This is a genomic window from Streptomyces sp. NPDC006335 (genome assembly GCF_040612795.1).
Lineage (GTDB): Bacteria > Actinomycetota > Actinomycetes > Streptomycetales > Streptomycetaceae > Streptomyces.
The window spans coordinates 277342-392684 of the sequence record NZ_JBEXQX010000002.1; the positions used below are offsets into that span (position 1 = coordinate 277342).

The 115343-nt window shown below is 72.3% G+C and carries 91 protein-coding genes and 1 riboswitch (2 of these 92 only partly in view); of the genes, 61 read left to right on the plus strand and 30 right to left on the minus strand.

Annotated features, from left to right (window positions below):
- Together tsaD and ABZ098_RS07275 are read left to right on the plus strand one after the other, a co-directional pair.
- Positions 1-749: the 3' portion of a tRNA (adenosine(37)-N6)-threonylcarbamoyltransferase complex transferase subunit TsaD gene (tsaD, locus tag ABZ098_RS07270; protein ID WP_356588117.1), read on the plus strand. Its footprint begins 337 nt before the window's first position; the window shows 749 of its 1086 coding nt (coding positions 338-1086); the start codon falls outside the window, past its left edge; the stop codon is at positions 747-749.
- Positions 746-997, plus strand: coding sequence for a hypothetical protein (locus ABZ098_RS07275; RefSeq protein ID WP_356588119.1), 252 nt, complete (start codon positions 746-748; stop codon positions 995-997). The genes tsaD and ABZ098_RS07275 overlap by 4 nt, the downstream gene beginning before the upstream one ends.
- A gap of 9 nt (positions 998-1006) precedes the next feature.
- Here the strand turns inward: ABZ098_RS07275 and ABZ098_RS07280 are convergent, their stop codons facing one another.
- Positions 1007-3307 carry a glycoside hydrolase family 3 N-terminal domain-containing protein gene (locus tag ABZ098_RS07280; protein WP_356588121.1) on the minus strand — a complete coding sequence of 767 codons (2301 nt, stop codon included), beginning with the start codon at positions 3305-3307 and terminating at the stop codon, positions 1007-1009.
- A 132-nt stretch (positions 3308-3439) separates the two neighbouring features.
- On the opposite strand from ABZ098_RS07280, the gene ABZ098_RS07285 reads away from it, so the two are divergent.
- From ABZ098_RS07285 to ABZ098_RS07315, 7 genes are all read left to right on the plus strand, one after another.
- Positions 3440-4525: a LacI family DNA-binding transcriptional regulator gene (locus tag ABZ098_RS07285; RefSeq protein ID WP_356588123.1), complete on the plus strand. Its 1086-nt coding sequence runs from the start codon at positions 3440-3442 to the stop codon at positions 4523-4525.
- 268 nt (positions 4526-4793) lie between these two features.
- Positions 4794-6128, plus strand: coding sequence for an endo-1,4-beta-xylanase (locus ABZ098_RS07290; protein ID WP_356588125.1), 1335 nt, complete (start codon positions 4794-4796; stop codon positions 6126-6128).
- Between the two features lie 61 nt (positions 6129-6189).
- The gene (locus tag ABZ098_RS07295) at positions 6190-7236 is read left to right on the plus strand and encodes an LCP family protein (protein ID WP_356588127.1); all 1047 of its coding nucleotides are present in this window, start codon (positions 6190-6192) and stop codon (positions 7234-7236) included.
- A 106-nt stretch (positions 7237-7342) separates the two neighbouring features.
- Positions 7343-8755, plus strand: coding sequence for an FG-GAP-like repeat-containing protein (locus ABZ098_RS07300; RefSeq protein WP_356588129.1), 1413 nt, complete (start codon positions 7343-7345; stop codon positions 8753-8755).
- A 137-nt stretch (positions 8756-8892) separates the two neighbouring features.
- A complete protein-coding gene (locus ABZ098_RS07305; protein WP_356588131.1) occupies positions 8893-9249 on the plus strand; it encodes a YciI family protein in 357 nt (118 codons plus the stop codon).
- Positions 9250-9309: 60 nt separating this feature from the next.
- Entirely contained in the window at positions 9310-10578 is a 1269-nt protein-coding gene (locus tag ABZ098_RS07310) for a sigma-70 family RNA polymerase sigma factor (protein ID WP_356588133.1), read from the plus strand.
- A 63-nt stretch (positions 10579-10641) separates the two neighbouring features.
- The gene (locus tag ABZ098_RS07315) at positions 10642-10878 is read left to right on the plus strand and encodes a hypothetical protein (protein ID WP_356588135.1); all 237 of its coding nucleotides are present in this window, start codon (positions 10642-10644) and stop codon (positions 10876-10878) included.
- Here the strand turns inward: ABZ098_RS07315 and ABZ098_RS07320 are convergent.
- Entirely contained in the window at positions 10856-12049 is a 1194-nt protein-coding gene (locus ABZ098_RS07320; RefSeq protein ID WP_356588137.1) for a class I SAM-dependent methyltransferase, read from the minus strand. The two genes, ABZ098_RS07315 and ABZ098_RS07320, sit on opposite strands and share 23 nt — an antisense overlap.
- A 91-nt stretch (positions 12050-12140) precedes the next feature.
- Here ABZ098_RS07320 and ABZ098_RS07325 point away from each other — a divergent pair, with 91 nt between their 5' ends.
- The 4 genes from ABZ098_RS07325 (at position 12141) to groL (ending at position 16117) form a co-directional block, all read left to right on the plus strand.
- Positions 12141-13076, plus strand: coding sequence for a polysaccharide deacetylase family protein (locus ABZ098_RS07325; RefSeq protein WP_356588139.1), 936 nt, complete (start codon positions 12141-12143; stop codon positions 13074-13076).
- Positions 13073-13858, plus strand: coding sequence for a polysaccharide deacetylase family protein (locus ABZ098_RS07330; RefSeq protein WP_356588141.1), 786 nt, complete (start codon positions 13073-13075; stop codon positions 13856-13858). The genes ABZ098_RS07325 and ABZ098_RS07330 overlap by 4 nt, the downstream gene beginning before the upstream one ends.
- Positions 13859-14063: 205 nt before the next feature.
- Positions 14064-14372 carry a co-chaperone GroES gene (groES, locus tag ABZ098_RS07335; RefSeq protein ID WP_013001368.1) on the plus strand — a complete coding sequence of 103 codons (309 nt, stop codon included), beginning with the start codon at positions 14064-14066 and terminating at the stop codon, positions 14370-14372.
- Between the two features lie 119 nt (positions 14373-14491).
- Positions 14492-16117 carry a chaperonin GroEL gene (groL, locus tag ABZ098_RS07340; RefSeq protein WP_356588143.1) on the plus strand — a complete coding sequence of 542 codons (1626 nt, stop codon included), beginning with the start codon at positions 14492-14494 and terminating at the stop codon, positions 16115-16117.
- A gap of 84 nt (positions 16118-16201) precedes the next feature.
- On the opposite strand, the gene ABZ098_RS07345 is transcribed toward groL, so the two are convergent.
- The 3 genes from ABZ098_RS07345 to ABZ098_RS07355 form a co-directional block, all read right to left on the minus strand.
- The gene (locus ABZ098_RS07345) at positions 16202-16891 is read right to left on the minus strand and encodes an ester cyclase (RefSeq protein WP_356588145.1); all 690 of its coding nucleotides are present in this window, start codon (positions 16889-16891) and stop codon (positions 16202-16204) included.
- 89 nt (positions 16892-16980) lie between these two features.
- On the minus strand, positions 16981-17754 hold the full coding sequence (locus ABZ098_RS07350; RefSeq protein WP_356588147.1) for an SDR family oxidoreductase: 774 nt from the start codon (positions 17752-17754) through the stop codon (positions 16981-16983).
- A gap of 50 nt (positions 17755-17804) precedes the next feature.
- A complete protein-coding gene (locus ABZ098_RS07355; RefSeq protein WP_356588149.1) occupies positions 17805-18473 on the minus strand; it encodes an MOSC domain-containing protein in 669 nt (222 codons plus the stop codon).
- A gap of 79 nt (positions 18474-18552) precedes the next feature.
- Here ABZ098_RS07355 and ABZ098_RS07360 point away from each other — a divergent pair, with 79 nt between their 5' ends.
- On the plus strand, positions 18553-19452 hold the full coding sequence (locus tag ABZ098_RS07360; RefSeq protein ID WP_356588151.1) for a LysR family transcriptional regulator: 900 nt from the start codon (positions 18553-18555) through the stop codon (positions 19450-19452).
- Between the two features lie 43 nt (positions 19453-19495).
- Here ABZ098_RS07360 and ABZ098_RS07365 read toward each other — a convergent pair whose 3' ends face one another.
- On the minus strand, positions 19496-19822 hold the full coding sequence (locus ABZ098_RS07365) for a WhiB family transcriptional regulator (protein WP_306977410.1): 327 nt from the start codon (positions 19820-19822) through the stop codon (positions 19496-19498).
- 381 nt (positions 19823-20203) lie between these two features.
- Between ABZ098_RS07365 and ABZ098_RS07370 the strand changes: the two genes are divergently transcribed.
- The 4 genes from ABZ098_RS07370 to ABZ098_RS07385 all read left to right on the plus strand — a co-directional run bounded on the left by ABZ098_RS07370 (position 20204) and on the right by ABZ098_RS07385 (position 24631).
- Positions 20204-20815, plus strand: a complete 612-nt coding sequence (locus tag ABZ098_RS07370) for a response regulator transcription factor (RefSeq protein ID WP_003948568.1) — start codon at positions 20204-20206, stop codon at positions 20813-20815.
- Positions 20816-21134: 319 nt separating this feature from the next.
- A complete protein-coding gene (locus tag ABZ098_RS07375; RefSeq protein WP_007384137.1) occupies positions 21135-21722 on the plus strand; it encodes a sigma-70 family RNA polymerase sigma factor in 588 nt (195 codons plus the stop codon).
- A 163-nt stretch (positions 21723-21885) separates the two neighbouring features.
- The gene (gene guaB / locus ABZ098_RS07380) at positions 21886-23388 is read left to right on the plus strand and encodes an IMP dehydrogenase (RefSeq protein ID WP_356588154.1); all 1503 of its coding nucleotides are present in this window, start codon (positions 21886-21888) and stop codon (positions 23386-23388) included.
- Between the two features lie 118 nt (positions 23389-23506).
- A complete protein-coding gene (locus tag ABZ098_RS07385; RefSeq protein WP_356588156.1) occupies positions 23507-24631 on the plus strand; it encodes a GuaB3 family IMP dehydrogenase-related protein in 1125 nt (374 codons plus the stop codon).
- Positions 24632-25347: 716 nt separating this feature from the next.
- On the opposite strand, the gene ABZ098_RS07390 is transcribed toward ABZ098_RS07385, so the two are convergent.
- Entirely contained in the window at positions 25348-25920 is a 573-nt protein-coding gene (locus tag ABZ098_RS07390; RefSeq protein WP_356588158.1) for a hypothetical protein, read from the minus strand.
- Between the two features lie 123 nt (positions 25921-26043).
- Positions 26044-27249 carry a nucleotide sugar dehydrogenase gene (locus ABZ098_RS07395; RefSeq protein WP_356588160.1) on the minus strand — a complete coding sequence of 402 codons (1206 nt, stop codon included), beginning with the start codon at positions 27247-27249 and terminating at the stop codon, positions 26044-26046.
- A gap of 311 nt (positions 27250-27560) precedes the next feature.
- Between ABZ098_RS07395 and ABZ098_RS07400 the strand changes: the two genes are divergently transcribed.
- Positions 27561-29267 (plus strand): glycerol-3-phosphate dehydrogenase/oxidase, encoded by a 1707-nt coding sequence (locus ABZ098_RS07400; RefSeq protein WP_356588162.1) that lies wholly within the window; start codon positions 27561-27563, stop codon positions 29265-29267.
- A gap of 90 nt (positions 29268-29357) precedes the next feature.
- On the opposite strand, the gene ABZ098_RS07405 is transcribed toward ABZ098_RS07400, so the two are convergent.
- On the minus strand, positions 29358-30419 hold the full coding sequence (locus ABZ098_RS07405) for a serine hydrolase domain-containing protein (RefSeq protein WP_356588164.1): 1062 nt from the start codon (positions 30417-30419) through the stop codon (positions 29358-29360).
- Between the two features lie 352 nt (positions 30420-30771).
- Between ABZ098_RS07405 and ABZ098_RS07410 the strand changes: the two genes are divergently transcribed.
- The 9 genes from ABZ098_RS07410 (at position 30772) to ABZ098_RS07450 (ending at position 47750) form a co-directional block, all read left to right on the plus strand.
- Positions 30772-32934, plus strand: a complete 2163-nt coding sequence (locus tag ABZ098_RS07410; protein WP_356588166.1) for a serine/threonine-protein kinase — start codon at positions 30772-30774, stop codon at positions 32932-32934.
- Between the two features lie 174 nt (positions 32935-33108).
- Positions 33109-35871: a protein kinase gene (locus ABZ098_RS07415; protein ID WP_356588168.1), complete on the plus strand. Its 2763-nt coding sequence runs from the start codon at positions 33109-33111 to the stop codon at positions 35869-35871.
- 152 nt (positions 35872-36023) lie between these two features.
- A complete protein-coding gene (locus tag ABZ098_RS07420; protein WP_356589333.1) occupies positions 36024-37751 on the plus strand; it encodes a protein kinase in 1728 nt (575 codons plus the stop codon).
- Between the two features lie 58 nt (positions 37752-37809).
- Positions 37810-39441 carry a serine/threonine-protein kinase gene (locus ABZ098_RS07425; RefSeq protein WP_356588170.1) on the plus strand — a complete coding sequence of 544 codons (1632 nt, stop codon included), beginning with the start codon at positions 37810-37812 and terminating at the stop codon, positions 39439-39441.
- Positions 39442-39516: 75 nt separating this feature from the next.
- Positions 39517-41088: a serine/threonine-protein kinase gene (locus tag ABZ098_RS07430; RefSeq protein ID WP_356588172.1), complete on the plus strand. Its 1572-nt coding sequence runs from the start codon at positions 39517-39519 to the stop codon at positions 41086-41088.
- A gap of 115 nt (positions 41089-41203) precedes the next feature.
- Entirely contained in the window at positions 41204-42889 is a 1686-nt protein-coding gene (locus tag ABZ098_RS07435; RefSeq protein ID WP_356588174.1) for a LamG domain-containing protein, read from the plus strand.
- A 218-nt stretch (positions 42890-43107) separates the two neighbouring features.
- Positions 43108-44181 (plus strand): serine/threonine-protein kinase, encoded by a 1074-nt coding sequence (locus ABZ098_RS07440; protein ID WP_356588176.1) that lies wholly within the window; start codon positions 43108-43110, stop codon positions 44179-44181.
- A 136-nt stretch (positions 44182-44317) separates the two neighbouring features.
- Positions 44318-45931 carry a succinic semialdehyde dehydrogenase gene (locus ABZ098_RS07445; RefSeq protein ID WP_356588178.1) on the plus strand — a complete coding sequence of 538 codons (1614 nt, stop codon included), beginning with the start codon at positions 44318-44320 and terminating at the stop codon, positions 45929-45931.
- Positions 45932-45971: 40 nt separating this feature from the next.
- Positions 45972-47750 (plus strand): GMC family oxidoreductase, encoded by a 1779-nt coding sequence (locus ABZ098_RS07450; RefSeq protein WP_356588180.1) that lies wholly within the window; start codon positions 45972-45974, stop codon positions 47748-47750.
- A 122-nt stretch (positions 47751-47872) separates the two neighbouring features.
- Here the strand turns inward: ABZ098_RS07450 and ABZ098_RS07455 are convergent, their stop codons facing one another.
- Positions 47873-48898 (minus strand): LPXTG cell wall anchor domain-containing protein, encoded by a 1026-nt coding sequence (locus ABZ098_RS07455; RefSeq protein ID WP_356588182.1) that lies wholly within the window; start codon positions 48896-48898, stop codon positions 47873-47875.
- A gap of 179 nt (positions 48899-49077) precedes the next feature.
- Between ABZ098_RS07455 and ABZ098_RS07460 the strand changes: the two genes are divergently transcribed.
- Positions 49078-50220: a hypothetical protein gene (locus ABZ098_RS07460; RefSeq protein ID WP_356588184.1), complete on the plus strand. Its 1143-nt coding sequence runs from the start codon at positions 49078-49080 to the stop codon at positions 50218-50220.
- A gap of 597 nt (positions 50221-50817) precedes the next feature.
- Here ABZ098_RS07460 and ABZ098_RS07465 read toward each other — a convergent pair.
- Complete coding sequence (locus ABZ098_RS07465; RefSeq protein WP_356588186.1) at positions 50818-51090, minus strand: chorismate mutase; 273 nt, start codon at positions 51088-51090, stop codon at positions 50818-50820.
- A gap of 315 nt (positions 51091-51405) precedes the next feature.
- Between ABZ098_RS07465 and guaA the strand changes: the two genes are divergently transcribed.
- Positions 51406-52983: a glutamine-hydrolyzing GMP synthase gene (gene guaA, locus ABZ098_RS07470; protein ID WP_356588188.1), complete on the plus strand. Its 1578-nt coding sequence runs from the start codon at positions 51406-51408 to the stop codon at positions 52981-52983.
- Between the two features lie 14 nt (positions 52984-52997).
- Here guaA and ABZ098_RS07475 read toward each other — a convergent pair whose 3' ends face one another.
- Positions 52998-53465, minus strand: coding sequence for a pyridoxamine 5'-phosphate oxidase family protein (locus tag ABZ098_RS07475; RefSeq protein ID WP_356588190.1), 468 nt, complete (start codon positions 53463-53465; stop codon positions 52998-53000).
- A gap of 140 nt (positions 53466-53605) precedes the next feature.
- Between ABZ098_RS07475 and ABZ098_RS07480 the strand changes: the two genes are divergently transcribed.
- On the plus strand, positions 53606-54412 hold the full coding sequence (locus tag ABZ098_RS07480; RefSeq protein ID WP_356588192.1) for a class II aldolase/adducin family protein: 807 nt from the start codon (positions 53606-53608) through the stop codon (positions 54410-54412).
- Here ABZ098_RS07480 and ABZ098_RS07485 read toward each other — a convergent pair.
- Positions 54409-55308 carry a DUF4429 domain-containing protein gene (locus ABZ098_RS07485; protein WP_356588194.1) on the minus strand — a complete coding sequence of 300 codons (900 nt, stop codon included), beginning with the start codon at positions 55306-55308 and terminating at the stop codon, positions 54409-54411. The two genes, ABZ098_RS07480 and ABZ098_RS07485, sit on opposite strands and share 4 nt — an antisense overlap.
- 268 nt (positions 55309-55576) lie before the next feature.
- On the opposite strand from ABZ098_RS07485, the gene ABZ098_RS07490 reads away from it, so the two are divergent.
- Together ABZ098_RS07490 and ABZ098_RS07495 are read left to right on the plus strand one after the other, a co-directional pair.
- Positions 55577-56866: a hypothetical protein gene (locus ABZ098_RS07490; protein ID WP_356588196.1), complete on the plus strand. Its 1290-nt coding sequence runs from the start codon at positions 55577-55579 to the stop codon at positions 56864-56866.
- 132 nt (positions 56867-56998) lie between these two features.
- Entirely contained in the window at positions 56999-57532 is a 534-nt protein-coding gene (locus tag ABZ098_RS07495) for a DoxX family protein (protein ID WP_356588198.1), read from the plus strand.
- A gap of 105 nt (positions 57533-57637) precedes the next feature.
- Here the strand turns inward: ABZ098_RS07495 and ABZ098_RS07500 are convergent, their stop codons facing one another.
- The gene (locus ABZ098_RS07500) at positions 57638-57895 is read right to left on the minus strand and encodes a hypothetical protein (RefSeq protein ID WP_356588200.1); all 258 of its coding nucleotides are present in this window, start codon (positions 57893-57895) and stop codon (positions 57638-57640) included.
- Complete coding sequence (locus ABZ098_RS07505) at positions 57882-59402, minus strand: PspC domain-containing protein (RefSeq protein WP_356588202.1); 1521 nt, start codon at positions 59400-59402, stop codon at positions 57882-57884. The genes ABZ098_RS07500 and ABZ098_RS07505 overlap by 14 nt, the downstream gene beginning before the upstream one ends.
- Before the next feature lie 178 nt (positions 59403-59580).
- Between ABZ098_RS07505 and ABZ098_RS07510 the strand changes: the two genes are divergently transcribed.
- Together ABZ098_RS07510 and ABZ098_RS07515 are read left to right on the plus strand one after the other, a co-directional pair.
- Entirely contained in the window at positions 59581-60873 is a 1293-nt protein-coding gene (locus ABZ098_RS07510; RefSeq protein WP_356588204.1) for a PspC domain-containing protein, read from the plus strand.
- Positions 60870-61580, plus strand: a complete 711-nt coding sequence (locus ABZ098_RS07515; protein WP_356588206.1) for a response regulator transcription factor — start codon at positions 60870-60872, stop codon at positions 61578-61580. Before ABZ098_RS07510 ends, ABZ098_RS07515 begins: the two co-directional genes overlap by 4 nt.
- 18 nt (positions 61581-61598) lie before the next feature.
- Here the strand turns inward: ABZ098_RS07515 and ABZ098_RS07520 are convergent, their stop codons facing one another.
- A complete protein-coding gene (locus tag ABZ098_RS07520; protein WP_356588208.1) occupies positions 61599-62660 on the minus strand; it encodes an NlpC/P60 family protein in 1062 nt (353 codons plus the stop codon).
- Between the two features lie 454 nt (positions 62661-63114).
- Here ABZ098_RS07520 and ABZ098_RS07525 point away from each other — a divergent pair, with 454 nt between their 5' ends.
- Positions 63115-63468: a hypothetical protein gene (locus ABZ098_RS07525; RefSeq protein ID WP_356588210.1), complete on the plus strand. Its 354-nt coding sequence runs from the start codon at positions 63115-63117 to the stop codon at positions 63466-63468.
- Between the two features lie 113 nt (positions 63469-63581).
- On the opposite strand, the gene ABZ098_RS07530 is transcribed toward ABZ098_RS07525, so the two are convergent.
- Positions 63582-64730 carry an NlpC/P60 family protein gene (locus tag ABZ098_RS07530; protein ID WP_356588212.1) on the minus strand — a complete coding sequence of 383 codons (1149 nt, stop codon included), beginning with the start codon at positions 64728-64730 and terminating at the stop codon, positions 63582-63584.
- Between the two features lie 8 nt (positions 64731-64738).
- A riboswitch (cyclic di-AMP (ydaO/yuaA leader) is annotated at positions 64739-64898 on the minus strand.
- Positions 64899-65443: 545 nt separating this feature from the next.
- Between ABZ098_RS07530 and pcrA the strand changes: the two genes are divergently transcribed.
- A complete protein-coding gene (gene pcrA / locus ABZ098_RS07535) occupies positions 65444-67927 on the plus strand; it encodes a DNA helicase PcrA (protein ID WP_356588214.1) in 2484 nt (827 codons plus the stop codon).
- A 45-nt stretch (positions 67928-67972) separates the two neighbouring features.
- Here the strand turns inward: pcrA and ABZ098_RS07540 are convergent, their stop codons facing one another.
- Positions 67973-69535 carry a M23 family metallopeptidase gene (locus ABZ098_RS07540; RefSeq protein WP_356589335.1) on the minus strand — a complete coding sequence of 521 codons (1563 nt, stop codon included), beginning with the start codon at positions 69533-69535 and terminating at the stop codon, positions 67973-67975.
- A 291-nt stretch (positions 69536-69826) separates the two neighbouring features.
- The gene (locus tag ABZ098_RS07545; RefSeq protein ID WP_356588216.1) at positions 69827-70699 is read right to left on the minus strand and encodes an alpha/beta fold hydrolase; all 873 of its coding nucleotides are present in this window, start codon (positions 70697-70699) and stop codon (positions 69827-69829) included.
- 576 nt (positions 70700-71275) lie between these two features.
- Between ABZ098_RS07545 and ABZ098_RS07550 the strand changes: the two genes are divergently transcribed.
- Complete coding sequence (locus ABZ098_RS07550) at positions 71276-71692, plus strand: cobalamin B12-binding domain-containing protein (RefSeq protein ID WP_037718998.1); 417 nt, start codon at positions 71276-71278, stop codon at positions 71690-71692.
- Positions 71693-72235: 543 nt separating this feature from the next.
- Here the strand turns inward: ABZ098_RS07550 and ABZ098_RS07555 are convergent.
- The 3 genes from ABZ098_RS07555 to ABZ098_RS07565 are packed head-to-tail and all read right to left on the minus strand — an operon-like array spanning position 72236 to position 75369.
- Positions 72236-72358: a hypothetical protein gene (locus ABZ098_RS07555; RefSeq protein WP_356588218.1), complete on the minus strand. Its 123-nt coding sequence runs from the start codon at positions 72356-72358 to the stop codon at positions 72236-72238.
- 9 nt (positions 72359-72367) lie between these two features.
- Positions 72368-73972, minus strand: coding sequence for a DUF5691 domain-containing protein (locus ABZ098_RS07560; protein WP_356588220.1), 1605 nt, complete (start codon positions 73970-73972; stop codon positions 72368-72370).
- A gap of 41 nt (positions 73973-74013) precedes the next feature.
- On the minus strand, positions 74014-75369 hold the full coding sequence (locus tag ABZ098_RS07565; RefSeq protein ID WP_356588222.1) for an SWIM zinc finger family protein: 1356 nt from the start codon (positions 75367-75369) through the stop codon (positions 74014-74016).
- A 157-nt stretch (positions 75370-75526) separates the two neighbouring features.
- Here ABZ098_RS07565 and ABZ098_RS07570 point away from each other — a divergent pair, with 157 nt between their 5' ends.
- The 7 genes from ABZ098_RS07570 to sucD all read left to right on the plus strand — a co-directional run bounded on the left by ABZ098_RS07570 (position 75527) and on the right by sucD (position 87462).
- Complete coding sequence (locus tag ABZ098_RS07570) at positions 75527-76657, plus strand: AAA family ATPase (RefSeq protein ID WP_356588224.1); 1131 nt, start codon at positions 75527-75529, stop codon at positions 76655-76657.
- Positions 76658-77086: 429 nt separating this feature from the next.
- On the plus strand, positions 77087-79927 hold the full coding sequence (locus tag ABZ098_RS07575) for a DUF5682 family protein (RefSeq protein ID WP_356589337.1): 2841 nt from the start codon (positions 77087-77089) through the stop codon (positions 79925-79927).
- Positions 79928-80474: 547 nt separating this feature from the next.
- Positions 80475-81605: a VWA domain-containing protein gene (locus ABZ098_RS07580; protein WP_356589339.1), complete on the plus strand. Its 1131-nt coding sequence runs from the start codon at positions 80475-80477 to the stop codon at positions 81603-81605.
- Positions 81606-81869: 264 nt separating this feature from the next.
- Positions 81870-82925 (plus strand): hypothetical protein, encoded by a 1056-nt coding sequence (locus ABZ098_RS07585; RefSeq protein ID WP_356588226.1) that lies wholly within the window; start codon positions 81870-81872, stop codon positions 82923-82925.
- A 183-nt stretch (positions 82926-83108) separates the two neighbouring features.
- Positions 83109-84908 carry a hypothetical protein gene (locus ABZ098_RS07590; protein WP_356588228.1) on the plus strand — a complete coding sequence of 600 codons (1800 nt, stop codon included), beginning with the start codon at positions 83109-83111 and terminating at the stop codon, positions 84906-84908.
- A gap of 469 nt (positions 84909-85377) precedes the next feature.
- Positions 85378-86556: an ADP-forming succinate--CoA ligase subunit beta gene (gene sucC / locus ABZ098_RS07595; RefSeq protein ID WP_356588229.1), complete on the plus strand. Its 1179-nt coding sequence runs from the start codon at positions 85378-85380 to the stop codon at positions 86554-86556.
- 21 nt (positions 86557-86577) lie between these two features.
- The gene (sucD, locus tag ABZ098_RS07600; RefSeq protein WP_356588231.1) at positions 86578-87462 is read left to right on the plus strand and encodes a succinate--CoA ligase subunit alpha; all 885 of its coding nucleotides are present in this window, start codon (positions 86578-86580) and stop codon (positions 87460-87462) included.
- A 186-nt stretch (positions 87463-87648) separates the two neighbouring features.
- On the opposite strand, the gene ABZ098_RS07605 is transcribed toward sucD, so the two are convergent.
- The gene (locus ABZ098_RS07605; RefSeq protein WP_356588233.1) at positions 87649-88533 is read right to left on the minus strand and encodes an RNA polymerase subunit sigma-70; all 885 of its coding nucleotides are present in this window, start codon (positions 88531-88533) and stop codon (positions 87649-87651) included.
- 96 nt (positions 88534-88629) lie between these two features.
- Between ABZ098_RS07605 and ABZ098_RS07610 the strand changes: the two genes are divergently transcribed.
- Positions 88630-90258, plus strand: a complete 1629-nt coding sequence (locus ABZ098_RS07610) for a DUF6350 family protein (RefSeq protein WP_356588235.1) — start codon at positions 88630-88632, stop codon at positions 90256-90258.
- A 27-nt stretch (positions 90259-90285) separates the two neighbouring features.
- On the opposite strand, the gene ABZ098_RS07615 is transcribed toward ABZ098_RS07610, so the two are convergent.
- On the minus strand, positions 90286-91065 hold the full coding sequence (locus ABZ098_RS07615; protein ID WP_356588237.1) for a hypothetical protein: 780 nt from the start codon (positions 91063-91065) through the stop codon (positions 90286-90288).
- Between the two features lie 254 nt (positions 91066-91319).
- Between ABZ098_RS07615 and purN the strand changes: the two genes are divergently transcribed.
- Both purN and purH read left to right on the plus strand, forming a co-directional pair.
- Complete coding sequence (purN, locus tag ABZ098_RS07620) at positions 91320-91967, plus strand: phosphoribosylglycinamide formyltransferase (protein WP_356588239.1); 648 nt, start codon at positions 91320-91322, stop codon at positions 91965-91967.
- A complete protein-coding gene (gene purH / locus ABZ098_RS07625; protein ID WP_356588241.1) occupies positions 91964-93529 on the plus strand; it encodes a bifunctional phosphoribosylaminoimidazolecarboxamide formyltransferase/IMP cyclohydrolase in 1566 nt (521 codons plus the stop codon). The genes purN and purH overlap by 4 nt, the downstream gene beginning before the upstream one ends.
- A 28-nt stretch (positions 93530-93557) precedes the next feature.
- Here purH and ABZ098_RS07630 read toward each other — a convergent pair whose 3' ends face one another.
- From ABZ098_RS07630 to ABZ098_RS07650, 5 genes are all read right to left on the minus strand, one after another.
- On the minus strand, positions 93558-95222 hold the full coding sequence (locus tag ABZ098_RS07630; protein WP_356588243.1) for a protein kinase: 1665 nt from the start codon (positions 95220-95222) through the stop codon (positions 93558-93560).
- Positions 95223-95406: 184 nt separating this feature from the next.
- A complete protein-coding gene (locus ABZ098_RS07635; RefSeq protein WP_356588245.1) occupies positions 95407-95676 on the minus strand; it encodes a hypothetical protein in 270 nt (89 codons plus the stop codon).
- 100 nt (positions 95677-95776) lie between these two features.
- Positions 95777-97315, minus strand: coding sequence for a protein kinase (locus ABZ098_RS07640; protein WP_356588247.1), 1539 nt, complete (start codon positions 97313-97315; stop codon positions 95777-95779).
- Positions 97312-98052: an FHA domain-containing protein gene (locus ABZ098_RS07645; RefSeq protein ID WP_356588249.1), complete on the minus strand. Its 741-nt coding sequence runs from the start codon at positions 98050-98052 to the stop codon at positions 97312-97314. Before ABZ098_RS07645 ends, ABZ098_RS07640 begins: the two co-directional genes overlap by 4 nt.
- Positions 98053-98192: 140 nt before the next feature.
- Positions 98193-98855 (minus strand): RDD family protein, encoded by a 663-nt coding sequence (locus ABZ098_RS07650; protein ID WP_356588251.1) that lies wholly within the window; start codon positions 98853-98855, stop codon positions 98193-98195.
- A gap of 240 nt (positions 98856-99095) precedes the next feature.
- Here ABZ098_RS07650 and ABZ098_RS07655 point away from each other — a divergent pair, with 240 nt between their 5' ends.
- The 6 genes from ABZ098_RS07655 (at position 99096) to ABZ098_RS07680 (ending at position 105435) form a co-directional block, all read left to right on the plus strand.
- A complete protein-coding gene (locus ABZ098_RS07655; RefSeq protein WP_356588253.1) occupies positions 99096-99950 on the plus strand; it encodes a bifunctional methylenetetrahydrofolate dehydrogenase/methenyltetrahydrofolate cyclohydrolase in 855 nt (284 codons plus the stop codon).
- A 472-nt stretch (positions 99951-100422) separates the two neighbouring features.
- Entirely contained in the window at positions 100423-100902 is a 480-nt protein-coding gene (locus tag ABZ098_RS07660; RefSeq protein WP_356589341.1) for a DUF3017 domain-containing protein, read from the plus strand.
- A gap of 235 nt (positions 100903-101137) precedes the next feature.
- Entirely contained in the window at positions 101138-101620 is a 483-nt protein-coding gene (locus ABZ098_RS07665; protein ID WP_356588255.1) for a helix-turn-helix transcriptional regulator, read from the plus strand.
- A gap of 234 nt (positions 101621-101854) precedes the next feature.
- The gene (locus tag ABZ098_RS07670) at positions 101855-103054 is read left to right on the plus strand and encodes a DUF2690 domain-containing protein (RefSeq protein WP_356588257.1); all 1200 of its coding nucleotides are present in this window, start codon (positions 101855-101857) and stop codon (positions 103052-103054) included.
- A gap of 415 nt (positions 103055-103469) precedes the next feature.
- The gene (locus ABZ098_RS07675) at positions 103470-104459 is read left to right on the plus strand and encodes a malate dehydrogenase (RefSeq protein WP_356588259.1); all 990 of its coding nucleotides are present in this window, start codon (positions 103470-103472) and stop codon (positions 104457-104459) included.
- A gap of 127 nt (positions 104460-104586) precedes the next feature.
- Positions 104587-105435 carry a hypothetical protein gene (locus ABZ098_RS07680; RefSeq protein WP_356588261.1) on the plus strand — a complete coding sequence of 283 codons (849 nt, stop codon included), beginning with the start codon at positions 104587-104589 and terminating at the stop codon, positions 105433-105435.
- Between the two features lie 446 nt (positions 105436-105881).
- Here the strand turns inward: ABZ098_RS07680 and ABZ098_RS07685 are convergent, their stop codons facing one another.
- Positions 105882-106778: a bifunctional helix-turn-helix transcriptional regulator/GNAT family N-acetyltransferase gene (locus ABZ098_RS07685; protein ID WP_356588262.1), complete on the minus strand. Its 897-nt coding sequence runs from the start codon at positions 106776-106778 to the stop codon at positions 105882-105884.
- Positions 106779-106918: 140 nt separating this feature from the next.
- Here ABZ098_RS07685 and ABZ098_RS07690 point away from each other — a divergent pair, with 140 nt between their 5' ends.
- From ABZ098_RS07690 to ABZ098_RS07720, 7 genes are all read left to right on the plus strand, one after another.
- Positions 106919-108700 (plus strand): hypothetical protein, encoded by a 1782-nt coding sequence (locus ABZ098_RS07690; RefSeq protein WP_356588263.1) that lies wholly within the window; start codon positions 106919-106921, stop codon positions 108698-108700.
- Positions 108687-109043: a hypothetical protein gene (locus tag ABZ098_RS07695; protein WP_356097446.1), complete on the plus strand. Its 357-nt coding sequence runs from the start codon at positions 108687-108689 to the stop codon at positions 109041-109043. Before ABZ098_RS07690 ends, ABZ098_RS07695 begins: the two co-directional genes overlap by 14 nt.
- Positions 109044-109139: 96 nt before the next feature.
- On the plus strand, positions 109140-110303 hold the full coding sequence (locus tag ABZ098_RS07700; RefSeq protein WP_356588265.1) for a hypothetical protein: 1164 nt from the start codon (positions 109140-109142) through the stop codon (positions 110301-110303).
- 186 nt (positions 110304-110489) lie between these two features.
- Complete coding sequence (locus ABZ098_RS07705) at positions 110490-112016, plus strand: aldehyde dehydrogenase family protein (RefSeq protein WP_356588267.1); 1527 nt, start codon at positions 110490-110492, stop codon at positions 112014-112016.
- A 58-nt stretch (positions 112017-112074) separates the two neighbouring features.
- Positions 112075-113604 carry a GMC oxidoreductase gene (locus ABZ098_RS07710; RefSeq protein WP_356588269.1) on the plus strand — a complete coding sequence of 510 codons (1530 nt, stop codon included), beginning with the start codon at positions 112075-112077 and terminating at the stop codon, positions 113602-113604.
- Positions 113604-114710: a glycine betaine/L-proline ABC transporter ATP-binding protein gene (locus ABZ098_RS07715; protein ID WP_356588271.1), complete on the plus strand. Its 1107-nt coding sequence runs from the start codon at positions 113604-113606 to the stop codon at positions 114708-114710. Before ABZ098_RS07710 ends, ABZ098_RS07715 begins: the two co-directional genes overlap by 1 nt.
- A protein-coding gene (locus ABZ098_RS07720) for an ABC transporter permease subunit (RefSeq protein ID WP_356588273.1) crosses the window boundary here: on the plus strand, positions 114710-115343 show its beginning. Its footprint extends 1310 nt past the window's final position; only the first 634 of its 1944 coding nucleotides appear in the window; the start codon lies at positions 114710-114712; its stop codon lies beyond the right edge, outside the window. The genes ABZ098_RS07715 and ABZ098_RS07720 overlap by 1 nt, the downstream gene beginning before the upstream one ends.

The following is a 115343-nucleotide window of genomic DNA, read 5'->3' on the forward strand; positions in this document are numbered from 1 at the left end:
ACCACCTCGCCTCCCACATCTGCGTGGACCAACTGGAGCACGGGGCCCTGCCCGAGCCGACGATGGCGCTGCTCGTCTCCGGCGGGCACTCGTCCCTGCTGCTGTCCTCGGACATCACCTCCGATGTCCGTCCCATGGGCGCGACCATCGACGACGCGGCCGGCGAGGCCTTCGACAAGATCGCCCGGGTGCTGAACCTCGGCTTCCCGGGCGGCCCGGTCATCGACCGGTACGCGCGCGAGGGCGACCCGTCGGCGATCGCGTTCCCGCGCGGCCTGACCGGGCCGCGCGACCCGGCGTACGACTTCTCCTTCTCCGGCCTGAAGACGGCGGTCGCCCGCTGGATCGAGGCCAAGCGGGCCGCGGGGGAGGAGGTGCCGGTGCGTGACGTGGCGGCCTCCTTCCAGGAGGCGGTGGTGGACGTGCTGACCCGCAAGGCCGTACGGGCCTGCAAGGACGAGGGCGTCGACCACCTGATGATCGGCGGCGGTGTGGCCGCGAACTCGCGGCTGCGGGTGCTGGCCCAGGAACGCTGCGAGGCGGCGGGTATCCGACTCCGGGTGCCCCGGCCCAAGTTGTGCACCGACAACGGCGCGATGGTGGCCGCCCTCGGCGCCGAGATGGTGGCCCGGGGCCGCCCCGCCTCCAGCTGGGACCTCTCCGCCGACTCCTCCCTCCCGGTGACCGACCCGCACGTGCCGGGCCACGACCACGTGCACGAGGTCAGCAAGGAGAACCTCTACTCGTGACGGTCGCGTTGATGTGGGAGGCCCGGGCGGTCGAGGGCCGCGGTGAGGACCTGCTCGCCTGGGCCCGCCGACAGGAGCTCCCGGTACGGCCGGTGCGCCGCGAGACCCTCCGGGGACCGCAGGACCGCGTCCTCGTCATCACGTGGTGGGACGCGGCCTACGACGCCGAGCTGCCCGAACTCCCGGAGCCGGGCGGCGAGTTGGTCGCGCGGGCGGTGCACCGGTGGCGGTTCGAGTCGGTGGAGTGACGGCGGCTCCTACGACACCCGCGTCTCGCAGCGCAGCCGTCGGTCCGGGCCCACCTCCCGCACCGGGCCCGTCAGGTGCAGCCTGGTCGTGTGCCGGGTCTCCGCGCTCGACGCCGACAGCCGTAGCTCCAGGTCGCCCGGTTCGACGATCCGGCGGCCCTTGCGGTCGGTGAAGGCGGACAGGTCGGCGTGGAAGCGGAAGGTCACCCGGCGGGACTCGCCCGGGTCCAGCTCCAGCCGCCGGTAGCCGATCAGGCGGACGTCCGGGCGGGTCACCGACGCCACCGGGTCGTGCAGATACAGCTGGACGACCTCGGCGCCCGCGCGGTCGCCCGCGTTGCGCACGGTCAGTGACACGTCGTACGTGCCGTCCGTGCCGATCTCCGCCGGTGCCTCACCGGTGAAGTCCTCCCACGCGAACTCCGTGTAGGAGCGCCCGTGTCCGAAGGCGTACAGCGGGGTCGGGTCCAGGTTGCTGACCCCGCCCGCGAGGCCGAGCGGCGGCTGGAGGTAGGTCCAGGGCTGGCCGCCGGGCACCTGCGGGACGCTCACCGGGAGGCGGCCCGAGGGGTTGACCCGGCCCGAGAGGACTCCGGCGACCGCAGGGCCGCCCTCCTCGCCGGGGAAGAAGGCCTGGACGACCGCGCCGAGCCGACCGTGCCAGCGGCCGAGCGCGTAGGGGCGGCCGGTGAGGAGGACCAGGACGACCGGGACGCCGGTCGCGACCAGGGAGTCCAGCAACGCGCCCTGGACGCCCGGGAGTTGCAGGTCCGTCACATCGCAGCCCTCGCCCGAGGTGCCCCGGCCGAACAGGCCCGCCCGGTCGCCGAGGACCGCCACGCAGACGTCCGCCTCGGCCGTCCGGGCCACCGCCTCCTCGAAGCCGGCGGTGTCCGGGTCGTCGACCCCGCAGCCCTCGGTGAACGTCACCTTGGCGTCGGGGAGTTCGGCGCGCAACGCCTGAAGGACCGTGGGGACCTCGATGCCCATCGGGATGTCGGGGTGGTGGGTGAGCACATGGGAGGGGAAGGAGTAGCAGCCCAGCATGGCCAGGGCGTCGGCGGCGCGGGGGCCCACGACCGCGATCCGGGTGTCGGGGGCCAGCGGGAGCAGGCCGTCCGGGTTGTCGAGGAGGACCACCGACTCCTCGGCGAGGCGGCGGGCCAGCGCGCGGTTGGCCGTCGAGTCGAGGTCGATCCGCTCGGCGGACTCCGGGGCCCAGTCCTCGTCCAGGAGGCCCAGCTCGCACTTCTGGAGCAGGACCCGGCGGGCCGCCCGGTCGATCAGGGACTCGGGGACCTCGCCCGCGCGGACGGCCTCGATCAGGGGGGTGCCGTAGCACTTGAGGGTGGGCAGTTCGACGTCGAGGCCCGCCGCCAGGGCCGCGTGCGCCGCGCCCGCCTCGGTGCCGGCGATCCGGTGCTGCGTCTGCAGGAAGCCGACGCCGAAGTAGTCGGCGACCACCGTGCCGGTGAACCCCCACTCCTCGCGCAGCAGTTCGGTCAGCAGGCCGGGGTCGGCGGAGGCCGGGACACCGTCGGTGTCGGTGTACGCGGCCATCACCGAGCGGGCCCCGCCCTCGCGCAGGGCGAACTCGAAGGGCGGCAGGGTGATGTCGGCGAACTCGCGCACGCCCGCCCGCACGGGCGCGAGGTTGCGGGCGCCGGCCGAGGAGGCGTACCCGGCGAAGTGCTTGAGCGTGGCGACGATCCCGGCCGACTCCAGGCCCCGGACATAGGCGGCGCCGATCGTGCCCACCAGGTACGGGTCCTCGCCGATCGTCTCCTCGACCCGTCCCCAGCGCGGGTCGCGGACGACGTCCAGGACGGGGGCCAGTCCCTGGTGGACTCCGACCGCGCGCAGGTCGCGGCCGATGGCGCCGGCCATCTCCTCGACCAGCTCGGCGTCCCAGCTCGCGCCCCAGGCGAGCGGGACCGGATAGGCGGTGGCACGCCAGGTGGTGAAGCCGGCCAGGCACTCCTCGTGGGCCAGCGCCGGGATGCCGAAACGGCCCGCTTCGGCGATACGGCGCTGGGCGCGGGCCAGTGCCTGCGCGCCCAGCGCCGGGTCCACGGGGGCGGTGCCGAAGGGGCGGGTGAGCTGGCCCAGACCCCGGGTGATCAGCTCGTCCCAGTCGTAGTCGGCGGTCATCTCGCGCTGGAGGGGGGCGACTCCGTCCCCGTCCGTGCTGGCGCCCACCCACACGCCGTAGAGCTGGGCGGTCTTCTCCTCCAGGGTCATCCGGGAGAGGAGGTCGTCGACGCGGGCGGAGGCGGTCAGGGCGGGGTCACGCCAGGGCGCGGTGGTCATGTAACTCCTGTCGGGCTCGACTGTCCGGTCGACGACCTTCGCGAATGTTTCGATGCTAAATCCGAATGTTTTGGGAACCTAGGGCTGTCAGGAGGGTTCGTCAAGAGGTCGCGCAGGGATACGATCGCCGCCATGACACCCCCGGAGCCCGCTGAAACCCGGACGACTTCCCCGACTTCCTCGACGGCCGGCCGGTCGCCGCAGACCGCCACGCTCGCCGAGATCGCCCGGGAGGCCGGCGTTTCGGCGCCGACAGTTTCGAAGGTCCTCAACGGGCGGGCCGACGTCGCGCCCGCGACCCGCGCCCGCGTCGAGGACCTGCTGCGCGCGCACGGCTACCGGCGCCGGCGTGCCGAGGCCAGCCGCTCCCCCCTGATCGACCTGGTCTTCCACGAGCTGGAGAGCGCGTGGGCGATGGAGGTCATCCGGGGCGTGGAGAACGTGGCCCGCGACGCCGGGCTGAGCGTCGTCCTCAGCGAGAGCGCGGGACGGCTCACCCCCGGGCGCACCTGGGCCGACCAGGTCGCCGCCCGGCGCCCCTACGGGGTGGTCCTCGTGCTGTCCGGGCTCGACGAGTCCCAGCGCGCGCTGCTGGGCAGCAGGTCGATCCCGTTCGTGGTGATGGACCCGGCCGGCGATCCGGGCGCCGACGTGCCCTCCATCGGCGCGACCAACTGGCAGGGCGGGCTCGCCGCGACCCGGCACCTGGTCGAACTGGGCCACCGCAGGATCGGCGCGATCAGCGGGCCCTCCCGCATGATGTGCAGCCGCGCCCGTGTCGACGGCTACCGGGCGGCCCTGGAGACCGCGGGGCTGCCGGTCGACCCCGAACTGATCATGGCCGGCGACTTCCACCACGAGACCGGCTACCGCCAGGGCCTGGAACTGCTGCGCCGCCCCGACCGGCCCACCGCGGTCTTCGCCGGCAACGACCTCCAGGCGCTCGGCCTGTACGAGGCGGCCCGCGAACTGGGGCTGCGCATCCCGGAGGACCTGAGCGTGGTCGGCTTCGACGACCTGCCGGTGGCGCCCTGGGTGGGGCCGCCGCTGACGACCGTACGACAGCCGCTGACGGAGATGGCCGAGGCCGCGGCCAAGCTGGTGCTCGACCTGGGCCGCGAGGGCGGAAACCCGGCGGCGACCCGGGTGGAACTGGCGACGACCCTGGTGGTGCGCAGCAGCACGGCACGCTGCGCTGGGCTTGAGCGGGGCGCCTAGGGGGGTGCCGGGTCAGGTGGTGGGGCGGGTGCGGGTTGGTGGGGGCTGGTGTTTTGCGCAGTTCCCCGCGCCCCTGAATGCCTGCGGCGGCCCGTTGCGGTTCGGTGGGGGCCCTTGAGCAGTACTGGACAACGCACGCCGGCCGCTGCGGGCGGTGCGCGGCGCCACTGCCGTGGCCGGAAGGTGGCCTATTGACGGGTGGGGTGCCTGCGCCCACACTCCTCCGAAGCCAATCGGTTGTACGACCGAAACTTTCGGAGGCACCCGCATGAGATCTCTGAGAACCGGCTTACCCCTCCTCGTCCTGGGCGCGCTGATGACCGCGGCGCCCGCCGCACACGCTGCCGACACCCCGCTCCGCGACCTCGCGGCCGCCAAGGGCAAGGTCATCGGCACGGCCGTCACCGGGTCCAAGCTCACCGGCACCTACGGCGACCTCGCCGGGACGCAGTTCAACTCGCTGACCCCCGGCAACGCCATGAAGTGGGGCTCCGTCGAGCCGACCCGCGGCAGCTACGACTGGGCCGAGGCCGACCAGATCGTGAACTTCGCCGAGGCCCACAACCAGCAGGTGCGCGGCCACACCCTCGTCTGGCACAGCCAGAACCCGAGCTGGCTGACCAACGGCACCTGGACCCAGGCCCAGCTCAGCCGGCTCCTCAACGACCACATCGCGCTCGAGGTGGGCCGCTACAAGGGCCGGCTGGCCGCCTGGGACGTCGTCAACGAACCCTTCAACGAGGACGGCACCTACCGCCAGACCCTCTGGTACAACGGCCTCGGCACCGGCTACATCGCCCAGGCCCTCACCGCCGCCCGCGCCGCCGACCCGGCCGCCGAGCTGTACATCAACGACTACAACGTCGAGGGCGTCAACGCGAAGAGCACGGCCCTGTACAACCTGGTCAAGTCCCTCAAGCAGCAGGGCGTCCCCATCGACGGCGTCGGCCTCCAGGCCCACCTCATCGTGGGCCAGGTGCCCTCGACCCTCCAGCAGAACATCCAGCGCTTCGCCGACCTCGGCGTGGACGTGGCGATCACCGAGCTGGACATCCGGATGACGCTGCCCTCCGACAGCGCGAAGCTGACCCAGCAGGCCGCCGACTACAAGGCCGTCATGAACGCGTGCGTGGCGGTCACGCGCTGCGTCGGCGCCACCGTCTGGGGCTTCACCGACTCCGACTCCTGGATCCCGAGCACCTTCCCGGGACAGGGAGCCGCGACCCCGTACGACGACAACTACGCGCCGAAACCGGCGTACCACGCGATCGCGGAGGCGCTCGGCGGTACGACCACGCCTCCGCCGACCGGCGCGTGCAGCGCGGTCTACAGCGTGACCAGTCAGTGGAACACCGGCTTCACGGGCCAGGTGAAGATCTCCTGCTCGGGTGCCGCGCTGTCGTCCTGGAAGGTCGGCTGGACGTACGGCGCCGGGCAGCAGATCACCCAGGCCTGGAACGCGACCTGCACCCAGTCCGGGACCGCGGTCAGTTGCACGAACGCCGCCTACAACGGGACCGTGCCGGACGGCGGCTCGGTGACCTTCGGCTTCAACGGGTCCTGGAGCGGGGCCAATCCGGTGCCGGTGGTGACGCTGGGCTGAGAAGTCTGAGATTTTCCGAAGAAAGCCGTCCGGGAGGCGTTCCTCGTAATAATTCGGACTTATGTTCCTCTCTGTGAGCGGAGACGACGAGGACAGACGAGTGGGTCGGCGGCCGAGAGTGCTGAAGGCCGTCGGCCTCACACTCGCGGGCGCGCTGGTCGCGGGATGCGCGGCGGCGGGCTGGGCGTACTGGCACCTCAACAGCAACATCAAGAGCGTCGACATCGACAGCGCGCTGGGCGACGACCGCCCCGCCAAGGCGACCCCGACCCCTTCGGCCTCGCAGGAGGCACCGCTGCCCACCGAGGCCGTCAACATCCTGGTGCTGGGCTCCGACTCGCGCAGCGGCAAGGAGAACCAGGCGCTCGGCGGCGGCAGCAGCACCGGGGCCCGCTCCGACACCGCGATGGTCGTCCACATCGGCGCGGGCCGCACGACGGCCACCGTCGTCAGCATCCCGCGCGACACCCTCGTCACCCGCCCGTCCTGCCCGCTGAAGAGCGGGGGTTCCACGGCCGTCTCGTACGGCGCGATGTTCAACAGCGCGTACTCGGTGGGCGGTCCGGTGTGCGCGGTCAAGACCGTCGAGTCGATCACGGATGTCCGCATGGACCACTACGTCGAGATCGACTTCTCGGGCTTCGCGAAGCTGGTGAACGCCCTCGGCGGGGTCACGGTGACCACGGACCAGGACATCGACGACGACGACAGCCACCTGCGGCTGAAGGCGGGCACCCACCACCTGGACGGCAGGACGGCCCTCGCGCTCGCCCGCACCCGGCACGGCATAGGCGACGGCAGCGATCTGGGCCGGATAGGCCTCCAGCAGAAGCTGGTGAAGGCCCTGCTGGAGCGGATCTCCTCGACCAGCCTCCTGACCAGCCCCGCCAAGCTGTACTCCGTCGCCGACGCCATCACCGGCAGCCTCACCACCGACACGGGCCTCGACTCGCTGACCGAGCTGATGAGCCTCGGCGAGAGCCTGAAGGGCCTCTCCGCGGACGACGTGAAGACCGTGACCATGCCGGTCGTGACCGCCCCCTCCGACCCCAACCGGGTGGTGGCGGAGGAGCCCGCCGCGCGCGAGCTGTGGGAGTCGCTCCGCTGAGTTCCAGCTGACGTGTTCACTGAAAAACTGGACGCCTGCTGCAACCAGCGGGCGTCCGGGGGTGTCTGTTGCGGTGACCACACTGCAGTAACCAGGGGGAACACCGATGTCCAACTCGCGTTCGTACAAAGCTTGGTCCGTACCGCTGATCGCCGGAGTGCTCGCGCTCACCGGGATTCCCGCCCTCGCCGGCAGCGCCTCGGCCGCGGAATCGAAGGCCGTCCAGGACGACTTCAACGGCGACGGTTACAAGGACCTCGCCGTCGGCGCCCCGATCGCCACCATCGACGGCAAGCGGGGAGCGGGCTACGTCACCGTCATGTACGGCGGCCCGCACGGCCTCACCAAGGACCACCGCACCACCATCAGCCGTTCCACCAGCGGCATCCCGGGCGATCCCGCCGCGGGCGAGAACTTCGGCTACCAGCTGTCCACGGGGGACCTGGACGGCGACGGGCGCACCGACCTGATCATCGGACACGCGGACCCGAAGCGGGACGCGGTCGTCGTCTGGGGCTCCAAGGAAGGCCTGTCCGGCGCGGTGTCCGTGCCCGCGGCGACCACCCAGGCGGGCGACTTCGACGGTGACAGCTGGCCGGACCTGGTCCTGTTCCGCGGCGGCCGTTCCCCGGGCGACGACCCGATCGGCACCGAGGTCACCGTCTGGCAGGGCCCGATCTCCCGGGACGGGAAGCCGACCGCCACGCGGGACTTCGGCTCGCCCAGGCTGGAGCCCTTCGACCTGATGTACGCGACCGCCGGTGACGTCAACGGCGACGGCCGCGACGACCTCGCGACGACCGTCTACCTCGGCGACGGCGGCTTCGGCTCCCAGCTCTACCTGGCCAACGCCTCCGGAGGCGCCTTCACCTATGCCGACTCCGCCCCGCAGGGCACCGGCCAGGTGGCCTTCGGCGACGTCAACGGCGACGGCTTCGACGACGTCGTCCAGGGCGTCCCGAACGACTCCACGGTCACCGTGGCCCTCGGCTCGGCCTCCGGTCTGAAGCCGGAGTCGACCTGGAAGTCGTACAGCCAGGACACCGCGGACGTCCCCGGCGCCAAGGAGGAGGAGGACCGCTTCGGCGACGCGGTGGCGGTCGGTGACGTCAACAACGACGGCTACGCCGACGTGGCCGTGGGCTCGCCCGGCGAGAAGCTGGGCGACAAGGCCGGGGCGGGCATGGTCAACGTCCTCTACGGCAGCCGCGAGGGCCTGACCGGCAAGGGCTCCCAGGGCTTCACCCAGGACACCGACGGCGTCCCCGGCGCGGTCGAGTCGAGCGACAACTTCGGCGACTCGGTCAGCATCCACGACATCAACGGCAACGGTTACGCGGACCTCGCGGCGGCGGCCTCCCGCGAGAACATGGTGGAAGGCGGGAACACCGGTGAAGGCGCGGTCTGGTCGCTGCGCGGCCGTCCGACCGGCATCGTGACGGACGCGGCGTTCACCTTCGGACCCCGCACGGTCGGGGCGCCGATCGAGCGGGCGACGTTCGGCGGCTCGCTGTCGTAGCAGGTCAGGCGCATGCTTGAGGGCCCGGGAAAAATTCTCCGAAGAAATCCGCGGAGTCTGTCGATCCCGGGCCCTTCCGATCGACGCACTGGTGAGAGGCCGGGAAGGACCGGCCCCGCACCGACCGAGGAGTCACCATGCCGCGTTACCTGTCGATGGTCCGGATCGACGAGCAGAACGCCCCCGCCGAGGGCCCCAGCGAGGCGCTGATGCAGCGCATGGGCGAGCTGATCGAGGAGATGACGAAGGCCGGGGTGCTGCTGGACACCGCCGGGCTCACCCCGACCGCGCAGGGGACCCGGGTCCACTGGGAGAAGGGCGAGCTGTCGGTGACCGACGGGCCCTTCACCGAGGCGAAGGAGGTCGTCGGGGGCTACGCGATCGTCCAGGCCAAGGACATGGCCGAGGCGATCGAGTGGACCAAGCGCTTCCTGAAGGTCCACGAGGAGCACTGGACGGTCACCTGCGAGGTGCGGGAGATCATGGAGGGCTGAGCCCCGGGGGCGCATCGCCTTCCTTGGCCATACGGCCGTAACGGTGTCGAATGGGGGGCTGTGACCACCTCACAGCCCTCCCGCACCGATGCCCGCACCTCCGTGGAGACCGTCTTCCGCATGGAGTCGCCCCGGATCATCGCCGGTGTCACCCGTGTCGTCCGGGACGTCGGCATCGCCGAGGAACTGGCCCAGGACGCCCTGGTCGCCGCGCTGGAGCAGTGGCCCCGCGACGGCGTCCCCGACAACCCGGGCGCCTGGCTCATGGCCATCGCGCGCCGCAAGGCCGTGGACCTGGTCCGCCGCCGCGAGAACTACGCCCGCAAGCTGGCCGAGATCGGCCGGGACCTGTCGGAGACCGCCCCGCCCGAGGAGCCCGCCGACCCCGAGGACATCGACGACGACCTGCTCAGGCTCGTCTTCACCACCTGCCACCCGGCGCTTTCCGCCGAGGCCCGCACCGCCCTCACCCTGCGCCTGCTCGGCGGTCTGACCACCCCGGAGATCGCCCGCGCCTTCCTCGTCCCGGAGGCGACGGTCGCCCAGCGCATCGCGCGCGCCAAACGGACCCTCGCCACGAAGAACGTCGCCTTCGAGGTCCCCTACGGCCCCGACCGCGAGGCCCGCCTCGGCTCGGTCCTGGACGTCATCTACCTGATCTTCAACGAGGGCTACGCGGCCACCGCCGGCGACGACTGGCTGCGCCCGTCCCTGTGCGAGGACGCCCTGCGCCTGGCCCGCCTGCTGTCCGCCCTCATGCCCAAGGAACCCGAAGTGCACGGCCTGGCGGCCCTGTTGGAGTTCCAGGCCTCCCGCACGGCCGCCCGTACCGGACCGCGCGGTGAACCCGTCCTGCTCAAGGACCAGAACCGCAGCCGCTGGAACCGCATGCTCATCGCCCGCGGCATCAAGGCCCTGGCCCGCGCCGACGCCACGGCCACCGGAGCGCCCGGCCCCTACGTCCTCCAGGCCGCCATCGCCGCCTGCCACGCGCACGCGTACTCCTACGAGGAGACCGACTGGCGGGCCATCGCCACCCTGTACGCCCTGCTCGCCGCCCGCAGACCCTCCCCGGTCGTCGAACTCAACCGGGCGGTCGCGGTCTCGATGGCCGAGGGCCCCGGCCCGGCCCTGGAGATCGTCGACGCGCTCACCGGCGAACCCGCCCTGCTGGACTACCACTTGCTGCCGAGCGTGCGCGGCGATCTCCTGGCCCGTCTCGGCCGTACGACGGAGGCGCGGGCCGAGTTCGAACGGGCGGCAGCGCAGACCCGCAACGAACGGGAACGGGAGCTGCTGCTGGACCGGGCGCGGGAGTGCGGTCAGTGATCGGTTGTGGGGGATGACGACGTGAGACTGTCCACGCGCCGCCGCGCCGCGGCGCTCGCCTAGGTGGGCACCCGGGCCGCCGCGCCCGGCGCCGCCGCCAACGACGCGGGACCCCGGCCGGGCACCGACGGCCGGCTCCTCACCGGCCCGGTGCTGGTCATCCCGGTCGCCTGCACGCCGTACTGCAACGGTGACGAGCCCGTGAGCACCCGGGTGAGCAGCCAGGCCCTGCGCGCCGACGCCGGCCCAGGAGGCGCCGACCCGCACCTGGGGCCGCTCAGGACGGTCCAGCACCGGTGACGGCCCTCGCCGGGGCGCCGATCAGCATGGTCGGCGCCCCCGCGACCCGGGTCAGGAACACGGTCGCCGAGTGCGGCCCCTGCGGCTTGGGCAGCGCCTTGCGCCGCAACTCCTCCGGCTCCACGGCCGACCCCCGCTTCTTCACGGTCAGGATCCCGACCTCGCGTTCCCGCAGCAGCGCCTTCAACTTCTTCACGTTGAAGGGGAGTCGGTCGGTGATCTCGTAGGCGGTGGCGTACGGCGTCACCAGCAGGGCGTCCGAGGTGACGTAGGCGATGGTGGGGTCGACGAGCCCGCCCTCGACCTCCTCGGCCACCTCGGCGACCAGGTGGGCGCGGATGACGGCGCCGTCCGGTTCGTACAAGTACCGCCCCACGGAACGGACTTCCGGGTCGGGGAGCCCCCGCCCGAGCAGCGTCCGCGGTCCCGGCAGCAGCGTCGCCCGGACCGCCCCCGGCGCGGTGCCGAACCACAGCACCGCCTCCTTCACGTCCCCGCCGTCCGAGATCCACTCCGCCTCGGCCTGAGCCGGGACCGCCTCGTGCGGGATGCCGGGCGCGACCTTCAGCGCCGCGTGCGGGGCCTTGAGAGCGGCCCGCACGGCCCACGACAGCGGTGGCGAGTAGGCCTCCGGATCGAAGATGCGGCCCCGCCCGCCCCGCCGCGCCGGATCCACGAACACGGCGTCGTACGCGGCCGTGTCGACCTCCGTGACGTCCGCCTCCCTTACGTCGATCAGGTCGGCGAGTCCCAGCGCGTCCGCGTTCGCCCGTGCGGCCGCCGCCGTCAACGGGTCCCGGTCGACCGCGAGGACCCTGATCCCGGCCCGGGCCAGCGCGATCGCGTCACCGCCGATCCCGCAGCACAGGTCCGCGACGGAGGTGACGCCCATCGCCTTCAGCCTGACGGCCCGGTAGGCGGCCACGCTCGCCCGCGTCGACTGCTCGACCCCGTCGGGCGTGAAGAACATCCGCTCGGCGTCCCCGGCGCCGAACTTCGCCACCGCCCGCTGCCGCAGCCGGGCCTGGCCGAGCGCCGCGGAGACCAGTGCGGCCGGGTGCTCGCGGCGCAGCCGGGTGGCGACGGCGAGTTCGTCGGCGGGGGCGGTGCCGCGCACTTCGTCGAGGAGGGCACGGCCCTCGGGGGTCAGGAGAGGGGCGAGGTCGTTCACCGGGTCATTGTGGGCCAGTCGGTGGACGGTCCGCTCCCGAGCGGCGGTGTCGGCCCGGGTGCGACGCCGTGACCTGCGAGGATCCGGCGCCATGGGAACAGTAGGACAAAACTACAAAAATGGTGCGTTGAGGGTGTCGATCCACGGCGGACTCGTCCTCCTGGCCGTGGCCGCCCTGGTCTCCGGGTGCGCCCGCCCGGCCGGGACCGACGCGGGGAGCCGGCCGCCCCTCAAGGCGCCCCCGGCTCCCGCCGCCGAGCTCCAGGCCGACAAGACCGCCATCCGGGCCGCCAGGCTCCGCGCCGAACAGACCCGGATCGCCGCCGCCAGGCGCTGGGGGCTGAAGAGGGTCCCGCTGACGGCCCCGCCGGCGCCCGTGACCAAGCCCCGCGTCACCACCCGCGAGGGCTTCGAGGTCGACGGCCACGAGGAGAAGGGGCTGCCGCCGGTCTTCACCACCGTCCCCACCGAGCAGAAGATCGTCTTCCTCACCATCGACGACGGCGCCGAGAAGGACCCCGCGTTCCTGCGGATGATGAGCGAGCTGCGGATCCCCTACACCGCCTTCCTCAGCGACTACCTGGTGAAGGAGGACTACGGGTACTTCCGGAAGATGCGGGACAGGGGGGTCGCCCTCAACAACCACACCCTCCACCACCCCTACCTGCCCGCGCTGTCGTACGCCCGCCAGAAGCGCGAGATCTGCGGGATGCAGGACGTCATGGAGAAGCGGTACGGCACACGGCCCGCGCTCTTCCGGCCGCCCTACGGCAACTACAACGAGGACACCCTGCGCGCGGCGAAGTCCTGCGGCATCAGGTACGCGCCGATCTGGAACGAGGAGGTCTTCGTCGACCACTGGGAGTACCGCGAGTGGGACCGGGAGATCCACCCCGGCGACATCGTGCTCAGCCACTTCCGGGGCCGGGAGGACTGGAAGGGCACGATGACCGACATGGTCCGCCGCTTCCTGGACAAGGTCACGGCCGAGGGGTACTCCGTCGCACGCCTGGAGGACTACCTGTGAGACCGCGGACCCTGGTCGCCGCGGGGCTGGCGGCCGCACTCCTCGCCGGCTGCGCCCAGTCCGTCGACCCCATCGAACGGCTGGGGAAGAAGGCGGCCCAGCGGGTCGGGTCGCACGGCCCGGTGCAGGCGGACGGACGGCCGTACCGCCACTGGGGGCTGACGGCCCCGCTGCCCGCGCCCCCGCGGATGCCGGCCCGCGCGCCGGTGGGCCGCGGCGGCCTGCCGCCGGTGGCGAAGCGGGTGCCGACGTCCGACCGGGTCGTCTTCCTCACCTACGACGACGGCGCGGAGAAGGACCCGCGGTTCGTCGAGCTGGTCCGTGAACTGCGGCTGCCCGTCAGCATGTTCCTCACGGACAGCGTCGTCGGCCCCGGGTACGGCCACTTCGCGCGCCTCCAGTCGGTCGGCGCGAGCATCCAGAACCACACCCTCGACCACCCCGCCCTGCGCGGCCTGCCGTACGCCGGACAGCGCGCCGAGATCTGCGGCCAGCAGGAGAAGGTGCGCTCCCGCTTCGGCATCCGCCCGCGGCTGTTCCGGCCGCCCTACGGCACGTACGACCGCACGACCCTGCGCGCGGCGGCCGACTGCGGGCTGTCGGCGGTGGTGCTGTGGAGCGTGTCGGCGCAGGGGGAGAGACGGGGGCTGAGGGCGGGCGACATCGTCTCGGTGACATCGGCGGAGACGACGGGTCCCACCCTGACGGAACGCACGACGAGGCTGCTGAGGGAGATCCAGCGGCGCGGGCTGACGGTGGGGCGGCTGGAGGACTACCTGTAGGGGTGCTCCGGAGGCCACGGCCGGAGACGCGATTGGCACTCCGCTTGACCGAGTGCTAATCGCGGTCATAGTCTCAGGTCTGGCACTCCCCCCTGGAGAGTGCCAACACAGCGACGGGCAGGTCCGGCACCCGCGACGACGGATCCACCTGGTCGCCACCTCAGACAGTTAACCCCGTGAGATCTCCGAAGGGGGAGGTCGGATCGTGACGACCACCAGCTCCAAGGTTGCCATCAAGCCGCTCGAGGACCGCATTGTGGTCCAGCCGCTCGACGCCGAGCAGACCACCGCCTCTGGCCTGGTCATCCCGGACACCGCGAAGGAGAAGCCCCAGGAGGGCGTCATCCTCGCCGTGGGTCCGGGCCGCTTCGAGAACGGCGAGCGCCTGCCGCTCGACGTGAAGGTCGGCGACATCGTGCTGTACAGCAAGTACGGCGGCACCGAGGTGAAGTACAACGGCGAGGAGTACCTCGTCCTCTCGTCCCGCGACGTGCTCGCGGTCATCGAGAAGTAAGACACCTCAAGCACATTTTGCTTGTGAGCTGCGCCCCGGGCCCCCGCCACCTTATGAAGCCGGGCGTCTGGGGCGCAGTTCGTTTCACCCACATTTTCCGAGAGGGCTGAACCGCTCCCATGGCGAAGATCCTGAAGTTCGACGAGGACGCCCGTCGCGCCCTCGAGCGCGGCGTCAACAAGCTTGCCGACACGGTCAAGGTGACGATCGGCCCCAAGGGCCGCAACGTCGTCATCGACAAGAAGTTCGGCGCTCCCACCATCACCAACGACGGTGTCACCATCGCCCGCGAGGTCGAGGTCGAGGACCCGTACGAGAACCTCGGTGCCCAGCTGGTGAAGGAGGTGGCGACCAAGACCAACGACATCGCGGGTGACGGCACCACCACCGCCACCGTGCTCGCCCAGGCGCTGGTGCGCGAGGGCCTGAAGAACGTCGCCGCGGGTGCCTCCCCGGCCGCCCTGAAGAAGGGCATCGACGCCGCGGTCAAGGCCGTGTCCGAGGAGCTCCTCGCGACCGCCCGCCCGATCGACGAGAAGTCCGACATCGCCGCCGTCGCCGGTCTGTCCGCCCAGGACGCGCAGGTCGGCGAGCTCATCGCCGAGGCGATGGACAAGGTCGGCAAGGACGGTGTCATCACCGTCGAGGAGTCCAACACCTTCGGTCTGGAGCTGGACTTCACCGAGGGCATGGCCTTCGACAAGGGCTACCTGTCCCCCTACATGGTCTCCGACCAGGAGCGTATGGAGGCCGTCCTCGACGACCCGTACATCCTGATCAACCAGGGCAAGATCTCCTCGATCCAGGACCTGCTGCCGCTCCTCGAGAAGGTCATCCAGGCGGGCGCCTCCAAGCCGCTGCTGATCATCGCCGAGGACGTCGAGGGCGAGGCCCTGTCGACCCTGGTCGTCAACAAGATCCGCGGCACCTTCAACGCGGTCGCCGTCAAGGCCCCCGGCTTCGGCGACCGTCGCAAGGCGATGCTCCAGGACATGGCCACGCTGACCGGCGCCGAGGTCATCTCCGAGGAGGTCGGCCTCAAGCTCGACCAGGTCGGCCTGGACGTGCTGGGCTCCGCCCGCCGTGTCACGGTCACCAAGGACGACACCACGATCGTCGACGGCGCCGGTGACTCCGCCGCCGTCCAGGGCCGGGTCGCCCAGATCAAGGCCGAGATCGAGAACACCGACTCCGACTGGGACCGCGAGAAGCTCCAGGAGCGCCTCGCGAAGCTGGCCGGCGGCGTGTGCGTGATCAAGGTCGGCGCCGCCACCGAGGTGGAGCTGAAGGAGAAGAAGCACCGTCTGGAGGACGCCATCTCCGCGACCCGCGCCGCGGTCGAGGAGGGCATCGTCTCCGGTGGTGGCTCCGCTCTGGTCCACGCCGCCAAGGTGCTCGAGGGCGGCCTCGGCAAGACCGGCGACGAGGCCACCGGTGTCGCCGTGGTCCGCAAGGCCGTCGTCGAGCCGCTGCGCTGGATCGCCGAGAACGCCGGCCTGGAGGGCTACGTCATCACCTCCAAGGTCGCCGAGCTCGACAAGGGCCAGGGCTTCAACGCCGCGACCGGCGAGTACGGCGACCTGGTCAAGGCCGGCGTCATCGACCCGGTCAAGGTCACCCGCTCCGCCCTGGAGAACGCCGCCTCCATCGCCTCCCTCCTCCTGACGACCGAGACCCTGGTCGTCGAGAAGAAGGAAGAGGAGGAGCCGGCCGCCGGTGGTCACAGCCACGGCCACTCCCACTGAGCGAACCGCTCGTAAGGAGGCCCCCGTTCCCTCGCCAGGAGGGAACGGGGGCTTTCCCCTTCGCGGGTCACCAGGTCTTCGGCGTCACTGACCGAGTACCCCGAGCTGCTCCATCAGCCCCGCACGGTCGTACTGCCACCATCCCTCGCAGATCCGCCCGTCCCGGAACCGGTGCCAGGTCGTCCCGGTCATGGTCACGTTCTGCCCGGTCGCCGGGATGCCCACGAACTCGCCGGTGTGCTTCCCGGCCCAGGTCCAGCGGGTGCACACCCGGTCGCCCTGGGCGATCTGGTCGTCCACCCGGAAGGTGAACTCGAAGGACCGCCGCCACCCCTCGTACTCCTCGCGCGCCGCCGCGAGCCCCAGGTCCCCGGGGTTGGCGGGATCATGGTCGAGGTAGTCGTCGGTGAACCGCTCGAACAGCTCCGCCGTCCCGGCCCGCCCGGCCTGCTCGAAGAACTCCCGCGCCACCGCCGGATCCAGCTGCTCGTCCCGCACCACGTCCAGATCCGTGAAGGTCGGCACCTCGTCACACAGTGCGACCATGTCCTCGAAGATCCGCTCGGTCTCCGGCAGCCCCGAATTGCGCATCGCCTCCTCGTACGACGGGAACTCCACGATCTCGACGAAGTGCGACGCGTCGGACCGGTCCTTGCCGACCACCGCGTGCGTCGCGGTCCGCTTCCCCTTGGTCTGCTCGACCCACGTGTCCATCAGCCGGTTCATCTCGTCGAAACGGCTGGTCCTGCAGTCGATGAGCTGTACGAACGTCATGCGCGATCGCCTCCGGCCCCCCTGGGTCCGGCATTACGCCACCATTGTCCGCCCGGCGGCACCAGGACGGCATGCGCTCACCGGGCCGGTCACTGCGGCCCGTACTTCCGCCCCGTCCTCGACGAGATCCCGCCCAGCAGACCGCGGGGCGCCACCTTCACCAGTCCCATGAGCGCCTTGTACCGCGGGTCCGGGATCGACAGGGTCTTGCCGTGGGACAGGTCGGTGAGCGCCGCGGCGACCAGCTTGTCCGCGTCGAGCCACATCCAGCCGGGGATGTTGTCCGTGCCCATCCCGGCCCGCTGGTGGAACTCGGTCCGCACGAAACCCGGGCACAGGGCCATCAGCCGGACCCCGCTCCCCGCCAAATCCTTCGCCGCGCCCTGGGTGAACTGCACGACCCAGGCCTTCGAGGCGCCGTACGTCCCGCGCGGCACGAACGCGGCCACCGAGGCGACGTTCACGACACCCCCGCGCCCCCGCTCCCGCATCGCCTCCGACGCCGCCGACGTCAGCCGCAGCACCGCCTCGCAGTGCACCTTGAGCATCTTCAGCTCGTCGGCCATGGAGACCTCGAGATAGCGGCCCTTGTTGCCGAAGCCGGCGTTGTTGACGAGGAGGTCCACGGGGGACCTGCGGTCCGACAGACGGGCGGCGACCGCCTCGATGCCGGTGTCCGTGGCGAGGTCGGCGGTGAGGACCTCGGCCTCGATGCCGTGGCGGTCGTGGAGTTCGGTCGCCTGGTCCTGGAGCCGCTTGGTGTCGCGGGCCACCAGCACCAGGTTGTGCCCGTCAGCCGCCAGCCGTCGTGCGAACGCGGCACCGATGCCCGCGGTCGATCCCGTAATCAATGCCGTTGTCATGGCGCAAGGTTAATGACCGGGACCGACAGCGTCCGCTCGCCGAGGGCCCGTCAGGCGCCGTGCTTCTCCACATACTCACGCGCCCACTTCCGCAGCTCCGGATGGAGCGCCTCGCCCGCCGCCAACAGCCTTGGCTGGAGCGGCCGTTCGGTGGTCATCGCCCGGAACGCCAGGGCGACCGTCACGTCGTGGTCCGGCCGGTGCACGATCTCGACCGGGTCCCCGGTACGGATCTCGCCCGGCTGTATCACCCGCAGGTACGCGCCCGGCGCGCCCTTCTGCGTGAACCGCTTCACCCAGCGCTGCTCACCCATGTGTCCCTGGAAGGTGCCGCACGGGATCCGCGCGCTGGTGACCTCCAGCACCACCTCCGGCCCGATGCGCCAGCGCTCACCGATCCGCGCGCCGGAGACGTCGATGCCCTCGGTGGTGAGGTTCTCGCCGAACGCGCCGTTGGCCAGCACACGGCCCAGCTCGCCCTGCCACTCGTCCAGGTCCTCGCGCGCCATCGCGTACACGGCCTGGTCGTCACCGCCGTGGTGCTGCCTCTTGCACACCGCGTCCCCGGCGAGGGCACTGCCGCCGATGCCCTTGGGGCCGGGCGCGGACACCCGCACCGGCCCGTCGACCGGCCGCTTGTCGATACCGGTGACGCCCTCCGGGTTGTCCGTGTACGTGACGGCCTTCTCGCGGCCCAGATTCACCGACAGAAGCTTCATAGCGGCACGGTAGGGGACGGCCCCCAAAGGTGCCACGCATTATTCGGCGGGGCATCAAAGCACGGCTTATCCTTGCGGGGTGATCGAGGCCCGACATCTCCGTGTCCTGCGCGCCGTCGCCGCCACCGGCTCCTTCTCCGCCGCTGGGCGCGAACTGGGCTGCACCCAGCCCGCCGTCAGCCAGCAGATGAAGGCCCTGGAGACGTCCGTCGGCACCCCGTTGCTGGTCCGCAGCGGGCGCGAGATGCGGCTGACCCAGGCCGGCCAGGCCCTGGTGCGGCACGCCTCCGGCATCCTGGCGGGCCTCACGGCGGCGGAGGAGGAGGTCGCCGCCATCGCCGGGCTGCGGGCCGGGCGGGTCCGGCTCGTCTCCTTCCCCAGCGGCAGCTCCACCCTCGTCCCCACCGCCCTCGCCGCCCTGCGCGCCGCCCACCCCGGCACCCGGGTCTCCCTGGAGGAGGCCGAACCCCCGCACTCCGTCGGCCTGTTGAGGGAGGGCGACTGCGACATCGCGCTCGCCTTCCGGTACGAGGGGGCCGCGGGCGGCGACGAGTGGGGCGACCTCGTCGTACGGCCCCTGCTGACCGACCGGCTCGTCGCCCTCGTACCGGAGCGGCACCGGCTCGCGCGCGCGGGGTCCGTGGCCATCGGGGAGCTCGCCGGGGAGTCGTGGATCGCCGGATGCCCGCGCTGCCGCGGCCAGTTGGTGGAGGTGTGCGAGAGTGCCGGCTTCACGCCCCGCATCGACTTCGCGACCGACGACTACCCGGCGGTCGTCGGCCTGGTGGGCGCCGGCCTCGGAGTCGCCGTCCTGCCCCAGCTCGCCGTCGAGTCCGTACGGCCGCGCGGCGCGCGCACGGTGACGCTGGAACCGGCGGTGCGGCGGGAGATCGTCGCGCTCACCCTGCCCGACCTGGCGCAGGTGCCCGCGGTGGCGGCGACGCTGGACCAGCTCGCGATCGCGGCGGGACGAAAGTAAGGAAGGGCACGCGCGCGCGTGCCCTTCCCGAAGAAACGTTCCTTCAATTGTTCGACGCGTCGCTCCCGACGGAGGACGCCGACACCAGCCGGTGCCGCGCCCGCCCCATGAGCTCCTCGCGCTCGTCCTCGGTCAGCCCGCCCCACACGCCGTACGGCTCTCTCACCGCGAGCGCGTGCGCCGCGCACTGCGCGCGCACCGGGCATCTCATGCAGACCTCCTTGGCCGAGTTCTCGCGAGCGCTCCGGGCCGCACCGCGCTCGCCCTCCGGATGAAAGAAGAGCGAGCTGTCCACTCCGCGACAGGCGGCCAGGAGCTGCCAGTCCCACAGGTCCGCGTTCGGTCCGGGAAGGCGGGAGAAATCTGCCATTGCGTGACCCCTTGTAGCCGTTCTGGGCGGATACGGTGTCCACGACCGTACATCTACGATCTAAGGAGATGAAAATATGACTCATTGCGAATCTAGCCTCAGACACCAGGAAATGGGAAGAAATGGGTCTGAATGGGGCATGGGTTGTGATGAAACGTTGTGGGTCCGTCGTGCATGTCTGCACCGTGTCCGCGCCCTCACGTAGAGTGCCGAAGACAGTGCGCAGCCCCGTAACTCTTTCGGGTGACCGTCGTTGAGAGTGCGGAGGCGGTTGAAGCAACAAGTGCTCGGGCAGGCGTCCGAGACGGTCGACCGCACAGGTGACGATTTCGTACCAGCCTGGAGGCTCAAGGTGACGTGCATCAGCTGCGGAGGGCGGCCATGACATCCGTCCTCGTCTGCGACGACTCCCCGCTTGCCCGAGAGGCGCTCCGCCGCGCGGTCGCGACCGTGCCCGGCGTCGAGCGCGTGACGACCGCGGCCAACGGCGAGGAAGTCCTCCGCCGCTGGGGCGCGGACCGTTCGGACCTGATTCTGATGGACGTACGCATGCCCGGTCTGGGCGGCGTCGAGACCGTGCGGCGGCTGCTGTCCGCCGACCCCGGGGCCCGCATCATCATGCTCACGGTCGCCGAGGACCTCGACGGGGTCGCCCTCGCGGTCGCCGCCGGTGCGCGTGGCTACCTCCACAAGGATGCCTCCCGCGCGGAGTTGCGAGCCACGGTGACGCAGGCGCTCGCCGACCCGACCTGGCGGCTCGCCCCGCGCCGGCTGCGGTCCGCGGAGATGGGCGCGGCGCCCACGCTCACCGCGCGTGAGATCCAGGTGCTCGAGGGCATGAGTCACGGCCGGTCCAACGCGGAGATCGGGCGCGAGCTGTTCCTGTCCGAGGACACCGTGAAGACGCACGCGCGGCGGTTGTTCAAGAAGCTCGGCGCGTCGGACCGGGCGCACGCTGTGGCGCTCGGGTTCCGCTGGGGCTTGGTTCGCTGAGAGCTCGGTCGTACAGGTTGTCGTCTTGGTGCGGGCCGATCGTGGCTGGTCGCGCCCACGCGGGAGCCGCAGATCGGTGCCGCCCCGCGCCCCTGAGGGGGCGCGGTCCGCGACGTCGGTCAAGCAGCCCGCTCGGCGCCCGCTGCTCGTTTCGGCGCGGATGCCGCATCCTTGAGATGTGGAGTCTCTCGGGGACGAGTCGGTCGAGCGGAAGGGGAGGGCGCAGGGTATGAGTTCCAGCGCACCTGCTCATAACGCTTCGGTGCACAACGACCAGCGCGATGTCACGGATCCAACGACGCCAGGGCACCATGGACCGATGCGTGACGACGAGGCGGCTCATCCCCATGGGGCGATCGGTGCGCTCGTCCACAGCGCGGTGGAAGGGGACGAGCAGGCCACGCACGACCTGCTCGCCCATGTCCACCCGCTGGCCCTGCGCTACTGCCGCACCCGGCTGTCCCGTCTGCCCGGCGACGCCCGGCACTTCGTGGAGGACCTCGCGCAGGAGGTCTGCGTAGCCGTCCTCCTCGCGCTGCCGCGCTACCGCGACACCGGGCGCCCCTTCGAGGCGTTCGTCTTCGCCATCGCCGCGCACAAGGTCGCCGACCTGCAACGTGCGGCGATGCGCCATCCCGGTTCCACGGCCGTCCCCTCGGACGAGATGCCCGAGCGGCCGGACGACTCGCTCGGCCCCGAGGAGCGGGCACTGCTCAGCAGTGACGCGGAGTGGGCCAAGAAACTCCTGGCCAACCTCCCCGAGAACCAGCGTGAACTGCTGCTGCTGCGCATCGCCGTGGGGTTGACGGCGGAGGAGACGGGTCAGATGTTGGGAATGTCACCCGGTGCGGTCCGTGTGGCCCAGCATCGGGCACTGAGCAGGCTGAGGGCGCTGGCCGAGCAGTAGGGCGCGCTGGACAAGGGCGCCCTCCTGAACGGGCGGCACCCTGTTTCGTACGAACATACGAAGCCCGGAGCAGATCCGAGCCGTGGAATCCGTGGAATGTGACGCCCCTGCTTCCCGTTAGCATGGACATCCGCACCGATCAAGGCCATTTGGGGAAGGTGTCATGACTGCAAACGTCGACGGAGTGCCCGGTAAATTCGCGACGCTCGGGCTCACCTACGACGACGTGCTGCTGCTGCCGGGAGCGTCCGAGGTGCTCCCCAACGCGGTCGACACCTCGTCCCGCATCTCCCGCAACGTCCGGGTCAACATCCCGCTGCTCTCGGCCGCCATGGACAAGGTGACCGAGTCCCGCATGGCCATCGCGATGGCCCGCCTCGGCGGCGTCGGCGTGCTGCACCGCAACCTCTCCGTCGAGGACCAGGTCAACCAGGTCGACCTGGTCAAGCGGTCCGAGTCCGGCATGGTCACCGACCCCATCACCGTGAACCCCGAGGCCACCCTCGCCGAGGCCGACGCGCTGTGCGCCAAGTTCCGCATCAGCGGCGTCCCGGTCACCGACCCGGCCGGCAAGCTCCTCGGCATCGTCACCAACCGTGACATGGCCTTCGAGTCGGACCGCAGCCGCCAGGTGCGCGAGGTCATGACGCCGATGCCGCTGGTCACCGGCCAGGTCGGCATCTCCGGCACCGACGCCATGGAACTGCTGCGCCGCCACAAGATCGAGAAGCTTCCCCTCGTCGACGAGGCCGGTGTCCTCAAGGGCCTCATCACCGTCAAGGACTTCGTCAAGGCGGAGAAGTACCCCAACGCCGCCAAGGACTCCGAGGGCCGCCTCCTCGTCGGTGCCGCCGTCGGCGCCAGCCCCGAGGCCCTGGAGCGCGCCCAGGCGCTCGCCGAGGCCGGTGTGGACTTCCTGGTCGTCGACACCTCGCACGGTCACAACAGCAACGCCCTGAGCTGGATGTCGAAGATCAAGTCGAGCGTCGGCGTCGACGTGATCGGCGGCAACGTCGCCACCCGCGACGGCGCCCAAGCGCTCATCGACGCCGGTGTCGACGGCATCAAGGTCGGTGTCGGACCGGGCTCCATCTGCACCACCCGTGTCGTCGCCGGCATCGGCGTCCCGCAGGTCACCGCGATCTACGAGGCCTCCCTCGCGGCCCGCCCGGCCGGCATTCCGCTGATCGGCGACGGCGGCCTGCAGTACTCCGGCGACATCGGCAAGGCGCTCGCCGCGGGCGCCGACACCGTGATGCTCGGCAGCCTTCTGGCCGGCTGCGAGGAGTCGCCCGGCGAGCTCCAGTTCATCAACGGCAAGCAGTTCAAGTCGTACCGCGGCATGGGCTCGCTGGGTGCCATGCAGTCGCGCGGCCAGGCCAAGTCGTACTCGAAGGACCGCTACTTCCAGGCCGAGGTCGGTTCCGACGACAAGCTCGTGCCCGAGGGCATCGAGGGCCAGGTGCCCTACCGCGGCCCGCTCTCCAGCGTCCTGCACCAGCTCGTCGGCGGGCTGCGTCAGACCATGGGCTACGTGGGCGCGGCCACCATCGACGAGATGGAGTCCAAGGGCCGCTTCGTACGGATCACCTCGGCGGGGCTCAAGGAGTCGCACCCGCACGACATCCAGATGACGGTCGAGGCGCCGAACTACAGCCGCAAGTGAGCCTTCGCTGAGAGCCACGCGCGCGTGAGGGCGGTCCCGGGGCATCCGGGGCCGCCCTTGTCGTACCCGTCGGGGATACTGGAAGGCGCTGCAACGCATCAGGGAAAGGCCACACATCGTGACTGAGATCGAGATCGGGCGCGGCAAGCGCGGCCGCCGGGCGTACGCCTTCGACGACATCGCCGTCGTCCCCAGCCGTCGTACGCGCGACCCGAAGGAGGTCTCGATCGCCTGGCAGATCGACGCCTACCGCTTCGAGCTGCCGTTCCTGGCCGCTCCCATGGACTCGGTCGTCTCCCCGGCCACCGCGATCCGCATCGGCGAGCTCGGCGGCCTGGGCGTGCTGAACCTCGAAGGCCTGTGGACGCGGTACGAGGACCCGCAGCCGCTGCTCGACGAGATCGCCGGCCTGGACGTGGACGCCGCGACCCGCCGTCTTCAGGAGATCTACTCCGCCCCCATCAAGGAGGAGCTGATCGGCCAGCGCATCAAGGAGGTGCGCGACTCGGGCGTGGTCACGGCCGCCGCGCTCTCCCCGCAGCGCACCGCCGAGTTCTCCAAGGTGGTCGTGGACGCGGGCGTGGACATCTTCGTCATCCGCGGTACGACGGTCTCGGCGGAGCACGTCTCCGGTTCGCACGAGCCGCTGAACCTGAAGCAGTTCATCTACGAGCTCGACGTCCCGGTGATCGTCGGCGGCTGCGCCACCTACACCGCGGCCCTGCACCTGATGCGCACCGGCGCGGCGGGCGTCCTGGTCGGCTTCGGCGGCGGCGCGGCGCACACGACTCGGAACGTGCTCGGCATCCAGGTCCCGATGGCGACCGCGGTGGCCGACGTGGCCGCGGCCCGCCGCGACTACATGGACGAGTCCGGCGGCCGGTACGTGCACGTGATCGCCGACGGCGGTGTGGGCTGGTCCGGTGACCTCCCCAAGGCGATCGCCTGCGGCGCGGACGCCGTGATGATGGGCTCCCCGCTGGCCCGCGCCACGGACGCGCCGGGCCGCGGCCACCACTGGGGCATGGAGGCCGTCAACGAGGAACTGCCGCGCGGCAAGAAGGTCGACCTCGGCACGGTCGGCACCATCGAGGAGGTCCTCACCGGCCCGTCGCACATCCCCGACGGCTCGATGAACTTCTTCGGCGCGTTGAAGCGGGCGATGGCCACGACCGGGTACAGCGAGCTGAAGGAGTTCCAGCGGGTCGAGGTGACGGTGGCGGACTCGCAGCACAAGCGGTAGCGGCAGGGCTTATGGCGGATTGAGGGCCGGTCACCCCGGGTGGGGCGGCCGGCCTTTTGCGTGCCCGAAAGGGCTGGTGGGGGCGCGTTCGGCGGCGTGGGGGCGTGCGGGTGCGTTCGGGGCGAATGTGGGCCGAACGGGCGTAAGCGGGCGGTAGTGTCCTTGATCGGCGACCCAAGCTCTTCGGGCCGCCCCCTTCCAAGGACACCGGTTCCGGACCCCGCCGTCGGGGCCCGGCCCGAGTTCCGACGTGCTGCCCACCGGGTCAACTGGGTGGCGTCGTGGAACGGGGCGTGCCGATGGGCCGTCACCGCAAGCCCACCCGCTGGGATCGCAAGCCCACCCGCTGGGATCGCATTCGGCTTCGGCTGGTGAAGTTCCGGAGGAGGTGTGTCTTGTGGATCCACAGCTGGTGAGCGGCCGCCCCCAGAGAGCTTAGGGGCGGACACCCGTGAACCAGCCCGGAGCCCGCTGCAGTGACCGCTGCGGTGGGCTCCACCTTGTTGGCGTGATGGTGAGCGGCCGTCCCCACAAGGGCTAGGGGCGGACACTCCCTGATCCATCCATGGGCCCGCCGTAGTACCCGCTACGACCGACCCCACCTGTCTCCGCAAGGTACCCGCGCCGCGCCCCCATGCCACCAGCCCCGGAGGCCGCCGCACCCACGCGCCCCCTTTACCACCGATGCGCCGCCCCTTCGCCGGGCACCGGCAGTGTCAGAGCGCCGCCTTCCTGGCGCCGGTGAAGGCGACGTACGCGGCGATCGCGAAGAACACGAACGTCAGCGGGTCGGCGTCCGCCTTCCAGGCCTCCTGGAGGACGTCGAAGTGCTGGAAGAAGAGTTCGCTGAAGCTCAGCGAGGTCTCCTTGGCGCCGATCATGGCCTCGCCCACCAGCTGGCCGACGTAGACGGAGCCCAGCGACAGGACCGCGCTCGCGACCGGCAGCACGGGGTTGCGGCCACCGAGACGACCCGCGGCGAGGCCGACCAGGAAGCCGACGCCGACCGCCGCCCAGCCGATCTCGTGCTTGGTCAGGCCGATGATCGCGCCGTACACACCGCCTGCGACCACGGCGGCGACGAAGGCGGCCAGCAGACCGAGGCCGAGGTTGTTGCGCACAGGAGCGGGTGCCGGGACGGCCCCGTACGGGACCCCCGGCGCCGGAGGCGGGGGTACGGCGCCCGGCTGCTGCGCGTACGGGTTGCCGTCGACCGGCTGGGGCTGGGCAGGCGGCTGGGCCTGCGGCTCGGTAGGCGGCTGGGCAGGCGGCGGAGCTGACTGGCTCATGACAGGAATCCCCCCACGGGATGGAACGAGCGGAATGGTGAAGCCGAGAAGTGTGCGCACGACTGTGCGACGAGTGAGGGGAGATTAACAGGTGGGTCCGACAGAGCCACCGGCCTTTTGACGTCAGAGGCGGTGCGCCGCCCCCGTGGGCGTGGCCCCCCGCGTGTCCAGCAGCAGCTGGGCCTTCACCGACAGGCCCTGGAGGTCGTACGTCCGGTGCTGCTGGAGCAGGATCGTCAGGTCCGCGTCGGCCGCCGCCTCGTAGAGGGAGTCCGCGCGGGGGACCGGGCGGTCCAGGACGCTCCAGGACGGGACGTGGGGGTCGTGGTAGCTGACGGAGGCGCCGAGTTCCATCAGGCGTACGGCGACCTCCTGGGCGGGTGTGCCCTGCTGGTCTGCGAGGTCGGGCTTGTAGGTGACGCCGAGAAGGAGGATCCGGGCGCCGCGCGCGGACTTGCCGTGCTCGTTGAGGAGGGCGGCGGCGCGCTGGACGACGTAACGGGGCATCTGGTCGTTGACCTGCCGGGCGAGCTCGACCATGCGCAGGGAGCGGCCGGCTCTGCTGAGGTCGCGGGGGATCGTGTGGCCGCCGACACCCGGGCCGGGGCGGAACGCCTGGAAGCCGAAGGGCTTGGTCTCCGCGCAGCGGATGACGTCCCACAGGTCGACCCCGAGGTCGTGGCAGAGGACGGCCATCTCGTTGACGAGGGCGATGTTGACGTGGCGGTAGTTGGTCTCCAGGAGCTGGACCGTCTCCGCCTCGCGCGGGCCACGCGCGCGTACCACCTTGTCGGTGAGGCGCGAGTAGAAGGCGGCTGCTGATTCGGTGCACGCGGGCGTGAGGCCGCCGATCACCTTGGGGGTGGTGGCGGGCGTGAAGTCGCGGTTGCCGGGGTCGACGCGGGTGGGGGAGTAGGCGAGGTGGAAGTCGCGGCCCGCGCACAGGCCCGAGCCCTCTTCGAGGAGCGGGCGCAGGAAGTCCTCGGTGGTGCCCGGCGGGACGGGCGACTCCAGGATGACGGTGGTGTGCGGGCGCAGGTGTGTGCTCAACGTGCGGGCGGCCGCCTCCACCTGGCTCAGGTCCAGGCCGCCGTCCGGGCCCGCCGGGGTCGGCGCGCAGATGACCGCCGTACGCACGCGACCGAGTTCGGCGGGGCCCGCGGCCGTCCGGAAGCCCCCCGAGAGCATCCGGCGCAGTTCGGCGGGGCTGAGGGAGCCGGCCTCGGGGCCGGTGCGGTAGCCGAGCGTGGAGATGCCGGCGGCGACAGCGGCCTGGGCCAGGGGCAGTCCGTAGGGACCGAGTCCGATCACGGCGAGATCTGCGGGCATGGCGTGGGCCGTCCTTCCCAGTAACCGAAGCGGGACAGGTGCGCAAGCCCTGTGGACTGGACGAGCGAGCGCAATGTCAGACTAGGAGTAAATATGACCGATATACGGGATTGATTCCGTGTGTCTTCGTGTGGGGTTGTGAGCTTTGGCCTGTGCAGCGGTGAAAGTTATCCACAGGCTGAGGGTGACTGGTGGCCGAAGTCGGGCAACCCGGTCAGGATTGGGCATGGGGGATACGGACCGGGCCACTAGTCATGGAAGATCCGGCCCGCGACGGTGACCGGTTCGACCGACAGCTGGAGGCAGCAGTGGTGAGGACAGCGACACTGGGGCCGGCGCAGCGCGCCGAGTCACTCGCGGCGATGGCCGAGCGGGAACTGGACATCCTGGTGGTGGGAGCCGGCGTGGTCGGTGCGGGTACCGCGCTCGACGCGGTGACCCGGGGCCTGTCCGTGGGACTGGTCGAGGCGCGTGACTGGGCGTCGGGCACCTCCAGCCGCTCCAGCAAGCTGATCCACGGCGGCCTGCGCTATCTGGAGATGCTCGACTTCGCCCTCGTCCGCGAGGCGTTGAAGGAGCGCGGACTGCTCCTCGAGCGGCTCGCCCCGCATCTCGTGAAGCCCGTGCCCTTCCTGTACCCCTTGCAGCACAAGGGCTGGGAGCGGTGGTACGCCGGCTCGGGCGTCGCGCTCTACGACGCCATGTCGATGGCCCGGGGACACGGCAGGGGTCTGCCCACGCACCGGCACCTGAGCCACCGTCACGCCCTGCGGGTCGCGCCCGCCTTGAAGAAGGACGCGCTGGTCGGGGCGCTTCAGTACTACGACGCCCAGATGGACGACGCCCGCTTCGTCGCCACCCTGGTGCGCACCGCGACCGCCTACGGCGCCAGGACCGCCAACCGCGCCCGGGTGACCGGGTTCCTGCGGGAGGGCGAGCGGGTGGTCGGGGCCCGGGTGCAGGACGTCGAGGCGGGCGGGGAGTACGAGATCCGCGCCAAGCAGGTGGTGAACGCGACCGGGGTGTGGACCGACGACACCCAGGCGATGGTCGGCGAGCGCGGGCAGTTCCACGTCCGCGCCTCCAAGGGCATCCACCTCGTCGTGCCCAAGGACCGCATCCACTCCTCCACGGGGCTGATCCTGCGCACCGAGAAGTCCGTGCTGTTCGTCATCCCCTGGGGCCGGCACTGGATCATCGGCACCACCGACACCGACTGGGACCTGGACAAGGCCCACCCGGCCGCCTCCAGCGCGGACATCGACTATCTGCTGGAGCACGTGAACTCGGTGCTCGCGGTACCGCTGACCCGGGACGACGTCCAGGGCGTGTACGCGGGCCTCCGGCCCCTGCTCGCCGGTGAGTCGGACGCCACCAGCAAGCTCTCCCGCGAGCACACCGTGGCGCATCCGGTGCCGGGACTCGTCGTCGTGGCGGGTGGCAAGTACACGACCTACCGGGTGATGGCCAAGGACGCCGTCGACGAGGCGGTGCACGGGCTCGACACCCGGGTCGCCGAGTGCGTCACGGAGGACGTACCGCTGCTGGGTGCCGAGGGTTACCGGGCGCTGTGGAACGCGCGGGCGCGGATCGCGGCGCGCACCGGGCTTCATGTCGCCCGGGTCGAGCATCTGCTGAATCGGTACGGCAGCCTCGCGGAGGAGGTCCTCGAGCTCATCGCCTCGGACGCCACTCTGGGTGAGCCGATGCAGGCCGCCGAGGACTATCTGCGCGCCGAGATCGTCTACGCCGCCTCGCACGAGGGGGCGCGGCATCTGGACGACGTGCTGACCCGGCGCACCCGAATCTCCATCGAGACCTTCGATCGGGGGGCGCGCTCCGCCCGCGAGGCCGCCGAGCTGATGGCGCCGGTGCTCGGCTGGGACAAGGACCAGATCGAGCGCGAGGTCGAGCACTACGAGAAGCGGGTGGAGGCAGAGCGCGAGTCGCAGCGGCAGCCGGACGACCTGACGGCGGACGCGGCGCGGTTGGGGGCGCCGGACATCGTGCCGCTCTGAAGGCCATGAGTTCGAGTCCGGCCGGGGCCTGACCGAGCGTCACTCGAACGAGTGTCGCGAGCCGGGATCTTCGTTCGGAACCGGCTCGTTCTACGAGGTGCGGGGGCAGAACTCGGCGGCGAGCAAGGCCGGTTCGAGGTCGGGGTCTGCCACCGACGTTGTGTTCACGCGGAAGGTGAGGACGCGACGGCCGCCGACCGTGGCCGCGGTGCGCACGTAGCTGCCGGTGATGCGGCCGTTGTGCCCCCACACCGTCGTGCCGCACGGCAGTTTCACCGGGAACAGCCCCATGCCGTACAGGCCGTGTGCGGCGCGGGTGTCCGTCATCTCGTGCAGCCAGTACGGGGACAGCAGCCGGCCGCCGAGCAGTGCCGCGTAGAAGCGGTCCAGGTCGGTGAGGGTGCTCACCAGCTCGCCCGCGGCTCCGGCCACCCGCGGGTCGAGCGCGGTGACGTCGGATCCGTCGGTGGTGAAGGCACGGCCGTGCGGGGAGGGAAGAGAGGTGCGCGAGCCAGGAAAGGAGGTACCGGTCAGACGCAGCGGGGCGATGATCCGCCGCTCGGCCTCGGTGGCGTAGGAGTCCCCGGTGACCTGCTGGATCACCATGCCGAGCACGACGTAGTTGGTGTTCGAGTAGGAGTAGCGGCCACGGTCGGCCGGAGGGTGGGTGAGCGCGATACGGACGGCTTGGACAGGAGTGAGGGGGACCAGGCCCCGGGTGTCGGTGGTGAAGTCGTGCAGGCCGCTGGTGTGGGTGAGCAGGGCGCGCAGGGTCAGCGCGCGGCCGTCGTTGCCCGCTCCGCGCACCAGGCCGGGCAGGTGCTGCTCCACCGTGTCGGACAGCTTCAGTCGCTGTTCCGCGGCCAGTTGGAGGACGACCGTCGCGATGAAGGTCTTGGTGACGCTGCCGGCGCGGAAGTGGTCGGCGCGGGCGATTCCCGGGCCCGCCTCGGTGTAACGGGTCCCGCTCTCTTCCTGGGCGAGGAGCGCGGCGGCGGGAGCGCCGCCCCGCGCGACCAGCAGCGGCAGCAGCGCGTCCGTGGACCGGGTGGAGGGGGCCGGCGGGACCGAGGGGGCCGGGGAGGCTGCCGGGGCCAGAGCGAGCAGCGCCAGGGACACCGGGACGGCCAGTAGTGCCCGAAGTGGCGCCATCGCGGATCCTCCCTTGTCAGGGCCATCATGCAGGGTCGCGGAGAGGGCCGTTCACCCGGTCCGCGAGGGGCTGCGTGGCGTGGGGTCGGAGGTCGGGTTCCGGCGGGGTGCGAGGGGCTCGCCGGGGCCGGGTGCGCAAGGGGGTGGAGGGCGGTCGGTATCTCCGGGAGGTGAGGGAGCTGTAAGCGGACGGGAACTGTGCGTTGACGGGGCCGTGTGCCGGCGGGACCTGTGTGCCGACCTCGCCGGGTCGTGCCGCGGGCGAGGCGGAGCCAGGGGCACCCTGGGCGTCGGGCACTTGTCGGGTGAGGGACAATGGAGGCTCTGTCAGGGCGGGTTCATGAGGGGACGCATGTCGGACGCGGAGCGGGCGGGAGCATCCCGGCAGGACGAGAGCGAGCGTCTCCTCGCCGGGCGGTACCGGCTGGGAGGAGTGCTCGGCCGCGGAGGCATGGGCACGGTGTGGCGCGCCGAGGACGAGACCCTGGGCAGGACGGTGGCCGTCAAGGAGCTCCGGTTCCCGTCCAGTATCGACGAGGACGAGAAGCGCCGGCTGATCACGCGCACGTTGCGTGAGGCCAAGGCGATCGCGCGGATCCGCAACACCAGCGCGGTGACCGTGTACGACGTGGTCGACGAGGACGACCGGCCGTGGATCGTGATGGAGCTCGTCGAGGGCAAGTCGCTCGCCGAGGTCATCCGGGAGGACGGACTGCTGGAGCCCAAGCGTGCGGCGGAGGTGGGCCTCGCGATACTCGACGTGCTCAGGTCCGCCCACCGCGAGGGCATCCTGCACCGGGACGTGAAGCCGTCCAACGTGCTGATCTCCGAGGACGGCCGGGTCGTGCTCACCGACTTCGGCATCGCCCAGGTCGAGGGCGACCCGTCCATCACCTCCACCGGCATGCTCGTCGGCGCGCCCTCGTACATCTCGCCGGAGCGGGCCCGTGGGCACAAGCCGGGACCCGCGGCCGACCTGTGGTCGCTCGGCGGGCTGCTGTACGCGGCGGTCGAGGGTGCCCCGCCGTACGACAAGGGCTCCGCGATCGCGACGCTCACGGCGGTGATGACCGAGCCACTGGAGGAGCCGAAGAACGCGGGTCCGCTCAGGGACGTCATCTACGGCCTGCTCACCAAGGACCCCGCCCAGCGGCTCGACGACAGCCGAGCGCGGGCCATGCTCACCGAGGTGATCCACGCGCCCCGGCCGAAGGCGGCCGAGCCGGAGCCGGCGGGTGACGCGACCCGGGTCGTGCCGTTGCCGGCACAGCCGCAGGAGCGTGCGGGCGGGGAGCGGCTGCGCGGGGCACTGCGTTCCGTGCGCAAGGCCGCCGGGGCGGCGGCGACGTCCGCGGCCGCGTCCCGCACCAAGTCCGGGAGCGGGACGGCGGGTTCGGGTGCGGCGGGTTCCAGCGGCGGGCAGGTGTCCGCCCAGGGGGCCGAGGCTTCGGCGGCTCCGGCCTCCCCGGCTGCCTCGACCTCCCCGGCCTCTTCGGCCCCTCCGGCTGCTTCGGCCACTCCGGCTTCCTCGGCGTCTTCCGTGTCTCGGGGGAAGGGCACCGGGAGCGTGTCGTCCGGGTCGGCGGCTGCATCGGCCTCGGCTTCGACGGCGGCCGCGAAGTCGGCTTCGGGCGGGGCGGCCGGAGTCCGGGACGGGAAGACGCAGCAGACCGACGCGGCCTCGGCCGGGCGGAGTTCGGGGTGGCCCGTGATGACGCCGCCGCCGGACCTGGCGCCGAGGCCGGTGCCCCGGGCACCGCTGACCGACGTCGTGCCGCGGCGGACGCTGGTGATCATCGCGGTGGTCGTGGCGCTGGCGGTCATCGGTACCGTGCTGGCCCTCACGCTCGGCGGGGACGACGGCAGCGACGGGGCGAAGGGCGGCGGCGCCGAGGTGACGGCGAGCGCGAGTACCAGTGCCGGCACCAAGGAGGACAAGAGCGGGGGCACCCGCACCGACGGGTCCACCGCCGGGTCCGCTTCCTCACAGGCGGGCGCGGGGTCCGCGAACACGCCCAGCACGGAGGAGAGCGGCCGGAGTTCGGAAGGGTCCTCCGGTTCGGGCAGCTCCTCCGGCGACGGCGCGGTGGCCTCGACGTACAGGGGGAGCCAGGGGTATGCGATCGGGCTGCCCGAGGGGTGGAAGTTCCAGACCAGCAGCTCCGCGGGCGACCGGTTCACCGGCCCCGACGGACAGAAGCTGCTCGTCGCCTGGACCAGCACGCCCAAGGGGGACCCGGTGGCGGACTGGGAGAACCAGGAGCGGGGCATGCGCCGCGCGCAGTACACCAAGATCCGAATAGCGGAGGTGGACTACCGGGGCTGGAACACGGCCGACTGGGAGTTCACCTATGTGGAGAGCGGGACGAAGTACCGGACCATCGACCGGGGCTTCGTCGTCAACGACCATCTCGGATATGCCTTGATGTACACCGCGAAAGCCGCGAACTGGGGCACTGAGCTGCGCAAGGACACATGGCAGACGCTCGCTCGCACCTTCGAACCGAAGTCGTGAAGCGCGCTGCCGTAAACGGTCATGTGTTTGGACCCTGAGATATGGAATCCCCTCTTTGCGGGTTGCCTCCGGCACGTATCGTGAGTGTTCGTGGACCGTCCGCATCCAGGTTCGGATAAGGAACGGGCCACTAGGCGAACGGAATTGACCAACCGGGCGGCCGGGGGAGGCAACGTGGACGACTATGCGGGTCGGGTGCTCGCCGACCGCTACCGCCTGCCGCTGCCTCCGTCCGACGAGTACGAACTCCGTGAGACGCGCGCCTTCGACACCTACAGCGGGCAGGAAGTCCTGGTCAGGCAGGTTCCGTTGCCCGAGGTCGTCGAGGCGGAGGTGCTCGACGCGGAGGGGCTGCCCGACGGGTTCACGGCCCGGGAGCCCCAGGGGGCCCCGCGGACCCCGGGGCGGCGCGGTGCACGCCGGCCCACCGAACCCGCCGTACGCCGGGCCGTCGAGGCCGCGCAGGCCGCCGCCCGGATCCCCGACCACCCGCGCCTCGACCAGGTCTTCGACGTGTTCGCCGAGGGCGGTTCGCTGTGGATCGTCAGCGAGTTGGTGGCCGCGCGGCCGCTGGCGGCACTGCTCGCCGAGAAGCCGCTGACGCCGTACCGGGCGGCCGAGGTCGCCTCCGACGTGCTCATGGCCCTGCGGGTGCTGCACGCGCACGGCTGGGTGCACCGCAACATCACCGCCCGCACCGTGCTGGTCTGCGACGACGGCCGGGTCATGCTGACCGGCCTCGCGGTCGGCGCGGCCGAGGAGGCACTGTGCGGCTACGACCCGGTGCCGGTCGAGGCGGGTGAATGGGGCGCCGGGGGCGGGGAGTTCGGGGTCCGCGCGGGAGAAGGTCCGGACAGGGGGAGCGACGGGCGTGGGGCACCTGGCGGGCACACGGTTCCCGGGCAGTCGACGGGCCCGGCCGGTGGGCCCGGGACCAGGGGCCCGGCCGGCGGTGCCGGAGTGCCCGGCGGGGCGGGTGGCGCTCGTACGGCTCCGGGGAACGGCGGCGCCGGTGCCGCATTCGGACTGGGCGCCCAGAGCCCCGGACCGGGCCCGGGCGGTGCGGTCACCTTCGGCGGAGGCGATCCTGAGGCCGCCCGGCGGGCCGCGATCGAGGCGCGGGAGGCCCGCGGGCTGCCCAGCGCCGGGGTGGAGGCGGCGAACGGAGCCGGGGCGTCGGCCGAACTCGTCCGCAGGGAACCCGACGGCGGTACGGACATCAGGGCGGCGCGGGCCGGGGCGATCGCCGCGTATCGCGCGGGCGCACGAGCCGCGGCCCGGGTCCAGGAGACGCAGAACGGCAGGGCCGCCCTGCCCGGAGCCCGCCCGGCACCGGAGGCCGACCCCTCAGCCCGCACGGGGGGCACCGACTCCGGCGCACGCACGTGGGGCGCCGAACCCGTCGTACAGAACAACGGCATGCCGCAGTCGCCGTATCCCTCGGCCAATGGTCTCGCGCAGCCGCCGTATCCGGCTGCGGACGGTGTCGAGCAGGCGCCCGGTGCCGGGGCGCCGGGGCGGATGGCCGACCCCTACGGTGTACGCCCCGCCCCCTGGCACGGGGCCGTGCCGCGCGGTGGGGGCGCGGGGGCCGTGGGTGAGGGGCCCGTTGCCGACGCCGTGCCCGCCGGCCATCAGGCGTCCGAGCCCGCCCGCTGGGAGGACCTCCCGCCGAGTGATGCCCCCGCCCGCCGAGGCCCCGCCACCGCGCTCGCCGCCGAGCGGGCACGGCAGGCCCGGATGGCCGTGGTGGGGCCCGTCACCGAGCGCTGGGCGCCGGAGCAGGCCGGACCGGTGCACGAGAACTGGCAGCTCGCCGCGCCCATCGGACCCGCGACCGATCTGTGGGCCCTCGGGGCGCTGCTGTTCCGGGCGGTCCAGGGGCACGCGCCCTATCCCGAGGAGTCCACGGCCGAGCTGGTGCAGTTGGTGTGCGCCGAGCCGCCCGCCTTCGCGGAGGAGTGCGGACCGCTGAGGCCGGTCGTGGAGTCGCTGCTGCGGCAGGACCCGACCGAGCGGCTGGAGTTCGAGGAAGTGCGCGGCTGGCTGCGCTCCCTGGTGCGGTCCGCGCCCGAGCCGGAGGCCGGCGCCCATGTCGTCGCCGTCCCGCCCGTGGACGCGAGCCGGCTGCCGATCGTGCGGCGCCGGGGCGAGTTGGTGCGCAGGCGGCGCGCCGGGCTGCCCGCGACGCACGGACGGCACAAGCGGGCCCGGGACGAGGCCGCCCCCTCACCGCGCCGCCTCGGCCGCAATCTGCTGCTGCTCATCCTGCTGGTGATGGCCGCGGCGATCGCGTACGCCATGTACTTCATGCCGAAGACCGACCCGGACGACCAGGGCGCCGCGCAGAAGACGGGTGCCACCGGTCATGCCGGTCCCGCGCAGTCCCCAAAGCCCAGCAGTGAACCGCGGCCCGAGCAGACGACCCCCGAGGCGTCCAGCTCCAGCGGTGCCGCCGAGACCCAGACCGCCGGGCCCGAGGTCGCCGACGGGTTCACCCTGCGCACGGACCCCGAGGGCTTCAAGATCGCCGTGGCCAACGGCTGGGACCGCACCCCGCGCAACGGCCGCGGCCAAGTGGTGTACGCGCAGGGCAACTTCGAGCTGATCGTCGTACCCGGGCGGGACACCTCGGCCGCCAACGGCGGCGATCCGATGGTCTACCAGCGGGAGAAGGAGCCCGAGCTCCAGCCGTACCGCGACTCGAGCTGGGCCACCGCCACCGGGCTGAAGTCGATCCAGGTGGGCACCAGGAGCATGGCCGAGGGGCAGTTCACCTGGACCGGCGACGACGGGCGCGAGCTGTACGTGCGCAATGTGGCGATCCTGATCGGCGGGAAGTACCACGTGCTCCAGGTGCGCGGGCCGGAGGCGGAGCGGGACGAGGTGACCCGGCTGTACGAGCAGGCGTCGGCCACCTACCAGGTGACCGGCTGAGGGACGCCGTACCGGCGGCGCGGGTTCACTCGTACTTCGCGGAAGCGACAACCGTCACAGTGAGGTCTCCTTGACGCCCCCCTGGTTCCCCTCGGCGCGGGCCGGTCCTTAGTCTGACTGCGTCAAGAGCATTGCGGGGAAACGTGAATCAGATGCAGGGCCTGCTCCTCGCGGGGCGCTACCGGCTCGCCGACCCGATAGGCAAGGGCGGCATGGGCCGGGTCTGGCGTGCCCACGACGAGGTGCTGCACCGGGCCGTGGCGATCAAGGAGCTGACCGCGGCGCTCTACGTTTCCGAGAGCGACCAGGCCGTACTGCTGGCCCGTACCCGCGCCGAGGCGCGCGCGGCCGCCCGGATCAACCACTCGGCCGTCGTCACCGTGCACGACGTCCTCGACCACGACGGCCGGCCCTGGATCGTGATGGAGCTGGTCGAGGGCCGCTCGCTGGCCGACGCCGTCAAGGAGGACGGCCGCATCGAGGCGCGCGAGGCCGCCCGGATCGGGCTGTGGGTGCTGCGGGCCCTGCGCGCCGCGCACTCGGCCGGAGTCCTGCACAGGGATGTGAAACCCGGCAACGTCCTCCTCGCGCGGGACCGCCGCGTCCTGCTCACCGACTTCGGGATCGCCCAGATCGAGGGCGACACCACCATCACCCGCACCGGAGAGGTCGTCGGCTCGGTCGACTACCTGGCCCCCGAGCGGGTCCGCGGCGCCGACCCCGGCCCGTCGGCCGACCTGTGGGCGCTCGGTGCCACGCTGTACACGGCGGTCGAGGGACGGTCGCCGTTCCGCCGTACGACCCCGCTGACCACCATGCAGGCCGTCGTCGACGAGGAACCCGCAGAGCCGCGTCACGCCGGTCCGCTCGGGCCCGTCATCGCCGCCCTGCTGCGCAAGGACCCCGCCGTGCGGCCCGGCGCGGCCGAGGCCGAGCAGATGCTCGCCGAGGCGGCGGAGGGGCGGCGGCCGAGCGCGGCACAGGCGTATGTGCCGACGCAACATGGGGGTTCCCGCCATGAGTCGGGGGCGTACATCGGTGCACACGGTGGAGTCCACAGCGGCTCCCACAGCGGGCTCAGCACACCCGTCACGGGCACACAGGGCACGGCCACACCTGTCAGCGGAACGGCGTATCCCTCCGTCACAGGACCGTCATACGGCTCGGGCTCGGGCCCGACGTACCACTCGGGTGCCCCGTACCCGCAGGCCACCGGCCCCACGGCCCCGGCCGCCCCGTCCAGGCGCCGTCGGCTGCGCTCCGTCGCGCTCGTGGTCGCGCTCGCCGCGGTCTTCAGCGCCGGGACCGTGGTCGCGCTGCAGAAGTGGGACGAGGGGCGGGACCAGGGCGGCGGCTCCGCCTCGCCGAGCACCTCGCCCAGCACCACGCCGAGGGCGGGCGGGGTCCGGGACGGCTGGATCCGGTACCCCGACCCCGTGGGCTTCAGCGTCTCCCTGCCCAAGGGCTGGAAGCGCTCGGTCTTCACCCCTCTGGCCAACGGCCTGACCCAGATCGACTACTCCCCGGACCAGGGCAAGCACTTCCTGCGGATCGCCGTCGACACCGCGCCGGACTTCGACGACCCGCTCCTCCACCAGCAGAACCTGGAGAAGCAGATCGACGGGCTCAAGGACTACCACCGCGTGAGCATGGGGGAGAACACCTACCGGGACCGGCCGGGCGCCCGCTGGGAGTACACCTGGACCGCGCTGGCCAAGGACATGGCCTTCCCCGGGCCGCGCCGGGCCGTGGAGGAGACGTACATGTCCCGCGACGGCGTCGAGTACGCGCTCTACATGTCGGCGCCCGCCACGAGCTGGCCGACCACCAGCAAGCAGTTCACGGCCGTGCTCCAGGGCTGGCGAGAGCCGAACAGCTGACGGAGTTGGCCGGTCACGGTCCCGGAGGGCGTCCGTCCGCTGCGGCATGATGGGGCGCATGGGGACCGAGGGGGAGACCTTCCGTGTGATCGCGGGCCGCTACCGGCTGGAGGCCAGGATCGGGCGCGGTGGCATGGGCGTGGTGTGGCGGGCGACCGACCAACTGCTCGGCCGGCAGGTCGCCGTCAAGGAGATCCCCCTCGACGAGACACTCTCCGCCGAGGACGCCCGGCTCCAGCGGGACCGCACCCTGCGCGAGGCCGGCGCGGTCGCCCGGCTGAGCCATCCGCACATCATGGTGGTCCATGACGTCGTCGAGCAGGACGAACGGCCCTACATCGTCATGGAGTTGATCGACGGCGGCTCCCTCGCCGACCGGATCGCCGCGCACGGCCCGGTCGACGCCGCCGAGGCCGCCCGGATCGGCGCCGATCTGTTGAGCGCCCTGCGCGCCGCGCACGCGGCCGGGGTGCTGCACCGGGACATCAAGCCCGCCAACGTCCTCGTCGAGTCCGGCACCGGGCGGGTCGTCCTCACCGACTTCGGTATCGCCCAGGTCGCGGGCGCCACCACCCTCACCGAGACCGGCTCCTTCGTCGGCTCGCCCGAGTACACCGCGCCCGAGCGGATGTCCGGGGTCAGGACCGGCCCGGAGGCCGACCTGTGGTCCCTGGGCGCACTGCTGTGCACGGCCCTCAGCGGCGAGTCGCCGTTCCGCCGCGACTCCCTGGGCGGCATCCTGCACGCCGTCGTCATCGACGAGATCCGGCCGCCCGCACAGGCCGGGCCCCTCCTTCCGGTCGTACGGGGCCTGCTGGAGCGGGATCCGGAACGGCGGCTGGACGCGGTGGAGGCCGAACGGATGCTGCGGGCCTTCCTGGAGACGGGCCGCACGCCTCCGCGCCCGGCGCCCGAGCGGGCGTACACGCCGACCCGGCGGGATCCTCCGCCACGGCGGTCCCCGGCGGCGGAGCGGTCGAGGAGCCGTGGGCTCATGACGGCGGAGCGGTCGACGAGCAGGGGGCTCACGGCGGCGGCGCGGTCGAGACGGGGTGTGCTCACGGCGGCGCTGCTGGTCGCCGCGCTGGTGGGAGCGGGAGTGTCGGCGGCGGTGCTGCTGGCGGACCGGGGTGGGCGGGACGGCCGTACGACGGAGGGCAGTCCGGCGACGCGCACTTCTGCGCCCGGGACACCCGCGAGCGGCTCCACCGGAACGGCCGAACCCACGCCCACCGCGACCCTGCCCTCCGCCCCCTCCGGCTACCACGTCGCCGCGGACCCGGCCGGGTTCGCGCTCGCCGTGCCCGACGGGTTCAGGCGCGAGCCGCAGGGGGAGCGGGTCTTCTACCTGTCGTCCGGGGAGACCTTCCGCCTCGGTGTCAAGGTCACCGACCCCCGACCCGGCGGCCCGCTGGGCGTGATGCGGCGCGCGGCCGCCAAGGGGCCGGAGGCCAACCCCGGTTACCGCGACGGCCGGGTCACCTCGGTCACGCATCGCGGACTGCCCGCCGCCTTCTGGGAGTTCACCTGGGACGGCTTCAGCGCGGCCGAGGGCGCCCGGCACACCTACGACGTGTGCTGGGAGGAGAACGGGCGGCTGTACGACGTGTGGGTGTCGGCGCCGGTCGGGAAGGCGCGGGAGGCCCGGGAGTACTTCGACGTGGCCGTCGACACGTTCACGCTGCCGTAGGGATACGTCACGGGTGTGTGACCGGAACGCGTCACCTCTGGCTGCCTGCGTGTCTGGCGCGATATGGATGAACCCATGAGCAGCAGCGGGGGAGTCGGCCACGAGTCCGACGAAACGACGAGTTATGTTCTGCAACCTCCCAGGCCCCTTCAGGAGGAGCCGGGTGTCGGCCGGCTCATCGCGGGCCGTTACCGGCTGCTCGCCAAGCTCGGGCACGGTGGCATGGGCACGGTGTGGCGGGCCAAGGACGAGACGGTAGACCGCGAGGTGGCCGTCAAGGAACCCCGCGTCCCGGATCATCTTCCCGAACGCGAACGGGCGAACGCCTTCGAGCGGATGCGCCGCGAGGCACGTGCCGCGGCCCGGCTCGACCACCCCTCCGTCGTGAACGTGCACGACGTGGCGGTCGTGGACGGCCGGCCGTGGATCGTGATGGAGCTGGTGCAGGGCCGTTCGCTGGGTGACGTGTTGCAGGAGGGCACCCTCGGGGCGCGGGAAGCGGCGAGAATCGGCCTCGAAGTGCTCGGCGCGCTGGAGGCCGCCCACGCGGCGGGCATCCTGCACAGGGATGTGAAACCGGACAACGTCCTGCTCGGCCGCCACGGCCGGGTCGTCCTCACCGACTTCGGCATCGCCCAGATCGAGGGCGAGACCAATCTGACCGACACCGGCGGCTTCGTCGGCTCGCCCGAGTTCATCGCCCCCGAGCGGGTGCTGGGCCAGCGCCCGGGACCGGCCTGCGACCTGTGGTCGCTCGGCGTGGTCCTGTACGCGGCGACGGAGGGCGTGTCGCCGTTCCGCCGCAGCAACACGCCCGCGACCCTCCAGTCCGTCCTCAACGCCACGCCCGCGCCGCCCGCCGCCGCGCGGGGCCCGCTGGCCGACGCCATCAACGGCCTCCTCCAGAAGGACCCGGCGCGACGGCCGAACGCGTCGCAGGTCCGGGCGCTCCTGGAGGCCACCGCCACCCCGCCGGTCCCGGAGCCCACCCAGATCGTGCGGACCGTGGAGGTGCCGGTCGGCGGCGGTCTCCGGCTGGGCCGCAAGGCGTGGTTCGGACTCGGCGCGGCGCTCGTCGCGGCCGCGGTGGCGGCGTACCTGGTGATCGCGGACCCGTTCGCGGGGCCGCTGCCGGACGGCTGGACGAAGAAGCACACCAAGGACGTGGCCGCGACGCTGGCGGTGCCGAAGGACTACCAGCTCACCACGCCCGACCGGAAGACGGACAAGAAGCACTGGATCACGTACACCGACTACAGCGGCAGCATCTGGATCGGTCTGAGCCTGGACCGGAAGGCGGAGGACACCGCGAACAACATCGCGGGTTCCGCGGCCGCCGAGATGTACGACGACGACAGCAAGTTCAAGGAGAGCGGCGACTACGACCTCGGCATGCCGGACACCGCGAAGACCCGCCCCGAGGAGAAGACGTACCAGGGCGGCAAGGCCGCCCAGAACACCGTCACGTACACCACCACGGACAGCCAGCACCCCCGCCCGCGCGAGATCCAGATCCTCTACTACCGGACCTCCACCGGCGACATGTACAAGCTCACCGTCAGCTATCCGGGCAAGGGGGACTTCACGGGGCGGGGGCGGGAAGTGGCGCGGACGGCGATCGCGAATCTGGAGGTGGACAAGCTCTGACGGCGGTGCGGCTGTACGGCGATCGCGTTGTCAGTGGCGGAAGTTAAGGTCATTCTCCTCTGGGACCGATGGGGGCCGACGGGGTCCGACGGGGTCCGATCGTGGGGGAGGGACCGTGAAACAGTTCGTGTTCCGGCGTGCCGTGACGGTGGGGACCGCCGCGTTGCTCGCCGTCGGCGGGGCGGACGGCGTGGCGGCCGCCGGGGACGACGCGGCGCCCGAGGCTCCCGTCGTCACGTCGGTGGAGTACCCGGACGACGACAACTGGCATGACGGTGTGGGCAATTACGGCACCTTCGTGATCGACTCGGCATCCGACGACGTGGTGGCCTACCGCTACACAGTGCTCGGCGAGACACCGCAGACCCTCACCGCGGCCGAGCCCGGCGCGGCCGTCTCGCTGCGCTGGATGCCGGTGCGGGAAGCGCCCAGTCGCCTCGAGGTCGCGGCGGTCGACGCCGCCGGCCACGTGAGTGGCACCACCGTCCACCGGTTCCTGGTCAGCGACGGCCGCGCGGCCGTCACCCACTGGGACCCCGACAGCCCGTCAGACGCGGTCACCGGCCCCGGCGTCTCCCTCGGCGCCCCCGGACCCTCCGGCACCGCGGTTGCCTCGGCCGCCGCCTTCGACGGCACGGACGAGGCGTACGCGAGCCTCCACGCCTCGGCGGACCTCTCACGGAGCTTCTCGGTCGACGCCTGGGTGCGCCCGGACCACCTCGACGGCTCCACGACCGCCGTCAGCCACGCCGGCTTCTCGCTGGGGACGGCGGGCCGCTCGGCCTACCTCTTCGAACTCCCCAACCCGGACGGCGGCGACACGATCCGCGTGACCGGCGGCGCCCCGGAGGAGGGCGAGTGGGCGCACCTCACCGGCGTGTACGACGCCGAGCAGAAGACGGCGAGCCTGTACGTCGACGGGGTGTCCGTGGGGACGGTCGTGGGCGCCGTGGCCCCGGGCGGCACGGGCGCGCTGCGGCTGGGCGCGGACGGTGACGGTGGCCACTGGAACGGACTGCTCACCGGTGTGAACGTCTGGGACCGCGTGTTCGTGCCCCGGGAGATCACCGCGGCGGCGGCTCGCAAGGCCCAGCGCCTCGGCTACTGGGACCTGGAGTCGGCGACCGACGGCAAGAGCCCGGCGTACGCGGGCGGGGCGCCGCTGACCCTGGCGGGAGACGCGTCGATCTACGCGGCCACGGACGACTGCCCCTGGAACCCCGACTGCACACCGGTGACCTACCCGATGGTGGGCGACGGCGACCTGCTGCTCGACGGCGACGGTGACCACGCCACCACGCCGACCGCGCTCACCCCGACCGACGCGGGCTTCTCGGCGGCCGTGCATGTCCGTCTCCCCGAGGATCCCCCGGCCCACGACATGACGGTGCTGTCCCAACCGGGCGAGCACACCGACCTGTTCACCCTGCGGTATGTCGCCGCCTCGGGAACCTGGCAGGCCGAGGTGGCCCACGAGGACCGGGCCGACGCGCCGACCACGACGGTCAGCGCGCCGCTCGATCCCAACACGCCCGAGGGCGACCAGTTCCTGGCCGTGGTCTACGACGAGAGCACCGACCGACTGCGGCTGTACGCGGGCGATGCCCACGCCGCCGACACGGCGGACGTGACGGGGCTCGACACCTGGACGCCCACCGGTGACCTCCAGGTCGGCCGCACCCTCACCGCGGACGGTGGTACCGACCACCTCGCGGGCGAGGTCGACGACCTGCACACCTACGCCGGCGTACTCACCACCGCCCAGCTCACGACGCTGCGAGGGGGCGGCATCGACGCCTGAGCTCGCACCGAAGCCGTCCTGCCGGGGCTGCGCGCGGGGCCGCCCGGTGCCCGGGCAGGACGAGGAGTTGCCGGGGCTGATGGTCGGGATGCTGGCCATCCGCGGCCGGCCGGCGATCCAGCACGGCCACCGACACCCTGACCTCCTTCACCGGCCGGAGTCCGGTGTCTGAGCCCGCCGCTTAGACAAGGGCATGACGCGCACGGTACTCATGTGCCATGAGTGAAGACGGCGAACTCCCGTCCGGCGGACGTCTGATCGGTGGCCGGTACCGGCTCGTCGAGCAGGTCGGGTCCGGGCCGAGCGGCACGGTGTGGCGGGCCCGCGACGAGCAGGACGAGCGGTATGTCGCCGTCAAGGAGCCCCGGTTGACCGGGGATCCGGAGGACGAGGACCGGCGGCGGGCCGTGCACCGGCTGCCGCACGAGGCGCGGGCCGCGGCATGGGTCGACCATCCGGCGGCCGTCGCCATCCACGACGTACTCCTCGAAGACGAACTGCCCTGGATCGTCATGGAGTTGGTGGAAGGCGAGTCGCTGGACGCCGCTCTCGCGGGGCGGGGGCCGCTGCCGGACGCCGAGGCCGCCCGGATCGGGCTCGCCGTGCTCGGCGCGCTCAACGCCGCCCATGGGGTCGGCATCGTCCACCGGGACCTCAAGCCGGCCAACGTCCTCCTCGAAGCGGCGACCGGACGCGTCGTCGTCACCGACTTCGGGATCGGCGGCGCCGGGCACGCCGGTGGCCGGGAGGCCTCCGCCGGGTTCGTCGCCCCGGAGTGCGCGTCGGGGCCCGGTGCGGGACCGGCTTCCGATCTGTGGTCGTTGGGGGCGGTGCTCCGGGTGGCCGTGGCCGACGCCCGGTCCGGTCCCCTGGCGTCGCTGCTGGAGAGACTCCTCGTGACCGACCCTGAGGAGCGGCCCTTGGCGGCGGAAGTCGCCCGGGTGCTGGCCGGGATCGCCGGGGCGAGTCTGCCGGACTGGGCCGTGGAGGCGGAGGCACCCGAAACGGCCGGGGTGGGCGCCGGCGCGGAAGCCACGACGCCGGACCCCGCACTGCTCGCTCTCGACGCGGACCCCGCCCCCCACGCGGACCCCGCCCACCCCGCCCCCGCCGCGAAAGCCACGTCAGCGCACCCCCCGAACCCCCCGCACCCCCCGCTTCCCGCCGCCGACCGCCACGACCCGTCCGCCCCTTCGCCGGCTGCCGTTCCGGCGACCACCCCCGAGCCCCGGCGCCTCACCGCCCTCTCCGCCTTCGGTCTCCTCCTCCAGAAAAAACCGGAGCGCGGCTGACCAGGGCTGATCATCGCCGCACGACGCCCTGATCAGCACATTCGCTGCCAGTCATCACTGGCGGTGTGTGCGTACTCCGTGAACGCCTGTTACCGACGGGTACCCAAAGCGCCCCGTCCCGAATACCCTGCGGCTCATGACGGACGCGCAGGCCCAGGCCAAGACCGGCACGAACCCCCTCGCCCCCGCCCCGGAGGGCGCCCGTACCGCGGCCGACGTGGTCACCCCGGAGCTGGTCGCCCAGCTCACCAAGGGGGTGACCGGGTCCGGCCGTACCGCCAACCACACGCCGTTCACCGGCGAGAAGCTGGCCGACCTGCCCGAGTCCACCCCGGAGGACGTGGAGAAGGCCTTCGAGGCGGCCCGCCGGGCGCAGGCGGTGTGGGAGCAGACTCCCGTGCGGCAGCGCGCGGCCGTCCTGCTCCGCTTCCACGACCTGATCCTGGAGCGCCAGGCCGAGGTCCTCGACCTCATCCAGCTGGAGACCGGCAAGGCCCGCCTGCACGCCCACGAGGAGGTGCAGGCGGTCGCCGTCGCGGCCCGGCACTACGGCCGCAAGGCGCCCGCCTACCTGCGGCCCAAGCGGCACACCGGGGCCGTGCCCACCCTCACCAAGGTCACCGAGCTGCGCCACGCGCGCGGGGTCGTCGGCCAGATCGCCCCCTGGAACTACCCCCTCGAACTGTCCGTCGGCGACGCGCTCCCCGCCTTCGTCGCGGGCAACGCCGTCGTCATGAAGCCGGACACCGAGACCTGCCTGACCGCTCTGTGGGCGCGCGATCTGCTGGTCGAGGCCGGCCTGCCCGCCGAGGTCTTCCAGGTCGTCCTCGGTGAGGGTCCGGTCGTCGGGCCCGAGGTCGTCCGGCACGCCGACTACGTCTCCTTCACCGGCTCCACCCGCACAGGGCGCGAGGTCGCCCAGGGCGCCGCCGCCCGTCTGGTCGGCGTCTCCCTCGAACTCGGCGGCAAGAACGCCATGCTGGTCCTCCAGGACGCCGACATCGAGAAGGCCGCCGCAGGTGCCGTCCGCGCCTGCTTCTCCTCCGCCGGCCAACTCTGCATCTCCATCGAGCGGTTGTACGTCCACGAGTCCATCGCGGACGCCTTCCTGGAGCGCTTCGCCGCCCGCACGAGGGCCATGCGCCTCGGCAAGTCCCTCGCCTACGGCGCCGACATGGGCTCCCTGGTCGGGGAGCGGCAGCTGGAGACCGTCACCCGGCATGTCGAGGAGGCCGTGTCCAAGGGGGCGAAGGTCGTCGCCGGTGGTGTCGCCCGCCCGGACATCGGCCCGTACTTCTACGAGCCGACCATCCTCGACGGCGTCACCGAGCCGATGGCCGTCTGCACCGAGGAGACCTTCGGCCCGGTCGTCTCCCTCTACCGCTTCAAGACCGAGGACGAGGCGGTCGAGCTCGCCAACTCCACGCCGTACGGCCTGAACTCCTCGGTGTGGACGAAGGACGGCAAGCGGGGCCGCGAGATCGCCGCCCGGGTGCGCGCCGGCACCGTCAACGTCAACGAGGGATACGCCTCCGCCTACGGCAGCGTCCAGTCCCCGATGGGCGGCATGAAGGACTCCGGCCTCGGCCGCCGCCACGGCTCCGAGGGCATCCTCAAGTACACCGAGGCCCAGACGATCGCCCAGCAGCGGCTGCTGCCGATGGCGCCCTCGCTGGGGATGGACGACGAGAAGTACGCCCAGTTCATGAGCCGGAGCCTGAAGGTGATGAAGGCGTTCCGCTTCAAGTAGCAGCGCCCGTTCCGAACGACGTTCTCAACGAGGAGAGCACGTGCCACAGGACACCTACGACTACGACGTCATCGTCGTCGGCTCCGGCTTCGGCGGCAGTGTCACCGCCCTTCGCCTCACCGAGAAGGGCTACCGCGTAGGTGTCCTGGAAGCCGGGCGCCGCTTCACCCGCGAGACCCTCCCCAGGAACTCCTGGGACCTGAAGAACTACCTCTGGGCGCCGAAGCTCGGCATGTTCGGCATCCAGCGCATCCACCTCCTGGGCAACGTCATGGTCCTCGCGGGGGCGGGCGTCGGCGGCGGCTCCCTCAACTACGCCAACACCCTCTACGTCCCCCCGAAGCCCTTCTTCGAGGACCCGCAGTGGCGTGACATCACGGACTGGCAGGAGGAGCTGGGGCCGTACTACGACCAGGCCCGGCGCATGCTCGGCGTGCGGCTCAACCCGACGATGACCCCCTCCGACGTCCACCTCAAGGCGGCGGCGGAACGGATGGGCGTCGGCGACACCTTCCACATGGCGCCGGTCGGTGTCTTCTTCGGCGACGGCGAGGACGCCGGGGGCAGGAGCAAGGCGGCCCCCGGCCAGCAGGTCGAGGACCCCTACTTCGGCGGCGCGGGTCCCGCCCGCAAGGCCTGCATCGAGTGCGGCGAGTGCATGACCGGCTGCCGGCACGGCGCCAAGAACACCCTGAACGAGAACTACCTCTACCTCGCCGAGAAGGCCGGCGCGGTCGTCCACCCCCTCACCACCGTCGTGTCGGTCACGGACGACTCCCAGGGCGGCTACGCGATCGCCACCCTCCCCACCGACGACCGCCGCAAGGCGAGAGGCCGCACCTTCAAGGCCCGCCAGGTCGTCATCGCCGCCGGCACCTACGGCACCCAGACCCTGCTGCACCGCATGAAGGCCGGCGGTCAACTGCCGTACATCTCCGACAAGTTGGGCGAGCTCACCCGCACCAACTCCGAGGCCCTGGTCGGCGCCCAGACCGACAACCGCCGCTACCGCAAGGCGACCGGCGTGCCGAAGGTCGACTTCACCCGGGGCGTCGCCATCACCTCGTCCATCCACCCGGACGAGAACACCCACATCGAGCCGGTCCGCTACGGCAAGGGCTCCAACTCGATGGGCGGCCTGTCGATCCTCCAAGTGCCGTACGCCGAGGGCTCGTCGAGGGTCATGGCCTGGCTGGCGAACGCCGTGAAGCACCCGCTCCTCGTCCTGCGCTCCCTCTCCAACCGGCGCTGGTCGGAGAAGACCATCATCGGCCTGGTCATGCAGTCGCTGGACAACTCCCTGACGACGTACCTGAAACCGGACGGCGTCGGCAAGGGACTGCTCACCGCCCGCCAGGGCCACGGCGCCCCCAACCCCAAGCAGATCAGGACCGCTTCGGAGGCCGCGTCCGCGATCGCCGCCGACATCAACGGCTTCGCCGGATCCAACGTCGGCGAGCTGATGGGCGCCCCGCTCACCGCCCACTTCCTCGGCGGCTGCCCCATCGGCTCCTCCCGCGAGACCGGCGTCATCGACCCGTACCACCGGCTCTACGGCCACCCCGGCATCTCGGTCGTCGACGGCGCCGCGGTCTCCGCGAACCTCGGCGTGAACCCCTCGCTGACGATCACCGCGCAGGCCGAGCGCGCGATGTCGTACTGGCCCAACAAGGGCGAGGAGGACCCGCGTCCGGCGCAGGGCGAGGCGTACGTCCGTCTCGCCGCCGTCGAGCCCAAGTCGCCGGCGGTCCCGGCGGAGGCCTTCGGCGCGCTGAAGCTGCCGTTCCTGGGGATACCGGCGGTGCCGAAGAAGTCGTAGAGCCCGTCGTAGAGCCCGGGAGGCCAATAGGGCCGTAACGGCACAAGAGAAGGACCCGCACCCCCCTCCGAGTGCGGGTCCTTCCCTTGTCCTGCGTCAAGCCGTGCCTACCGCGCTACGCCTCAGGCGTGGGCGCCGGCCACACCCTTGCGCCGCTTCACCGCGAAGACCACACCGGTACCGGCGACGACGGCGAAGCCGCCGACGAGGCCGATGACCGGCAGGGCCGAGCTCGAACCGGTCTCGGCGAGCTGGCCGTCCACGTCGACGCCGTTGACGTCGGAGATGGGGTTCTTGCCACCGGTCTGCGGCTTGGTGTCCTTCGGATTGCCGGCGTCGGAGCCGGCCGGCAGGACCTCGAAGTAGTAGACGCCCATGTTCTCGTCGGCGGAGACCCAGCAGCCCTTGTCGTCCGAGTACTCGGCGAGACCGATGGCGATGCCGATCGAGCTCGGGACCTCACGGTCGACCTTCACCCGCAGCTGGTAGCTGAGGGAGTCGCCGGCGTCGAGGTCGAAGGCGTTGAACGAGCCGCCCTCACCGAACTGCGTGGCCACGTCGACCCAGGTGCCGCCCCGCTTCACCTGCACGGTGACCAGGTCGCTGTAGTCCGGCTCGAAGTCCCAGTCGACCGCCAGGACACCGACGATGGGCTGGATGTCCTTGATCGTCTCGTCGCCGGAGTTGCTGACGTTGAACTTGAAGTTCGTCCAGCCGCTGCCCGCCACGATGCTCTCGGGCAGACCGGTCAGCGAGCTGTGCAGCACGTCGCTGGAGTTGACGATCGGGTCGTCGTCCTCGTCGACCTCGCACTCGTCGACGGGCTTGTCGCTCCCGCTCGGGGAGGGGCTGGCGCCGGTGGAGCCGGACGGGCTCCCGGACGGGCTGCTGGTGGAAGGGGCGGAGCTGGACGGGGCTGCGGGGGAGCTCCCATCCGGGGCGGGCGTGGTCTCCGGGGCGGCCGGCGTGGTCTCCGGCGCCGCCGGGGTGCTCTCGGGGGCCGTCGGGGTGCTCTCGCCGGTCGGCGTGCTGTCGGCCGCGGTCGGCGTGGGGGACTCGTCCGCGAAGGCGCTCGGCGCGGCGAACAGGGCGAGCGGCGCTATCGCGGCGGTCGCGGCGGCGGCGGCCAGTGCACGACGAAGCTTCATGAAGACCTCGGAAGTCAGGTGTGCCGCACGTCCGCGGCACGCGTCTCGGAGAGGCCTCCGCGTGTGGGGCGCGGGTGGGGCCCGTGATTCGTGAGGTTTGATTCACGACCCCTGTGAATGGTTGTGCGGGCATTCACAGAAAACTTATGTGTGCTGAGTCACAGATCCAGGTTCGCCTTGTGAACACGCTTTCCAAGGCCCTAGAACTGACCCACGTGTCAGAAGACCCCAAGATCCCGGACGACGTCTGGGAACAGTTCGCCCGTGACACCGAACGGGACATCCGAGCCTCCGCCCCCAAGGAGCCCTCCGCGAGGGCCCGCGAGGTGACGGAGCGGTTGCGGCGACAGGAAGCGCGCGGCGAACTGCCGGAGGGCTGGCGTACCGGGCCGGTCCGGCAGGAGAAGAAGAGCCGGCGGGGCCTGTGGGGCGTCCTCGGTGTCGCCGTCGCGGTCGTGCTGGCCGTCGTCGCGGTGAAGCCCTCGCTGCTGCCGGGCGACCCCTTCGGCGGGCGCACCTCCGCCGAGGCCGCGACCTCCCCGCTCCCGCAGGAGACGGCCGCGCCGACCGCCGCTCCCTCCGCCGAGGCCTCCCGGATCCCCACCCTGGACGACCCGTTCGCCGGCTCGCCCGCCAAGCGCTGGGCCGACGGCGCCGCCGGGATCGCCGTACCGAAGGCGAAGGCCGTCGGCGGCCGGTCCGAGGCGAAGGTCGAACAGGCCCTGGAGCTGACCAGGAAGCTCCTCGTCGAGTCCAACCTCGACCCGGCGACGCTGCGCGGCGAACGGCCGAAGGCGGCGCTCGACGTACTGGACCCGGTGCAGAAGAACGTCCACGGGCTCCTGGAGACCGCTCTGCGCAAGCCGGATAAGAAGCACGACCCGCTGTGGATGTTCAGCCGCTTCGACCCCGAGCAGGTCCGGCCGGTCGGCGACGTCGTGAAGACCCGCGGCCGTATGACCTTCAAGGCCGGCGAGCACGCCTCCGTGCTCGTGCACGCCGACTACACCTTCGTCTACCCGGTGGTGCAGACCAACGGCTCCACCGAGGTCACCCGCACCATCATCCGCCGGATCCTCGACGTGGAGCTCTCCGACCCCGCGAAGTACCAGGTCACCCCGGGCAAGCTCACCGTCGTCAACTGGGACCAGGACATCAACAACTCGGCCTGCGAGGTGTACGACGGCTATCTGCACCCGTCGTTCAACTCGTCCGAACCCACGGGAGCGGCCCCCAGCGGACCGACCACGGACCCGTACGACCGCAGCAAGCCCCTCGACCCCGACCGCGACACGGCCTGCGGCACGGTCTCCCGCGTCTGAACTGCGAACCGGGCATGCGAAGGGCCCCGCGGGACGGAGCCGCGGGGCCCTTCTTTCGTCAGCACCGACGTCAGGGCAGCGCCGGTGCCTGGGAAGCGGCGCCGGGGGGTTGCGCCGCTTGCTCTGTGGGTCGTTGTGCTCGGTGACCGTCGAGCTCGGGGCCGCGCCACCGGTCGTGCCCTCGGTCGGCGCCCCGGCGCACCAGGGGCGCACGGATGGTCTGGACCTCTGGCAGTACGGTGACGCAGGACTGATGCGGTTGTCTGCGGAGGGACTTGGGGGCTTTGTAGGCATCGTGCTGGATGGACGCGGCCTCCGCAACCGTTTGACCCAGCCTTGTACCGGTCTTGCCCCGCCGGCCGGCCCCGGGCGTCCCCGGAGCCGGCCGTTCTCTTGGGTGACCGGGCTGCTGTCCCCTGCCGTCCGGTCACTTCCTGGAGCGAGGTCCCACGGCGCACGGCGTGATCCGTACGCCTCATCGCTCCAGCGAGCCACGCGTGGTTCTGTCGGGCCCGCCCCTGGCTGGCACGGACACCACCACCAACGAGGCGGTGCGCACAGCGGTCACGCGCCGTACGGGTGAGGCGGCGCCCGAACTCAGATGCGACCGCGGCACAGTTCGAGGAGCGTCATGGCGAGGGAGGTGCCGGGCCTGCCGAGGACCTCGCGGTAGCGGCCGAGGATCTCCATCTCGCGGGCGAGGTGGACCCGTCGGCCGCCGGAGGCGATACGGGTCTGCTGGACGACGGACGAGACGGCGATCCGTTCCTGGATCAGACCGATGATCCGGTCGTCGAGCGCGTCGATGCGCTCACGGGCGTCCGCGATGGTCGCTTCCGGTGTGGTGGTCGTTTCCGGTGTGGTGGTCATGCAGGGCTCCTGGATGGGTTGGTGCCCCGGAGCGGCAAGGTCCGGAAAACACCAGGCGCCCCGGACCTTGCCGGCCCGGGGCGCCTGGGAAGTCGCTTGTCAGTAGCTCAAGCAGCACGACCATGGCAGCCGGCGGGCCGGGTGCCATAGGTAAAGAGGAAGGTCGTCTGCGTGCGCATGGCAGCAGTATGCCGGGCCCGGTGGGAGGGGCCAACCCGGTTCGCATCCTGAGACGGAGCGCGGCCCGGAAGCGGCCCCGCGGCTCCCGGTAGACTCGGTACCACACACACCTCGCTCACCGCCGGAAGGCAACCCGTGTCATCAGCGAACCCCGCCGCCGCCCCCGACACCGTCCTGGTCGTCGACTTCGGTGCGCAGTACGCCCAGCTCATCGCCCGTCGCGTCCGCGAGGCCCGGGTCTACAGCGAGATCGTGCCGAGCACCATGCCGGTCGCGGAGATGCTCGCCAAGAACCCGGCGGCGATCATCCTCTCCGGCGGCCCCTCGTCGGTGTACGCGGAGGGCGCCCCGCGCCTGGACCGCGAGCTGTTCGAGGCCGGCGTCCCGGTCTTCGGCATGTGCTACGGCTTCCAGCTCATGGCCACCACGCTCGGCGGCACCGTCGACAACACCGGCGCGCGTGAGTACGGCCGCACGCCGCTCCACGTCTCGAAGTCGGGTTCCACCCTCTTCGAGGGCACCCCGGACGAGCAGTCGGTGTGGATGTCCCACGGCGACGCCTGCTCCGCCGCCCCCGAGGGCTTCACCGTGACCGCCTCCACGGACGTCGTCCCGGTCGCCGCCTTCGAGAACGACGAGAAGAAGCTCTACGGCGTCCAGTACCACCCCGAGGTCATGCACTCCACGCACGGCCAGCAGGTCCTGGAGCACTTCCTGTACCGGGGTGCCGGCCTGAAGCCGGACTGGACCACCGGCAACGTGATCGAGGAGCAGGTCGCCCTGATCCGCGAGCAGGTCGGCGACAAGCGCGCGATCTGCGGTCTGTCCGGCGGCGTGGACTCCGCGGTGGCGGCGGCGCTCGTCGCGCGTGCCATCGGCGACCAGCTGACCTGCGTGTACGTCGACCACGGTCTGATGCGCAAGGGCGAGACCGAGCAGGTCGAGAAGGACTTCGTGGCCGCGACCGGCGTCAAGCTGGTCGTCGTCGACGCGGAGGAGCGCTTCCTGACCGCGCTGAAGGGTGTCTCGGACCCCGAGGAGAAGCGGAAGATCATCGGCCGGGAGTTCATCCGGGTCTTCGAGCAGGCCCAGGCCGAGATCATCGCGGACGAGGGCCCGGCGGTGGAGTTCCTCGTCCAGGGCACCCTCTACCCGGACGTGGTCGAGTCCGGTGGCGGCACCGGCACCGCCAACATCAAGTCCCACCACAACGTGGGCGGCCTCCCCGAGGACCTCGAGTTCCAGCTCGTCGAGCCGCTGCGCAAGCTGTTCAAGGACGAGGTCCGCATGGTCGGCCAGGAGCTCGGGCTCCCGGACGAGATCGTCCAGCGCCAGCCCTTCCCGGGCCCCGGCCTCGGCATCCGGATCGTCGGCGAGGTCACCAAGGAGCGCCTTGACCTGCTGCGCGACGCCGACGCCATCGCCCGCGAGGAGCTGACCGCGGCCGGCCTCGACCGCGACATCTGGCAGTGCCCGGTGGTCCTGCTCGCGGACGTCCGCTCCGTCGGCGTCCAGGGCGACGGCCGCACCTACGGCCACCCGATCGTCCTGCGCCCGGTGTCCAGCGAGGACGCCATGACCGCCGACTGGTCGAGGCTGCCGTACGACGTCCTCGCGCGGATCTCGACGCGGATCACCAACGAGGTGGCCGACGTCAACCGGGTGGTGCTCGACGTGACGTCGAAGCCGCCGGGCACGATCGAGTGGGAGTAGGACTCCCCTGAGGCTCAGGTGCGCTTGATCGTGCGCACCGGCTCACCGGGCTTCCAGATCTGGAGGACCAGGTACTTCTCGTCCTCGACGTAGGTCCGCACGACCTCCGTCAGCTCGGTACGGAAGAGGTGGAACGGCTCCGGCGGTTCCACCTCTTCGACGTACGCGGCCTTGGCTCGCGGGTCCTCCACCTCGATCGCCCGCCCGGCGATCCGTACGTCGCCGCCCCCCATGGACTGCCCCTCCCCGGGGTTCGCCTGGAGCGCGAACCGCGGGTCCCGGCGCAGGTCGAGGGCCTTGAGCGAGTCCGGCATCATGCCGAGCCAGAGCTCGCCGCGCAGGAAGCGGACCTCCAGGCCGGTGGTGCGGGGGGAGCCGTCCTTGCGGAGCGTGGCGAGGACATGGTGGGTGAAGGCTCCGAAGCGGGCCTCGACGGCCCTGGCCAGGTCGGGTTCCGCGGAGCTGAAAGCTGCCCAGTTCATGCCGGTCAGTCTTCCGCGGATACCCGACATCTGCTGTCCGGTATCCGCTGTGTGCGCCATCTTTACAAACCACCCCTGTTCACTGGCGCTGACCGACGGTAACTTCCGCCCCGTAAAGCAACCCAGTGCTGGAGGAGCACATGCACGGGACGCCCCTCGGGCCCACTCCACCGACGCCGCTGCCCACCGAGAAGCTGCAGTTCGCGATGCCGCCGATGCACGACTCCGTCGAGGAGGAACGCCGGCACCGCAAGGAGCGGCTCGCCGGCGCGCTGCGGATCTTCGGCCGGCTCGGCTTCGAGGACGGGGTGTCCGGGCACATCACCGCCCGCGACCCGGAGTTCACCGACTGCTTCTGGGTCAACCCCTTCGGCATGCCGTTCAAGCACGTCACCGTGAGCGACCTCGTGCTCGCCAACTCCGAGGGACAGGTCCTCGACGGCCGCTACCACGTCAACCAGGCGGCCTTCACCGTCCACTCCCAGGTGCACGCCGCCCGCCCCGACGTCGTCGCCGTCGCCCACTGCCACTCCGTGCACGGCCGGGCGCTGTCCGCCCTCGGCGAGCTCCTCGACCCCCTCACCCAGGAGAGCTGCGCCTTCTACGAGGACCACGCGCTGTACGACGCCTACACCGGGGTCGCCGTCGACGCCGACGAGGGCCGCCGGATCGCCGCCGCACTCGGCTCCCGGAAGGCGCTGGTACTGCGCAACCACGGCCTGCTGACCGTCGGGGACTCGGTGGACGCGGCCGCCTGGTGGTTCCTGTCGATGGAACGCTCCAGCCAGGTGCAGTTGCTGGCCCGGGCTGCGGGACGGCCCGTCCTCATCGACCACCGGGCGGCGGTGGCGACCTGGGAGCAGCTCGGCGGGGACCTGGTGGCGTGGATCAACTACCAGCCGTTGTGGCAGGACATCAGCCGGAGCGAGCCGGACCTGCTGACCTAGAAACCCCGCAGCACCGCGGCCTTCGTCCTCGCGAACTCCTCGTCCGTGAGCACCCCGTCGCGGTGCAGCTCGCCCAACTCCCGCAGCCGGCGCAGCAGGACGTCGTGATGGTCGGTCGGCGGGGGAACGGCCGACGCGCTGAGCCGGGAGCGCCGGGCGCGCTCGTCGCCGTACGCGATGTCACCACGGGTGGACGGGTGCGGCAGCCGGGCCGTGACCGCCGTCGCGACGAGGGCCGTGAGCAGGTCACGGCGGGTGCTGCCCCACAGGTCCAGGGCGTACGGGTCCTTCTCCGGCGGCAGTTTCGAGAAGGACGTCTCGCGCGTCACGAACCGCATGAAACCGTCCTCGTAACCGGAGTTGGGCAGCCACTCGACCTGGACGAGGTCGCCCACGTCGATGATCCGCGGGCCGGTCGCCCGCTTGACGCGGTCGGAGGTCTCGGCCCAGTCGATGCGGACCTGGGTGCCGTCGAAGGAGACCGTGCCGTCGGAGGAACGCACCGAGACCGGGACCGGCGGGCCGGGCAGCAGATACGTCTTCGTCGGCTCCTTCGGGATCTGGTCGAGGAGGAGGGCGCGACGGATCTCCTCGGCCACATACTCGGCGACCCCGGCGCGGTCGACGTCCACGACCAGCCGATACGGATCGGCCGGGTCCGGCAGGCGTCCGCCGGTCGCGTGCAGCAGCGGGTCCGCGCCCTCGCGCAGCCGCATCCGCAGCCGGCCGCGCTTGCGCTCCGGCTCGAACGCCACGCCCGCGATGGCGTCCAGCGGCACGGCGACCTCGCCGTACGTCTGCCGGAACAGCGGCACGGAGCGGTGGAGTCCCGGCGTGATGCGGACCGTTGTGCCGTCGAAGGCCCAGGTCCCGTCACGCTGGATGATCTCGGCCATACGGAAATTCTCGCAGCCGGGTCAACACGGCGGGCCCTGCTTCACCCGCGCTGACCAGACCTGCCGGACGGGGGAGGTGTGCTGTAGGGCACAATTCGCTGTCATCACGGGGGAGTTGTCCGGGGTTCTTCGTGGGGCGCGGGGCCCCAGGGCTCGCAGGTTCCGCGGTCGGTCGGCCGGTCCTGCGGGTTCGCGGGTTGTGCGGACGGTCGGCCGTGAGGTCATCTGGGTCCAGAGGTCGGAAGTCATGGGAAGGCGGGCGTCGGGCGTGGCGGTGCAGGAAGCGAGACAGGGCGCGACCGGGGGCGTGCCCACAGGTACGCACGAGGGTGGCTGCACTTGCGGGGACTGTCCGCACGGGGCGCGGGCCGGGCATCGGCGGGCGGTGGCCGAGTTCCTCCTCAAGCGGGACGAGTTCGCCGCAGGACAGGGCCTGCCCGCGGCCGTGGCGCACTCCGCGTCGGCCTCCCGGCAGTGGGTCTCGGAGGAACTGACCCAGTCCGCCGAGGCCGTGGCCGAACGGGGGCGGGCCGAGGGTGCCGCGTGGCTCGCGCGGCTGTGGCGCCGAACCTCCTACGCGGTGTGGGCCGCCGTCGTGGTGCTGCTCCTCGTCCAGGCGCTGACGGCGATCGGGGCGGGATGGACCGCGGCGCGGACGGCCGGGCTGGTGGCGGCGCTCGTGGTCGCGGGTGCGCTGACCGCGGCGTCCTGGGCCCACCGGGCCCGGGGCGGGGTGCTCGCGCCGGTCATCGGCGAGGACAACCGGCTGTCCACCTCGCGGGCCGTCGCCGTGGCATGGGTGCTGTTCGTCGCCTACGCGGTACTGGTGCTGGTGGGCCGACTGGCCGCGGCCTCCGACAGCCGTGAGCGGGACGCGCTGATCTCCGGGCTCGAACTGGCCCGCGGCGCGGGCGTCGTGACCGTACTGGCCGTGGTGTGCGGGATCGCCGTGCTCGTGCGGCGGGTGGTCGGGCTGCGGGTGCTCGGACAGCGGCTCCAGAAGGTGCGGGCCGACCGGCCTCGCGCCGCCGACCTGCTGACCGACGACTCCGGACGCGGGGCCTTCGCCGACATCCAGTACGTCGTCATCGGCGCGGTCGCCCTGCTGTTCGCGGGGGTCCGGCTGGCCCGGCGGCCGGATCAGTTGCCGGACCTGCCGTGGGGGCTGGCGGTGGTGGTGCTGGTGTCCGCGGCGACCTACGTGGCGGGCAAGTACGCGGAGGGCGGCCGGCCGGTCATCCTCTCCGTGGTGCGGTCGCGCGAGGCCGGTGACCTGGACGGGCCGGTACGCACCGGGGACGACATCGAGATCCGGGGCGCGGGATTCGTGCCGCCGGGCGCGCAGCGGGCGGACCGGCTGTCCCGCATGGTGGTGCGGATCGGGCCGGTCAACGTACATGTGCCGTTGGTGCCGGTGGCCGGGGGATTCAGCAACCCCACGGACGAGGTGCTGACCGTGCCGGTGCCGGCGGATGTGGAGCCGGGCCGGGTGGAGGTGCAGGTGGTGACGGCCGCCGGGGTGGAGACGAACCGGTACGCGATCGACGTGACGGACTGACGGCGCGGGCTCGCGTCGCCACGGGCGCGGGGAACCGCCCACGAACTCGACATCGCTTTGAGCACCGCCGCCCCTTCGTGCGTATCGTCTTCTGAGGGGTCTCGGCACGCTGGTGAGAGGCGGCTCGAAGCGATGACTCACAGTTTTCGTACGGACACCCACGCCCCCTATTACGACGAGGAACGGTCCTGGCGGGACAGCATCGGGCAGTACGCCCTGCTGCCGCTGCGGCTCTTCCTCGGTGTCACATTCGTCTACGCCGGTCTGGACAAGCTCACCGACAGCGCCTTCATGAAGGGCTCCGGCTCGGGCTCCATCGGCGACATGATGCGCAGCGTCCGGGACTCCTCGGCCATCCCCGCACTGGTCGACCTGTCCCTGAAGAACCCCGTCGGCTTCGGCTACGCCATCGCCTTCGGTGAACTCGCCGTCGGCATCGGCACCCTGCTCGGCATCCTCGCCCGCCTGGCCGCGCTCGGCGGTGCGCTGATCTCGCTCAGCCTGTGGCTGACCGTGAGCTGGGCCTCCGACCCCTACTACTACGGCAACGACCTCGCCTACCTGATGGCCTGGCTGCCTCTCGTCCTCGCGGGGGCCTCCATGTTCTCCGTGGACGCGGCCTTGCGCTCCCGACGACGACGGCGGTGGGCGGGCGATTACCGGTAGCCCCGGCCGGCCTGGCTCACGGCGCTACCGAAGTCACCGGTGGCGGGCGAGCGGAGGTGGTCCGGTGCGGGGTTGCCGCCCGTCGGCGATCAGTCCCGTCGGCGATCAGTGGGGCACGGGCGGCTGGGGCGTGTGACCGACCTCCGACGGGGTGCTCGTACGGCGTCTGTCGCGGCGCTTGCGCACGGACCGGGCCAGCAGGCCCACCACACCCGCGAGGCAGAGGCCGCCGACGACCGTGGGGATCACCGCGAACCACGGGGTGTCCCAGGCGCCGCCCGCGTCACCGGCGTAGGTGATGCCCGCGAGGGTCAGGAAGAACCCGGCGACCAGTTTTCCCGGCCGGAACTCATGACGCAGCACGGCTCACCTCCGCCTGACCGATGCCCACCCGCAGGTCGATGTCGAGGGTGGCGGTGTTCTCCGTGCCCGAGACGGGTTTCAGGGTGACCTCCTTGCGCTTGCCCGGTGCCACGTCCACGTCCTGCTGGTCGTCGCCCGGCAACTGGATGTCGCCCACGCCCACGTCGATGACCGCCTTCACGGTCACGTCCGGCGGCACGATCACCAGGAGTCGGCCCACTCCGACGTCCGCCTGGGTCGTCACCGTGCGGCCCTTGGTGAAGTCGACGTGGGACAGGTCCAAGGTGCCCACTCCGGTGCCGAGTTCGTACTGGGCGCGGATGTTCTGCGTCGCGGCCGGCGTCCAGTTCGTGCGGACCCAGTGGGTGGTGATGTCCTTCGGGAGGGCGGCCGACGCGGCGAGCAGGCCCGCCGTGACGACCGCCAGGAAGATCGAGCCCGCTCCGGTACGGCCGAGGAAGGAGCTGGTCGCTATGCCCAGGCCCAGGACGATCAGCGCGCAGGACAGACCGGTCTGCAGGCTGGTGCCCAGGGCGTGGTCCTCCCAGGTCGATCCTGTGCCGAGACCGCCCGCCAGCAGGGCGAGCAGGAAGACCCAGCCGCCGATCCAGCGGGGGCCGCGCGGCTTCGGCGGGCGGGTCCGGGTGGCGAGCTCCTCGCGCCGGTTCCAGGAGGTGCCCCGGCCGATGTTGACGGCGGCGGCGATGTCACGGTCGCGGGAGTCGCTCGGGCCCCACAGATAGCCCGTGCCGCCGACGTGGGTGCCGTCCTTGACGATGGGGTCGCGCCACCAGGACGGGTAGCCGGCGGGCACCGGCGGGGCCTGGGCCTCCGGCGGGGCGTCGGCCACGGCCTGGGCGGAGAGCGGGTCGGGGTCGGGGGTGCCGCGGTGGCGCGACCAGTACCCCGCGCCCGCGAGCAGCAGGGAGAGCACCACGGCGAAGGTCAGCACGCCGGTGTTGCTCAGCATGGTGAGGAACACCCCGCAGCCGACCAGGGCGAAGAGCACGCCGGTCAGGGCCTGGCCGTCCACCCGGCCGGTGAGCAGCTTGCGCACCTCGTTCTCGTCCTCGTCCTCGTACGGGACGAAGAGCCAGGCGAAGCCGTAGAAGAGGAGGCCGATGCCGCCGGTGGCCGACAGCACGGTGAGCGTGATCCGGAAGATCACCGGGTCCATGTCGCACTGCCGCCCGAGGCCGGCGCACACCCCGGCGAGCAGCTTGTGCCGCCGGTCCCGCCGGAAGGGCAAGGGGTTCGGGGCCGCGTCCTCGACCGGGGCCGGGCCCTGGGGGGCGACCGGGGGCGGGGCGGGGATGCCGGTCGTCGTCCGGTGCCCGAGGGGCGCGGTGGGCGGGTCCACCGGTGTGCCTCCTCCTTCCCGCGTGCCCGCCCGCCCGTGCGCGCGCGAAGGCTCGCCGGTGCCGGCGGGCGTGCCCACGCCGGGACGGTGGCCCGGGTCCGGGCCACCGCCGGATCCGGCGCCCGCGGCGTGCTGGTGATCTGTCATGTGTCCATGGTGACGGGCGCGAGGGCGCGACGGGAGTCGAAACGACCCTGGCCGGACCCTGATATCGGCCCTGAGAGCGGGGAGGGAAGCGTTCGGAGGGCGCGCCGTTCGAAGATCAGGGGTGTCTCGGGGGCCAACCCTGATGCCCCCGCACCGCGGCCGTGTGACCATCGATGGCATGCCGGAAGCCGCAGCAGCGCCACTCGTCGAACCGCGGCCGCCGCGCAAGCTCTACCGCAGCAGTGACGGACGCTGGCTGGGTGGCGTGGCGCGGGGGCTCGCCGGGCATCTCGGGCTGCCCGTGATCTGGGTGCGGCTCGTCTTCGTCGGCCTGTTCATGGCGGACGGGCTCGGTGCGCTGCTGTACGCCGCGTTCTGGTTCTTCGTGCCGCTCGGCATCGGCGGGGTCGGCGGGCAGCGGCCCCCGTCCCTGGTCACCACCGAGACCTCGCCGGACGGCCGCCGCAGACTCGTCGCCCGCCGCCCCGACAGGGGCCAGATCGTGGCCCTGCTGCTCATGGTCGTCGTGGCCATGGTCTTCGTCGGCAATGTCAACGTGGGCAACGGCGCCAAGGCCTACCTCTGGCCCGCCGTCCTGGTCGGCGCGGGCGTCGCCCTGGTCTGGCGCCAGGCGGACAACGCCCGCCGGGCCCGCTGGATGGAGGTGGGCCGCCGCCGGCGCACCCTGACGCTGCTGCGTGCCGCGGGCGGTGTCCTCCTCGTCACCGCCGGTGTCTCCGGGGTCTTCGTCCTCCAGGGCTCCGCCGCCCACCTCGGCTCCGTCCTCCAGGCGGCCCTCGCGGTCCTCGTCGGGATAACGCTCCTCGCCGGGCCGTATCTCGTCCGCATGACCCAGGACCTCTCCGAGGAGCGCCTGATGCGCATCCGTGCCCAGGAGCGCGCGGAGGTCGCGGCCCACGTCCACGACTCGGTGCTGCACACCCTGACCCTGATCCAGCGCAACGCGGAGAACGCGAACGAGGTGCGCCGCCTCGCCCGCGCCCAGGAGCGCGACCTGCGCACGTGGCTGTACAAACCCGAGGGCACCGGCAAGGACGAGGCCGACGAACCCACAGAACTCGCCGACGCCGTGCGGCGCAACGCGGCCGAGGTCGAGGACAAGCACGGCGTCCCCATAGAGGTGGTGATCGTCGGCGACTGCCCGCTCGACGAGAGAACCGGCGCGCAGATGCAGGCCGCGCGTGAGGCGATGGTCAACGCCGCCAAGTACGGTGGCGAGGGCGGCGCCGTACAGGTCTACGCCGAAGTCGAGGGCAGGACGGTCTTCGTGTCCGTCCGGGACCGTGGCCCCGGCTTCGACCTCGACTCGATACCCGCCGACCGGATGGGTGTCAGAGAATCGATCATCGGCCGCATGGAGCGCCATGGCGGCACGGCCCGGCTGCGTGCGGTGCCGGACGGCGGCACGGAGGTCGAGCTGGAGATGGAGAGGGCGGAGAAGACGTCATGAGCGACGAGGCGAACGGCACGGCGGAGGCAACCGGGGGCGCGGACGGGCGCCGGGTGCGCGTGGTCCTCGTCGACGACCACCGCATGTTCCGCACGGGCGTCCAGGCCGAGATCGGCCGCACCGAGGAGACCGGCGTCGAGGTCGTCGGGGAGGCCGCGGACGTCGACCAGGCCGTCACCGTCATCACCGCGACCCGTCCCGAGGTCGTCCTCCTCGACGTCCATCTCCCGGGCGGCGGCGGAGTCGAAGTGCTGCGCCGGTGCGCGCCGTTGATGGCCGACGCCGAGCAGCCCGTGCGGTTCCTCGCCCTGTCCGTCTCGGACGCGGCCGAGGACGTGATCGGAGTGATCCGGGGCGGTGCGCGCGGCTATGTGACGAAGACGATCACCGGCACCGACCTCGTCAACTCCGTCTTCCGCGTCCAGGAGGGCGACGCCGTCTTCTCCCCGCGCCTGGCCGGCTTCGTCCTGGACGCCTTCGCCTCCACCGACGCCCCGCCGGTCGACGAGGACCTCGACCGCCTCACCCAGCGCGAGCGCGAGGTGCTGAGGCTCATCGCGCGCGGCTACGCCTACAAGGAGATCGCCAAGCAGCTGTTCATCTCGGTGAAGACGGTCGAGTCCCATGTCTCGGCGGTGCTGCGGAAGTTGCAGCTGTCCAACCGTCACGAACTGACACGGTGGGCGACGGCTCGCCGGCTGGTCTGACGCGGGTACCGCTCGCGTTCACGCCACGCGTGTGGCCCCCGCGAAGGGCATCTCGTCGATCGGTGCCACCCGCACCGGCGCCGACGGGTTCGGGGCGTGGATCATCTGCCCGTTGCCGACGTAGAGGCCGACGTGGCTGATGCCCGAGTAGAAGAACACCAGGTCGCCGGGGAGGAGTTCGGAGCGGGAGACGCGCCGGCCGGCGTCGATCTGGGCGTAGGTCGTGCGGGGCAGGGAGATGCCGGCCGAGCGGTAGGCGGCCTGGATCAGCCCCGAGCAGTCGAAGGCGTCCGGGCCGGTGGCGCCCCAGACGTAGGGGCTGCCGAGCTTGGCGTAGGCATAGGAGACGGCCGCCGCGGCACGGGAGTTGGGGGCGTCCGCGGTGGCCGCGCCGGGGGCCGTCAGCTCCCCGCGTGCGCCTGTCGTGGCCCGTGAGGCGCGATCGCCGGCGCCCCCGAGCACCGCTCGTTCCTCGGCCGACAGCTGGGACATCAGTCGGCGGGCCGCGCCCAGTTTGCCGGTGATCGTCCTCTTGTGGCGCTCCAGCTCGGCCTGACGCGACTTCAGCGAGGCCAGCTCGATGTGCGCGGCCCCGCGGAGCTGCTCGATGTCCCGCAACTGCCGGCGTACGTTCGCCACGGAGGCGGCCTGGCGGGCACCGGCTCGTTCGGCGAACTCGGCGCTGTCCAGGTACCGGTCGGGGTCGTCGGTCAGCGCCAGCTGCATCGCCGGGTCGAGGCCGCCGCCGCGGTACTGCGCCGCGGCCATCGAACCCAGCGCGTCCCGGGCCTCGTTGAGCTGTTCCGTCCTTCGGGCGGCCTCGTCCCGCAGCCTGTCCAGGCGGGTCTCGGCGGCCTCCGCCTTCTCCTTCGCTCCGTTGTACTTCTCGGTGGCCGCCTCGGCCTCCTGGTACAGCCGGTCGACCTTCGTCCTGACCTGCTCCGGTGTGAGCTGCGGCTCGGCATGTCCGATCCCGTCGAAGCCCGTCGCGGTCGCCGCCCCCGCGAGGGCGATCGTCGCTGCCGTACGGACCGTATGGCCGCCGGCCGAGCGGCTGCGGGGCTTGCGGTGCGCTGCCACGTGGACTGCACGTCCTTTCGTACGTTCGTCCGCCCCGGGCTCGGGACGTACGAACGCCAGGGGGGAGCGGCCGTACGACCGCCCGGGGCGGTGTGCGCGTCCGGCGACGGCCTGCACAGGGGGAGCGGGCCGCCGCCGGACCTTCTCGGCGGTGGTGGCCGACTGCCGCCCCTGGCCCGGGCGGCGGTGGGGAGCCGGTCACCTGGTGGAGGACGCTAAACCTGACCGTGTCCGGGAGGTAACGCGTTGTGCGGAACTGCCGCCAGGGGACCGCCGGGTGACCGAAGGTGACCGTGCCGCCGGGGCGGCGCAGTCGACTTCACGCGGTGCGCTGACCGAAGTCGGAATTCAGGGACGCGCGGCGGGTGCGGAGTGCTATGGGTCGCATATATGCAAGATCTACGCGAGGGGCCGGTGCGCACGCCCCCGCGGCCCCTGAATAAGCTCCGGCCTCATGGACGTACTCATCCATCTCTTCGTCGGCCTGCACATCATCGGCATCGCCTCGCTGCTCGGCGGCTTCCTCACCCAGATGAAGGGGATGGGTCAGGGCACCGCCCGGTTCGTCCCCGCGATGCTCCACGGGGCCGCGACGATGCTGGTCACCGGGGTGATCCTGGTCGGCCTCAACCAGGCCGACGACCAGCACGTCAACAACATCAAGATCGGCATCAAGCTGGCTCTGCTGATCGTGATCCTCGGCCTCGTCTATGTGAAGCGGGACGACGAGAAGGTGGACAAGAGCCTGTTCGGCCTGGTCGGCGCGCTGACCACGGCCAACGTCTTCATCGCGGTGCTGTGGACCTGACGGCTGCCCGGACGGAGTGACGGGCACCGAGGGCGGCGGTCGCCGCCACGGCCGTCAGGGCGCCCGGCCCGAGCCGAGCCGGGCCGCCAGGGTGGGACGAGGGGGACGAGGGGTCAGGCCGGGCGGACCACGCTGTGGATCGCCGACTCGCCGTCGTAGTAGATCGACTCCTCGCGGACGTACGCGCCCGGCTTGGGGGCGTGGATCATCATGCCGTTGCCGATGTAGAGGCCGACGTGGCTGATGTCGTCGTAGAAGAAGACCAGGTCACCGGGCTGCGCGTCGGCCAGGGAGACCGTGGTGCCGGCGTTGACCTGGTCGTAGGTGACGCGCGGGAGATCGACGCCGGCGGCCTTCCAGGCGGCCTGGGTGAGCCCTGAGCAGTCGTAGGAGTCGGGGCCGGTGGCGCCCCAGACGTACGGCTTGCCGACCTGCGCGCGGGCGAACGCGAGGGCCTTGGCGGCCTTGGTCGCGTACGTGGAGTCGGCCGGCGCGGACGTGGTCGGCGTGGACGTGCTCTCCTGCGGGGCGGTGGCCTCCTGCGCGGCCTTCTCCGCCGCCGCCTGCTGCTGCGCCAGCTCCGCCGCCTTGCGGGCCGCCTCCTGCTGCTTCCGCTTCTCGATCGCCGCGAGGCGCGCCTTCTCCTGGGCCGTCAGCTCCGACAGCAGCGCGCGGGCGCCGGCGAGCTTCCGCTGGACGGTCGCCTTGGCGGTCTTCAGGTCGCTCTGCGTCTCGGTGAGCGTCTGAAGGCTCTGGGAGGCCTCCTGGCGCTTCTTCATCGTCGCGGACTGCTCGGAGACGTAGTCGTCGACCGCGCCCTTCTGGCGGCTCGTCAAGCGGCCCATGAGCTGGGTCTGGTCGAAGTAGTCCTGCGGGGTGTCCGCGAGCAGGAAGGTCGCCGTGTCGGGCGCGGCGGCGCCGGTGCGGTACTGGGCCGCGGCGAAGGAACCGAGTTCCTCCCGCGCCTCGTTGAGCCTCTGGGTGCGCTGGGCGACGTCGTCGAGGAGCGTGTCGACCTGCTTGCGCTGCTTGGCCGTCTTCTCCTTGGCCGCGTTGTAGGTGTCGGTCGCCGACTCGGCCTGGCGGTAGAGGTCGTCGACCTTCTTCTCGACCTCTTCGAGACTCGGCTTGTCATCGGCCGGCGCGGCGTTCGCCGACTGGGACAGCAGGGCCACGGAGGTGAGGGCGGCCGTCGCGAGGGCCGGGGTCCGTATGCCTGCTACGCGCGTACCGACGGGACGCGACTTGCGGTGCGACGCCAAGGGAGGCGACTCCTTCCGTGCTCCGCCTACCGGGTTAGCTGTCGGGTTCGGGCGGGAAGGGTTGCCCTACGGCGCTCCCGTGGGCGGGAGTCGGCCGATTCACCCCGGGTTCGGTGGGTCCCCGGCTCCGGGCGCGCGGCGGCGCTGCGGACTCGGCGGAGGCCGTGCGGCCCGGCGACGTTCGCCGGAGGGGGTCGTACGGCCTGCCGGGAACGGTAGCCAACTGGTGTGGCCCCTGTGAAGGTTGATGTTCGATATGCCCGATACATTTTCGTGACCTTCGTCCCGGGCGCCGCTCCGCGTGGCCGATCCGTAGTGATCTGTGCTGACGCGGGCTGTTTTCGCTGGTCCGATGCCTTCTGTCTGCATTGCGGGTCGGCTCGCGGCAGGCTGCCGCGCGCGGCCCCACCGCTAGGCGGGTGGGTCCGTCCTCCTCCAGCAGCACGGCAAGGCGCGACCGCGCTCCTACCCGACGGCAAGCTGTCGTGACCAAGGTCTCGCACGGCAAGTGTGCGCGTGAAGGTTCGCTCCCGAGGGCGTCGCCCTCGCTCTACGGCGATGAGGCCTGGTCGGGAGCCGCCCGTGGCGGGCATGGCGGAAGGGCGGGGAGTCGGCCGGAGGCTCGGTGCGGAAGATCGTCGGGGTTTCGGTTCGGGTGGATGTTCTCGGGGCGGCGGCGGGCTGTCAGTGGGGCACCCTAGACTCGGAGAGCGATGAGCAGCCTCTTTGACGACAGCTTCCTGGCGGACCTCCAGGCCCCTCGCGGGCATGGGGAGGAGCCCCCGCCGCCGCCCGAGGACGACCACGTACCGGAACCCGTTCCGGACGATCTGTTCGGTGGGAAGTTCGACGTGCCCCCGGACCGGGACGCCTACTACCGCGACGGCGCCCCGCGCCCGGTGGTGGACCCGGCCGCCCTCCTGGAGGGGCTGAACGAGAACCAGCGCGCGGCCGTCGTGCACTCCGGCACCCCGCTGCTCATCGTGGCCGGCGCCGGTTCCGGCAAGACCCGGGTGCTCACCCACCGCATCGCCCACCTCCTCGGCGAGCGCAATGTCCACCCGGGCCAGATCCTCGCGATCACCTTCACCAACAAGGCCGCGGGCGAGATGAAGGAGCGCGTCGAGCAGCTCGTCGGCCCGCGCGCGAACGCGATGTGGGTCATGACCTTCCACAGCGCCTGCGTGCGGATCCTGCGCAGGGAGTCGAAGAAGCTCGGCTTCACCTCGTCCTTCTCGATCTACGACGCCGCCGACTCCAAGCGGCTCATGGCCCTGGTCTGCCGCGACCTGGACCTCGACCCCAAGCGCTACCCGCCGAAGTCCTTCAGCGCCAAGATCAGCAACCTGAAGAACGAGCTGATCGACGAGGAGGACTTCGCCGCCCAGGCCGCCGACGGCTTCGAGAAGACCCTCGCCCAGGCCTACGCCATGTACCAGTCGCGGCTGCGCGAGGCGAACGCCCTCGACTTCGACGACCTGATCATGACGACGGTCAACCTGCTCCGGGCGTTCCCCGATGTCTCCGAGCACTACCGCCGGCGCTTCCGGCATGTCCTCGTCGACGAGTACCAGGACACCAACCACGCACAGTACGCGCTGGTCAGGGAGCTGGTAGGGACCTCCGAGCACCCGGTGGACGTACCGCCGAGCGAGCACGACCTGCCGCCTGCCGAGCTCTGTGTCGTCGGTGACGCCGACCAGTCGATCTACGCCTTCCGCGGCGCGACCATCCGCAACATCCTCCAGTTCGAGGAGGACTACCCCGACGCGACGACGATCCTCCTGGAGCAGAACTACCGCTCCACCCAGACGATCCTCACCGCCGCCAACGCGGTCATCGAGCGCAACGAGTCCCGCCGCCCCAAGAACCTGTGGACCAACGCGGGCGCGGGCGCGCGCATCACCGGCTATGTCGCCGACACCGAGCACGACGAGGCGCAGTTCGTCGCCGACGAGATAGACCGCCTCACCGACGCGGGCGACGCGAAGGCCGGCGACGTCGCCGTCTTCTACCGCACCAATGCCCAGTCCCGTGTCTTCGAAGAGGTCTTCATCCGCGTCGGCCTGCCCTACAAGGTCGTCGGCGGGGTCCGCTTCTACGAGCGCAAAGAGGTCCGGGACGTCCTGGCCTACCTGCGCGTCCTCGCCAACCCCGAGGACTCCGTACCGCTGCGACGCATCCTGAACGTCCCCAAGCGGGGCATCGGCGACCGCGCCGAGGCGATGATCGACGCCCTGTCCCAGCGCGAGAAGATCAGCTTCCCGCAGGCGCTCAAGCGCGTCGACGAGGCGTACGGCATGGCCGCGCGCTCCACCAACGCCGTCAAGCGGTTCAACGTGCTGATGGAGGAGCTCCGTACGATCGTCGAGTCCGGCGCGGGCCCGGCGACGGTCCTGGAGGCCGTCCTCGAACGCACCGGTTACCTCGCCGAGTTGCAGGCCTCCACCGACCCCCAGGACGAGACCCGCATCGAGAACCTCCAGGAACTCGCCGCAGTGGCCCTGGAGTTCGAGCAGGAGTCCGGCGAGGGCGAGGAGACCGGCTCGCTCTCCGACTTCCTGGAGCGGGTCGCGCTCGTCGCCGACTCCGACCAGATCCCCGACGAGGACGAGGACGGCTCGGGCGTCATCACCCTGATGACCCTGCACACCGCCAAGGGCCTGGAGTTCCCGGTCGTCTTTCTCACCGGCATGGAGGACGGCGTCTTCCCGCACATGCGCGCCCTCGGCCAGACCAAGGAGCTGGAGGAGGAGCGGCGCCTGGCGTACGTCGGCATCACGCGCGCGCGTGAGCGGCTGTACCTGACCCGGTCCTCGCTGCGCAGCGCGTGGGGGCAGCCGTCGTACAACCCGCCCTCCCGCTTCCTGGAGGAGATTCCGGCGCAGCACGTCGACTGGAAGCGCACGGGTGCGACCGCTGCTCCCGCGGGGCCGGTCTCGGGGGTCGCCGCGTCGCTGTCGTCGTCCCGTTCCCGTTCCTCGGCGTCGGGGGCTTCCGGCTTCGCGACCCGCAGGACCTCGGAGAAGCCGGTGGTGTCCCTGGCCGTCGGCGACCGCGTCACCCACGACCAGTTCGGTCTCGGCACGGTGGTCGGGGTGAAGGGCACGGGCGCGAACGCCGAGGCGACGATCGACTTCGGGGAAGCGAAGCCGAAGCGGCTGCTGCTGCGGTACGCGCCGGTGGAGAAGCTGTAGCTCCGAAAAGGGCCGGAAGTCCGGAAGGGGGCTGGGCCCGAGGAATTACGTCGGGTCCAGTCCGTGGCTGCGCAGCCACGGCAGGGGGTCTATCGCCGAACCGCCCGCCGGGTGCACCTCGAAGTGCAGGTGCGGTCCGGTCGAGTTGCCGGAGTTGCCGGAGTAGGCGATCGGGTCGCCGGCCTTCACCGTCGTACCGGAGGCGACGCGGTAGCTGGAGAGGTGGCAGTACCACGTCTCCGTGCCGTCCTTCGCGGTCACGACCATCATGTTGCCGTACGCGCTGTTCCACTGCGTCCGCACGGTGCCGTCGGTCGCGGCCATCACCGTCGTGCCGTACGACACCGGGAAGTCGATGCCGGTGTGGACGGACATCCAGTTGACGCCTGACTGGCCGTAATAGGCGCTGAGTCCCCGCTGCGCGACCGGAAGCGCGAACTTCGGGCGCAGCCGCTCCTTGCGGGCCGCCTCCTCCGCCGCCTTCCTCTTCTCGGCCACCTGCTGGGCCTTGAGGTCGATACGTTCCTGCGTACGGCTGGCGCGGTCGGCGAAGTCGTCGGCACCGGCCGCGAGGCTCTCGAGCTGGGTGTCCAACTTGTTGTTCGCGACGGCCGGCTTGACGGCGCTCGTGTCGGCGAGGGTCGTCGAGGTGTCCTTGTCGTCGCCGGTCAAGGTGCCGACCGAGGCGGCGGCGATCCCGGCGACGCCCATGACACACGCCGAGGGGACGGCGATCGTCAGCAGCGCGGAGCGCTTGGCGGGCATACGGCGGCGGGAGCGGCCGGCGTTGCGCGCGGCGACGCGGGAGCCGGGGGCGGGCGCCGAGGCCTGGGGTGCCTCTTCCTGGTCGTCCAGGAGCGGGGCGTCGGCGTCGTGGACGGCGGGCATCTCGCCGGTGTCCGTGCCGCCGTTGTCCGTGCCACCGGTGTCCCCGGTGGCGTTCGACTCGCCGTCGTGCGAGGTGTGTTCGGCGTAGGCGTCGCCGTAAGGATTCGCCTCGCCGTACGCGTGGCTCTCGTCGTAGGCGTGGGTCTCGTCGTACCCGGCCTGCTCGAAGGTGGCCGTCTGCTGCGGGTCGGCCGCCGTGCCGTCGGAGTTCCACTGCGTGGCGTCGTACGCCCCGGTGTCGAAGGCCTGCGTGCCCCATTCCCATTGCTGGGTCTGGTCGGCCGGGCCCGCGGACTGGTCCGGCTGCTGCCAGGAGCTCGCGTCCCACTGTCCGCTGTGGTCGGCACTGCCGCCCTGCGGGGGGATCGCGGCGAGCTGCTGGTGGTCGGCGCCCCACTGCGTGGCGTCGTACGCGCCGGTGTCGTAGGCGGCGTGGTGCTGGGCCGCGTACATGTCGTAGTTCAGGGTCTGGTGGCCGCCCGTGCTCCACGTCGAGGCGTCGTACGAACCGGTCGCGTCCCCCGGCATGTTGCCGAAGAGCGGGTCGGTCTCGAAGGTGCCGGTGGTGTGTGTACCGGTGGCGTCCTGGGTACCCGCGGTGCTGAAACCGGTGGCGTCGTAGCCGCCGAACGTGGTGAGGTCGCCGTACTGGGCCTCCTGGGTGCCGTACGACGCATAGTGCGACGAGTCGGCGTCGGAGGCCGGAGCCGGGGTGGTCATGGTCCCCGACGGGTGACGGTCGTTCACCAACTTCTCTTTCGCCTCGACAACAGGGGCTGCCAGAGCAGTGCGGCGACTGTACCCGGCGGTATGCGGGCGCGACAATCTTCAACTGGTTTCGGGCGCGCAGGAAACGGGCATTCGGCCGTGTTTCGGGGGACTGCGGGCGGGACCTTGGCCCTGTGTTCGAAGCTTGTTCGATGGCGGTCCGGCCTCCGGTGGATCGCGGAGAGCTGTCGACGGCCTGTCCGACGACTGTCCGCGACCTGTGACCGGTGACCGATACGACCGTTACGCCACGGTCAGTCCGCCCGCGCGTCCGACGGTCTCCTCCCCGGCCCGCGCGGTGTCGAGCACCCGCCGTATGCCGGTCGCCACGGCGGGATGCACGGGCAGGGCGAGATGTCCGATCCCGGTCACCCGGACGTTCTCCGCCATCAGGTCCTCATGATCGATGCAGGCGGTCTCCAGCGGGTCCATCAGGTGGTCGAGGTCGCTCCAGAAGCTGACGAAGTGCGTACGGCAGCCGGGGGCCGGCCGAGTGAGCTCTTCGAGCAACTCCGAGCCGGGGCGCATCTGGCGCACGATGGGGTGCGCGTTCGCCAGCGGCACCACCCTGGTACCGGAGTGCGGGGTGCCGAGCGTCACCAGGGTGCGGACCCGGGCGTCGCCGCCGAGACACTGCACGTAGTACCGCGCGATCAGGCCGCCGAGGCTGTGCCCGACGACGTCGACCCGCTCGCTGCCCGTGCGCTCGCAGATCCCCTCTATGTGCCGGCCGAGCAGCTCCGCCGCGGCGCGGATGTCGCAGGTCAGCGGCGAGTAGTTGAGCGACTCGATCTGCTGCCTGCCGTGCTGGGCGAGGCTGCGGCGCAGGAGCACGAAGACCGAACGGTTGTCGATGAAGCCGTGCAGCAGGACGACCGGGGGCTTGGCCTCCGTCGGCAACTGCGCGGCGCCGTCCTCCGGGGCTGGGAGCGAGGGCACGGGGGAGCGGCGCTCCTGCGCGATGCCGGACGGGTACAGGAGGAGATGGCCCGCGAGGATCGCCAGCTCGAGCGCGGTCGCCTTCAGGAGGGCCATGGAGAGCCCCGCCAGCCTGCCGGGAAGCAGACGCTGACAGAGCGGGAGAAGGGGCAGCGCCGCCGCCTTGGTGACCTTCATGGCCGACCTCCTGTCGGCACACGGGAGGACGGCTCCGTCCCCCGTGTGCGCTCATGGGGAGTCGCGGCGAAGGTCGTCTTCGACGCCGACGTGGCGCGAGTGGGTCGCGGGGGACGGGTGCGGCGGTCGGCGCCCGGTTCCGGGGTCGCCGGGTGGGCCGGCGGAGGCGACGGAACCGGTGGTGCGGGCGCTGCCGACGATGCCGGTGCGTGTTCCGGTCGTATCGGTGGTGCCGATGGTGCCGATGGTGCTGCTCGCGGTGCTGGTGGTGCGCCGGTGACGTGACGAGCCGCCCTGTCGGTGTGGCGACGAGGCTCCCCGCTGTCGTGCCTTACCTGTCCTACGTGCCCTTCGCGCCGTCGCCGGCGCGCCGCGCCCCCGTGACGCGCGTCCTGCGGCGCGGCGGTGCGGCGACCTCGTTGCGGCTCCCGAACGTGTCCCACCATGTGATTTCCCCCTCGGTGTCCCTTGCGAAACTGCGTGGTGCGAGATGGTGGCGATAACGTTCGTTCACATTCCCGGTCTGTGCGGTACTAGTCGGTAGGAATTGCACGCAGTCGCTTCATGGAGGCAGTGATGGGTGTGACAGCCGGTCCGATCCGCGTGGTGGTGGCCAAACCGGGGCTCGACGGTCATGATCGCGGAGCCAAGGTGATCGCGAGGGCGCTGCGCGACGCGGGCATGGAGGTCATCTACACCGGCCTCCACCAGACTCCCGAGCAGATCGTCGACACGGCGATCCAGGAGGACGCCGACGCGATCGGCCTCTCCATCCTCTCCGGCGCCCACAACACGCTGTTCGCCGCGGTGATCGACCTGCTCAGGGAGCGGGATGCCGAGGACATCCTGGTGTTCGGCGGCGGGATCATCCCGGAGGCGGACATCCCTCCGCTGAAGGAGAAGGGCGTCGCGGAGATCTTCACGCCAGGGGCGACGACCCAGTCGATCGTGGACTGGGTCCGGGAGAACGTGCGGCAGCCTGCGGGGGCGTAGGGGGCGTAGGGGGCGTAGGGGGCGGGCCTGTCCGATCCTGTCCTGCCCGGCGCTGTCGGGTCTCGGGCGCGGGCCGGTCGGGGCTGGTGGGGGGCTGGTTGCGGGTGCGGGCCGGTGGGGGCTGGTCGCGCAGTTCCCCGCGCCCCTGGTCGGTTCAGTGGTCGCCGGTCGACATGCCGCCCTTGCCCTGGCTGCCGGGGGGGGTGCCGCTGGAGTCGCTCCTAACCCTCGCAAGTCGTGGCGCGAGGCGGCTTGCGCCCTCGACGAGGAGCACCCGCCCCGGTGGCGGGCACCCCGGCATAGAGCCCCCGCCCCACCCCGCCAAGGAGCACCCCGGTGGCGGGCACCCCGGCAAAGATCACCCGCCCAGTGGCGGGCACCCCGGCAAGGAACACGCGCCCGGTGGTGTGCGGGTCTGCCTTCGGGCTGGTGGCGACGGGGCTCCCCGCCTTCTGCCTGGTCGTGAACGGCCCGCGCCTTCGGGCTGGTGGGGGCGGGTCCCCATCGCCCCCCGGCCCGGACCATCGCCAGCCATCGCTTGAGCTACAGCGCGCCCAGTTCCTCCGCCGTCGCTGCGCGCAACCGCAAGGTCGTCACCAGGCGCTGGAAGGCCTCCGCCCAGTAGCTCCCGGCCCCGGGACGCGGGTCCTTGTCCTCGTACGGCACCGCCTTGAGCTACAGCGCGCCCAGTTCCTCCGCCATCGCCGCCCGCAACCGCAAGGTCGTCACCAGGCGCTGGAAGGCCTCCGCCCAGTAGCTCCCGGCACCAGGACTCGCGTCCTCTCTCTCGTCCGGTACCGCCATCAGTCCCTCCAGCCGCCCCGCCTCCGCCGGGTCGAGACACCGTTCCGCCAGCCCCATCACCCCGCTGAAACTCCACGGATAACTCCCCGCGTCCCGAGCGATGTTGAGCGCGTCGACCACCGCCCGCCCGAGCGGCGCGGACCACGGCACCCTGCACACTCCCAGCAGCTGAAACGCCTCCGACAAGCCGTGCGTCGCGATGAACCCGGCGACCCACTCGGCCCGTTCCGCGGAGCCCAAGGTGCCCAGCAGCTTGGCCCGCTCCGCCAGTGACACCGCCCCCGGCCCCCCGGCCTCCGGCGCCGCGGGCGTCCCGAGCAGCGCCCGCGCCCACCCGGCGTCCCGCTGCCGTACGGCGGCCCGGCACCACGCCGCGTGCAGTTCGTTCCGCCAGTCGTCCGCCACCGGCAGCGCGACGATCTCCGCGGGTGTCCGCCCGCCGAGCCGCCCCGGCCACGCGGACAACGGCGCGGCCTCCACCAACTGACCGAACCACCACGACCGTTCCCCCCGCCCCGAGGGTGCCTTCGCCACGACGCCGTCCCGCTCCATGCCCGGGTCGCACTCGTGCGGCGCCTCGACGAGGAGCGTCGGCCTGTCCCGGGTGTGGTCGACCGCCACGCACGCTCCGGCCCTGACCGCCATCCGCGCCGCCAGCGCCGAATCCGGCAGCGCGGACAGCAACTCCGCCGCCGTGGCCCGTACGTTGCGGCTCCGGTCGGCCAGCGCCTGCTCCAGGAACGGCTCGTCGTCCGGGCCCAGCCCCGTCCGCAGCGAGTCGAGGAACATCAGCCGGTCCTCGGCCCGCTCGGTCGCCCAGGTCGTCGCGAGCAGCTCGCGCCCGGCGGCGGGCTCCCGGGCCCGTATCGCCGCGAGGAGCGCGACCCGCTCGGCGAACAGGCCCTCCTCCCACAGCAGGCCGATCCCCGCGGTGTCCTGCGGCGGCGGCAGCGCCGCTCCGCCGCCGGGTGTCGCCCGCAGCGCGAACCGCCAGTCCGGGTTCAGCCGGGCCAGCCAGGTGGCACGCGAACCCGCGAACGCCAGCGCCGCCGGCCGCAGATCCGTCCGCCCCCGGGCCGCGTCCAGCAACGCGGGCAGCAGGTGCGGAGGCGCCGCGTAGCCGTGGGCGTTCGCCGCCGCGAGCCACTGCGGGAGCAGCTCCATCAGGTCCGGTGCCGTGCCCCTGCGGCCGCCGCCGCCCGTGCCCGGCCGGTCGGCGAGCAGCATCGCGAGCCGGCGGGCCGCCGCCGCGGGCAGCGCAGGCCGCGAGTCCTCCGGCGCCGGCTGCGGCCGTTGTGCCGCGCGCGCGGGCTTGAGTCCGGCCCGCCGCCGTACGGTCTCCACGGCCGCCGCGTCCAGCAACGCCACCGGCGCCTCGGGACCGGGCGCGTCGCCGGGCGGCGTGCGGCGCGCGGTGCCGAGCAGGGCCGAGGTGACGAGCTCCTCCCAGGCGTCCGGCGCGAAGGTCCTGTCCATGCGGTTCCTTTCCGTCCGGTCGAGTGCTCGGTCGGTTCCGTTCAGCACAGGGGCACCGCCTCGCCCGGGCCCTCCGGCCACGCCGTCAGCGGGGTGAAGCCACGGTGGCCGCACTCGCCGAAGACCTTCACCGGGGCCCCGCCCGCCAGCGCGACCAGCCGCCACAGGCCCGGACGGGAGCCGGCGGAGGCGGTCAGCGGCAGGGCCCAGTCGCCCTCGGCGTCGGCCAGTTGCCAGGAGTCCCCGTCCGGGGCCGGTATCACCCGGTCCAGGGTCACGGGCACGGAGTCGAGCCACGGGTCGTCCCGCAGCGCCTCGCCGTAGCGGGCGGCCGCCTGCTCGGTCGTCAGCCCTGGCGGTCGGGTCGCCGAGGGCGCGGGCGGCGCGAACCGCTCGCCGAGTGCTGCCCGCGACTGACCGGTACCGGGATAGGCGGACACCTCCGCCTCCAGCTCCAGCCCCACCGGCAGCGCCAGTTCGGGAGCGCGGCCGGCGGCACCGTAGGAAAGGAGCAGTGCCGTGCGGCCCGAGTCCGTGCCGTGCAGCCAGATCCGGCGGGTCGTCAGACGGGCGTCCGCCGTGTCGTACTGCGCGAGGACCAGCCAGCGGTCCCGTATCGCCGGGCCGTCCGCCGAGGCGGGCAGGCCGATCCGCGAACGGACCGTCGACGCGAGGCCGTCCGGCAGCCGCTCGCGGCGCAGCCAGCCCTGGTCGAGGAGGTGGAGGAGGGCACACTCCTCCAGCAGCCGCACCGGCCAGCCCGGACCGGACGACGGGATCGCCCCCAACTCCCGCACCCGCCCGGCGAGTCCCGGTGCCTGGGCGTCGACCATACGGGCGGCCGTCTCCTCCCACATGCCGTATCCCGCCTGTTCCGCCCCCGCCAGGCCGCCGCGCAAGAGGTCCGCCAGCCGCTGCTCCAGCTCCGTCGCCCCCGCCGTGATCCGCGCGGCCCGACGCTCCGCCCTGCGCCGGGCCGCCTCCGGATCACCGGACCCGGCAGCGGAACCGGCCGCGCCCGCCGTCTGCTTCTCCGGCGCGCGCTGCCTTCTCCCCTCTATCCACTGCTCCGCCCAGTCCGGTGCCCGGCCCGGCGGCACCGCTCCCTCCCCACCCGCCCAGAGCAAAAGCAGCCCGAGCGCGTGCTTGCACGGGAACTTGCGGCTCGGACAACTGCACTTGTACGCAGGACCCGCGGCGTCCGCGATGTCGATGACCGTCTGATACGGCTTGCTGCCACTGCCCTTGCACAGCCCCCACACCGTCCCCTCCTCGGAACTGCCCGCCTCGGACCACGGCCCGGCCGCCCCGAGTTTGCTTCCCGCTTTGCGTGAGGCGGCGTCAGGAGCCAGTGCCAGCACCTGATCCGCCGTCCAGCGCACCCCCTGCTGAGTCATGTCCTCGAAGGTAGATCCCCCCACTGACAATCGACCCCGGGCCGACTGCCGCTCCGGGCTCCCGGAGCGCGTTTCCGCAGGTCGGATCGCATTGTCAGTGGCGTGGTGCACGGTTGGTGACAGATCCGAACCGGCCGAGCTGGAGGGGGCCTCAGCCATGACTGTGTCTGTTGGACCGACGACCGTGGAACCGAAGCAGGGAGAACCGGCCGAGGCGTTGCGGCCGCATGCCGAGGAGGCGTTCGCCGGCGAGCTCGCCGCGCTGGCCGCGCAGGACGACCGTCCGCGCCCGGCCCGGTGGAAGCTGTCGCCGTGGGCGGTGGCGACGTACCTCCTCGGCGGCACCCTGCCGGACGGCACGGTGATCACCCCGAAGTACGTGGGTCCGCGGCGCCTCGTCGAGGTCGCCGTCACCACCCTCGCCACCGACCGCGCCCTGCTCCTGCTGGGCGTGCCCGGCACCGCCAAGACGTGGGTGTCCGAGCACCTCGCCGCCGCCGTCAGCGGTGACTCGACGCTGCTCGTGCAGGGCACGGCGGGCACGCCGGAGGAGGCGATCCGGTACGGCTGGAACTACGCCCAACTGCTCGCCAACGGTCCGAGCCGGGACGCCCTCGTGCCCAGCCCGGTGATGCGGGCCATGGCGGAGGGGATGACGGCGCGGGTGGAGGAGCTGACCCGTATCCCGGCCGATGTGCAGGACACGCTGATCACGATCCTGTCCGAGAAGACGCTGCCGATACCGGAGCTGGGCTCGGAGGTGCAGGCGGTCCGCGGCTTCAACCTCATCGCCACGGCCAACGACCGCGACCGCGGGGTCAACGACCTCTCCAGCGCCCTGCGCCGCCGTTTCAACACGGTCGTGCTGCCGCTGCCGGAGAGCGTCCAGGCCGAGGTCGACATCGTCTCGCGCCGCGTCGACCAGATCGGCCGCGCCCTCGACCTGCCGGCCGCGCCCGACGGCATCGCCGAGATCCGCCGTGTCGTAACGGTCTTCCGCGAGCTGCGCGACGGGGTGACGTCCGACGGCCGTACGAAGCTCAAGTCACCCAGCGGCACGCTCTCGACGGCCGAGGCGATCTCCGTCGTCACCAACGGGCTGGCCCTCGCCGCCCACTTCGGCGACGGGGTCCTGCGGGCCGGGGACGTCGCCGCGGGCATCCTCGGCGCCGTCGTCCGCGATCCGGCGGCCGACCGGGTCATCTGGCAGGAGTACCTGGAGGCGGTCGTCCGTGAGCGGGACGGCTGGAAGGACTTCTACCGGGCCTGCCGGGAGGTGAGTGCGTGAGCGGTGGCCTGGACCTCGGGCGGACGGACGGCAACCGGGGTGCGGACCGTGCGCGCGGCCTGACGGCGGCGGGCGGTCGTCAGCGGGCGCGCGGGATGTCGGGCCGGGGTGCTCGCGGGTGGTTGCGGCGAGGCCCGGCGGAGGGTGTGGAGACGGCGGAGACAAGGGGGACGCTCGTGACGGGTGTCGAGCGGAGCGGCGGCGTCGGGACCGGACGGTATGAGGACGACTCCAAGTGGCCTCGGAGGGGAGGGGGTCGGCGTGACGGGCGCGGGTGAGGTCGAGGGCGGGGCGGCGAGCGGTTCCGCAGGGGGCGTGGCCGAGGGGGCGGCCGGTGTGAGTGGGCCGGAAGGCGGGGGAGCGGCTCGGGGAGATGTGTCGCGGGGTGGGGGTGTGATCGACGTGGGTGTTCACGACAGTGAGGGCGGTGTGGGCGGCGCCGGCGTCCCTGTCGGCCGGAAGGCCGGTTCCGGGCCGTTGCTGCTCGGGGTGCGGCATCACGGGCCCGGGTCGGCGCGGGCCGTGCGGGCGGCGTTGGACACTGCCCGGCCCCGGGTCGTACTGATCGAGGGGCCGCCCGAGGCCGACGCGTTGATCCCGCTGGCCGCCGAGGAGGACATGCGACCGCCGGTGGCGCTGCTCGCCCATGCCGTGGACGAGCCCGGCCGTTCGGCGTTCTGGCCGCTGGCCGAGTTCTCCCCCGAGTGGGTGGCGATCCGCTGGGCGCTGGAGCACGAGGTCCCAGCCCGTTTCATCGACCTGCCGGCCACACACACGCTGGCGTGGGGGAGGGACGAGGCGGGCGAAGCGCCGACGGGCCTACCGGGCGAACCCTCCGCCGGGGTGCCCGAGTCGAGTGGGGCCGAGTCGAGCGGGTCCGAGGCCACGGGCGTTGAGGGCTCGGGCGGCACGGGCGGCACGGCGGCCGGTGGCGCCGCAGGACCGGGCACGCAGGGCGCCCCGGCGTCGGGTGCGGGCGACGTCGGGACCGCCGACGCGCAGGGCACCGACCCGTCCGGCGAGCGCTCCGCTCCGGTCGACGAGAACGCCGCCACGGCCGACGAGAACGCCGCCACGGGGGACGGGGGCGCCGCTCCGGGCGACGAGCCCGCCGTTCACGAGGCGGTCCGTGTCGATCCGCTCGGGGTGCTTGCCGAGGCCGCCGGATACGACGATCCCGAGCGGTGGTGGGAGGACGTCGTCGAGCACCGGGGAGCGGGGCAGGGTGACGTGTTCGAGCCGTTCACCGTGCTGGAAGAGGCGATGGGGGTGCTGCGGGAGACGTACGGGACCGGGGGACACGACCGGGACCTCGTGCGGGAGGCTTACATGCGGCTCCAGGTGCGGGCGGCGCAGCGGGAGTTCGGGGACGACGTGGCCGTGGTGTGCGGGGCCTGGCACGTGCCCGCGCTGCGGCAGAGGAGCACGGTCGCCGCCGACAAGGCCCTGCTGAAGGGGCTCCCCAAGGTCAAGGCGGACATGACCTGGGTGCCGTGGACCCACCGCAGGCTCTCGCGGCACAGCGGATACGGCGCCGGGATCGACTCGCCCGGCTGGTACGGGCACCTGTTCGCCGCGCCGGACCGGCCCGTCGAGCGGTGGCTGACCAAGGTGGCGGGGCTGCTGCGCGACGAGGACCGGATCGTGTCCTCGGCCCACGTCATCGAGGCCGTACGGCTGGCCGAGACGCTCGCGGCGATGCGCGGCCGCCCCCTGCCCGGCCTGAGCGAGACGACCGACGCGGTGCGGGCGGTGATGTGCGAGGGCTCGGACGTGCCGCTGGCGCTGGTGCACGACCGTCTTGTGGTCGGGGACGTCCTGGGGGAGGTGCCGCGGGCGGCGCCCGCCGTGCCGTTGCAGCGGGACCTCGACCGGATCCAGCGACGGCTGCGGCTCAAACCGGAGGCCCTGGAGCGGGAGTTGGAGCTGGACCTGCGCAAGGAGAACGACGCCGGGCGCAGCAGGCTGCTGCACCGGCTACGGCTCCTGGGCGTGGCGTGGGGGGAGCCGGTGGCCTCGCGGGGGAGCACGGGCACGTTCCGCGAGACCTGGCGACTGCGGTGGGAGCCGGAGCTGGCGGTGCGGGTCGCCGAGGCGGGGGTGTGGGGCACGACCGTGCTCGCCGCCGCGACGGCCAAGGCGGAGGCGGACGCCGTCTCCGCACCGGGGCTCGCCGACGTCACCGCCCTCGCCGAACACTGCCTGCTGGCCGAACTCCCCGACGCCCTGCCCACGGTGATGCAGATCCTCGCCGACCGCGCGGCACTGGACGCGGACGTCGGCCATCTCGCCCAGGCCCTGCCGGCGCTGGTCCGGTCCCTGCGTTACGGCGACGTGCGCGGCACCGACACCGGCGCTCTGACCGAGGTCGCCGCGGGCTTGGCCGAGCGGGTCTTCGTCGGGCTCCCCCCGGCTTGTGCCGCGCTCGACGCGGAGGCGGCGGAGGAGATGCGGCGTCATGTGGAAGCGGTGCACGGGGCGGTGGGCCTGCTGGGCGAGGTGGCGGCCCCGGACGACGCACCAGTCACTCCCGGCCAGGGCGAGGGCGACCCGAGCAAGTCTCCGGTGGCCGTTCCGGGGCCGGGTCCGGGCGGCAGGGGTGATGAGCCGGTTCCGGCCCACCACGATGCGCAGGCGCAGGCATCGGCTCATCGCGACGCCCAGGCTCCGGCTCACCACGGGCTCCGTGGCCGTTGGCAGGCCGTACTCAAGGTGTTGTCCCTGCGGGACACCGTGCCCGGCGTCATTCGAGGGCGGGCTGTGCGACTGCTGCTGGATGACGGGGAGTTGGCGCAGGACGAGGCGGCGCGGCTCATGGGGCTCGTGCTGTCGCCGGGGACGGAGCCTGGGGACGCGGCCGCGTGGATCGAGGGTTTCGTCGGGGGCGGTTCCGGCGGCGGGATGCTTCTCGTGCACGACGAGCGGCTGCTCGGACTCGTCGACGCCTGGCTGACCGGGGTCTCGGCGGAGGCGTTCACCGATGTGCTGCCACTGCTGCGGCGCACGTTCTCGGCGTACGAGCCGGGAGTGCGCCGGACCCTGGGCGAACTGGTCCGGCGGGGCCCTGGACAGCGGGGGAGCGCGGCGGGAGCCGGTCCCGGGACACCGGGTTTCGGAACCGACCTCGACAGCGACCGGGCCGACGCCGTGCTGCCGGTGGTGCGGCTGCTGCTCGGCCTGGACGACGACCACGACGACCACGACGACCACGACGACAACGGCGACTTGGCGCACGTGGACGACAACGACCTTGCGGGGGTGGCGGGATGATGACCGAGGGAGCGCGGACACCGAGGGGCGGGGCCGGCAGGACGGCCGCCGCTGTCGGGGACGGGCGTGGAACGACACCCGGTGACAGGGCCGGGTCCAGGGTGAAGCACGGCTCGATGACGAGCGTGCCTGTCGTCCCGCTGTGGGACCGGTTCCGGACGGGGGCACGGGCATGACGATCGAGTCGAGCGACCTGACGACCGAAGGAACTGCAGCGAGTACGGCGGGCCTGACTCCGGCCCCGAGCCTGGCTCCGATCGCGAGCCTGGCCCCAACCCCGGCCCTGGTGCGCGCCCCAGCCCTGGCCTTGAGGGAGGCGACGCACCCTCTGCGGGAACCGGCTGACGGGCAGGCGCCCGGCACCGGGGGAGGGGCGGCCGTGGCCCCGGGGCGGGTTCAGGGCGCGGTTCCCGGTGCCGTCCCGGCCGACGGACAGCCGACGGGCGCCGCGGAAGGGACGGCCACGGCACCCGTCCCCGCGAGCGCCGGCCCCGACACCGGCTCCCCCGTCCCCGCCCCCGCTTCCCCGTCTCCCACCGACGAGCGGCTGCGGCGTTGGCGGCTTGTGCTGGGTGGGGATGCGGCCGACGGGACCGGGTGCGCGCTCAGTGGGCAGGACGCCGCCATGGACGGGGCGTTGGCCGCGCTCTACGGCAGGGGGGACGTGAAGGGGCAGGCGGGGAAGGACCGTTCGGCGGGGCTCGGGGCCTCGGCACCGTCCGTCGCGCGGTGGCTGGGGGACATCCGGACGTACTTCCCCTCGTCCGTCGTCCAGGTCATGCAACGGGACGCCATCGACCGGCTCGGGCTGTCCACCCTGCTTCTCGAACCGGAGATGCTGGAGGCCGTCGAGGCCGACGTTCACCTGGTCGGCACGCTGCTCTCGCTCAACAAGGCGATGCCGGAGACGACGAAGGAGACGGCACGGACCGTTGTGCGCAAGGTCGTCGAGGACCTGGAGAAGAGGCTCGCCACCCGCACCCGGGCGACACTCACCGGTGCCCTCGACCGCAGCGCCCGCATCAGCCGGCCCCGCCACCACGACATCGACTGGAACCGCACGATCGCGGCCAACCTCAAGCACTACCTGCCGGAGTACCGGACGATCGTGCCGGAGCGGCTGGTCGGATACGGCCGGGCCTCCCGTTCGGTGAAGAAGGAGGTCGTCCTGTGCATCGACCAGTCGGGGTCGATGGCGGCGTCCGTGGTCTACGCGTCCGTGTTCGGAGCGGTACTGGCGTCCATGCGGTCGATCGACACCCGGCTCGTCGTCTTCGACACCGCGGTCGTCGACCTCAGCGACCAGCTCGACGACCCGGTGGACGTGCTGTTCGGCACGCAGCTGGGTGGCGGCACGGACATCAACCGGGCGCTGGCGTACTGCCAGTCGCAGATCACCCGACCGGCGGAGACGGTGATGGTCCTGATCAGCGACCTCTACGAGGGAGGCATACGCAACGAGATGCTCAAACGGGTCGCGGCGATGAAGGCGTCCGGAGTGCAGTTCGTGACGCTGCTCGCGCTGTCGGACGAGGGAGCGCCCGCCTACGACCGGGAACACGCGGCCGCCCTCGCCGCGTTGGGCGCGCCGGCGTTCGCCTGCACTCCCGACCTGTTCCCCGAGGTGATGGCGGCGGCCATCGAGAAGCGCCCGCTGCCGATACCGGAGCCGGTGTGAATCCGGGCCGCCCGTTGGTGATTTGTCGACCCGGTGACCTGCGGCTTCGACCAGCAAAACGGACATGACTACGCATCGGTAACAGGGGACTTGCGCGACCTCGGGCACCCCGTGCAAGGATCGGCTTCTCCATAGTCTTCACCCTTCCCTTCCGATTCTCTTTCGTCTCGGCTCCCTTTCGCCTCCGTTCTCTTCCGTTCCGTTTCGCATTCCGTCTTGCACTGCGCTTCGCTTCGTCCCGTCGCACGGAAGGATCCGCTCCCCTTGACCTGGTCAGCAGTCCTTCCCGGTGCCGCTGCGCGCGTGCTGCGCGTGGTGGTCGGGCGGCGAGCGCTGCAAGTGGGGCTGCTGGTGAGCGGGTTGTTCGTGCTCGGCTTCCTCTGTGGGGAGCAGGCGCACGCGGCGGACGGCATCGGGGCATTGCCGGGCAGGGCGGTCGGTCAGCCGGTGCGATCACCGGCCGAGTTGAAGGCCACGGACGCGGCCGCAGCAAGCGGGACGGACACGGGCACGGGCACGGACGCGGACACCGGCACCGCAGAGGGCAGCGCACCCGACCCGGTTGCCCCCGCGCCGGTCGTCGCCGAACCCGGTACCGACACCCTCACCCACCCGGCCGGCGACGACGTCCACAGCCCGCTGACCGAGGACGTCATCGGCACCGTGGCCCACGGCGTCGTGCCGCCGGTCGGTGACCTGGTCCAGCCCGTCGGTGATCTCCTCGACACGGTGACCACGGGGTTGACCGAGACGGTCGGGATACCGGCGGGGTCCACTCCGCCGGGGTGGCCCGCACCGCCGGGGTGGCCCACGCTGCCGTCGTTCCCGGAGTCCCCGTCGTGGCCGACCCTGCCGACGGTGCCCGGCGCCCCCGCGGTTCCGGGCCTGCCCGGGGCGCCGGGGCAGACCTTGCCCGCACCCGCGCCGGTCACCTCGGCGCCGCAGCCCCAGCCGCGGGATCACGCGGAGGGGAAGCCGGCCGGTGACGAGAGCTCCGAAGCCGGCGGTGCCGAGCACGGGTCGCGGTTCGCCGGTCACGGCACCGTCACCGAGCCCGTCACGCGGTCCTCCACCCACCGCACCACATCCACATCTCCCTCCACCGCCCACGCCCCCGCGCACCAGGCGCCCTCCGACAACCCGGGCGGAGCCCTGGGCGGCAAGTCGGCCGTGGACAACGGCTCGTCGCGACACGGCGACGCGCATGCCATCACCCCCGACCACCGTGCGCCGCTGCGTCTCGTGCCCGGTGCCGCCGCGAGCGTCGACGCGGCCGGGACCCGGGACAGACACCGGGACATCCCCGTATTCCCCGGCTAGGGCAGACCTTCCCCCGCCGACCTGCCGCGCAGGGGCGGAACAGGTTTGCCCCAGCCGTTCGGACACTCCCAGATCTCTCTGTAGATCTCTTCGTACCTCCGGACGGATCCCCCTGGAGCCCTGTGGCTCCGGATGTCCCCGTGCCTCACCAGGCACCCCAAGATCCAGGGATCTGACGCACTCATGAACAAGAACATCCGCCGTTCCATCGTCATAGCCGCCGGCGTCACCGGTGCGTGGGCACTCGGCTCCACCGTGGCCAGCGCGGACGAACTCCCGGCGACCTCCCTCTCGGCGACGGACACGGCGACCGACACCGTCACCGACACCCTTGACGCCACGATCGACGGAGTCGTCTCCGACGTCACCACCACCGCCGCCGAGACCGCCAGCGTCGGCACCCCCGTCCACGACACCACCGGCACCGCTCGGAAGGCGACCGCCGGCACCACCGATCAGGCTCCCCGCCCCGTGAAGGGCGCCGCGGCCATCCAGGGCGCGAAGGCGGCCCGGGCCGCGCAGGCCGAGGCGAAGGCCAACGCCGCTCAGGCAGCCGCCGCCAAGGCCGCCGAAATCGCCGTACCCGCCACGCCGACCACCCCCGTACCCGCCACGGCCACCGCTCCCAACACCCCCACGACCCCCGACCGCGACGTCGACTACCTCTTCGGCCCCCTCTCCGCGTTCGCACCGGAGGTCGAGCGGGAGCACACTCTCGCGGGAGCGGGCCGCGCCGCGACGGGTGCGACCGGCGCGGCGCAGGCCACGCTCACCGGAGCGCAGGGCCGGACCGCCGACGTCTCCGGCACGGCCGGGACCGAGGCCGGCGCCGTCGGGGCCGCCGCCGAAGCCACCGTCTCCTCCGTCCCGAGCCACGTGACAGGCACGGTGAACGGAGTCCGCGAGCAGACCCTCGGCACCGTCGCCGGCGCCCCCGGCATCGTCACGTCCATCGTCGATCAGACGGTCGTCGCGGTCGTGCCGCCCGTCGTGACGGCCACCGTGGACGGCGTGGTGCCGGTCGCCCCACAGGCGGTGGAGGATGTCGTGCCGGTCGCCGAAGGGGTCGTGCCCGCCGTCGGGCGGACCGTGGGCGGGGTGACCCCGCTCGTCACCGGCACGGTGGCCGGCGTGAGGCCGGTCGCCACGGGAGCCGCCGGCGGGGTCGCCGGGACGGCGGGGCACGCCGTGGGCGCGGCGACGGGGCTGGCGTACGGCGTGGTCGGGGACGTGTCCCCGGTCGTGGGCGGCACAGTCCAGGGCGTGCACCCGGTGGTCGGCGGCGCGGTCGCCGGAGTCGGGGCGCTCCGGGACGGCGTGGCCGGGTACGCCACCGGCACGGTCGCCGGTGTGCTCCCGGTCGTCGACGGGGTCGTCGCCGACGTGCCGCCCTACGCCACCGGTCTCGTCGGGCAGGTCGCCCACGACACCACCGACGCCGTGCTGCCGCCGGTCGTGAACACCGCCGTGCACGGCGTGGTGCCGGTCGCCGGGCAGGCCGTCAAGGACGCGACCGCCCTCACTCAGGGCGTCACGGCCGACGTCGAGCCCTTCGCGACCGAAGTCGTCGCCGACGTCGCGCCGCTCGCGTACGGCGTGACCGGCCACGTCACCGACCTGGCGTACGGCGTCTCGGATGGGGTCCCGGTGTTCGCGCAGGGCGTCGCCGGGGCTGTCGGGCCAGTCGTCGGCACCGTGGCCCGGACGGTGGAGCCGGTGGCCGACACCGCCGCGTCGCTGGCGTACGGCGTGACCGGCCCCGCCACCGACCTGGCGTACGGCGTCACGGGCGGCCTCGCGCCCTTCGCGTACGGCGTCGTCGGAGAGGCGACCCCCGTCGCAGGCCAGGCAGGTCCCTTCGCCGGCGATCTGACCGGGACCCTCCAGGACACCTCGGGGCCGCTCGCCGGGCACGCCGTCACCGGCGTCCACGGCGTGGCCGAGTCCCTCACCCCGGGCTACGTGCAGGACCACCGCGCCTGACCGTCACCCACCACCGACTCCGTGAGGCGACGCACCCCGGACGGCCGAAAGCCGTCGGCCTGTCCCGCCGGAGCCTCACGGACGGGGCGGAGAGGTCCCCATTGGGGTGGGGATCTACCGCCCAGGCCCCTTGGAGAGTGTGAACAAGGGGCTGTACCAGGGGCCTCACCGGGCCAACCCCAGCCCGGTGAGGCCCTTCTCCATGCGCCCGCGAAGGCCTGCCCCCTGACCTCACATGCGGCACGCCGTGCCAGTGAGCGCGGCATCATGTGACAGGTATCACCGCTCGGGTGTGACCCTCGATTTAGGGGCCTCCCGCAAGCAGCGATAACCTGCGAGACGGACATGCCGCGCGCTCGGACACCGTGTGCGCCTCCCTTGTGACAGACAGCGGTCGGACGTCACGTTGCCCTCGCGGCACGCCCACGCAGACAACGAACCGCGAGATCACTGATAGGGACGGAAGCGCGTGGACCTGTTCGAGTACCAGGCGAGGGACCTCTTCGCCAAGCACGATGTACCGGTGCTGGCCGGTGAAGTCATCGACACGCCTGAGGCGGCCCGCGCAGCCACCGAGCGCCTCGGTGGCAAGTCCGTCGTCAAGGCCCAGGTGAAGGTCGGCGGCCGTGGCAAGGCGGGTGGCGTCAAGCTCGCCGCCTCCGCCGACGAGGCCGTGGAGCACGCCACCAACATCCTCGGCATGGACATCAAGGGCCACACGGTCCACAAGGTGATGATCGCCGAGACGGCCCCGGAGATCGTGGAGGAGTACTACGTCTCCTTCCTCCTGGACCGGGCCAACCGCACCTTCCTCTCCATCGCGTCCGTCGAGGGCGGCATGGAGATCGAGGAGGTGGCGGAGACCCGCCCCGAGGCCGTCGCCAAGACGCCGATCGACGCCAACGTGGGTGTGACCCCCGAGGTCGCCCGCCAGATCGTCGAGGCCGCGAACTTCCCGGCCGAGGTCGCCGACAAGGTCGAGAACGTCCTCGTCAAGCTGTGGGACACCTTCATCAAGGAGGACGCCCTCCTGGTCGAGGTCAACCCGCTGGCCAAGGTCGCCTCCGGCGAGGTCATCGCCCTCGACGGCAAGGTCTCCCTCGACGAGAACGCCGAGTTCCGTCAGCCGGAGCACGAGGCTCTCCAGGACAAGGACTCCGCGAACCCGCTGGAGGCCGCCGCCAAGGAGAAGAACCTCAACTACGTCAAGCTCGACGGCGAGGTCGGCATCATCGGCAACGGCGCGGGTCTCGTCATGAGCACCCTGGACGTCGTCGCGTACGCCGGTGAGGCGCACGGTGGCGTCAAGCCCGCCAACTTCCTCGACATCGGCGGTGGCGCCTCCGCCGCCGTCATGGCGAACGGCCTGGAGATCATCCTGGGCGACCCGGACGTCAAGTCCGTCTTCGTCAACGTCTTCGGCGGCATCACCGCCTGCGACGAGGTCGCCAACGGCATCGTGCAGGCGCTGCAGCTGCTCGCGGACAAGGGCGAGGAAGTCACCAAGCCCCTCGTCGTCCGCCTCGACGGCAACAACGCCGAGCTGGGTCGCAAGATCCTCTCCGACGCCAACCACCCGCTGGTCCAGCGCGTGGACACCATGGACGGCGCGGCCGACAAGGCCGCCGAGCTCGCGGCTGCGAAGTAAGGGAAGAGGGACAGACAAGCCATGGCTATCTTCCTCGACAAGGACTCCAAGGTCATCGTCCAGGGCATGACCGGTGCCACGGGCATGAAGCACACCAAGCTCATGCTGGCCGACGGCACGAACATCGTCGGTGGCGTGAACCCCCGCAAGGCGGGCACGTCCGTCGACATCGACGGCAACGAGATCCCGGTCTTCGGCACCGTCGCCGAGGCGATCGAGAAGACGGGCGCGAACGTGTCCGTCCTCTTCGTACCGCCGGCCTTCGCCAAGGCCGCCGTCGTCGAGGCCATCGACGCCGAGATTCCGCTCGCGGTCGTCATCACCGAGGGCATCGCGGTCCACGACTCCGCCGCGTTCTACGCGTACGCCGTGGAGAAGGGCAACAAGACCCGGATCATCGGCCCGAACTGCCCCGGTCTCATCACGCCGGGCCAGTCCAACGCCGGCATCATCCCGGGCGACATCACCAAGCCGGGCCGCATCGGCCTGGTCTCCAAGTCCGGCACGCTGACGTACCAGATGATGTACGAGCTGCGTGACATCGGCTTCTCGTCCGCCGTCGGCATCGGTGGCGACCCGGTCATCGGTACGACGCACATCGACGCGCTCGCCGCGTTCGAGGCCGACCCCGACACCGACCTGATCGTGATGATCGGTGAGATCGGCGGCGACGCCGAGGAGCGGGCCGCGGCCTTCATCAAGGACAACGTGAAGAAGCCGGTCGTCGGCTACGTCGCGGGCTTCACCGCGCCCGAGGGCAAGACCATGGGCCACGCCGGCGCCATCGTCTCGGGCTCCTCCGGCACGGCCGCCGCGAAGAAGGAGGCCCTCGAGGCCGCCGGCGTCAAGGTCGGCAAGACGCCGACCGAGACGGCGAAGCTGGCGCGGGAGATCCTCGCCGGCTGAACGGCACCCAGCTGAACGTCATTGGGCTCGCTCCGTCGCTCGGGGCGGGCCCATCGGCGCGTTACGGGGTGCCGGGGCGGGTCGGCGGGCGGGTGCGGGTGCACAGCCCCGCGCCCCATAAGAAGCTCCACCGGACCCACTCAAGGGGCGCGGGGAACTGCGCGACCAGCCCCCACCGGCCCGCAGTCAACGACTCAGCGGTAGCACCCTCTCCGCACCACTCGTCAGCCCGCTCCGCAGCTTCTTCCGCAACTCCACCTCCGACTCCGACAGGGCCCCCTGTCCCACCCGCTTCGGCACCCCCTGGATCTCCGCCCCCGGCGCCACCGGCGGCTCGTAGTGCGTCGGAGCCGTCCGCAGCGTCAGTGCCGTCGTGCCGATCAGGGCCACCGTGAACGCGATCGCCGCCCGGGTCCAGAAGCGGGCCCGGCGCTCGCTCCCGGTCCGCACCGCGGGCGGCTGCGCGGCCCGCAGCCGTTCCCCGGAGGCCAGGGAGACCAGGCGTTCGTGCAGCTCGGAGGGGTCCGCCAGATCGGGCAGCCGGTCCGCGATCGCCGACCGCGCGTTCATCAGCCGGTAGGCCGTCGCCGGCGTACTCGCCTCCGTCTCCGCCGCCGTCTCCGGAAGGTCGAGGCCCACACCGTCGTACAGCACGAGCGTGCGCCGCTGCGAGGGCGGCAGTTGCAGGAGTACGGCCATCAGCGCGCGGTCGGCCGGGTCGGCGACGGGTGCCTCGGGGCTGCGGTAGCGGGGCCGGAAACGGTGCCAGGGGGAGAGGGCGTACTCGTACGCCAGGATCCGTACCCAGCCCGCCGGATCCCGGTCCACCGCCACCTCGGGCCAGCGCTGCCAGGCGAGTTGGAAGGCCCGTTCGACCGACTCGCGGGCGAGTTCGCGGCGGCCGGTGAGCAGATACGTCTGCCGGACGAGGGCGGGCGCGCAGAACGCGTACAGCGCGTCGAAGGCCTGAGCGGGTGTCAGGGAAGGTGCGGAGGACCCCTCGTGCCCCTGCTGAGGAGCCGTCAGCTCGCCGGTGGCGCCGGCCCCTTTGGCGACCTGATCCCGCGTCACAGGGCGCCCCTTCGTGCGAAAAAGTACATAGTCGTATATTGAGCGACACATCCGAGCTTCGCCTGTTACGACGAGAAAGCGCGTGTCGTTGGGAGCATGGCGGGCGTGATCCAGATGACCGTTCGCCGCACGTCGTTGTCGCCCCTGCTCACCCGGTTGCGTGACCGGACGCCCGGCCTGACCGCCGCCCTCCTGGGTGGCGCGGTGGCCGCAGGGCTGGGCCTCGGTTCGTTCGCCGTGCTCGTGATCGCGCTGTGGATCAGCTCGCCGTATCCCGACAGCGGTCCGGGGGGCGCGCTGCACGTGGCCGCCGCCCTGTGGCTGCTCGCGCACGGGGCCGAGCTGGTCCGGACGGACACGCTCTCCGGCGTCCCGGCACCCGTCGGCGTCACCCCGCTGCTCCTGCTCGCGCTGCCGTTGTGGCTGGTGCACCGGGCGGCGCGGGACGTGGCCTCCGGGGACGAGGGGCCGCCGCAGGCGTCCGGGCGGACGGCGTGGACGGGCGTCGTGCTCGGGTACCTCGCCGTCGGCGCGGCGGCCGCGCTGTACGCGTCCGGCGGGGCGCTGCGGCCCTCCTGGACGTGGACCTGCGGGTGCCTGCCGGTCGTCGTGATGGGCGCGGCCGCCGCGGGGGTGTGGACGGCGTACGGCCGTCCCCCCGAGGCGCTGGACGGGGTGCTGGTGCTGCTGCCGGCAGGGGTGCGGCGGCTCGTGCTCGGGGCGCGGGCGCGGGCACGGCTGGCCACGGCGGCACGTGCCGCGGGGGCCGGGGCGTCCGTCCTCCTCGGCGGCGGGGCGGTGCTGCTGGGGGTGTCACTGGTGGCGCACGGCGGCGCGACGCGGAGCTCGTTCCTCCAGCTCACGGAGGGGTGGTCGGGACGGTTCGCCGTCCTGCTGCTGTGTCTGGCGCTCCTGCCCAACGCGGCGGTGTGGGCGCTGGGGTACGCCGCCGGACCCGGTTTCGTCCTCGGCGCGGGGCATGCCGTGGGGCCGCTGTCGTCGGACCCCGCGCCGCTGCTGCCGCCGTTTCCGCTGCTGGCGGCGGTGCCGCAGGCGGGAGCCGGGGGGCCGGAGCACTGGGCGGCGGGGGCGGTGCCGGTGGTGGCCGGGGTGGTGGTGGGGTGGTTCGTGGGGCGTGCCGCGGACGAGGGATGGTCGCGGGGGCGGACGGCGGGCACGGTGGTGTGGGCGGCAGCGCTGTGCGCGGGGGCGATCGCCGTGCTGACCGTGCTGGCCGGCGGACCGCTCGGGGTGGGGGTGCTGGCCCGGTTCGGGCCGGTGTGGTGGCAGGTCGGCCCGGCGGTGGCGGGGTGGCTCACGGCGGCCGGCGTGCCGGTGGCGCTGACGGTACGGGCCTGGCGGGGCCGGACGAGGAGCGGGCTGCGGGGGCGGCTGTCCTCGGCGCGGACGTGGATCCACCGGCCGACGAAGGCGGAGGAGCCCGAGGCCCGACCGGTGGAGGCACCCGCCCCGCAGGCCGTTCCTGCCCCAGACCAGGACGCCTCTGCCTTCGACCACGACGACGCCTACGAGCCGTACGCCTACCTGACGCCCGCCCCCTCGGCGGAGCAGGTGTCCTCGCCGACACCCTGGTACGACGAGACGCTGCTGGAGACCCGCTGGGCGGCGTTGAAGGAGGCGGCGTCCCCGCCGCTGCACGAGCCCGCCGAGAAGCCCCCGTTGCACACCGAGAACCCCCTGGCCACCGACCCGGACACCGACTGACGCCGGAACCCGCCCACGCCCCCCGCGTCAGCCGTTCGTGCTGAGGACGCCCCGGAGTTTCTTCGGGAGGAGGTCCTCGCAGGCCTGCTGGGCCTGGTTGGTGAGGGCGTCGTTCGTGCAGGTGTAGTAGTCGTCGTAGACGAGCCTCGCGGTGAAGCTCGCCGCCACGAAGACGATGGCCAGCGAGGCGGTGACCAGGCCGCTGATCGCCGCGGTGGTCTGGGGGCGGGCGGACTGCGGCGGGGCCGGGGTGTCGGGGTCCGGGGTGCGGGGCTTGGCGCGCAGGGCGCTGATGCCCCAGTAGAGGGCCGGCGCGCCCAGCAGGAGGCTCACGTACGGCCAGCCGAAGAGGACGAAGAAGAACGCCCACATACCGCAGAGCAGGGCGTAGCGGGCGCGGCGCTGGGAGGGGTCCGTCGGGTCCCAGCGCGGATTGCGTCCCGCACCGCCCTGCCCCTCAGGACCGCCACCGGGGCCCGCGCCCGGGCGCTCGCCGAAACCGCCGTCGGAGCGGCCCGGCTGGCGGTCGCTCCACTGGCTGCCCCACGGCGTACGGCCCCCGCCGTCGCCCCGGTCGTCGTCCGCACCCTCGGGACGGCGCGGCTGCCACGGACGGTCGGGGGTGCCCTCCGGCGGCGGGGCGAAGGGGTTGTCCTCCCCGGCCGCACCGCCCTGGCCGTCCTTCTTGTCGGAGGAAGGCGCGTCCGGCGGCGAGGCGGGCTGCTCCCGCAGCAGCAGGGCGCCGCGCTCCCGTCCCTGCACCGACTGCTGGGAGAGCGTGAGGAGTCGCAGGCTGCGGTCCGACATCAAGTGAGCGTCTTCCCCTAGGAGTACGAGTCGTCTGGCGAGAGCCGTCATTTCCTGAACGCACCGCACACCGTCCGCGTTCCCGGAGAGGCCCCTGGCAGACGCTACCTTCCGGCCACGCCCCCGTCCCGAGGGGGCCTTCCGATGTGCCGGTATCGTTGCTGGCGTTCGGCCGCTTCGTAGACTTCCCCGTATCCCGGGGCTCGAAGCATTCGTACGACCGTACAAACGCTCCCCCGAGAAAGGGCCCCGTCGTGGCCGCCAAGCCCGTGGCCGAGCAGGCCAGGCCGGTCCAGCGCCTGGTCGTGCTGGTCTCCGGATCCGGTACGAACCTCCAGGCGCTGCTGGACGCCATCGCGGCGACCGGCACCGAGGCCTACGGCGCCGAGATCGTGGCCGTCGGGGCCGACCGCGAGAACATCGAGGGGCTCGCGCGGGCCGAGCGGGCCGGGATCCCCACCTTCGTCCGCAAGGTGAAGGACTTCGGGACCCGCGAGGAATGGGACGCCGCCCTCGCCGAGGCCGTCTCCGCCCACGAACCCGACCTCGTGGTGTCCGCCGGGTTCATGAAGATCGTGGGCAAGGAGTTCCTCGCGCGCTTCGGCGGGCGGTTCGTGAACACCCACCCCGCGCTGCTGCCCAGTTTTCCGGGGGCCCACGGAGTGCGCGACGCGCTCGCGTACGGAGCCAGGGTCACCGGCTGCACCGTCCACTTCGTCGACGACGGCGTCGACACCGGACCGATCATCGCCCAGGGCGTGGTGGAGATCCGGGACGAGGACGACGAGAGCGCTCTGCACGAGCGCATCAAGGAAGTCGAGCGAAGGCTGCTCGTCGAGGTCGTGGGGCGGCTCGCCCGCAACGGCTATCGCATTGAGGGACGAAAGGTAGTTATCCAGTGACCGCCGAGAGCAACAAGCGGCCCATTCGCCGGGCGCTCGTCAGCGTCTACGACAAGACCGGCCTGGAAGATCTCGCGCGCGGGCTGCACGAGGCGGGCGTCGAGCTCGTCTCCACCGGGTCCACCGCGGGCCGTATCGCCGCCGCCGGCGTCCCCGTCACCAAGGTCGAGGAGCTCACCGGCTTCCCCGAGTGCCTGGACGGCCGGGTCAAGACCCTGCACCCGCGCGTGCACGCCGGCATCCTCGCCGACCTGCGCCTGGAGGACCACCGCGACCAGCTCGCCGAGCTGGGCATCGAGCCGTTCGACCTGGTGGTCAGCAACCTCTACCCGTTCCGCGAGACCGTCGCCTCCGGCGCCACGCCCGACGAGTGCGTCGAGCAGATCGACATCGGCGGCCCGTCGATGGTCCGCGCGGCCGCCAAGAACCACCCCTCCGTCGCGATCGTCACCAGCCCCGCGCGGTACGCCGACGTCCTCGCCGCGGTCAAGGACGGCGGCTTCGACCTCGCCGCCCGCAAGCGCCTCGCCGCCGAGGCCTTCCGGCACACCGCCGAGTACGACATCGCGGTGTCGAGCTGGTTCGCGAGCGCCTACGCCCCCGCGGACGACTCCCCGTTCCCCGAGTTCATCGCCGCGGCCCTCGAGCGCAAGAGCACCCTGCGCTACGGCGAGAACCCGCACCAGCCCGCCGCGCTCTACGTCGACGGCACCGGCGTCGGTCTCGCCGAGGCCGAGCAGCTGCACGGCAAGGAGATGTCGTACAACAACTACACGGACACGGACGCCGCCCGCCGTGCCGCGTACGACCACGTCGAGCCGGCCGTGGCGATCATCAAGCACGCCAACCCCTGCGGTATCGCGATCGGCGCGGACGTCGCCGAGGCGCACCGCAAGGCACACGCGTGTGACCCGCTGTCGGCCTTCGGCGGGGTCATCGCCGTCAACCGGCCCGTCAGCAAGGAGATGGCCGAGCAGGTCGCCGAGATCTTCACCGAGGTCATCGTCGCGCCCGACTACGAGGACGGCGCCCTCGAGGCCCTCGCCAGGAAGAAGAACATCCGCGTCCTGAAGGCCCCGGCCGCGCCCGCGCACCCCGCCGAGGTCAAGCCCATCGACGGCGGCGCGCTCCTCCAGGTCACCGACCGCCTCCAGGCCGAGGGCGACGACCCGGCGAACTGGACCCTGGCGACCGGCGAGGCCCTGAGCGCGGACGAACTCGCCGAGCTCGCGTTCGCCTGGCGGGCCTGCCGGGCCGTCAAGTCCAACGCCATCCTCCTCGCCAAGGACGGCGCCTCGGTCGGCGTCGGCATGGGCCAGGTCAACCGCGTCGACTCCGCGAAGCTCGCCGTGGAGCGGGCCGGTGCCGAGCGCGCGCAGGGCTCGTACGCGGCCTCGGACGCCTTCTTCCCGTTCCCGGACGGCCTGGAGGTCCTCCTGGAGGCCGGTGTGAAGGCGGTCGTCCAGCCGGGCGGCTCGGTCCGTGACGAACTGGTCGTCGAGGCCGCGAAGAAGGCCGGCGTCACGATGTACTTCACCGGGACGCGGCACTTCTTCCACTGACGGAACCGGAACCCCGACCTGGGTGGCGCTACGTGGAACTGCGGAGCGCCGCCCACGTGTTGGGCCCCACCTGGCCGTCCACCTCAAGACCCTTGGCGCTCTGGAACTGCTTGACCGCCGACCGGGTGTCCTGGCCGAACTCGCCGTCCACGCCCGAACCGCCCACGCCGTAGCCGCGCTTGGTGAGCATGCACTGCACCTGGACGACCCGCTGGCCCTTGTCGCCGTAGTCGGTGAGTTCGGTGCCCGAGTAGTAGGTGCAGCCGGAGATCCAGGCGGGGGTGGCCGGGGGCGCGGCCGTCTTGGTCACCGTGGCCGTGGGGGTGGGGGCCGTGCTGCTGCCGCCCCCGGCGCCTTCGTTGCTCCGGGTGGCTGTCGCGGACGGTGTGCTGTCCGGCGCGTCGCTGCTCTTCTCCGGGGCGGCCGTCTGCGCCTCTTTCCCGTCCTTCTTCTTCTCGCCGGCGTGCTTGCCGGAGGGCGAGGCGGAGGCACGGGGACTCGCGGAGGTCGCGGTGGCGGTGACGCTGCCGGAGGTCGTCGGGGCGGCGGCGGCCGGGGTGTCGAGGCCCGGGCGGGTGAGCAGGAAGGCACCGACGGCCACGGCTCCGACGGCGAGGCCCGCGACGGCGACCAGAAGGGGCCTGCGCCGCCTGCCGGGGGTCCCGGTGGCCGGCACGCGAACCGGCGCGTGCACCGGCTCCAGGGGCGTGCGGAAGTGGGGGGACTGCCGCACGGGCGTGCCCTCCAGCACCGCGCACCCCTGCTGCCGTTCGCGGAGCCGGGCGGCCAGCGGTTCGTGCCAGTGGGACGCGCGGCCGTGCCCGGCGGCCGTGGCCGCCTCGATCAGCCCCCGCGGGTCGGGTCGCCCGGCGGGGTCCTTGGTCAGGCAGGCGGACAGCAGCGAGGCCAACGCGGGATCCGCCTGCGCGAGTTCGGCCATCACCTCGCTGTCGGGTGCCTCGAAGGCGACCCGGTGCATGACGTCCACGCCGGTCCCGTCGCCGAAGGGGGCGTGCCCCGTGGCGGCGTAGACGAGGGTGCAGCCGAGGGAGAAGACGTCGGAGGCGGCGTCGCAGCGGCCCTCGCGCAGATACTCGGGCGCCATGTACGCGGCCGTGCCGACCCGGTTGCCGGTCGTGGTGATCGCGCTGCTGTCGGCCGCGCGGGAGATGCCGAAGTCGATGACGTGCGCGCCCCGCGGGGACAGGATCACGTTGGACGGCTTGAGGTCCCGGTGCACGACCCCGGCGGCGGCCAGCGCCGACAGGGCCTCCCCTAGTTCCGCCACCAGCCGCCACACCCCGGCCGGTGCCGGCAGCCCGCACTCGCGGACGGCCTCGGCGAGGCTGAGACCCGGCAGGTACTCGGTGGCCATCCACAGCAGCGCGTCGTCGAACCCGGTGCCCAGCAGGTGCGGTGCGCGCGGGGTGCGCACCCGCCCGTGCACGGCGGCCTCCCGTTCGAACCGCCGCCGGAAGTCCGGGCCGTCGGCGTACTCGGGCCGGATCACCTTCACGGCGGCGAGCCCCGGGGCGTCGTCGGCGCGCCGGGCCAGATAGACCCGGCCCATACCGCCGCTGCCGAGCAGCCCGAGCGGGACGTAGGGGCCGATGCGCACGGGATCGGCGGGCAGCAGCGGGACCGCGCCCGCCTGCCGCAGCGCGGTGTCACCGGCCGCCGGTATGTCTGTCACGGTCCCCCCGACCTGCCTCTTCGTTCCTCAACGTGCTCTCGCGTCACACCAGTTGACTGAGGAGAGGCTAGCGCCCCGCTGCCGGGGAGTGCCGGGATACGGGGGGAACGCGGGCGGCGGCGCAGGTGAGCGCGGTCTCCGGCCCTCCCCCGACGGGGCCGGAGACCGCGCGGTCCGTGCCGGGTCAGGTCACCCGGGTGCCGTCGGGCTGGACCCCGGTGACGCGTGTGCCGTCGGGGTGGTAGCCGCCGGTCACCCGCGTGCCGTCCGGAGTGGAGAAGTCCCGGTTGGCAGGGTCGGCCCAGTCCCGGTCGCCGTCGGCGACGGCGGTCACGCGGGTGCCGTCCGGAGCGGACTCCCGTGTGTCCGGTGCGGCCGCGGACGCCGCGGCCGCGGAGCCGGCGACCAGCGCCCCGGCCGCGAGCAGCAGCGCGGCGGGCTTGATGATGTTCACGTCGATACCCCCAGGTGAACCTCGGTGGTGGTGCCGCCGAAGCGGTGTCCCACCACCTTCCGGGACCGGACCGCGCGGGGGTACCTGAGAAGTCTCAGGGTCACTTCCCGCCGGGCGGCGTGTACTCCTTGAGGTACCGCGCCACCCGGGCCCCGTAGTCGCGGTACTTCTCCGGGACCCCGCCCGCGTCGTTCACCTTGGCGTACGACGTCCGGTAGGCGGCGGCGATCAGCACCCGGCGGTCGCCCGGCAGACCGGCGTCCAGGCGGGGCGCGATCCAGCACAGGTAGCGGCCCATCGCCGGGATGGACTCGGCGGGCGGGAAGGGCGGTTCGGGGACGGTGTCGGCGGGGGTGCCGTCCGCGTTCATCCAGAACCGCAGCACCCGCGGGGTCCAGCGGGCGATGCCGTACTCGTCGTTGGCCGGGTCCGACAGATCCGGGTCGAAGTCGCTCTCCGCCTTGAGCATGGCGGCGATCAGGGCCGGGGTGACGTCCTGCTGGGCGCAGTCGTGCGCCGACTCGACGATCAGCACCCGGTAGGCGGCCGGGACGCCCTTGTCGGTACGGAGTTCGGCGGCGCCGTAGGTCGCGGGCGCGACGCTCGCCGTGGCGGAGGGGCCGCCGGCGGGGCCGTCGTCGTCGGAGGCCCGGTCGCTGATGCCGTACCCCAGCCCGGCCAGCGCGGCGGCGGCGAGCAGGACCGCCGTGAGCGTCGTACGACGGGGGCGGCGCGTGAGGAAGGGGCGGGGCGAGCGGGCGGTGCCGGCGGCGGTCTCGACCCGGCGCAGCAGCGGCTCGACGGTGATCCGCTCGGCGTGCGTGCGGGTGAGGCAGTCGCGGACGATGTCCCGCCAGTCGTCGGGCAGTTCGGGGGACAGGCGCAGCTCCTCGGTGCCGCGGGCGTAGGCGGCGGCCGCGTCCCGGCGGGCCGTCGGGGTGCCGCCGGGCAGCGGGAAGGTGTCGGTGAGGACCAGGTGCGCGAGGACGCCGAAGGCCCAGACGTCGGCGGAGGGCCGGATGCGTCGGCCGCGTTCGCCGATCTCCGCCCACAGGAGCTCCGGCGGGGTGTAGTCGGGCGTGGAGAAGGCGGGGGTGTAGGCGTGCGTGCCCTCCAGCTCCGCGGCCATGTTGAAGTCGGCGAGCCGGGCCGAGCCGTCGTCCATCAGCAGGACGTTGGCGGGCTTCAGGTCGCCGTGCACCCAGTGCGCGCGGTGCAGTTGGGCCAGCCCCTCGCAGATCTCGGCGAGCAGGGCGGGCCCGGACGCCGGGCGCGGCTGCGCGGCCAGCAGGGCCGCCAGGGAGGTGTGCGCCTTCTCCAGTACGAGGACCGTGGCGCCGTCCAGCTCCGGGCGCTCGGGGTCGTCGACGACGAGGGTGTCGTACAGCCGGATCAGGCGGGGGCGGGTGAGCCCGCAGTACAACCGCACCTCGCGCTCGACGAGTTCGCGCAGATGGGCGAGTTGGCGGGGCGTGCCGGTGCCGGTGGGCAGGAACTTCAGGGCGGCCGTCGTGGGCTGCCCGTCCCGCCGCCGGCCCTCGTACACGCTCCCGAAGGCGCCCGTGGCGATCGGCTCGCGCACCTCCCAGCCGCCCACCCGGTAGCCCCGGGGGACCGGCACCGCGTACGGCTCGGTCACCGGGCCACCCCGCCGGGCCTCGGCAGCACCACCAGGTCCTCCTCGCGGACCAGGTCGAAGCGGAGCGCGAGGGAGACCAGGGACTCCTTCTTGCCGTTCAGCCGGGGGCCCGGTGCCGCCTCCTCAGGACCGGGCTTCAGGCGCAGCTTCACCGCCAGGTAGTCGATGTTCCACTGCACGGACGTGCGGGACGCGGCCCCCCAGTGGGGACGCAGCCGCTCGGCCACCTGGTCCACGGTGGGCAGCGGGGCGTGCGGCTCGCCGCGCAGCCGGGGTTCGCACAGGGCGGCAAGGACCGCGAAGTAGCGCTTGGAACGGTCGACGGAGAAGGCGGGCGCGGTGGTCGTCCCCTCGATGTCGCCGGCGGCGCGCAGATAGTCGTGGCGCGGCGCCCACACGTCCAGCGCGATCAGGTCACCCGCGGCCGGCAGCACGATCCGGGAGAACTCGAAGGGGACCGGCGCCTCCAGGCGCCCCGGCCCGACCTTGATGTGCTCGCCCGCGCCCTCCGGGTTCTCCACGACGTACGTCTGCCGCCCGGACAGGTTGCTCAGCACCCAGAACGCGCCCTGCGCGGTGATCTCCCCGGCTCTTCGGGACACCCCCTCGTGCGGGATCCGCACCGCGCAGGCGGGGCCGCGCCCGAAGGTCAGCCGCTCGCCGGGGGCCAGTCGCACCTGGGTGGGCGTAGTCCGGTCCTCCGTGGTCGGCGGAGGTACCACGATGATGCTGTACACGGTCCGTCTCCCCGTCCCCGCGTGTCTACCAGCAAGGGTGGGTGACGCCCCGGGGCCGTGTCACGGCGTGACACGGCCCCGGGGAAAGTATGGCGAGAAGGCGACGTGGCGATCCGCCCCCGACTGTGGTGGAACGGTGGTCAGTTCGTCCGGATGACGATGGACGAGCAGACCTTGTCGGCGAAGGTCTGGCGCTTGGCGTCCCAGGCCGGCCACAGCCAGCCGAGGTAGCACGCGAGGCTGTCCAGGAAGTGCGCGAGACGGCGGACGAAGGCCATGCCGACACCGAGGGGCTGCCCGTCGCTCTCCCGCACCAGACGGATGCCGAGCGCCTTCTTGCCGAGCGTCTGGCCGGTCCGGCCCTCCATGATCAGCAGCCAGATCGCGAGGCCGATGACGATGAGGTAACCGATGATCGCCAGGGCCGGCATGTCGTTGGCCGCGCCGACGCCGGCGAGGACGTACGGCACCGCGAACACGAGCATGTCGACCAGGGTGCCGAGGAAGCGCTGGCCCCAGTTGGCGTACGGGGGCTGCATGCCGTAGCCCGGCTGCTGCGGGTAGCCGTAGGCGGAGGCGGGGACCTGCGGGGCCTGCGGGTAGCCGTAGCCCTGCTGCTGCGGATAGCCCTGCTGCTGCGGGTATCCCTGCTGCGGCGGCACACCCTGGGGAGCCTGCTGCGGGTAGCCGTAGCCGGGCTGCTGCGGCTGCTGCTGGGGGTAGCCGTAACCGGGCTGCTGCGGCGGCTGCTGCTGGGGGTTCTGCGGCTTCTCGTAAGGGTTGTTGGGCGAGCCGAAACTCATGGTGATCCTCCGTTGGCCAAGCTGGGGACAATGCGGGACTGCGCGGAGGAACGTCATGGCTGAGCGGTCTGCCCCCCGAACACCAACCGCGATACTGCGCCAGACATCGTTCTAGGCAGGTGTGTTGTTGTCCAGCCTCATTCGGTATGTGTTGTGCAAGTGCAACCTCGCCGATCTTGGGCGGAGCCCTGGTGGAACCCGGATTGGAACCGGGGCAGGGTCATCCGGGAGGATGGGGTCATGACCGCCCAGATTCTCGATGGCAAGGCCACCGCAGCCGCGATCAAGTCCGATCTGACCGCCCGCGTGGCGGCGCTGAAGGAGAAGGGCGTCACGCCCGGCCTCGGCACGATCCTCGTCGGGAGCGACCCCGGCAGCCAGAAGTACGTCGCCGGCAAGCACCGCGACTGCGCGGAGGTCGGCATCGCCTCCATCCAGCGCGAACTGCCCGAGACGGCCACGCAGGAGGAGATCGAGGCGGTCGTCCGCGAGCTGAACGACGACCCCGCGTGCACCGGTTACATCGTCCAGTTGCCGCTGCCCAAGGGCATCGACGAGAACCGCATCCTGGAGCTCATGGACCCGGACAAGGACGCGGACGGGCTGCACCCCATGAACCTCGGCCGCCTCGTCCTCAACGAGCCGGCGCCGCTGCCCTGCACCCCCAACGGCGTCCTGACCCTGCTCCGTCGCTACGGCGTCGAGATCAAGGGCGCGGAGGTGGTGGTCGTCGGTCGTGGCGTGACGATCGGCCGTCCGATGCCGCTGCTGCTCACCCGGCGCAGCGAGAACGCGACGGTGACCCAGTGCCACACCGGCACCCGTGACCTGTCCTCGCACCTCAAGCGCGCGGACATCATCGTCGCCGCCGCCGGTTCCGCGCACCTGATCCGTCCCGAGGACGTGAAGCCGGGCGCCGCCGTCCTCGACGTCGGCGTCTCCCGCAACGCCGAGGGGAAGATCGTCGGCGACGTCCACCCGGGCGTCGCCGAGGTCGCCGGCTTCATCTCGCCGAACCCCGGCGGCGTCGGCCCGATGACCCGCGCCCAGCTTCTCGTCAACGTGGTCGAGGCGGCGGAGCGCGGTGTCGGCTGAGGCCCGGGGCCCCGAGCAGCGGGGAGCGACGACGGGCTCTGCTGAGGAGACGGGCGACACGCGGGGCGCTGAGGACCCCGGGACGCGGACCTCCGGTGCGCGGGCTTCCGAGGACCCCGGGACGCAGACCTCCGGTGCGCGGGGTTCCGAGGAGCCCGGTGTGCCGTCAGGTGAGGCACCAGCGGGTGTGGAGCGGGTGGCTGGTGAGCCCGGGACGCAGACCTCCGGTGCGCGGGATTCCGGGGACCCCGCGACGCAGACCTCCGGTGCGCGGGGTGCCGAGGAGCCCGGTGGGGCGGCGGGTGGGGTTCGTGGGCGTCGGGAGGCGGGGGCCGTCAGCGGCGGGTCTCGGGGGCCGGCGGACACGGTGTCCGAAGGTGAGGAGCGGGTCTCTCGGGAGGCGGATGTGGCGTCGGGTGCGGGGAGCGGTGGCGTCGGTGCGGGCCGGGAGACCGGAGGTGCCGGTGTCGCGGTGGACGAGGTGGCGGAGCCCGGGGAGCAGGCCGAGATCGTCGTACGGGACGCGATCAGCGCGCCCGATGTCGACGGGCGGCCGCGGCGGGCCACCCGCCGGTTTCCGCTGTTCACCCGGGACACCGCGCGGCCCGAGGGCGGTGGCCGCGCCGCTCCGCGGGACGCTCCGGCGCCCGCCCGGCAGTGGCCGGTGCTCGCCGTGTCGGCCGTCGTGGGGCTCGGGCTGCTGCTGACCGCGCTGGACCAGTTCCGCTACGGCACCCTGTTCATCGGTCTCGCCCTGCTGGCCGGTGCCGTGCTGCGCTGGCTGCTGCCGGACGTCGGCATGCTCGCCGTCCGCTCCCGCTTCACCGACATCGCCACCTACGGCGTGCTCGGCACCGCGATCGTCCTGCTGGCGCTGATGGTGCAGCCGGACCCCTGGCTGGAGATCCCCTTCCTCAAGGACACCCTGCACTTCACGGTCAGCAACAGCTGACCCGAGCGGGCCGGCGGTCCGCCCCCACCCCCGACGAGGGACGGACCGCCGCTGTCACCCAGCCTCCCGCGCCGCGAACAGCCCGTTCAACCGCCGGCCGTTCGCTGTGGCACAGCGGTGACGGTTCCGGCACGGTGTGCGAGACCTGCCACAGCCCGCCCCGGACCAGGAACCGATCACCCCCCTGACGTCGTCACTTGCGTGGAAGCAGGTGAGGACGCCGCGGAGGTGGGCGATGAGTGGCTGGCAGGCGCTGCCCGACGATCTGCCGCCGGAGGTACGGCATTTCGTGGAGCAGCTCAGGCAGCTCAAGGACCGCACGGGGCTCAGCCTCGTCGCGCTCGGCGCCCGCACCGCGTACAGCAAGTCCTCCTGGCACCGCTATCTCAACGCCACCCAGCCCCCGCCCCACCAGGCCGTCGCCGCCCTGTGCCGGATCGCGGGCCTCGACACCACCGACGCCGAGCGCTTCGGTGTGCGCTGGGAACTGGCGGTCCAGGCCTGGCCCCGCCCGGCGGCGCCCGCGCGGGCCGCCGGGGGAGCGGAGGGCCGGACGGGCGAGACGGAGGAGAGGTACGAGGACGATCCCACGCTGCCCTGGTGGGAGGAGCCCCCGGCCGAGCGCGCGAACGGCATGAACCGCCTCCTGCTGGCCGCCGCGCTGCTGCTCGTGCTCGTCCTGCTGCTCGGGGTGGCAGGGGCCGTGGCGTCAGGGTGATCCGGGGGCGTGCGGGACGGCCGTTATCTCCGGTGTGTTCCGCCTGTGGCGATGTATCGACAGGTTTGCGTATTTGATATGGAGCTGTTCGACAGCACGGCTAACGTGTCGAACTTGCGGATGCTCCCGTGCGCCCCCACCCGGGGAGCTGAGATCCTTACGGCACGGGGAAGAGCGGGGAACAGCCAGCACCGACCGGGGGGAAGAGGGGGAGCAATGCCTCGATGGAGGGCCTTGCCGGATGAACTGGATCCGCAGGTCAGGGAGTTCGCGAGCCAGTTGCGGAGGCTCGTGGACCGCAGTGGCCTGAGCATCGCGGCCGTCGCCGACCGCACGGGCTACAGCAAGACGTCCTGGGAGCGTTATCTCAACGGCCGGCTGCTCGCGCCGAAGGGCGCGATCGTCGCCCTGGCCGAGGTCACCGGCACCAATCCGGTTCACCTGACCACGATGTGGGAGCTCGCCGAACGCGCCTGGAGCCGTTCCGAGATGCGCCACGACATGACCATGGAGGCCATCCGGATCTCCCAGGCGCGGGCCGCGCTCGGTGAGTTCGGGGCGCCGCCCGCGAACGCCAAGGGCGGCAAGACGGCCCGCAGGAGCGGCAGCGCGACGGCGACGCCGGGCGTGGCGGGACCGGCCGGGGTCGCCCCCACGGTGCCGCCCCAGCCGGTGGCGTCGGAGAACGACAGCGCCGAGGCGCGGCGCGGCGAGTCCTCGGGGAGCAACTCCTGGGGCATGGCCGGGTACCAGGGGCCGTCGCAGACATCGGGGCGTACGGCTCCGTCCGGGTCGGCCTCCTCGGGCGGCCCGGGGTGGACGCCGGGGACGCCGGGGCCGTACGACCAGCCGCAGGACGCGCGTCCCGGTGACGGGACCCCGGTCGGCGCCGCCGGTGCTGCCGGTGCTGCCGGCTCCGGTGGTTCCGGGGGTTCCGGCGGGGGCAAGCGGCGTCTGACGATGTTCCTCGCGGGGGTCGTCGGGGTGCTGGTCGTGATCGCCGCCGTGTTCTTCCTGACCGACCCGGGCGGCGACAAGAAGAACAAGACCGAGAAGTCGCCGTCGCCGTCCGCCAGTGCGACCGTCTCGCTGCCCGCCGGTGTGAAGTGCAGTGGCCAGGGGTGCACCGGGAAGGACGCCGAGGCCATGGGATGCAGCGGGAATCTGGTGACGACCGCCAAGACCGCGACCGTGGGGACGACCGTGGTCGAGGTGCGCTACAGCGAGACCTGCGGGGCGGCCTGGGGGCGGGTCACCCAGGCCGGGCAGGGGGACAAGGTCGAGGTGAGCGCGGGCAAGGTGGCCGAGCAGAGCGGGAGCATCACGGAGGCCGGGGACACCATCGCCTACACGCCGATGGTCGCCGTGAAGGACGCCGGCGAGGCCAAGGCGTGCGTGACGCTGGCTTCCGGACAGCAGGGGTGCACCGACTGAGACCGGCTGAGACCGACTGAGAGCGACTGAGGGGCCCGAGGATCGCCCGTGAGGGGCTGAGGGGCCGGTGGCGCCCGGCGGCGGAGTCGCAAACGGATCCGACGCCGGCCCCCTGGGCGGGTGAATCCTCGCGGAGTATGCATGGGCCGGTGAATCCGGGGCACGCGAACCGTACCCCCACGGGAGTCCGGAAACGGTACCCCCATACGGCGGCCGCCTTCGTCCCCCCTCTCCCGGACGGGCGGCCGCCTCTTTCTGTTCGGGGCGGCGGTTTGTGGGCTGGGCCACACGGGGCCGGACGTCCGGGATCCCGGATGCGCGATAGCCTGACCGGTGGAGATCTCTTGACGCCAAGAGATCGATCAAACGTCCGGGGCAGGGACGCCCCACTGCCGTCTGTCATACGGAGAACGCCATGACCCGCACTCCCGTGAACGTCACCGTCACCGGCGCGGCCGGCCAGATCGGTTACGCCCTGCTGTTCCGCATCGCCTCCGGCCAGCTGCTCGGCGCGGACGTGCCGGTCAAGCTTCGCCTCCTGGAGATCACCCCGGCGCTCAAGGCCGCCGAGGGCACCGCGATGGAACTCGACGACTGCGCCTTCCCGCTGCTCCAGGGCATCGACATCACGGACGACCCCAACGTCGCCTTCGACGGCACCAACGTCGGTCTGCTCGTCGGCGCCCGCCCCCGCACCAAGGGCATGGAGCGCGGTGACCTGCTGGAGGCCAACGGCGGCATCTTCAAGCCGCAGGGCAAGGCCATCAACGACCACGCCGCGGACGACGTGAAGATCCTGGTCGTCGGCAACCCGGCCAACACCAACGCGCTGATCGCCCAGGCCGCCGCCCCGGACGTACCGGCCGAGCGCTTCACCGCGATGACCCGCCTCGACCACAACCGCGCGCTGACCCAGCTCGCGAAGAAGACGGGCACCACGGTCGCCGACATCAAGCGGCTGACCATCTGGGGCAACCACTCCGCCACCCAGTACCCGGACATCTTCCACGCCACGGTCGCCGGCAAGAACGCCGCCGAGACCGTCAACGACGAGAAGTGGCTGGCCGAGGACTTCATCCCGACCGTCGCCAAGCGCGGTGCCGCGATCATCGAGGCCCGGGGCGCCTCCTCCGCCGCGTCGGCCGCCAACGCCGCCATCGACCACGTGTACACCTGGGTCAACGGCACCGCGGACGGCGACTGGACCTCCATGGGCATCCCGTCGGACGGCTCCTACGGCGTCCCGGAGGGCCTGATCTCCTCGTTCCCCGTCACCACCAAGGACGGCGCCTACGAGATCGTCCAGGGCCTGGACATCAACGAGTTCTCCCGCGCCCGTATCGACGCCTCCGTCAAGGAGCTGGAGGAGGAGCGCGAGGCGGTCCGCGCCCTCGGCCTCATCTGAGTTTTCTCCACAGCTCTGTCACGAGCCTGCACGGGCCCTGTTCCGGTTCCCTCCGGAACGGGGCCCGTGGCCGTTTTCCGCCCTACGGTCGAAGTCTTGCCCGGTGGGGTGATTCGGGGGGTTCGCGATGAACGGCTGGAACGGCTACAGCTCCGGTGCCGGAGCGGGACACGGGCCGAGCGAGGAGAGGGGCCGGCCGGCCTGGAGCTCGGAGGAGGCCGGGACCGCTCCGCCGTGGGCCTCCGCGGAGACGCAGACCTCGCTCGCGCCGCCCTGGGCGACGGCCGGGACCCGGGCCTCTCACGTCCCGTCCTGGACCCCGGGTCCCGCGCCCGCGCCCCATCGGGTCCGGCGGGTGCTCGCCGCCCTCGCGGTGGCCGTCCTGGTCGGGGTCTCGGTCGGCACCGGTGTCTGGTGGCTCCTGCGGGACACCGCCCTCGGGTCCGGGACCCGCACGGGCGGCAAACCGGTGCCGAGCCTCACGGCCGCCCCCTCGTCCCCGTCGCCCTCCGCCTCCACGGCCTCGGGATACCGCCGGGTGCAGGATCCCGTCGGCTACTCCGTCGACGTCCCCCGCAGCTGGACCCGCACCGAGAAGCGGGGCGGGCCTGCGCCGGTCGTCGTCTACGGCGCCCCCGCCGACGGCCGCCGGCTCCAGGTGTTCCGGATCGCCGAGGACACCCCGGCCCAGTCCCTGGACCTGGCCGAGAACGCCCCCGGCTACGGATTCGCCCACCGGCCCGGCTACCAGGTCCTCGACCGGACCTCCGGCACCACCTGGGCCGAGATCGTCTACCACTACGACGACCCGGACCTCGGCGCCCGCCAGGTCGTCGACCACCGCTTCCAGGCCGCCGACGGGACGCTGTACGCGATCCGCGCGGCAGGCCCCGCCTCCCTCCCGCCCCACCTGGTGCGCGACCCGCTCACCAGGGCGCTGGCCTCCTTCTGCCCGGCGGACACGGAGTGCGTCTGAGCGGCCTGTGCCCAGCTGGTCCCTCACCGGCGAAGACAGGGCGGGCGGCGGTGCCGGTCGGAGCGCGGACGAACCCCCGAACCGGTCGAGCCGCACCTGGAGGCCCACCGCGCCCCCGAGCGATGGCGCCGCTCCCGGTACAGGGCAGGCGTCGTCCAGGACGCACAACTCGACCGCGCCGTACGGCTCGTGGCTCCGCGAGGCGCGTACGTCCGGGGCCCGGGGCCGGCGAGGGTGTCGTCGCTCTCGGCGCGCGTGCGGAGCATCAGCAGGCCGATGACCGGGTTCAGCAGGGAGGGCACGGCGGCTCCTCGGGTCAACTGGGGCGCGGGACAGGGTGGTTGGGCCGCCGGATCAGTGACGGGCCGAACGCGATAGTACTCGTGTCCGGCCGAACGCGATAGTGCGCGAGTCTCCGGGTCCGTCCCGGTGTCCGAGGGACACGGTCAGCTCGCCGGGCCGGGCAGTCGCTTCTCGAACCAGTGATCGCCGTAGACGTGATCGGCGTAGGGCGGGATCTCCGTGTAGCCACACGCCCGGTACATCGTCTGCGCCTCGGTGAGGGACGCGTGCGTGTCGAGCCGCACGACGGTGAAGCTGCGGGCGGCGGCCTCCGTCTCCAGGGCGGAGAGGATCCGGCGGGCGAGGCCCAGGCGGCGGGCGTCGGGGTGGACCCACACGTGGCGGAGTTCGCCGATCCCGGGTCGCAGGCGCCGCAGTGCGCCGCAGCCCACGGGTCGGCCCTCCTCGTACGCCACGAAGAACGCGCCCGCCCGCCCCGAGACCTCCTCGGGGCGCACCAGGTCGGACTTGTCGAAGCCCTCCGGGAAGCGGGCGTCGATGTCGGCGGCGTAGGCGTCGAGACAGGCGCGGGCGTCGGGGGCGGCGCCGTCGACCGGGGCCACGGTGATGCAGGCCAGGCGCAGCAGACGCTGGGCGGTGCCCATCGCCTCGGTGAGCCGGTCGCGCTGGGCCGTGGTGAGCCCGTCGAGCAGGCCGGCGGCGAGGGCGTCGGCCCGGCGGTTCTGCTCCTTGAGCTCGGTGCGTCCGGCGCGGGTCAGCTCGACCATGCGCAGCCGGCTGTCGCCCGGGTGGACGCTGATCCGGACCAGGCCCTGCGCCTGGAGGGTCTTCGCCATCCGGCTCAGATATCCCGCGTCCAGCCCGAGCCGGGTCCTGAGCTCGCGCAGCGAGACCCCCTCACCGATCTCGAACAGCAGCCGCGCCTCGCCGAGCGGGCGGTCCTGGCCGAGGTAGTGGTCGTCCAGGGCCCCGATACGGCGGGTGAAGTAGCGGTTGAACCGGCGGAACTCCGCCACGTGCTGTGTCGACACCGGGTCCATAATCTTTGACTGTAGTCAAAGGACTGTGGTGACGTCCATCGATCCGACATTCCGGTTTCCTGGCCCCACCCGCACCTCTATGCTGATGGTTTGTCAACAACTGACGTCACCAAGGGCTTTGCACGCATCGGGGGACTCGCGTGACCACTACATCCGTGCCTCGGCAACCGCAGTCGGCACCGCCGGGCCCCGTCACGCCGCCGCACGCCAGCGAGGCGACCCGGCTGCTGTGCGCGGGCACCTATCTGGATTCCGCTTACCGGGACCAGGTCATCGAGCAGCTCCATCTGAACGAACAGCGGATCGTGGCGCCCTCGCTCGGCCTCGACGCGGCCCGGGTGCTCGCCCACGCGCTGCGGGCCCGGCGCCAGGAGCTGCTGTGGGCCGGGCTGATCCTGGGCCTGTGGGTGATCGGGCTGCCGCTGACCGGCGGCCTCCTGTTCGTGTTCCTGGGCCCCAGCCTGCTGCTCGCGGCCGCCTCCTGGGTCCGGGGCAAGGGCCCGAACCCGCCGCTGTACCGGCGGGTGCCCGCCTTCTTCATGCGCTGGTGGGGGCGTCTGCTCTTCGCGACGTTCCTGATCCTGGCCCTCGTCCTCGCGTTCGGCGGAGGCGACGACGACTCGTCGTCCTACGGCGGCTCGGGATCCTTCGGCGACTCGTACGGCTACGGCGAGTCGTACGGCTCCTACGGTGACTCCTCCGACCTGTCCGATCTGCTGTTCCCCGACTTCGACGGGATCAGCGGCCTGGTCGGCGCGGTGCAGGCCTGGCTGGTGATCGTCGTCTTCGCGCTGATCGCGGTGTGCGTGGCCGCCCAGCGCGGCCAGTTCGCCAGGGCGGTCGGCGCCGAGCTGTCCCCGCAGCGCTTCCCGGACGCGGCCGGCGACCCCGCCGAGCGCGCCGAGGGGCAGCGGTTCCAGCGGCTCAAGCAGCGCATCCGGATCGAGCAGCACGCGCCGCTGGTCATGTACCACGAGAAGCGGCCCTTCTGCGGCGCCGGGTTCGCCTACGAGACCTGGGTGCTCGCCGTCGAGCTGCGGCCCGACGAGATGAAGAAGGAACAGCTCCCGCTGAACAACCGCGCGGTCCTGGAGAAGATCCGCCCGCTGCTCGAACAGCTGCGGCTGCCCTCGGAGTTCGCCGGGCACACGGTCCGCGACCGGCTGCGCTGGCTGGAGATCGACGAGTGCGTGTTCCTGCCCGCGGAGGGGCTGCGCCGGCGCGAGGAGGCGCCGTACCACCCGGAGGCCTTCGAGGACCACCGGGCGCGTGCGGTCGAGGAGGGTGCCGAGAAGCGCCGGCACTTCCTGCGGATCCGGGTCGGCGGCTGGGAGGAGGAGCTGGTCGTCACGGTCTTCGTGCGCGTCCACACCCAGGGCCGGATGCTGATGCTGGAGATCGCCCCGCACGTTCTGCTGCCGGTGCGCGAGGACTTCAAGGACGCCGACCGCGCGGCCCACACCTACCGGCACAACAACGTCGTCGGGAAGGCGGCCTGGGCGGTGGCCCGGGTGCCGGGCTCCGCGGCCCGCTCCCTCGTCACCCTCGGCCGGGGCGTGGGGTACGCGTGGAAGCTGCTGACCGGCGGCTACGCGGGTGCGCTGCCCGACGGTCCGGCGCTGTCGGTGCGGGAGCTCGGCTCGATGGACGAAGGCTCCCGCTTCCAGGAGATGGACGCCTACCGCTACCTCAGGAGCGTGCAGGACCGGGTCGCGCACGGCGTGCTCACCGCGCTGGCCGATTCCGGTTACCAGACCGGCGAGTTCGTCCAGAAGATCGTGAACATCAGCAGCGGCGGCGTGAACGTCGAGGGCGGTGTCCACGGCAGCACCTTCGCGGTCGGCAAGAACGCCACCGCGTCCTCCACGGGCGGCGCGGGACCCGCGCCCCAGAAGGGAACCAGCGGCAATGGCAACGGATGAGCCGGGCGTCAGCATCAGCGGCGGTGTCCACGGCAGCACCTTCGCGATCGGCAGCCACGCGCACGCCGAGAGCCACCACGGCACGGCTCCCCAGCGGGACGAGACGGCCGAGGCGCTCCTGACCGCCGTACGGGAACTCCGCGAGGACCTCACGCGCCTGAGGGCCACCGACGAGACGGCCGCCCTGGACAGCGCGCTGGCCGAGACGGAGGAGGAGATCGTCACGACGGGGCAGGCCGGGCCCACCCGTCGGGAGCGCCTGCGGGCGCTGCTGGACGACTCGCAGGCGCTGGTCGGCCTGGTCGCGTCGGCGGGAGCGGTGGCCGGGCTGCTGGGGCTGTGAGCGCGGGCGTACCGTGCCCCTCTGTGCGGGCGCGGTGAGCCGGCCCGCCCGGCACGGGTGTGAGCGGGGGGAAGCGGTGAAGGGGAAGGGGACGCCATGAGCGGGGGCGTGCGGTACTGGAACGAGGAGACGCAGCGGTGGGAGGACGGGGACGGGGGCCGGGCCGCGACCGGACCGGTCACTCCGCCGCCACCGGCCCGGCCGGACGCGGTGCCGTCGGCCGGCGGGACCGCCACGCCCTCCGCGGGGCCGGACGCGCCCGTGTGGCCGCCGGCGGCCGGGGCGCAGTCCGACTCCCCCGCGGCCGCGCGGTCCGGCCCCGCGGAACCGCCGACGATCAGCGTCCCCTCCCCGCCGCCCCCGCCCTCCCCTCCCGCGACCTGGCCCGGTGCCGGTGACGGCAGCACCTGGCACGGGCCCGGTTCGTCCGGCGCCCCCGGCGGCTGGTCCTCGGTGGAGCAGCTCGGCGGCGGATCCGGCCCGTCGGCCGAGTGGTCGGGCTCCGCCTGGTCGACCGCCGGTCAGACGACCGTTGCCGAGCCCGCCGCCGGGACGAACCGCCGGCTCCTGTGGTCCGCGCTCGGTGGTGTCGCCGCCGTCGGTGTCGCCGTGACCCTGGTGCTGACGCTGGTCGTCGGCGGCGGGGACGAGGACGACAAGGCCGTCGACGTGAGCCCCACACCCACGGAGCTCGTCACGCGGCAGGGCGGCCCCGACGACTCGCCGACCCCCTCGCCGACCGAGGACACGGCGTCCCCGCCGGCCCCCGAACTCCCCGCCGGGTACGAGCTGTACGTCGACGAGGAGGGCTTCCGGATCGCACGGCCCGCGGGCTGGTCGCGCACCGCCGTGGCGTCCAAGTACGGCATCGACGTGGTCAGCTACCGCAGCGCGGACGGCGAACGCCGGCTTCAGGTGTACCAGGTCGCGGAGGAGTCCCCGGAGGCGTCCTTCGAGCTCTATCTCTCCGCCGACACCCCCAAGCCGGACGGCTTCCAGCAGTTGGACCTCCGGCCCGTCGAGGAGGCCGGGTTCACCGGCGAACGCCTGGAGTACCGGGCCGACTCCCTCAGCGGCGAGCCGGACGTCGGCCCCTGGCACGTCTACGACGAACGGTTCGTCGCCCAGGACGGCCTGATCTACGCGATCGCCGCGTACGGCCTGGAGAAGGACGGCGGCCAGGACGAGCTGGAGCTCCTGACCGCCGCGCTCACCGGGTTCTGCGCGCCCCACGCCTGCGACGCGGCGTCGATCGACTGAACCGGCGTCCGGCCGCACCCGCCGCGTTGCTTTTCATCCTGTTCGTCCGCAATTTCAGTGAGCCAGCACACTTTCGGCCATCGATTGCGCATGCAATCGGGACGTCGGGGCATGCGACGACGGTCCCCGTGAGTGACACCCGTGTGACACAGGGGAACCGAACAGGAACGGAAGGCAACACCGATCATGGCCGGACAGCAGGCGCGGCAGGAGCCGCACACCATCCACGCGGGCGGCGAATGGCGCGCAGCCGTCTCCGGAGCCACCCGCGACATCCTCGACCCCGCCGACGCGCGGCCGTTCGCCGTCGTCGCCGAGGGTGACGAGAAGGACACCGACCTGGCGGTCGAGGCCGCCCGCCGGGCCTTCGACTCAGGACAGGGCCCCTGGCCGCTCACCCCCGTCGCCCAACGCGCCGCACTGCTGCGCCGCGTCGCCGATCTTCTCGTACGCGACCGCGAAGAACTCGGCCTCCTGGAGAGCCGGGACGCGGGCAAGACGGTGGAGGAGGGCCGGGTCGACATCGACTGTGTCGCCGACGCCTTCCGCTACTTCGCCGACCTCGTCGCCGGTGAGGCGCCCGGCCGGGTCGTCGACGCCGGCTCGACCGAGATCCACAGCGTCGTCGTGCACGAACCCGTCGGCGTGTGCGCGCTCATCACCCCCTGGAACTACCCGCTCCTCCAGGCCAGTTGGAAGATCGCCCCCGCGCTCGCGGCCGGCAACACCTTCGTGGTCAAGCCGAGCGAGATCACCCCGATGACGACCATCGCGCTCATCGAGCTGCTGGTCGAGGCCGGGCTGCCGGAAGGCGTCGCCAACATCGTGACCGGCCCCGGCCACACCGTCGGCGCCCGGCTCGCCGAGCACCCCGACGTCGACCTGGTCTCCTTCACAGGCGGCCTGGTCAGCGGCACCAAGGTCGCCCAGGCGGCCGCGCCCTCCGTCAAGAAGGTCGCCCTCGAACTCGGCGGCAAGAACCCCAACGTGGTCTTCGCCGACGCCTGCGCCACCCCCGAGGGCTTCGACACCGCCGTCGACCAGGCCCTCAACGCCGCCTTCATCCACAGCGGCCAGGTCTGTTCCGCGGGCGGCCGCCTCATCGTCGAGGAGTCCGTCCGGGACCGTTTCGTCGCCGAACTCGCCCGCCGGGCCTCCAAGATCCGCCTCGGCCGCGGCACCGAGGACGGCGTCGAGTGCGGGCCGCTCGTCTCCGAGCAGCAGCGCGCCAAGGTCGAGGCCTACGTCGCCTCCGCGCTCGCCGAGGGCGCGGTGCTGCGCTCCGGCGGCCAGCGCCCCGAGCCCTCGCCCGAGCGTCCCGCCGACGGCTACTTCTACGAGCCGACCGTCCTCGACCGCTGCCACCGCGAGATGCGGGTCGTGCGGGAGGAGGTCTTCGGACCCGTCCTCACCGTCGAGACCTTCCGCACCGAGGACGAGGCGATCGCCCTCGCCAACGACACCGAGTACGGCCTCGCCGGTGCCGTGTGGACCGCCGACGCCGGACGCGCCCGCCGGGTCGCGGGACGGCTGCGTCACGGCACCGTCTGGATCAACGACTTCCACCCCTACCTCCCGCAGGCGGAGTGGGGCGGCTTCGGCAAGAGCGGAGTGGGCCGCGAGCTCGGCCCCGCCGGCCTCGCCGAGTACCGCGAGAGCAAGCACGTCTACCAGAACCTCGCGCCGAAGCCGGTCCGCTGGTTCGCGGGCTGAGCTCACTCGCCCCCCTCTCCGCACTCTCCTCGCCTCAAGACTTCCCTGGAGTACCCCCATGTCCGAGTCCAAACAGGAGTACGACTACGTCGTGATCGGCGGCGGAACAGCAGGTTCCGTCATAGCCTCCCGCCTCACCGAGAACCCCGATGTCACCGTCGCCGTCATCGAGGGCGGCCCCAGCGACGTCGGCAGAGACGACGTCCTCACCCTGCGCCGCTGGATGGGCCTGCTCGGCGGCGAGCTCGACTACGACTACCCGACCACCGAGCAGCCGCGCGGCAACTCCCACATCCGGCACAGCCGCGCCCGGGTCCTCGGCGGCTGCTCCTCCCACAACACCCTGATCGCCTTCAAGCCGCTGCCCTCCGACTGGGACGAGTGGGAGGAGGCCGGCGCCAAGGGCTGGGGCGCGGTCCCGATGGAGGCGTACTACGCCCGGCTGAAGAACAACATCGTCCCGGTCGACGAGAAGGACCGGAACGCGATCGCCCGTGACTTCGTCGACGCGGCCCAGAAGGCGCTCCAGGTCCCCCGCGTCGAGGGCTTCAACAAGAAGCCCTTCGACGACGGCGTCGGCTTCTTCGACCTGGCCTACCACCCGGAGAACAACAAGCGCTCCTCGGCGTCGGTGGCGTATCTGCACCCGGTGATGGACGAGCGGCCGGGCCTCACGATCCTGCTGGAGACCTGGGCGTACAAGCTGGAGCTGGACGGCACCCGCGCGGAAGGCGTGCACATACGCTCCAAGGACGGCCAGGAGACCCTGATCAGGGCCCGCCGCGAGGTCGTCCTGTGCGCGGGCGCCGTCGACTCGCCCCGTCTGCTGCTCCACTCCGGCATCGGCCCCCGCAAGGACCTCGAAGCCCTCGGCATCCCGGTCGTCCACGACCTGCCGGGCGTCGGCGAGAACCTCCTCGACCACCCCGAGTCGGTCATCGTCTGGGAGACGAACGGCCCGATCCCGGAGAACTCCGCGATGGACTCCGACGCGGGCCTGTTCGTGCGCCGCGACCCCGACCACGCGGGCCCCGACCTGATGTTCCACTTCTACCAGGTCCCCTTCACCGACAACCCCGAGCGCCTCGGCTACGAACGCCCGGCGTACGGCGTCTCGATGACCCCGAACATCCCCAAGCCCAAGAGTCGCGGCCGCCTGTACCTGACCAGCGCGGACCCGGAGGTCAAGCCCGCCCTGGACTTCCGGTACTTCACCGACGAGGACGACTACGACGCCCGCACCCTGGTCGACGGCATCAAGATCGCCCGGGAGATCGCGGCGACCGAACCGCTGGCCGACTGGCTGAAGCGCGAGGTGTGCCCCGGCCCCGACATCACCGGTGACGAGGAGCTGAGCGAGTACGCCCGCAAGGTCGCGCACACCGTGTACCACCCGGCGGGCACCTGCCGCATGGGTGCAACCGACGACGAACTGGCCGTAGTGGACCCCGAGTTGAGGATCCGCGGCCTGGACGGCATCCGTATCGCGGACGCGTCCGTGTTCCCGACCATGACCGCCGTGAACCCGATGATCGGGGTGCTCATGGTCGGTGAGAAAGCCGTGGACCTGCTGGGAGGTGGTGCGTGATGAGTACGACCGCGACCATGGAGAAGCCGCCGACGACGGACAATCCCGTGTTCTCCGTCGACGGACTGTGGAAAGTCTTCGGCCCCAGGGCGGACCGCGTCCCCGAGGACGCCGAACTGGCCGCCCTGGCCCCCGCCGAACTGCGCGCGCAGACGGGCTGCACGGCCGCCGTCCGCGACGTGAGCTTCGACGTCCGCAAGGGCGAGGTCTTCGTCGTCATGGGCCTGTCCGGCTCCGGCAAGTCCACGCTGGTGCGCTGTCTGACCCGGCTCATCGAACCGACGGCCGGCACGATCTGCATCGACGGCGAGGACGTCCGCGCGATGGACAAGTCCCGGCTGCGTGAGCTGCGCCGCCACCGCGCCGCGATGGTCTTCCAGCACTTCGGTCTCCTCCCGCACCGCACGGTCCTCGACAACGTGGCCTACGGCCTGGAGATCCAGGGCGTCGGCAAGGCCGAGCGCCGGGCGCGGGCCGCCGAGGTCGTCGCCAAGGTGGGCCTGGAGGGCATGGAACAGCGCAGGCCCTCCCAGCTCTCCGGTGGTCAGCAGCAGCGCGTCGGCCTCGCGCGGGCGCTCGCGGTGGACCCGCAGGTCCTCCTGTTCGACGAGCCGTTCAGCGCGCTCGACCCGCTGATCCGGCGGGACATGCAGGAGGAAGTCGTGCGCCTGCACCGCGAGGAGGGCCGCACGATGGTCTTCATCACGCACGACCTGAGCGAGGCGCTCAAGCTCGGCGACCGGATCGCCCTGATGCGCGACGGCAAGGTCGTCCAGCTCGGCACCCCGGAGGAGATCGTCGGCTCCCCGGCCGACGGCTATGTCCGCGAGTTCGTCCGGGACGTGCCGCGCGAACAGGTCATGACGGTCCGCCGGGCCATGAAGCCGGGCGACTGCGCGGGCCCCACCCACCCGGGCGCGCTGGCCCCGAACTCCGTGGTCGCCGAGGCGATCAAGGTCGTCGCGGGCAGCGGCAGGCCGGCGTGCGTGGTGGAGAACGGCCGCTGCCTCGGCGCCGTCGACCACGAGCGGTTGCTCGGCGTGGTCGCCGGAACGGAACCGGGCGGGGGAGCTGTCGGAACGGAGCTTCGCAAGGAGGCCGTCTGATGGCCACCGTCACCGCCTCCACGCCCCGCGCCCTGCCCACCGGTCTGCTCAAGCACCGGGCGGTCCACAAGCTCCTGCTCATCGCCCTCGCCGCGGCCGTCCTCGTCCCCCTCGCCAACGCCCGCTGGGCCAGCGGCAGTTGGCCGAGCGCCCTCACCGTCGACCTCACCAAGCCGCTCGGCAGCGCGAGTGACTGGATCATCGACAACCGCGACAGCCACCCGCTGTTCCTCTACGGCTTCGGCTATGTCAGCAACGCGGTCGTGATCTCCGTACGCGCCGTGTACCTCGTCCTGCTCGGGGCGGGCTGGGCCGGTGTCACCGCGCTCGGCGCCCTCGTGGCCTGGCGCGTCGCCGGCGTCAAGCTGGCCCTGGGCACGACGGCCGCGTTCCTCGCCTGCGGTCTGCTCGGCATGTGGGTCCCCACCATGCAGACCCTCGCCCTGATGGTCGTCGCCGTGCTCGCCTCGGTCGTCGTCGGCGTCCTGCTGGGGCTCGCCGCCGGACTGTCCCGCCGCATGGACAAGATCCTGCGCCCGGTCCTGGACACCATGCAGGTCATGCCCGCCTACGCCTACCTCCTCCCGGTGGTCCTCGTCTTCGGCATGGGCGTGCCCGCCGCCGTCCTCGCGA

Coding starts and splice junctions, on each gene's coding strand:
- ABZ098_RS07280 (WP_356588121.1), bottom strand. CDS start 3,307: ATGACCACCGCGCCCTGGCGTGACCCCGCCCTGACCGCCTCCGCCCGC.
- ABZ098_RS07285 (WP_356588123.1), top strand. CDS start 3,440: ATGACACCCCCGGAGCCCGCTGAAACCCGGACGACTTCCCCGACTTCC.
- ABZ098_RS07290 (WP_356588125.1), top strand. CDS start 4,794: ATGAGATCTCTGAGAACCGGCTTACCCCTCCTCGTCCTGGGCGCGCTG.
- ABZ098_RS07295 (WP_356588127.1), top strand. CDS start 6,190: ATGTTCCTCTCTGTGAGCGGAGACGACGAGGACAGACGAGTGGGTCGG.
- ABZ098_RS07300 (WP_356588129.1), top strand. CDS start 7,343: ATGTCCAACTCGCGTTCGTACAAAGCTTGGTCCGTACCGCTGATCGCC.
- ABZ098_RS07305 (WP_356588131.1), top strand. CDS start 8,893: ATGCCGCGTTACCTGTCGATGGTCCGGATCGACGAGCAGAACGCCCCC.
- ABZ098_RS07325 (WP_356588139.1), top strand. CDS start 12,141: ATGGGAACAGTAGGACAAAACTACAAAAATGGTGCGTTGAGGGTGTCG.
- groL (WP_356588143.1), top strand. CDS start 14,492: ATGGCGAAGATCCTGAAGTTCGACGAGGACGCCCGTCGCGCCCTCGAG.
- ABZ098_RS07345 (WP_356588145.1), bottom strand. CDS start 16,891: ATGACGTTCGTACAGCTCATCGACTGCAGGACCAGCCGTTTCGACGAG.
- ABZ098_RS07350 (WP_356588147.1), bottom strand. CDS start 17,754: ATGACAACGGCATTGATTACGGGATCGACCGCGGGCATCGGTGCCGCG.
- ABZ098_RS07355 (WP_356588149.1), bottom strand. CDS start 18,473: ATGAAGCTTCTGTCGGTGAATCTGGGCCGCGAGAAGGCCGTCACGTAC.
- ABZ098_RS07365 (WP_306977410.1), bottom strand. CDS start 19,822: ATGGCAGATTTCTCCCGCCTTCCCGGACCGAACGCGGACCTGTGGGAC.
- ABZ098_RS07370 (WP_003948568.1), top strand. CDS start 20,204: ATGACATCCGTCCTCGTCTGCGACGACTCCCCGCTTGCCCGAGAGGCG.
- ABZ098_RS07375 (WP_007384137.1), top strand. CDS start 21,135: ATGCGTGACGACGAGGCGGCTCATCCCCATGGGGCGATCGGTGCGCTC.
- guaB (WP_356588154.1), top strand. CDS start 21,886: ATGACTGCAAACGTCGACGGAGTGCCCGGTAAATTCGCGACGCTCGGG.
- ABZ098_RS07390 (WP_356588158.1), bottom strand. CDS start 25,920: ATGAGCCAGTCAGCTCCGCCGCCTGCCCAGCCGCCTACCGAGCCGCAG.
- ABZ098_RS07395 (WP_356588160.1), bottom strand. CDS start 27,249: ATGCCCGCAGATCTCGCCGTGATCGGACTCGGTCCCTACGGACTGCCC.
- ABZ098_RS07405 (WP_356588164.1), bottom strand. CDS start 30,419: ATGGCGCCACTTCGGGCACTACTGGCCGTCCCGGTGTCCCTGGCGCTG.
- ABZ098_RS07410 (WP_356588166.1), top strand. CDS start 30,772: ATGTCGGACGCGGAGCGGGCGGGAGCATCCCGGCAGGACGAGAGCGAG.
- ABZ098_RS07420 (WP_356589333.1), top strand. CDS start 36,024: ATGCAGGGCCTGCTCCTCGCGGGGCGCTACCGGCTCGCCGACCCGATA.
- ABZ098_RS07425 (WP_356588170.1), top strand. CDS start 37,810: ATGGGGACCGAGGGGGAGACCTTCCGTGTGATCGCGGGCCGCTACCGG.
- ABZ098_RS07430 (WP_356588172.1), top strand. CDS start 39,517: ATGAGCAGCAGCGGGGGAGTCGGCCACGAGTCCGACGAAACGACGAGT.
- ABZ098_RS07440 (WP_356588176.1), top strand. CDS start 43,108: ATGAGTGAAGACGGCGAACTCCCGTCCGGCGGACGTCTGATCGGTGGC.
- ABZ098_RS07445 (WP_356588178.1), top strand. CDS start 44,318: ATGACGGACGCGCAGGCCCAGGCCAAGACCGGCACGAACCCCCTCGCC.
- ABZ098_RS07455 (WP_356588182.1), bottom strand. CDS start 48,898: ATGAAGCTTCGTCGTGCACTGGCCGCCGCCGCCGCGACCGCCGCGATA.
- ABZ098_RS07465 (WP_356588186.1), bottom strand. CDS start 51,090: ATGACCACCACACCGGAAACGACCACCACACCGGAAGCGACCATCGCG.
- ABZ098_RS07475 (WP_356588190.1), bottom strand. CDS start 53,465: ATGAACTGGGCAGCTTTCAGCTCCGCGGAACCCGACCTGGCCAGGGCC.
- ABZ098_RS07480 (WP_356588192.1), top strand. CDS start 53,606: ATGCACGGGACGCCCCTCGGGCCCACTCCACCGACGCCGCTGCCCACC.
- ABZ098_RS07485 (WP_356588194.1), bottom strand. CDS start 55,308: ATGGCCGAGATCATCCAGCGTGACGGGACCTGGGCCTTCGACGGCACA.
- ABZ098_RS07495 (WP_356588198.1), top strand. CDS start 56,999: ATGACTCACAGTTTTCGTACGGACACCCACGCCCCCTATTACGACGAG.
- ABZ098_RS07505 (WP_356588202.1), bottom strand. CDS start 59,402: ATGACAGATCACCAGCACGCCGCGGGCGCCGGATCCGGCGGTGGCCCG.
- ABZ098_RS07510 (WP_356588204.1), top strand. CDS start 59,581: ATGCCGGAAGCCGCAGCAGCGCCACTCGTCGAACCGCGGCCGCCGCGC.
- ABZ098_RS07515 (WP_356588206.1), top strand. CDS start 60,870: ATGAGCGACGAGGCGAACGGCACGGCGGAGGCAACCGGGGGCGCGGAC.
- ABZ098_RS07525 (WP_356588210.1), top strand. CDS start 63,115: ATGGACGTACTCATCCATCTCTTCGTCGGCCTGCACATCATCGGCATC.
- pcrA (WP_356588214.1), top strand. CDS start 65,444: ATGAGCAGCCTCTTTGACGACAGCTTCCTGGCGGACCTCCAGGCCCCT.
- ABZ098_RS07540 (WP_356589335.1), bottom strand. CDS start 69,535: ATGACCACCCCGGCTCCGGCCTCCGACGCCGACTCGTCGCACTATGCG.
- ABZ098_RS07545 (WP_356588216.1), bottom strand. CDS start 70,699: ATGAAGGTCACCAAGGCGGCGGCGCTGCCCCTTCTCCCGCTCTGTCAG.
- ABZ098_RS07550 (WP_037718998.1), top strand. CDS start 71,276: ATGGGTGTGACAGCCGGTCCGATCCGCGTGGTGGTGGCCAAACCGGGG.
- ABZ098_RS07560 (WP_356588220.1), bottom strand. CDS start 73,972: ATGGACAGGACCTTCGCGCCGGACGCCTGGGAGGAGCTCGTCACCTCG.
- ABZ098_RS07565 (WP_356588222.1), bottom strand. CDS start 75,369: ATGACTCAGCAGGGGGTGCGCTGGACGGCGGATCAGGTGCTGGCACTG.
- ABZ098_RS07570 (WP_356588224.1), top strand. CDS start 75,527: ATGACTGTGTCTGTTGGACCGACGACCGTGGAACCGAAGCAGGGAGAA.
- ABZ098_RS07590 (WP_356588228.1), top strand. CDS start 83,109: ATGAACAAGAACATCCGCCGTTCCATCGTCATAGCCGCCGGCGTCACC.
- sucD (WP_356588231.1), top strand. CDS start 86,578: ATGGCTATCTTCCTCGACAAGGACTCCAAGGTCATCGTCCAGGGCATG.
- ABZ098_RS07610 (WP_356588235.1), top strand. CDS start 88,630: ATGGCGGGCGTGATCCAGATGACCGTTCGCCGCACGTCGTTGTCGCCC.
- ABZ098_RS07615 (WP_356588237.1), bottom strand. CDS start 91,065: ATGTCGGACCGCAGCCTGCGACTCCTCACGCTCTCCCAGCAGTCGGTG.
- ABZ098_RS07650 (WP_356588251.1), bottom strand. CDS start 98,855: ATGAGTTTCGGCTCGCCCAACAACCCTTACGAGAAGCCGCAGAACCCC.
- ABZ098_RS07655 (WP_356588253.1), top strand. CDS start 99,096: ATGACCGCCCAGATTCTCGATGGCAAGGCCACCGCAGCCGCGATCAAG.
- ABZ098_RS07665 (WP_356588255.1), top strand. CDS start 101,138: ATGAGTGGCTGGCAGGCGCTGCCCGACGATCTGCCGCCGGAGGTACGG.
- ABZ098_RS07675 (WP_356588259.1), top strand. CDS start 103,470: ATGACCCGCACTCCCGTGAACGTCACCGTCACCGGCGCGGCCGGCCAG.
- ABZ098_RS07680 (WP_356588261.1), top strand. CDS start 104,587: ATGAACGGCTGGAACGGCTACAGCTCCGGTGCCGGAGCGGGACACGGG.
- ABZ098_RS07685 (WP_356588262.1), bottom strand. CDS start 106,778: ATGGACCCGGTGTCGACACAGCACGTGGCGGAGTTCCGCCGGTTCAAC.
- ABZ098_RS07695 (WP_356097446.1), top strand. CDS start 108,687: ATGGCAACGGATGAGCCGGGCGTCAGCATCAGCGGCGGTGTCCACGGC.
- ABZ098_RS07700 (WP_356588265.1), top strand. CDS start 109,140: ATGAGCGGGGGCGTGCGGTACTGGAACGAGGAGACGCAGCGGTGGGAG.
- ABZ098_RS07705 (WP_356588267.1), top strand. CDS start 110,490: ATGGCCGGACAGCAGGCGCGGCAGGAGCCGCACACCATCCACGCGGGC.
- ABZ098_RS07710 (WP_356588269.1), top strand. CDS start 112,075: ATGTCCGAGTCCAAACAGGAGTACGACTACGTCGTGATCGGCGGCGGA.
- ABZ098_RS07715 (WP_356588271.1), top strand. CDS start 113,604: ATGAGTACGACCGCGACCATGGAGAAGCCGCCGACGACGGACAATCCC.